Annotated in this window: 101 protein-coding genes, 1 tRNA gene and 2 pseudogenes (2 of these 104 running past the window's edge); 37 read left to right on the top strand and 67 right to left on the bottom strand. The window is 75.0% G+C overall.

Annotated elements, in window-relative coordinates:
* From pglX to C5N14_RS05645, 8 genes are all read right to left on the bottom strand, one after another.
* On the bottom strand, positions 1-622 hold the start of the coding sequence (gene pglX / locus C5N14_RS05680) for a BREX-2 system adenine-specific DNA-methyltransferase PglX (RefSeq protein WP_117666162.1). It extends 2,897 nt beyond the left edge of the window; only the first 622 of its 3,519 coding nucleotides appear in the window; it begins with the start codon at positions 620-622; its stop codon lies off the left edge, out of view.
* Positions 619-4,761: a BREX system serine/threonine kinase PglW gene (pglW, locus tag C5N14_RS05675; protein ID WP_117666160.1), complete on the bottom strand. Its 4,143-nt coding sequence runs from the start codon at positions 4,759-4,761 to the stop codon at positions 619-621. Before pglW ends, pglX begins: the two co-directional genes overlap by 4 nt.
* Positions 4,762-4,961: 200 nt before the next feature.
* Positions 4,962-6,929 carry a DUF2075 domain-containing protein gene (locus C5N14_RS05670; protein WP_117666158.1) on the bottom strand — a complete coding sequence of 656 codons (1,968 nt, stop codon included), beginning with the start codon at positions 6,927-6,929 and terminating at the stop codon, positions 4,962-4,964.
* Positions 6,930-7,039: 110 nt separating this feature from the next.
* Entirely contained in the window at positions 7,040-8,944 is a 1,905-nt protein-coding gene (locus C5N14_RS05665) for a DUF2075 domain-containing protein (protein WP_117666156.1), read from the bottom strand.
* A gap of 113 nt (positions 8,945-9,057) precedes the next feature.
* Positions 9,058-9,435 carry a nucleotide pyrophosphohydrolase gene (locus tag C5N14_RS05660; RefSeq protein ID WP_117666154.1) on the bottom strand — a complete coding sequence of 126 codons (378 nt, stop codon included), beginning with the start codon at positions 9,433-9,435 and terminating at the stop codon, positions 9,058-9,060.
* A gap of 158 nt (positions 9,436-9,593) precedes the next feature.
* Positions 9,594-11,261, bottom strand: coding sequence for a SulP family inorganic anion transporter (locus C5N14_RS05655; RefSeq protein ID WP_117666152.1), 1,668 nt, complete (start codon positions 11,259-11,261; stop codon positions 9,594-9,596).
* The gene (locus C5N14_RS05650; protein ID WP_243639207.1) at positions 11,258-11,653 is read right to left on the bottom strand and encodes a helix-turn-helix transcriptional regulator; all 396 of its coding nucleotides are present in this window, start codon (positions 11,651-11,653) and stop codon (positions 11,258-11,260) included. Before C5N14_RS05650 ends, C5N14_RS05655 begins: the two co-directional genes overlap by 4 nt.
* Before the next feature lie 260 nt (positions 11,654-11,913).
* Positions 11,914-12,120, bottom strand: a complete 207-nt coding sequence (locus tag C5N14_RS05645) for a hypothetical protein (protein ID WP_117666148.1) — start codon at positions 12,118-12,120, stop codon at positions 11,914-11,916.
* 39 nt (positions 12,121-12,159) lie between these two features.
* On the opposite strand from C5N14_RS05645, the gene C5N14_RS05640 reads away from it, so the two are divergent.
* Entirely contained in the window at positions 12,160-13,179 is a 1,020-nt protein-coding gene (locus C5N14_RS05640; protein WP_117666146.1) for a LacI family DNA-binding transcriptional regulator, read from the top strand.
* Between the two features lie 28 nt (positions 13,180-13,207).
* Here the strand turns inward: C5N14_RS05640 and C5N14_RS05635 are convergent, their stop codons facing one another.
* Positions 13,208-15,826, bottom strand: a complete 2,619-nt coding sequence (locus tag C5N14_RS05635) for a putative bifunctional diguanylate cyclase/phosphodiesterase (RefSeq protein WP_371685798.1) — start codon at positions 15,824-15,826, stop codon at positions 13,208-13,210.
* 285 nt (positions 15,827-16,111) lie between these two features.
* Between C5N14_RS05635 and C5N14_RS05630 the strand changes: the two genes are divergently transcribed.
* Entirely contained in the window at positions 16,112-16,489 is a 378-nt protein-coding gene (locus tag C5N14_RS05630; RefSeq protein WP_117666144.1) for a PH domain-containing protein, read from the top strand.
* Positions 16,490-16,583: 94 nt separating this feature from the next.
* Here C5N14_RS05630 and C5N14_RS05625 read toward each other — a convergent pair whose 3' ends face one another.
* Positions 16,584-17,510, bottom strand: coding sequence for a 2-hydroxyacid dehydrogenase (locus C5N14_RS05625; RefSeq protein WP_117666925.1), 927 nt, complete (start codon positions 17,508-17,510; stop codon positions 16,584-16,586).
* A 190-nt stretch (positions 17,511-17,700) separates the two neighbouring features.
* Here C5N14_RS05625 and C5N14_RS05620 point away from each other — a divergent pair, with 190 nt between their 5' ends.
* Positions 17,701-18,876: a sorbosone dehydrogenase family protein gene (locus C5N14_RS05620; protein WP_117666142.1), complete on the top strand. Its 1,176-nt coding sequence runs from the start codon at positions 17,701-17,703 to the stop codon at positions 18,874-18,876.
* A gap of 89 nt (positions 18,877-18,965) precedes the next feature.
* Positions 18,966-20,567: a metallophosphoesterase gene (locus C5N14_RS05615; RefSeq protein ID WP_117666140.1), complete on the top strand. Its 1,602-nt coding sequence runs from the start codon at positions 18,966-18,968 to the stop codon at positions 20,565-20,567.
* A gap of 17 nt (positions 20,568-20,584) precedes the next feature.
* Here C5N14_RS05615 and C5N14_RS05610 read toward each other — a convergent pair whose 3' ends face one another.
* The 6 genes from C5N14_RS05610 to ligA all read right to left on the bottom strand — a co-directional run bounded on the left by C5N14_RS05610 (position 20,585) and on the right by ligA (position 31,550).
* Positions 20,585-22,942: a transketolase C-terminal domain-containing protein gene (locus C5N14_RS05610; RefSeq protein ID WP_117666138.1), complete on the bottom strand. Its 2,358-nt coding sequence runs from the start codon at positions 22,940-22,942 to the stop codon at positions 20,585-20,587.
* Between the two features lie 111 nt (positions 22,943-23,053).
* Complete coding sequence (gatB, locus tag C5N14_RS05605; RefSeq protein WP_117666136.1) at positions 23,054-24,553, bottom strand: Asp-tRNA(Asn)/Glu-tRNA(Gln) amidotransferase subunit GatB; 1,500 nt, start codon at positions 24,551-24,553, stop codon at positions 23,054-23,056.
* Between the two features lie 12 nt (positions 24,554-24,565).
* Positions 24,566-26,041, bottom strand: a complete 1,476-nt coding sequence (gene gatA, locus C5N14_RS05600; protein WP_117666133.1) for an Asp-tRNA(Asn)/Glu-tRNA(Gln) amidotransferase subunit GatA — start codon at positions 26,039-26,041, stop codon at positions 24,566-24,568.
* Positions 26,038-26,343 (bottom strand): Asp-tRNA(Asn)/Glu-tRNA(Gln) amidotransferase subunit GatC, encoded by a 306-nt coding sequence (gene gatC, locus C5N14_RS05595; RefSeq protein ID WP_117666131.1) that lies wholly within the window; start codon positions 26,341-26,343, stop codon positions 26,038-26,040. The genes gatA and gatC overlap by 4 nt, the downstream gene beginning before the upstream one ends.
* Positions 26,344-26,558: 215 nt before the next feature.
* Positions 26,559-29,012: a bifunctional diguanylate cyclase/phosphodiesterase gene (locus C5N14_RS05590; protein ID WP_117666129.1), complete on the bottom strand. Its 2,454-nt coding sequence runs from the start codon at positions 29,010-29,012 to the stop codon at positions 26,559-26,561.
* A 270-nt stretch (positions 29,013-29,282) separates the two neighbouring features.
* Positions 29,283-31,550: an NAD-dependent DNA ligase LigA gene (ligA, locus tag C5N14_RS05585; RefSeq protein ID WP_243639205.1), complete on the bottom strand. Its 2,268-nt coding sequence runs from the start codon at positions 31,548-31,550 to the stop codon at positions 29,283-29,285.
* 198 nt (positions 31,551-31,748) lie between these two features.
* On the opposite strand from ligA, the gene C5N14_RS05580 reads away from it, so the two are divergent.
* Positions 31,749-32,315 (top strand): type II toxin-antitoxin system PemK/MazF family toxin, encoded by a 567-nt coding sequence (locus C5N14_RS05580; protein WP_117666127.1) that lies wholly within the window; start codon positions 31,749-31,751, stop codon positions 32,313-32,315.
* A 30-nt stretch (positions 32,316-32,345) separates the two neighbouring features.
* Here the strand turns inward: C5N14_RS05580 and C5N14_RS05575 are convergent, their stop codons facing one another.
* From C5N14_RS05575 to C5N14_RS05535, 9 genes are all read right to left on the bottom strand, one after another.
* Entirely contained in the window at positions 32,346-33,353 is a 1,008-nt protein-coding gene (locus C5N14_RS05575) for an ADP-ribosylglycohydrolase family protein (protein WP_165878045.1), read from the bottom strand.
* Positions 33,354-33,395: 42 nt separating this feature from the next.
* On the bottom strand, positions 33,396-33,764 hold the full coding sequence (locus C5N14_RS05570; RefSeq protein WP_207892620.1) for a VOC family protein: 369 nt from the start codon (positions 33,762-33,764) through the stop codon (positions 33,396-33,398).
* 36 nt (positions 33,765-33,800) lie between these two features.
* A complete protein-coding gene (locus tag C5N14_RS05565) occupies positions 33,801-34,805 on the bottom strand; it encodes a methionine synthase (RefSeq protein ID WP_117666121.1) in 1,005 nt (334 codons plus the stop codon).
* Positions 34,806-34,823: 18 nt separating this feature from the next.
* Positions 34,824-35,897, bottom strand: coding sequence for a tRNA 2-thiouridine(34) synthase MnmA (gene mnmA / locus C5N14_RS05560; protein WP_207892619.1), 1,074 nt, complete (start codon positions 35,895-35,897; stop codon positions 34,824-34,826).
* A gap of 135 nt (positions 35,898-36,032) precedes the next feature.
* Positions 36,033-37,208 (bottom strand): cysteine desulfurase family protein, encoded by a 1,176-nt coding sequence (locus tag C5N14_RS05555; protein ID WP_117666117.1) that lies wholly within the window; start codon positions 37,206-37,208, stop codon positions 36,033-36,035.
* A 335-nt stretch (positions 37,209-37,543) separates the two neighbouring features.
* A complete protein-coding gene (locus tag C5N14_RS05550; protein WP_117666115.1) occupies positions 37,544-38,503 on the bottom strand; it encodes an electron transfer flavoprotein subunit alpha/FixB family protein in 960 nt (319 codons plus the stop codon).
* Positions 38,504-38,514: 11 nt separating this feature from the next.
* Positions 38,515-39,294 (bottom strand): electron transfer flavoprotein subunit beta/FixA family protein, encoded by a 780-nt coding sequence (locus C5N14_RS05545; RefSeq protein ID WP_117666113.1) that lies wholly within the window; start codon positions 39,292-39,294, stop codon positions 38,515-38,517.
* A 234-nt stretch (positions 39,295-39,528) separates the two neighbouring features.
* On the bottom strand, positions 39,529-39,936 hold the full coding sequence (locus C5N14_RS05540) for a hypothetical protein (RefSeq protein WP_117666923.1): 408 nt from the start codon (positions 39,934-39,936) through the stop codon (positions 39,529-39,531).
* Between the two features lie 2 nt (positions 39,937-39,938).
* On the bottom strand, positions 39,939-40,736 hold the full coding sequence (locus C5N14_RS05535; RefSeq protein ID WP_117666111.1) for a GNAT family N-acetyltransferase: 798 nt from the start codon (positions 40,734-40,736) through the stop codon (positions 39,939-39,941).
* Positions 40,737-40,777: 41 nt separating this feature from the next.
* Between C5N14_RS05535 and C5N14_RS05530 the strand changes: the two genes are divergently transcribed.
* The 3 genes from C5N14_RS05530 to C5N14_RS05520 are packed head-to-tail and all read left to right on the top strand — an operon-like array spanning position 40,778 to position 41,908.
* Positions 40,778-41,170: a YidH family protein gene (locus tag C5N14_RS05530; protein ID WP_117666109.1), complete on the top strand. Its 393-nt coding sequence runs from the start codon at positions 40,778-40,780 to the stop codon at positions 41,168-41,170.
* Positions 41,167-41,466: a DUF202 domain-containing protein gene (locus C5N14_RS05525; protein WP_117666107.1), complete on the top strand. Its 300-nt coding sequence runs from the start codon at positions 41,167-41,169 to the stop codon at positions 41,464-41,466. Before C5N14_RS05530 ends, C5N14_RS05525 begins: the two co-directional genes overlap by 4 nt.
* A gap of 28 nt (positions 41,467-41,494) precedes the next feature.
* Positions 41,495-41,908: a PLD nuclease N-terminal domain-containing protein gene (locus C5N14_RS05520; protein WP_117666105.1), complete on the top strand. Its 414-nt coding sequence runs from the start codon at positions 41,495-41,497 to the stop codon at positions 41,906-41,908.
* A 33-nt stretch (positions 41,909-41,941) separates the two neighbouring features.
* On the opposite strand, the gene C5N14_RS05515 is transcribed toward C5N14_RS05520, so the two are convergent.
* From C5N14_RS05515 to C5N14_RS05500, 4 genes are all read right to left on the bottom strand, one after another.
* Complete coding sequence (locus tag C5N14_RS05515; protein ID WP_117666103.1) at positions 41,942-42,757, bottom strand: ABC transporter permease; 816 nt, start codon at positions 42,755-42,757, stop codon at positions 41,942-41,944.
* Positions 42,754-43,728, bottom strand: a complete 975-nt coding sequence (locus C5N14_RS05510; RefSeq protein WP_117666101.1) for an ATP-binding cassette domain-containing protein — start codon at positions 43,726-43,728, stop codon at positions 42,754-42,756. The genes C5N14_RS05515 and C5N14_RS05510 overlap by 4 nt, the downstream gene beginning before the upstream one ends.
* Positions 43,729-43,877: 149 nt before the next feature.
* Positions 43,878-45,500 (bottom strand): acetolactate synthase, encoded by a 1,623-nt coding sequence (locus tag C5N14_RS05505; RefSeq protein ID WP_117666099.1) that lies wholly within the window; start codon positions 45,498-45,500, stop codon positions 43,878-43,880.
* A gap of 70 nt (positions 45,501-45,570) precedes the next feature.
* The gene (locus C5N14_RS05500; protein ID WP_117666097.1) at positions 45,571-46,344 is read right to left on the bottom strand and encodes an enoyl-CoA hydratase-related protein; all 774 of its coding nucleotides are present in this window, start codon (positions 46,342-46,344) and stop codon (positions 45,571-45,573) included.
* A gap of 97 nt (positions 46,345-46,441) precedes the next feature.
* Here C5N14_RS05500 and C5N14_RS05495 point away from each other — a divergent pair, with 97 nt between their 5' ends.
* Positions 46,442-46,993: a DUF6232 family protein gene (locus C5N14_RS05495; protein ID WP_117666095.1), complete on the top strand. Its 552-nt coding sequence runs from the start codon at positions 46,442-46,444 to the stop codon at positions 46,991-46,993.
* Between the two features lie 326 nt (positions 46,994-47,319).
* Positions 47,320-47,802: a DUF6232 family protein gene (locus C5N14_RS05490; RefSeq protein ID WP_117666093.1), complete on the top strand. Its 483-nt coding sequence runs from the start codon at positions 47,320-47,322 to the stop codon at positions 47,800-47,802.
* Between the two features lie 76 nt (positions 47,803-47,878).
* On the opposite strand, the gene C5N14_RS05485 is transcribed toward C5N14_RS05490, so the two are convergent.
* Together C5N14_RS05485 and C5N14_RS05480 are read right to left on the bottom strand one after the other, a co-directional pair.
* Complete coding sequence (locus tag C5N14_RS05485; protein ID WP_117666090.1) at positions 47,879-48,778, bottom strand: ribokinase; 900 nt, start codon at positions 48,776-48,778, stop codon at positions 47,879-47,881.
* A gap of 19 nt (positions 48,779-48,797) precedes the next feature.
* Complete coding sequence (locus C5N14_RS05480; RefSeq protein ID WP_117666088.1) at positions 48,798-49,640, bottom strand: ABC transporter ATP-binding protein; 843 nt, start codon at positions 49,638-49,640, stop codon at positions 48,798-48,800.
* A gap of 131 nt (positions 49,641-49,771) precedes the next feature.
* On the opposite strand from C5N14_RS05480, the gene C5N14_RS05475 reads away from it, so the two are divergent.
* Both C5N14_RS05475 and C5N14_RS05470 read left to right on the top strand, forming a co-directional pair.
* Complete coding sequence (locus C5N14_RS05475) at positions 49,772-50,797, top strand: ABC transporter ATP-binding protein (RefSeq protein WP_117666086.1); 1,026 nt, start codon at positions 49,772-49,774, stop codon at positions 50,795-50,797.
* Positions 50,794-51,801, top strand: coding sequence for an ABC transporter permease (locus tag C5N14_RS05470; protein WP_117666084.1), 1,008 nt, complete (start codon positions 50,794-50,796; stop codon positions 51,799-51,801). The genes C5N14_RS05475 and C5N14_RS05470 overlap by 4 nt, the downstream gene beginning before the upstream one ends.
* 77 nt (positions 51,802-51,878) lie before the next feature.
* Here the strand turns inward: C5N14_RS05470 and C5N14_RS05465 are convergent, their stop codons facing one another.
* Positions 51,879-53,048: an ROK family transcriptional regulator gene (locus C5N14_RS05465; protein WP_117666082.1), complete on the bottom strand. Its 1,170-nt coding sequence runs from the start codon at positions 53,046-53,048 to the stop codon at positions 51,879-51,881.
* A gap of 177 nt (positions 53,049-53,225) precedes the next feature.
* Here C5N14_RS05465 and C5N14_RS05460 point away from each other — a divergent pair, with 177 nt between their 5' ends.
* The gene (locus C5N14_RS05460; protein ID WP_117666080.1) at positions 53,226-54,677 is read left to right on the top strand and encodes a glycoside hydrolase family 3 N-terminal domain-containing protein; all 1,452 of its coding nucleotides are present in this window, start codon (positions 53,226-53,228) and stop codon (positions 54,675-54,677) included.
* A 365-nt stretch (positions 54,678-55,042) separates the two neighbouring features.
* Here C5N14_RS05460 and C5N14_RS05455 read toward each other — a convergent pair whose 3' ends face one another.
* The 5 genes and pseudogenes from C5N14_RS05455 to C5N14_RS05435 form a co-directional block, all read right to left on the bottom strand.
* The gene (locus C5N14_RS05455; RefSeq protein ID WP_117666078.1) at positions 55,043-55,705 is read right to left on the bottom strand and encodes a GNAT family N-acetyltransferase; all 663 of its coding nucleotides are present in this window, start codon (positions 55,703-55,705) and stop codon (positions 55,043-55,045) included.
* Positions 55,706-56,023: 318 nt separating this feature from the next.
* Positions 56,024-56,560 (bottom strand): DUF4396 domain-containing protein, encoded by a 537-nt coding sequence (locus tag C5N14_RS05450; RefSeq protein WP_117666076.1) that lies wholly within the window; start codon positions 56,558-56,560, stop codon positions 56,024-56,026.
* A 93-nt stretch (positions 56,561-56,653) separates the two neighbouring features.
* On the bottom strand, positions 56,654-57,406 hold the full coding sequence (locus tag C5N14_RS05445) for a methyltransferase domain-containing protein (protein ID WP_165878036.1): 753 nt from the start codon (positions 57,404-57,406) through the stop codon (positions 56,654-56,656).
* Between the two features lie 206 nt (positions 57,407-57,612).
* Positions 57,613-58,260 (bottom strand): annotated as a pseudogene (locus tag C5N14_RS05440) (DUF2064 domain-containing protein); the annotation flags it as partial.
* A 65-nt stretch (positions 58,261-58,325) separates the two neighbouring features.
* Positions 58,326-58,991: pseudogene (locus C5N14_RS05435) on the bottom strand (glycosyltransferase family 2 protein); the annotation flags it as partial.
* A gap of 147 nt (positions 58,992-59,138) precedes the next feature.
* Here C5N14_RS05435 and C5N14_RS05430 point away from each other — a divergent pair.
* On the top strand, positions 59,139-60,560 hold the full coding sequence (locus tag C5N14_RS05430) for a hypothetical protein (RefSeq protein ID WP_117666070.1): 1,422 nt from the start codon (positions 59,139-59,141) through the stop codon (positions 60,558-60,560).
* Here the strand turns inward: C5N14_RS05430 and C5N14_RS05425 are convergent.
* Positions 60,532-61,611 carry an NAD(P)-dependent oxidoreductase gene (locus tag C5N14_RS05425; RefSeq protein WP_117666068.1) on the bottom strand — a complete coding sequence of 360 codons (1,080 nt, stop codon included), beginning with the start codon at positions 61,609-61,611 and terminating at the stop codon, positions 60,532-60,534. The genes C5N14_RS05430 and C5N14_RS05425 overlap by 29 nt on opposite strands.
* A gap of 281 nt (positions 61,612-61,892) precedes the next feature.
* Here C5N14_RS05425 and C5N14_RS05420 point away from each other — a divergent pair, with 281 nt between their 5' ends.
* A complete protein-coding gene (locus C5N14_RS05420) occupies positions 61,893-62,090 on the top strand; it encodes a DNA repair protein (protein WP_117666919.1) in 198 nt (65 codons plus the stop codon).
* 17 nt (positions 62,091-62,107) lie between these two features.
* Here C5N14_RS05420 and orn read toward each other — a convergent pair whose 3' ends face one another.
* Positions 62,108-62,704, bottom strand: coding sequence for an oligoribonuclease (gene orn, locus C5N14_RS05415; RefSeq protein ID WP_117666066.1), 597 nt, complete (start codon positions 62,702-62,704; stop codon positions 62,108-62,110).
* A 67-nt stretch (positions 62,705-62,771) separates the two neighbouring features.
* On the opposite strand from orn, the gene C5N14_RS05410 reads away from it, so the two are divergent.
* Positions 62,772-64,061, top strand: coding sequence for a glycosyltransferase family 87 protein (locus tag C5N14_RS05410; RefSeq protein ID WP_117666064.1), 1,290 nt, complete (start codon positions 62,772-62,774; stop codon positions 64,059-64,061).
* Between the two features lie 112 nt (positions 64,062-64,173).
* Here the strand turns inward: C5N14_RS05410 and C5N14_RS05405 are convergent, their stop codons facing one another.
* The 3 genes from C5N14_RS05405 to C5N14_RS05395 form a co-directional block, all read right to left on the bottom strand.
* Positions 64,174-64,773 (bottom strand): hypothetical protein, encoded by a 600-nt coding sequence (locus C5N14_RS05405; RefSeq protein WP_117666062.1) that lies wholly within the window; start codon positions 64,771-64,773, stop codon positions 64,174-64,176.
* Positions 64,774-64,926: 153 nt separating this feature from the next.
* The gene (locus tag C5N14_RS05400; protein ID WP_117666060.1) at positions 64,927-65,667 is read right to left on the bottom strand and encodes a YcnI family protein; all 741 of its coding nucleotides are present in this window, start codon (positions 65,665-65,667) and stop codon (positions 64,927-64,929) included.
* A gap of 15 nt (positions 65,668-65,682) precedes the next feature.
* Positions 65,683-67,350 (bottom strand): copper resistance CopC/CopD family protein, encoded by a 1,668-nt coding sequence (locus C5N14_RS05395; protein WP_117666058.1) that lies wholly within the window; start codon positions 67,348-67,350, stop codon positions 65,683-65,685.
* 448 nt (positions 67,351-67,798) lie between these two features.
* On the opposite strand from C5N14_RS05395, the gene C5N14_RS05390 reads away from it, so the two are divergent.
* Genes C5N14_RS05390 through C5N14_RS05375 form a run of 4 tightly spaced genes read left to right on the top strand, consistent with a single transcriptional unit; the run spans position 67,799 to position 70,676 of the window.
* Positions 67,799-68,302 (top strand): sigma-70 family RNA polymerase sigma factor, encoded by a 504-nt coding sequence (locus C5N14_RS05390; protein WP_117666917.1) that lies wholly within the window; start codon positions 67,799-67,801, stop codon positions 68,300-68,302.
* Between the two features lie 31 nt (positions 68,303-68,333).
* A complete protein-coding gene (locus tag C5N14_RS05385) occupies positions 68,334-68,855 on the top strand; it encodes a MauE/DoxX family redox-associated membrane protein (protein WP_117666056.1) in 522 nt (173 codons plus the stop codon).
* A complete protein-coding gene (locus tag C5N14_RS05380; RefSeq protein WP_117666054.1) occupies positions 68,848-69,564 on the top strand; it encodes a thioredoxin domain-containing protein in 717 nt (238 codons plus the stop codon). The genes C5N14_RS05385 and C5N14_RS05380 overlap by 8 nt, the downstream gene beginning before the upstream one ends.
* On the top strand, positions 69,561-70,676 hold the full coding sequence (locus C5N14_RS05375; protein ID WP_117666052.1) for a hypothetical protein: 1,116 nt from the start codon (positions 69,561-69,563) through the stop codon (positions 70,674-70,676). The genes C5N14_RS05380 and C5N14_RS05375 overlap by 4 nt, the downstream gene beginning before the upstream one ends.
* Before the next feature lie 56 nt (positions 70,677-70,732).
* Here C5N14_RS05375 and C5N14_RS05370 read toward each other — a convergent pair whose 3' ends face one another.
* From C5N14_RS05370 to C5N14_RS05355, 4 genes are read right to left on the bottom strand one after another with little or no spacing between them, the layout of a single operon-like run.
* Positions 70,733-71,506: an energy-coupling factor ABC transporter ATP-binding protein gene (locus C5N14_RS05370; protein ID WP_117666050.1), complete on the bottom strand. Its 774-nt coding sequence runs from the start codon at positions 71,504-71,506 to the stop codon at positions 70,733-70,735.
* Complete coding sequence (gene cbiQ, locus C5N14_RS05365; protein ID WP_117666048.1) at positions 71,503-72,273, bottom strand: cobalt ECF transporter T component CbiQ; 771 nt, start codon at positions 72,271-72,273, stop codon at positions 71,503-71,505. The genes C5N14_RS05370 and cbiQ overlap by 4 nt, the downstream gene beginning before the upstream one ends.
* A 12-nt stretch (positions 72,274-72,285) precedes the next feature.
* Complete coding sequence (locus tag C5N14_RS05360) at positions 72,286-72,747, bottom strand: PDGLE domain-containing protein (RefSeq protein WP_243639204.1); 462 nt, start codon at positions 72,745-72,747, stop codon at positions 72,286-72,288.
* The gene (locus C5N14_RS05355; protein ID WP_117666047.1) at positions 72,744-73,463 is read right to left on the bottom strand and encodes an energy-coupling factor ABC transporter permease; all 720 of its coding nucleotides are present in this window, start codon (positions 73,461-73,463) and stop codon (positions 72,744-72,746) included. The genes C5N14_RS05360 and C5N14_RS05355 overlap by 4 nt, the downstream gene beginning before the upstream one ends.
* A 163-nt stretch (positions 73,464-73,626) precedes the next feature.
* Here C5N14_RS05355 and bcp point away from each other — a divergent pair, with 163 nt between their 5' ends.
* From bcp to C5N14_RS05335, 4 genes are all read left to right on the top strand, one after another.
* Positions 73,627-74,103, top strand: a complete 477-nt coding sequence (gene bcp, locus C5N14_RS05350; RefSeq protein WP_117666045.1) for a thioredoxin-dependent thiol peroxidase — start codon at positions 73,627-73,629, stop codon at positions 74,101-74,103.
* A gap of 31 nt (positions 74,104-74,134) precedes the next feature.
* The gene (locus C5N14_RS05345) at positions 74,135-74,731 is read left to right on the top strand and encodes an HNH endonuclease (RefSeq protein WP_207892617.1); all 597 of its coding nucleotides are present in this window, start codon (positions 74,135-74,137) and stop codon (positions 74,729-74,731) included.
* A tRNA-Leu gene (locus C5N14_RS05340) sits at positions 74,722-74,796 on the top strand. The genes C5N14_RS05345 and C5N14_RS05340 overlap by 10 nt, the downstream gene beginning before the upstream one ends.
* 89 nt (positions 74,797-74,885) lie before the next feature.
* Positions 74,886-75,461, top strand: a complete 576-nt coding sequence (locus C5N14_RS05335) for a GNAT family N-acetyltransferase (protein ID WP_117666043.1) — start codon at positions 74,886-74,888, stop codon at positions 75,459-75,461.
* A 199-nt stretch (positions 75,462-75,660) separates the two neighbouring features.
* Here the strand turns inward: C5N14_RS05335 and C5N14_RS05330 are convergent, their stop codons facing one another.
* On the bottom strand, positions 75,661-76,467 hold the full coding sequence (locus tag C5N14_RS05330; protein WP_117666041.1) for an MOSC domain-containing protein: 807 nt from the start codon (positions 76,465-76,467) through the stop codon (positions 75,661-75,663).
* Positions 76,464-77,297, bottom strand: coding sequence for a class I SAM-dependent methyltransferase (locus C5N14_RS05325; RefSeq protein ID WP_117666039.1), 834 nt, complete (start codon positions 77,295-77,297; stop codon positions 76,464-76,466). Before C5N14_RS05325 ends, C5N14_RS05330 begins: the two co-directional genes overlap by 4 nt.
* 120 nt (positions 77,298-77,417) lie before the next feature.
* Between C5N14_RS05325 and C5N14_RS05320 the strand changes: the two genes are divergently transcribed.
* From C5N14_RS05320 to C5N14_RS05310, 3 genes are all read left to right on the top strand, one after another.
* Positions 77,418-78,497: an LCP family protein gene (locus C5N14_RS05320; protein WP_117666037.1), complete on the top strand. Its 1,080-nt coding sequence runs from the start codon at positions 77,418-77,420 to the stop codon at positions 78,495-78,497.
* A gap of 360 nt (positions 78,498-78,857) precedes the next feature.
* A complete protein-coding gene (locus C5N14_RS05315; protein WP_371685807.1) occupies positions 78,858-80,162 on the top strand; it encodes a sugar transferase in 1,305 nt (434 codons plus the stop codon).
* A gap of 98 nt (positions 80,163-80,260) precedes the next feature.
* Positions 80,261-81,646 (top strand): glycosyl hydrolase family 28-related protein, encoded by a 1,386-nt coding sequence (locus tag C5N14_RS05310; protein WP_117666033.1) that lies wholly within the window; start codon positions 80,261-80,263, stop codon positions 81,644-81,646.
* A 39-nt stretch (positions 81,647-81,685) separates the two neighbouring features.
* Here C5N14_RS05310 and C5N14_RS05305 read toward each other — a convergent pair whose 3' ends face one another.
* The 6 genes from C5N14_RS05305 to C5N14_RS05280 form a co-directional block, all read right to left on the bottom strand.
* A complete protein-coding gene (locus tag C5N14_RS05305) occupies positions 81,686-82,921 on the bottom strand; it encodes a hypothetical protein (protein WP_117666031.1) in 1,236 nt (411 codons plus the stop codon).
* Between the two features lie 2 nt (positions 82,922-82,923).
* Positions 82,924-84,408: a hypothetical protein gene (locus C5N14_RS05300; RefSeq protein WP_117666029.1), complete on the bottom strand. Its 1,485-nt coding sequence runs from the start codon at positions 84,406-84,408 to the stop codon at positions 82,924-82,926.
* Complete coding sequence (locus C5N14_RS05295) at positions 84,405-85,577, bottom strand: glycosyltransferase family 4 protein (RefSeq protein ID WP_243639203.1); 1,173 nt, start codon at positions 85,575-85,577, stop codon at positions 84,405-84,407. Before C5N14_RS05295 ends, C5N14_RS05300 begins: the two co-directional genes overlap by 4 nt.
* A 5-nt stretch (positions 85,578-85,582) precedes the next feature.
* Positions 85,583-86,698, bottom strand: a complete 1,116-nt coding sequence (locus tag C5N14_RS05290) for a glycosyltransferase (RefSeq protein ID WP_117666026.1) — start codon at positions 86,696-86,698, stop codon at positions 85,583-85,585.
* A complete protein-coding gene (locus tag C5N14_RS05285) occupies positions 86,685-87,827 on the bottom strand; it encodes a glycosyltransferase (protein ID WP_117666024.1) in 1,143 nt (380 codons plus the stop codon). Before C5N14_RS05285 ends, C5N14_RS05290 begins: the two co-directional genes overlap by 14 nt.
* 157 nt (positions 87,828-87,984) lie before the next feature.
* On the bottom strand, positions 87,985-89,256 hold the full coding sequence (locus C5N14_RS05280) for a hypothetical protein (RefSeq protein ID WP_117666022.1): 1,272 nt from the start codon (positions 89,254-89,256) through the stop codon (positions 87,985-87,987).
* Positions 89,257-89,362: 106 nt separating this feature from the next.
* On the opposite strand from C5N14_RS05280, the gene C5N14_RS05275 reads away from it, so the two are divergent.
* The 6 genes from C5N14_RS05275 to hutH all read left to right on the top strand — a co-directional run bounded on the left by C5N14_RS05275 (position 89,363) and on the right by hutH (position 97,476).
* Complete coding sequence (locus C5N14_RS05275) at positions 89,363-90,217, top strand: MurR/RpiR family transcriptional regulator (RefSeq protein ID WP_117666020.1); 855 nt, start codon at positions 89,363-89,365, stop codon at positions 90,215-90,217.
* 13 nt (positions 90,218-90,230) lie between these two features.
* The gene (gene hutU, locus C5N14_RS05270; RefSeq protein WP_117666018.1) at positions 90,231-91,886 is read left to right on the top strand and encodes a urocanate hydratase; all 1,656 of its coding nucleotides are present in this window, start codon (positions 90,231-90,233) and stop codon (positions 91,884-91,886) included.
* Between the two features lie 62 nt (positions 91,887-91,948).
* Positions 91,949-93,139 (top strand): allantoate amidohydrolase, encoded by a 1,191-nt coding sequence (locus C5N14_RS05265; RefSeq protein WP_117666913.1) that lies wholly within the window; start codon positions 91,949-91,951, stop codon positions 93,137-93,139.
* Positions 93,140-93,395: 256 nt separating this feature from the next.
* Positions 93,396-94,751, top strand: coding sequence for a formimidoylglutamate deiminase (locus C5N14_RS05260; RefSeq protein ID WP_117666016.1), 1,356 nt, complete (start codon positions 93,396-93,398; stop codon positions 94,749-94,751).
* A complete protein-coding gene (gene hutI / locus C5N14_RS05255; RefSeq protein ID WP_117666015.1) occupies positions 94,748-95,950 on the top strand; it encodes an imidazolonepropionase in 1,203 nt (400 codons plus the stop codon). The genes C5N14_RS05260 and hutI overlap by 4 nt, the downstream gene beginning before the upstream one ends.
* A complete protein-coding gene (hutH, locus tag C5N14_RS05250; RefSeq protein WP_117666013.1) occupies positions 95,938-97,476 on the top strand; it encodes a histidine ammonia-lyase in 1,539 nt (512 codons plus the stop codon). Before hutI ends, hutH begins: the two co-directional genes overlap by 13 nt.
* A 43-nt stretch (positions 97,477-97,519) precedes the next feature.
* Here hutH and C5N14_RS05245 read toward each other — a convergent pair whose 3' ends face one another.
* The 10 genes from C5N14_RS05245 to C5N14_RS32870 all read right to left on the bottom strand — a co-directional run bounded on the left by C5N14_RS05245 (position 97,520) and on the right by C5N14_RS32870 (position 105,426).
* A complete protein-coding gene (locus tag C5N14_RS05245) occupies positions 97,520-98,440 on the bottom strand; it encodes an AEC family transporter (protein ID WP_117666011.1) in 921 nt (306 codons plus the stop codon).
* Between the two features lie 30 nt (positions 98,441-98,470).
* Entirely contained in the window at positions 98,471-99,088 is a 618-nt protein-coding gene (gene rdgB, locus C5N14_RS05240) for an RdgB/HAM1 family non-canonical purine NTP pyrophosphatase (RefSeq protein WP_117666009.1), read from the bottom strand.
* The gene (rph, locus tag C5N14_RS05235; RefSeq protein ID WP_117666008.1) at positions 99,085-99,810 is read right to left on the bottom strand and encodes a ribonuclease PH; all 726 of its coding nucleotides are present in this window, start codon (positions 99,808-99,810) and stop codon (positions 99,085-99,087) included. Before rph ends, rdgB begins: the two co-directional genes overlap by 4 nt.
* 78 nt (positions 99,811-99,888) lie before the next feature.
* Positions 99,889-100,635, bottom strand: coding sequence for an MBL fold metallo-hydrolase (locus C5N14_RS05230; RefSeq protein WP_117666006.1), 747 nt, complete (start codon positions 100,633-100,635; stop codon positions 99,889-99,891).
* A 233-nt stretch (positions 100,636-100,868) separates the two neighbouring features.
* Positions 100,869-101,834 (bottom strand): PLP-dependent cysteine synthase family protein, encoded by a 966-nt coding sequence (locus C5N14_RS05225; RefSeq protein WP_117666004.1) that lies wholly within the window; start codon positions 101,832-101,834, stop codon positions 100,869-100,871.
* Between the two features lie 12 nt (positions 101,835-101,846).
* Positions 101,847-102,191 carry a MoaD/ThiS family protein gene (locus C5N14_RS05220; protein WP_117666912.1) on the bottom strand — a complete coding sequence of 115 codons (345 nt, stop codon included), beginning with the start codon at positions 102,189-102,191 and terminating at the stop codon, positions 101,847-101,849.
* Between the two features lie 74 nt (positions 102,192-102,265).
* Positions 102,266-102,754: a Mov34/MPN/PAD-1 family protein gene (locus tag C5N14_RS05215; protein WP_117666911.1), complete on the bottom strand. Its 489-nt coding sequence runs from the start codon at positions 102,752-102,754 to the stop codon at positions 102,266-102,268.
* Between the two features lie 53 nt (positions 102,755-102,807).
* On the bottom strand, positions 102,808-103,302 hold the full coding sequence (locus tag C5N14_RS05210; RefSeq protein ID WP_207892632.1) for a DUF2017 domain-containing protein: 495 nt from the start codon (positions 103,300-103,302) through the stop codon (positions 102,808-102,810).
* 2 nt (positions 103,303-103,304) lie between these two features.
* Positions 103,305-103,595 (bottom strand): ATP-dependent Clp protease adapter ClpS, encoded by a 291-nt coding sequence (gene clpS / locus C5N14_RS05205; RefSeq protein ID WP_117666000.1) that lies wholly within the window; start codon positions 103,593-103,595, stop codon positions 103,305-103,307.
* A 148-nt stretch (positions 103,596-103,743) separates the two neighbouring features.
* Positions 103,744-105,426, bottom strand: a complete 1,683-nt coding sequence (locus C5N14_RS32870) for a hypothetical protein (RefSeq protein WP_243639201.1) — start codon at positions 105,424-105,426, stop codon at positions 103,744-103,746.
* Positions 105,427-105,659: 233 nt separating this feature from the next.
* Here C5N14_RS32870 and C5N14_RS05195 point away from each other — a divergent pair, with 233 nt between their 5' ends.
* From C5N14_RS05195 to C5N14_RS05180, 4 genes are all read left to right on the top strand, one after another.
* On the top strand, positions 105,660-108,335 hold the full coding sequence (locus C5N14_RS05195) for a LuxR family transcriptional regulator (protein ID WP_117665998.1): 2,676 nt from the start codon (positions 105,660-105,662) through the stop codon (positions 108,333-108,335).
* A gap of 16 nt (positions 108,336-108,351) precedes the next feature.
* Positions 108,352-109,638: a nicotinate phosphoribosyltransferase gene (locus tag C5N14_RS05190; RefSeq protein WP_117665996.1), complete on the top strand. Its 1,287-nt coding sequence runs from the start codon at positions 108,352-108,354 to the stop codon at positions 109,636-109,638.
* Positions 109,639-109,684: 46 nt separating this feature from the next.
* Positions 109,685-110,266 carry an isochorismatase family protein gene (locus tag C5N14_RS05185; protein WP_117665994.1) on the top strand — a complete coding sequence of 194 codons (582 nt, stop codon included), beginning with the start codon at positions 109,685-109,687 and terminating at the stop codon, positions 110,264-110,266.
* Positions 110,267-110,331: 65 nt separating this feature from the next.
* Positions 110,332-111,633 carry an MFS transporter gene (locus C5N14_RS05180; protein WP_243639199.1) on the top strand — a complete coding sequence of 434 codons (1,302 nt, stop codon included), beginning with the start codon at positions 110,332-110,334 and terminating at the stop codon, positions 111,631-111,633.
* Between the two features lie 90 nt (positions 111,634-111,723).
* On the opposite strand, the gene ctaD is transcribed toward C5N14_RS05180, so the two are convergent.
* From ctaD to C5N14_RS05165, 3 genes are all read right to left on the bottom strand, one after another.
* Complete coding sequence (gene ctaD, locus C5N14_RS05175; protein ID WP_117665992.1) at positions 111,724-113,481, bottom strand: cytochrome c oxidase subunit I; 1,758 nt, start codon at positions 113,479-113,481, stop codon at positions 111,724-111,726.
* 140 nt (positions 113,482-113,621) lie between these two features.
* Entirely contained in the window at positions 113,622-114,728 is a 1,107-nt protein-coding gene (locus C5N14_RS05170) for an FAD-dependent monooxygenase (RefSeq protein ID WP_117665990.1), read from the bottom strand.
* 322 nt (positions 114,729-115,050) lie between these two features.
* Positions 115,051-115,343 carry the 3' portion of an aldo/keto reductase gene (locus tag C5N14_RS05165; protein ID WP_117665988.1) on the bottom strand. The gene runs 493 nt beyond the window's last position, so 293 of the gene's 786 nt are visible here — the last part of the coding sequence; the start codon falls outside the window, past its right edge — the gene reads right to left on this strand; the stop codon is at positions 115,051-115,053.

Here is a 115,343-nt window from a genome sequence, read left to right as displayed (position 1 = left end):
TCCGGTCGAGGATGAACTCCTCCACGAAGTCCGGCGTCTGCAGCAGCGCATACGTCTTCTTCGCGTGTATCGACAGGTCCTGGTACAGGTCGCCGAGGAAGCGGGTGTCGAGGTTCTCCACCCTCAGCGACGCCAGGCCCGGCCCGCGCCGGAAGAACTCCGACAGCCGCTCGGCCGCCTCACCGGAGATGTCGAACCGCCACACCGGGTTGTGCTCGTCGAAAATCTTGCCGGTGGCGCGCAGCCCGCGCAGGTACTCGAACGCCTCGCGCAGCCAGTGCCGGTCGTTGTGTCGGGGGTTGTCGATCAGGTACTGCTGGCGGTGCTGCACCGCCCGCTCGACCGGCGCAGCCGGCTCCGGGCCGCCGATCCAGAGCGGCTCGACCAGCTCGTTGTCCTCGCAGAAGCGCACGAAGACGCAGCCGAGCACCCAGGCCACCGCCGCCTGGTCGAGGACGTCCTCCAGCCAGGTCTCGAACGTCCCCGCCGTGCGCCGCGCGTCTTTCGCCTGGTCGTGCTCCTTGCGCAGCGACGACTCCAGCTCGGAGTCCCGGGCGACCACACCGCGCAGGTCGTCGGTGAGGGCGGTGACCTGGGCCTGCAGGGCCTTCAGGGGGATCATCGGGGGGCGTTCCTCATCTGCGGGGTGGTGGGGGTGTTGCTCCACTCCTCGGGCAGCCACAGGGACTGGTTGGCCGGCGAGGTGAGCGGGAGCTGCCGGCCGTCGAGCAGCACCGGCTCGGTGCGGCGGACCGGAAGCAGCAGGAGCCGGGCGGCGGGGCGGGGCCGGGTGGGGTCGGCCAGCTCCTGGATCAGCCGGAGCTGGTCGTAGCGGGCCAACGGCGCGGCCTCGGTGATCAGCACCGGCCGATCGGTCTCGGCGAGCCTCCGCTCGACGGCGGGCAGGACCTCGTGCTGGAACAGCTCCACCAGGGACCGGAAGTCGGCGTCGGTCGGCAAGCCGGTGTCGGCGGCGACGATCACCTCCCAGGGGAAGCTGAGCGACCGCAGCCGCTCCAGCATGATCGCCGTGACGTCGACCTCGGTGAGGTCGTACCGCCCCAGCAGGGCCCGGCGGGCGTGGACGGTCCGCCGGATCGAGGTGAGCGCCACCAGGAAGCCGCGCCGGTCGATGACGCCGTCCAGTCGCCTGCTGGCGTGCGCGGCGGCGTCCGGCTCCAGGAGCGGGCCGACTGTGGTGAGCGACCGGGTGCCGGTGACCGAGGAGGTGCGGTCCGGCGGGACGTACTTGGCATCCTTCGAGTCCCACACCAGCGGGATCAGCTCCCGCAGCAGCCCGTCGAGCTGCGGCCGGGGCGGCAGCTCCTGGGCGCGGGCGAACCGGGTGCGCACTCTGGCGCGTACCGTCTCGGGGTCGAGGCTCTGGCCGACCAGCGCGCCCGCGGCGAGGCGCAGCGCGCGCTCGGCGGGCATCCCCGCCGGGTAGAGCTGGCCCTGCGCGTTGACGGCCACCTCGCCGCCGCTGCCGGCGGCGGCGAGCTGCAACAGCCGGGCGTCGCTCAGCGGCGGCGTGCCGGCCGGCGGCGCCTCCAGCGCCCGCAGCTCCTCCACGGCCCGGACCCGGGTGGGCAGCGGGTCCGCGCCGGCCAGCGCGGTGGCGCGCCGGCCGAGCCGGGTCACGTACCCGAGCAGGTCGTCGGCCGTGCGCTCGATGCCCGGGTCGTCGGGCTCCCGGCCGATGAGCACGGTGTCGCCGCCGCGCAGCCGATGCATGGCCAGCCGGGCATCGCCGCCCCGGGCCAGCTCGGTCTCCACGGCCGCCCGGACCAGGCCGACGGCCTGGGCGGTACGCCTCGGCTCGGCCGTGTAAGAGCCTCGGGCGACGATCAGCGCCTCGGCGATCTCCTCGGCGGAGCCCACCCCGCCCCGGCCGTCGAGCAGGGCGACGATCTCGTCGCGGACCAGGCCGAGGGCGGCGTTCGGCTGCCAGTCCCGGCCGACGACCCGCTTGATCAGGGTGGAGATCTGCGGTTGCTGCTTGCCGGCCACCCGGGCCGCGTCCGACTGGGACGGCCAGCGCAGGTACCTGCCCTCGGCGTCGGGGGCCTGACCGAGCAGCACCTGCACGGCCGCGCGGTGCCAGGCCGTGCGGCCGACGACCTCCGGCAGCAGGGTGGCGCAGAGCGCCTCGACGCCCTGCGCGTGCGGGTGGGCGGGCGCGGGCGGCTCCCGCTCGGCGTCGAGGAGATCGCGCAGCTCCCGGGTGCGGGCCAGGATCTCCTTGCGGGTGGCGTCGGGGACGCCCCGGGCCCGGGTCAGCGCGGACGGCTCGGCGTCCAGCAGCTCGCCGACCGTGGTGAAGCCCAGCCGCTCCAGCGCCGAGCGGGCCCGCGCGGTCAGCTCGGTGGCCTCCAGGGGCGAGGTGCGGCCCAGCGGGGCGACCGCCCCCGTGTCGTCGGTGGCCTCCGCCGCCGGCTCGGGAATCTCCCGGAACACCGCCCGCCAGGCGTCGGTCATCTCGTCGAGGGTGTCGAACCGGTCGGCAGTGTCCCGGGCGAGGGCCTTGGCGAAGAAGGCGACGAACCGGTCGGCGACCGAGGGATCGAAGGCCGAAGGGTCGAGGGTCACCTCGTCGGCGACGGTGGCCGGGTTCGCGCCGTCGCCCCAGCGGGGCAGCGTGCCCGTGGCCATCTCGTACAGGGTGACGGCGGCGGCGAACCGCTCGGCGGCGGCGTCGAAGCGCAGCCGGCGCGGCGGCCCGAGAAACGGGTCGAGGTAGGCGGTGGTGCCGGCGCTGAGCTGGTCGGCCGGCACTCCCGCGAGGGAGAAGTCGAAGATGCACAGGTGCGGCTGCCGGTCCTTCGGCCGGGGTCGGGCCGCCAGGTTGGCGGGCTTGATGTCCCGGTGCCACACCCCCTGCCCGTCCAGGAACGACACGATTTCCAGCAGGTCCCTGCCGTAGCGCTCCAGCAGGCCCAGCGCCAGCCGGCCGCCGCGCAGGTCCTCGGCGAGGGTCCGCTCCCCGGCGTTCTCCAGCAGCAGGGCGGTGCGGTTGCCGACCTTGATCGGGCCCTGCACCAACGCCGCCACCCGGGAGTCGCGGAGCTTGTCGATGGTGCGGGCCTCGGCGGCGAACCGGTCGGCATACTGCTCGTCGCGGGCGACCTTGAGCACCAGCTCCCGTCGGCCCTCCGGGGTCTCCTGGGCGACGGAGAGCGCGATGGCGGTGGCGCCGCTGCCGAGGTTGCCCAGCACGCTCAGGCCGCCGTCGAGCACGTCGCCCCGGTGGGCCTGCAACGGATCCACCACCGGCACGGGCTCCGGGGCGGTCAGCTCCTCCCAGACCATGTCCATCCAGGTGAGGAACTCCCCCACCCGCTTCATCCGCTGCCCCGGGTCGCCCCGGGTCGCGTCGTAGACCGCCGAGACCAACGCGTCCGGCATGCCGTCGGCGACCGCGTCGAGGTGCAGGCCGCCGTCGGCGACCGCTGCGAGCAACGCCTCGGCGGAGGTCGCCGGCTCGACCCCGGCGAAGATCCGGTACGCCAGCGCGCCGAGGGAGAAGATGTCGAGCTGGTGGCCCGACAACTCCTCCAGGATGGCCGCCTCGGGGGCCTGGTAGCGCCGGACCACGTCGTCGAAGAACAGCTCGATGCTGGCCGGATCGGTCAAAGAGCCGAGCGTGGTGACCCGGGTGCCGGGCAGCCGACCGCCGGTCTGCCAGTCGGTCACCACGAGGGTCGGGCGGGGGCCGTCCGGGTCGCAGACGAAGACGGCCCGCGGGTTCAACGACCGGTGCGACAGCCGCCGCGAGTGCGCATGGTCGACGATCTCGGCGAGGTCCTGCACGAGCTGGAGGCGTTGGGCCAGTTGCAGCCGGCCGTCCCGCTCGGCCAGCCACTGGTCCAGGCGTACCCACTCGGCGCGGTGGTCGAAGACGACCGCCGGCCCCCACGGGTGCTCGACCAGGTCCAGGGCGCGGGCGATGCCGGGGTGGTGGATGCCCTGCAGCAGCCGGAACTCGCGCTCCGCCGCGAGCTTGATCTTCGGTACGTCCTCCTCGGCCGACCGGCTGGTCAGGTAGAACCGCACCCGGCGCAACAACTCGGTGCCGACGGTGTGGTCGGCGAGGAAATCCTGCCAGCCGATGCCCTCGGCGAACGGCCGCTGGTGCAGCACGAGCTGGTTGACCCGGCGGTCGGCGACCGAGGGGCGGATCCGCGCGCCCTTCACCAGCTCGACGATCTGCCGGCCCCGGACCGCGTCGACGCGGTTGCGGGCGTCGACCGGCTGGACGAGCAGCAGCTCCTTCAGGCTCGGCAGGCGGGAGGTGCTGCTGCCGTCCAGGCCGTAGACGTGCTGGCGTCCGATGTCGTCCAGGTCCCCGCGCATGTTCTTGGCGTGCAGAAAGACCGCCGCCTGGACATACGGGACCTTCGCGCCATGCGGCGCGTACTGCTGGATGACGCTGCGCAGCCGCTTCGCCTTGCGGTTGACCAGGATCAGCGGGCTGTCGACCACCTGGGTGCGGCCGTTGGGCTTGTGCCGCCGCCACTGCTGGCCGTCCCCGGACACCGGGCCCTGCCAGTGCTTGAGTTCCAGCACGTAGAGGCCGCTACGGGTGAGCACCAGAGCGTCGACCTCGTTGATCGAGCCATCGGTGCCGACGAACTCCACGTTGGCCCAGACGTGGAAAGGTTCGGCATCCGGCAGGTAGGCGGCCAGCTCGCGCAGGCCCTCCTGCTCGTGCTGGTACGAACTCGGATTGATCTGCTCCCAGCGTGGTGAGTCCTCACGCATGCCGCACCGAGCATTCTTGCACGATCATCAGTGCCACTCCCGGATAACAGACCGTCCTACAGCCCGGTGGACGGTACCGCCCGCTCCCATTCCTGCCCATAGCCCGGAGGTCAGGACAAGCGAACCAGACGATGAAAATCGACATTGACCGCCCCGATTCGGTGCCTCACCTGGGAATTCGGATTCCCTACGCCACCCTGTCAGCTCTTCCGTCGGGAATCTGACAGTCCCTGCTGAGTGGTGTTTCCTTCCACCCGTTCGCCGACCCGCCGCACGCCCGGCGCAACCGCCGGGCCACGACGACGGGGGCGAGGAATCAGCCCCGACAGGAAGTCCTGCGTCTCCGGATCGACCGAGTAGAGAAGGGTGCCGAACAATCCCCGGGTGAGCAGCACCTTGTACGCGTTGCGGATCAACCTGTCCGGATTCTTCGTCTTGACTCTTCCGTCCTGGGAAACCAGCTTGGGATCACGCAGCTCGCCGGGCCGGGTAACGAAACGGCCGCCCCGTACCACCAGGTCGGGTCCCAAAATCACTCCCGACCAGTGGTACTCGAAGCCCTGAGCGGTGTAGATGCAGCCGATCTGGTGGAAGCCGCCGGGATCCGTCGCCCAGTAGGAACTCGACGGGATACCGGGCGGCGGGGACTCCTCGTAGGCGTTCCACGGGCGCGCCCACCCGTGGATGCGGACGTCCGGCGCCAGCCGTCCGCCGCGAGACTTCGTCGTCCACGGCCAGCAGAAGCCCGCCGAGATCCTGGCCGTCTCGCCCTGGTCGTTGCGGTGCCGAAGGACCGTTTCCATCTCCTCGGGCGAGTCGGCCAGCGCCAGCCGGAAGTTCTCGTCCCCGGTCCACCGGTACGGGTCCGCGTTCTCCAGCCCCAGCAGACAGCGCACCCACCGCTCGTACCGAGGGCTGCCGCCACACCGGAACTGCGCGCCCAGGGCGACCTCGTCCACCTCCAGGTCCAGACGCTGTGCCGCCTCCCTGATGGCGGCGATGCTGCCCACCTCGTCCGGCCGCACGACCTGGTGGTCGTCGAGGAGGAAGACCGGCACCTTCGCCGCGTCGATCAGCTCCTGCACCTGCGGTCGGTCGGCCCGCCACGACCCACGTGCGCTGCGCTCCCGGATTCGGTGCGACTCGTCGCAGATCAGCACGTCGAGCCCGTCCTTCCGGCTGGAGGTGAAGTTCATGAAGTACTTGAACAGCCGATCGGATCGTTGCGACGGGTGCAGCGGCTGCTCGCGGGCGTAGAGCTGCAGGGTCCGGGTGAACGCCTTCGAGCCGGTGGCGTGATTGACCTGTCGCCCCTCCCGCAGCAGGTCGACGAAGAGGTCGAGCGCGATGGCACTCTTGCCGGTGCCTGGCCCACCGGACACCACCACGACTCGTTTGCGTCGGCCCGCGTCGGCCCACCGAACCGCCCGCATGACCAGCTCGTATGCCTCACGCTGCTCGTCGAGCAGGACGAAATGCCCCCGGCTGCCCACCTCGTCGGCCGCGATCGCCAGCAGCCGCGCGCTCTGCCGCACCGGACTGGTCAACAACCGGTGCGCGGCACGCCCGTCCCGGACCTTGGAGAACCTTGCCGCCAGGTAACCGGGGAAGCGGTCGGCTCGGTCCGGCGTGTAGAGCATGTTGCGGTAGCTCCGGGGCGACGGCCGATCGGGGACGCTTTCGACAGTCGCGTTGTGCAGGTACGCCATGCCATGCACCGTTTCCGGCCATTCACGCAGCCGCTCAAGGTGGTCCACCAGATAGGAGCAGTACGCCTCGACCTGCACCGACGGGTGCAGCAGCGGCCTCGGCGTCCACGGTGCCCGCAGGAGGCAACCGGCCTCGTCGTACCGCTCCGCCGCACTCCACTGCTTCAGCTCGACGACCAGGTACGCCGGGCGCGAGTGCAGCGGTTCGGCACCGGCCAGGATGACGTCGATCCGTTGGCTGCTGCGGGGAAGCTGGTACTCCACCAGCGCGTCGAGGTCACCGAACCCCAGTTCGCAGAGGTGCCGGGCGAGCGCCGGCAGGCTCCTGCGCCACGACTCCCGCTCGGGCTCCCCAACCGAGTACCCGGTGGCTACCAGGTGCGCGGAGACCTCATCGACCAGTCGCCCCGCCTCGGCCAGCTCCAAGATGCGGGTGGGTGTGGTCTGGTACGCCGACACTGACGGGCCCCCAAAACACGAGAATCTCGTGCGGTGGGGGCATGTCCCTCACAGGAAGCCCGTCGTTCCGCTCAACCGACCGTCACCCTAGCCACACGCTTTGGCTGCCGCTACCCGGCCATCTTCTCGAACCGGACCTCCGGCGGGTGCTCGACCCGCACCAGGCCGTGCAGGTACTCGCGGGTCTCCGCGTCCGTCGCGTACAGCACCGTGCCGCGCATCCCCCGGGTGAGCAGCACCTTGTACGTGTTGCGGATGAGGCGATCCGCCTCCTCGTCGCTGACCGATTTCTTGCTACGGAACGCCGGGTCCTTCGACTCCTCGCGGCGCGTCACCAGCCGCCCGTCCCGGGCCACCAGGTCCGGGCCGATGATCACCCCGGACCAGTCGTACTCGAAGCCCTGCGCGGTGTAGACGCAGCCGACCTGCCCGAATCCGTTCGGATCGGTGGCCCAGTAGGCGCTTCCGGGTGCGTCGCCGACGCTACGGTCGCTCTTGACGTTCCACGGTCGGGCCCAGTCGCCGACCGTCACGTCCGGCACGAGCGTGCCGTCCGGCCTCGGGTCGCTCCACGGCCAGCAGTACCCGGCCGACATCCTGGCCGTCCCGCTGCTTCCCTGCCGTCGGGCCAGGTGGTCCTCCAGTTCCTGGGGCGACTCGGCGATCCGTACGTCGAACCGGCCGTCGCCCGCCCAGACGGACGGCTCGCCGCCGTCGAGGCCGAGCAGGGCCAGGACCCACTGCTCGTACGCCTCGCTGCCGCCGCAGCGGAACTGGTCGTGCAACGAGACGACATCGACCTCCAGGCCCAGCTTCTCGGCGAACGCCGAGATGACCTCGACATTGCCCAGTTCACCGGGCTTGACCACCTGGTGCTCGTCGAGGAGGAAGACCGGCACCCGGGCGGCGGAGAGGAGTTCCTCCAGTTGCGGACGGGCGATGTCTCGGCGGGCCTTGGTCGTGTAACGGTTCACCGAGGTCTCCCGCACCCGGTGCGCCTCGTCGCAGACCAGCACCTCGATGTCGTTGGTGCCGGCGTCCATGAAGCTGTTGAAGTACTTGAACAGGCTCTGCAGGCGGGTGGATCCCCGGCCGGCGTAGCGGCGCAGGGTCTGGGTGAAGGACCGGGAGCCGGTGGCGTGCAGCACGGACCGGTTCTGTCGCGCCAACTCGCCGAGGACCGAAAGGGCGATGACACTCTTGCCACTGCCCGGCCCGCCGGCCACCACCACGGCCCGCTTGTGGTTCGCCGTCCGGGCCCGTTCGACCGCGTGCATGACCAGCTCGTACGCGACGTGCTGCTCGTCGAGCAGGGTGAAGTGCGAGCTTTCCTTCAGCTCGGCCGCCGCGTACGCCAGCAGGTGCCGGCTGGGACGCACAGTGCTGGTCAGGAACCGGTCGGCTGCGTCCGCTCCCGAACTGGCGGCGAACCGGCTGCGAAGATGGTCGAGCCACTGGCCCCGGCGTTGCCCGGTGAAGATCCGGCTCTGCTCGGTGGCCGGCCGGTCGAGCAGGTCGACGACATCCCGGTCCACGGCGTTGTGCAGGTACGCGGCACCGCTCAACCGCTTCTGCTCCCGGCCGAGGATCCCCAGGAAGTCGCTGAGATAACGGCAGTAGTCAGCCACTTGGACACCGGGGTGCAGCCGTGGCCCACGGACCTGTTCGACGGCCACCAGGGTGTCGGATTCCTCGTAGGCCGTGGCGTAGCTCCACTGCTTGAGTTCGACCACGAGGTACGAGTCGTCCCCGGTCCGGGGGTCGAGGCCCGCCAGTACCGCGTCGACGCGGCGGCTCGTCAACGGGAGCTGGTACTCGACCAGCACCTCGACCTGGGACAGGCCGGCGTCGACGAGATCCTGTGCGAGCACCGGCAGGCTGCGCGACCAGGCCCGCTTCTCGGCGGGAGCCACTCCGTGGCCGTTGTGCCGGGCCCGCTCGGCCAGCACCTCGACCAGGGTGCCGTCGGTGGCGAGTCGCAACAGGCCAGCAGCGGACGTACGGTACGCCGACATCAGGGAAGCGCCTCCGGGCAGCACGAAGCGTTCGCGCGGGGGGCATGTCCGTATCAGAAGCCCGTCAGACCGCTTTTCTACCCGAATACCCTATCCAGAAGATCGATCCGCGGCTACGGCCGCGCCGCCTTGGCGGCCGAACCGCGCACCCGGTCCGCCGGATACCGCCGGGCCACCTCCGCCAGCTTGTCTTCCGCCGCCCGGACCAGGTCGATCCCGAGCACGTCGGCCAGCCGGGGCAGGTAGATCATGACGTCGCCGATCTCAGCGCGCACCCGGCCACCCAGCTCCGGATCGGACATCAGCCGGATCGACTCCTCCGGCGTCAGCCACTGCAACTCCGCCAGCAGTTCCCCGACCTCGCCGGCCAACGCCATCGCCAGGTTCTTCGGCGTATGGAACTGCTGCCACTCCCGGTCCTGGGCGAACCTCCGTAGCTGGTCGGCAAGCTCCGCCACGGTCTCCAGGTTGCGGTCGTCACTCCGGCTCATGTACGTCTCGGCTCGTTTCGATGGGTAGGTCGGTGCCACCGCAGATCCTGACACGGCCTGACGCCGCCTTGGCCCATCAGGCGTGAATCCTGGTAGGGATCCGCCCCTGGAGGGGCAGATCCCTACCAGGATCTTGAAGCGCGGGCCGGTCCAGAGGGTCAGTGGGCGTCGGCCAGGGCCAGATCGCGGGCGTGGGCGATGGCCGCCGGCGTGTCCGGGAAGACCAGGCCGTCGCGGCGCAACTCCTCGGCCACGCCCAGCACGCTGAGCACCTGGTCGTGCCCCGGCGTCACGCCGGAGAGCAGCACCACGATCCCCCGCCCCCGCAGCCGCCGGATCGCGTCGCCGAGCACCTGCGCGCCGGTGGCGTCCATGGTGGACACCCGGGACATCCGCAGGATGACCACCCGGACATCGGCGACGTCGGAGAGCTGGAGCAGGAAGTTGTGCGCGGCGGCGAAGAAGAGCGGCCCGTCCAGCCGGTACGCCACGATGTGCGCGTCGAGCAGGGCGTGCTCCTCGGCGCTGTGCTCACCCCGGTCGAGGGGCACCTGCTCCAGCTTGGCGCTGCGGGCCACCGCGCGCAGCGCGATCACGATCGCCACGGCGATGCCGACGGCCACGGCGGTCACCAGGTCCCAGATCACCGTGACGGCGAAGGTGAGCACGAGCACCAGCGCGTCGCCCCGGGTGGCGCGCGCGAGGGCCCAGAGGGAGCCGGCCTCCACCATCCGTACGGTGGTGGCGAGCAGCACCCCGGCGAGCGCGGCGAGCGGGATCCGGCCGACCAGCGGCGCGGCGGCGAGCACGATCGCCGCGAGCGCGGCGGCGTGGGTCAGCGCGGCCAGCATCGACGACGCCCCGGCGCGCACGTTCACGGCCGTACGGGCGATGGCGGCGGTGGCCGGGATGCCGCCGAACAGCGGCGAGGCGAGGTTGGCCAGGCCCTGACCGAACAGCTCCTTGTCCGGGTCGTGCCGCTCGCCCACGGTCATCCCGTCGGCGACGGTGGCCGACAGCAGGCTCTCCAGTGCCGCGAGGGCGGCCACCGCGAGCGCGGACGGCAGCAGCACGCCGACCGCGCCGAGGTCGAGGAAGCCCAGCGACGGCGCGGGCAGCCCCTGCGGCAGCGCGCCGATGCGGACCAGGTCCACCGGGGCGGTCTCGGCGAGGATCGTCGCGGCGGCCACGCCGAGCAGCGAGAACGGCAGGCCGGGCCGCCAGCGGGCGCCGAGCAGCATCAGCGCTGCGACGCCGAGGGCCACCGCGAGGGCGGCCGGCCGGGGGTGTACGACGAACCGGGCGACCGCGTCGGCGGCCACCGCCCACACCCGGTCGCCGTGGGCGTCGGTCACGCCGAGCGCGGCGGGCACCTGTTGCAGTGCGATGACCACGGCGATGCCGGCGGTGAAGCCCTCGATGACGGGGGTGGGCAGGTAGCGGACGTACCGGCCGAGGCGGGCCAGCGCCAAGGCGATCAGCACCAGGCCGGCCATCGCGCCCACCATCAGCACCCCGGTCGGGCCGAACTGCTGCACCACCGGGACCAGCACCACGGTCATCGCCCCGGTGGGGCCGGAGACCTGGAGGTTGGATCCGCCGAAGACGGCCGCCACCGCGCCGGCGACCACGGCGGTGACCAGCCCGGCCTGCGCGCCCAGGCCGGAAGTGACGCCGAAGGCGAGGGCCAGCGGCAGCGCCACGATCGCGACGGTCAGCCCGGCGAGCAGGTCCCGGCGGGGCGAGCGGCGTACCGCCTGCCAGTCGGCGCGGCCGGGCAGCAGGCCGAGGACCCGGTCGCGGACGACGGCGGTCGCGGCGCTCACCGGCTCTGACCGGCCCGCGAGCCATCCAACCCGGTGCTCGTGGCGGCGTCGGGAGCGGGACCGGTGCCGCCAGCGCGCAGTTCGTCGAGCAGGGCGTCCCGGTCGGTGAGCACCGCGCCGAGGATCCGCCGGCCGGCGGCCAGCAGGTCGGCCACGTCGGGGGTGCTGAGCGAGTACATGACCAGGGGGCCGTCCCGGTACGAGGTGACCATGCCGGCGCGGCGCAGCACGGCGAGCTGCTGGGAGAGGTTGGACGCCTCGACGTCGATTGCCGCGAGCAGCTCACGGACCGGCTTCGGCCCGCCCTGGAGCAGTTCGAGCACCCGGATCCGCGCGGGGTGCCCGAGGGTGCGGAACAGCTCGGCCTTGGCCTGGTACAGCGGCACGGACACCCGTGACCCTCCCCAACTCGATGAGAACATGACGAATTTACCACTTGCGGAATTCTTCAAATGCTCATGTGAGCTGATCGACACGATTTGCGGGATGCTGCGGCGTCCCGGCGTCGGGTTACCGCAACATCCCGCACGTGGTGTGGATCAAGCAGCGGGGGCGAAGCGGGCCGCGTCGGCGACGACGTTGTCACGCCGCCGGCATGCACCACGTCGACCGAGGGTGGCGCCGCCGAGGCGTCGGGACGGGGCCGTCGGATTCAGTTGACCGTGCGCAGGATGGTGCGGGCGGTGACCCGTACCCGCCGGCCGCCGTCGACGCCCTCCACGGTCGCGTCGAACTCCGCCGCCGGCCAGTCGGCGTCGCGGTCCTCGGCGAAGAACCAGAACGCGCGGCTACAGCCAGGGCCGCCCGCCGGGTCGGTTGCAGTAGCGTGAGGGCCGCCGTCACCCCGGCGCTGGGACACCCGCCCCGGGCGGGCCGAGCAAGTGGAGGAGACACGCCGGTGAAGCGGCCGACCATCGCCGACGTCGCACGGCGGGCCGGGGTTTCCAAGGGCGCGGTCTCGTACGCGCTGAACGGACAGCCCGGCGTCTCCGAGGCGACCCGGCAGCGCATCCTGGCCATCGCCGCCGAGATCGGGTTCAGCCCGAGCAGCGCCGCGCGGGCGCTCTCCGGCGCCACCGCCGAGGCGGTCGGCCTGGCCCTGTGCCGCCCGGCCCGGACCCTCGGCATCGAGCCGTTCTTCATGGAGCTGATCAGTGGCGTCGAGGCCGAACTGTCGGACCGGTCGTACGCGCTGACCCTCCAGGTGGTCGCCGACCAGGACGCGGAGATCGCGGTCTACCGGCGCTGGTGGGCCGAGCGCCGGGTGGACGGGGTCTTCGTCTGCGACCTGCGCACCGACGACCGCCGGGTACCCGCGCTGGAGGAGCTGCAACTGCCGGCCGTGGTGATCGGCGGTCCCGGGCACACCGGCTCGTTGGCCAGCGTCTGGTCCGACGAGGCCGCGGCGCTGGCCGAGACGGTGGAGTACCTGGTCGCCCTGGGCCACCGCCGGATCGCCCGGGTCGGCGGCCTGCCCGCGCTGCTGCACACCGAGATCCGCAGCGACGCGTTCACCGAGGTGTGCGGGCGGCTCGGGCTCGACGAGTCGGTCACCGTCTGGTCGGACTACACCGGCGAGGAGGGAGCGCGGGCCACCCGACGGCTGCTCAGCTCACCGGGCCGCCCCACCGCCGTCATCTACGACAACGACGTGATGGCGATAGCCGGGCTGTCCGTGGCCCAGGAGATGGGTCTGCAGGTTCCCGGCGACCTGTCGATCGTCGCCTGGGACGACTCCCCGCTGTGCCAGCTCGTGCACCCGCCGCTGACCGCCCTCGGCCGGGACATCCCCGCGTACGGCGCGCACGCCGCCCGGCAGTTGCTCCGGGTGATCGCCGGCGAGCCGACCAGCGGGCTCCAGGACGAGACCGCGCACCTGACGCCCCGGGGCAGCACCGCCCCGCCCCGGGTCAGGTGAACCGGTTCAGCACCCCGCCCCCGGGACCTCACCTGGACGCGGACGGGAACTCCTCGAAGTACGCCTCCACCCGCTCGGCGGTCGCCGGCCGGGCGAGCGCGAAACCCTGCCCGTAGCGGCAGCCGGCCCGACCGGCGGCGGCCACCTGGGCCGGCGTCTCGAGCTGCGCGGCGACGATCTCCAGGCCCAGCCGATCGCCGAGGCTGACCACCACGTCGACCAGCGGGTGGTGCCCGCCGTCGGCCCCGTCGACCCGGTGCGGGGCCAGCTTGAGCAGGTCGATGGGGAGCCGGCGCAACTGGGCCAGCGAGGCGTGCGCGGCCCGGAAGTCGTCCAGCGCGGTGCGCACGCCGAGCGAGCGCAGCCCGGCCAGCCGGGCCACCACCGTCGGCAACTCCGCGCCGATGCGCGGCTCGGCCACCTCGACCACCAGCCGGTCCGGCGGCACCCCGTGGGTGGCCAGCACCGCCGCGGCGCGCTGGAGGAAGTCGGGCGCGGCCAGCTCCCGAGGGGTGACGTTCACCGACATCCAGAGCTGCCGGTCCGCCGACCAGTCGGCCAGTTGGCGGCAGGCCCGGTCCAGCACCCAGCGGCCCACCTCGCCGAGGAGGTCCAGGTCCTCGGCGACCGGGAGCAGCTCGGCCGGGAGCACGGTGCCCAGCACCGGGCTGCGCCAGCGCAGCAGCGCCTCGGTGCCCACCGGCAGCCGGTCGGCCAGCCCGAGCACCGGCTGGTAGACCAGGTCCAGCTCGCCCCGGGCCACCGCGCCGGGCAGCTCCCGCTCCAGGTCGAGCCGGCGGACGAGCTGCTCCTCCAGGTACGCGTCGTACCACTCGATCCGGTCCCGGCCGAGCTGGGCGGCCCGCCGGCGGGCCAGGTCCGCCTGGCGCAGCACGCCGTCGCCAGCCGCGCCGAAGATCTCGGCCAGGCCGATGCTGGCCTGCAACCGGACCTCGTCGCCCGCCACCCGGTACGGCTCGCCGAGCGCCTCCAGCAGCCGGGTGCCCAGCGCGTACGCCAGCACCGGGCCGGCGGTGGTGACCACGCCGAACTCGTCGCCGACCAGCCGGGCCACCAGGTCGTCCGGGCCGACCGCCGCGCGCAGCCGGCGGGCCACCTCCACCACGACCACGTCGCCGACCGCGTGGCCGCGACCGTCGTTGACCACCCCTAGGCCGTGCAGGTCCACCACCAGCAGCGCCCCGTTCCGCCGGGCGGCCAGCTCGCGCAGCAGCTCGCGCCGGTTGGCCAGCCCGGTGAGCTGGTCGGTCGCGGCGAGCTGGTGCACCGCGCGCTCCAGCCGACGGCGCTCGCCGACGTCACGCACGTGCAGCACCAGCGCCTGGACCTCGGGCGCCCCGCGCTGGTCGCTGATCGTGGACTCGGTCTCCTGCCACGCCCCGTGTCCGTCGCGCATCCGGGCGACCAGCAGCGTCGGCCGGGCACCGGCGCGCACCTCGTCGAGCAGCAGCGCGGCGCGCGGGGCGTCGGCGGGGTGCAGCAGGTCGGCGAAGGGCCGGCCGAGCACGTCGGCGTCGGTCAGCCCGAACAGCCGGGTCCCGGCCGGGGACTGCCAGCGCACCCGCAGCGCGTCGTCGAGCAGCAGGATCAGGTCGTTGCCGCCCGCGACCAGGGCCCGGAAGTGCGCCTCCTGGGCGGCGAGGCGGGCGGCGTACCGGCGGTTGTCGGTGGCGGTCATCAGCTCCCGGACCACCAGCGGCGGGATCACCGCCAGCCCGAGCAGGATCGCCCCCGGCGTGAAGTCGCCGTGCGCGTAGAGGTGCCCGCCGGCGGCCAGGGTGGCGATCGCGGCCGGCGCGCTGACCCGGGGCCAGACGGGCGGCGGGCCGCCCGGGCGGCGGGGGTCGCCGGCAGCCACCCGGCGGACCCCGGCGGCGGTGAGCAGCGCCCCGACCACCAGCGGCCCGACGGTGGTCAGCAGGGCCCGGTCCGGGGCCTCGTAGGCGAGCAGCACGATCAGCGCGAGCAGGCCGAACTGGGCCGCCCCGGCGCCGAGCAGGCAGATCGCCGCGCCCGGCCGGCGCTGCCAGTCGGCCAGCGCCGCGACACCGATCGCCGCGAGACCGAACCCGCCGGCCACCACCGCGACCCGGGCGGCCGGCGGGGTCTCCCCCGGCGGCAGCAGCACCCAGGCGGCGAAGATCAGGCTCAGGCCCAGGCTGACGATGTCGACGGCGCGGCGGACCCGGGCCCGGTTCGGCAGCCGGCTGCGGCCGGGCAGCAGGAGCAGCCCGCCGGTGTGCAGCAGGGCGGCGACCCCGAGGCCGGCCGCGCCGACGGCGACCCGCAGTCCGGCGCCGACGAGCGGGAGCACCGCGACGGTCAGCCCGACCGCGGCCACCGCCGCGTCGAGCAGCCCGGCGGCCGAGCGGCAGCGGGTGGCGCGGCGGCCGGCCCGGTCGGGGCCGCCGCCCGGTGGCCCGGCATGCCTGACGGGCACGGCCAGCAGGGACAGCCGGACGCCGGCCAGGACGCTGCCGGCGGCGCCGGCGAGCGCCACCGCGGCCAGCGGCGGGACCGCGCCGGCCAGGCCGGCGAGGACGAGCACCGCCGCCGTCGCCAGCGCCAGCAGGTCGGCGGGACGCGGGAGGCTGCGGGAGGCGCCGGAGGGATACGCGACGGACACGGCGATCGCCTTCGTGAGGGGGCACGGGCGGTGCGGTACGACGGTGCGGTACGACGGTGCGGTACGACGGTGCGGTTGCGGTCGACGGCGTCGCCCGGCGTGGCGTTCCGGGGCGGCGTGGGCGCGACGGGTTCGCCGGCCCAACATGAGGGAACGATCCATCGACACCGCAGGAAACGGCTACCAGGCCGCGAACATGAGTGATTCAAGTCACTATCATGGCGCCGGTCACCCGCGCCCCCGCCCGCCCGGGGCCCGGCCCAGCCCGGGTGGGATCATCGGGGGGTGAGCCGCGCCGAGACCGTCCGCTTCCGCCCCAACCAGGCGATCCTGGTCGCGGCGGTGATCGCCTTCATCGGGGCGCTGCCGCTGGCCAGCGCCGGGTGGTACTTCCTGCCGGTGCTGCTCGTCCCGCTCGCCGTCGCCGTCTGGGCCTGGCGCTCCGGCACCGAGGCGGACGCCCGGGAGCTGCGCCTGCGGGCGCTGGCCGGGCAGCGCCGGATCGGCTGGGAGCGGATCGTCGAGCTGACCGCCGATGCCCGGGGCCGGGCCGTCGCCCGGCTCGACGACGGCGAGTGGGTGGTCCTGCCCGCGGTACGCGGCACCGAACTGCCCCGGCTCGTCGCCGTCACGGGCCAGACCCTGCCCGGCCCGACCATCTGACCCCGACGGCCCGCCCGCCCGAGTCGACCACCTGACCCCGACCGCCCGACCCCACGCCGGCGGGCCGAGCGTCGGCCGGATTGGCCGGGGCGGCTCAGTAGCCGTCCGAGACCGTGTTGACCAGCGGCTGGCCAGCGACGAACCGCCGCACCTGCTCCCCCACCAGCCGGTACCCCCGGGGCAGCAGCCCGCGCACCGAGCCGGCGACGTGCGGGGTGAGCAGCACGTTGGGCAGTTCCCACAGCGGGTGGTCGGCGGGCAGCGGCTCGGGGTCGGTGACGTCCAGCGCGGCCCGCAGCCGGCCGGAGGCCAACTCCGCGACCAGCGCGTCCGTCCGGGCCACCGGGCCGCGCGCGGCGTTGACCAGCAGCGCGCCGTCGGGCATCGCGGCGAGGAACTCCTCGTCGACCAGGCCCCGGGTGGCCTCGGTCAGCGGCACCAGCAGCACCACCACGTCGGCCTCGGGCAGCAGCGCCGGCAGCTCGTCGACCCCGCGCACCCCCTCGGCGGGGCGGGCCGTCCGGGCGACCAGGGTGAAGGTCACCTCGAACGGCGTCAGCCGGGCGCGCACCGCCGCCCCGATCGAGCCCGCGCCGACGATCAGCACCCGCTTGCCGGCCAGCTCGTCGGTCGGGCAGACCCGGTCGTACGCCCACTCGCGGCGGGACTGGGCGACGGCGAAGGCGGGGAAGCCGCGCAGCTGGGAGAGGATCGCGCCGGCCACCCACTCGGCGGTGCCGGAGTCGTGCACTCCGCGCGCGTCGCAGAGCGCCACCCCGGCCGGGACCCGGCCGGCCCAGGCGTCGGCCCCGGCGGAGAGGAGCTGCACCACCCGCAGGTCGGGCAGCTCGCCGAGCAGGGCGGTGGCGTCCCCGCCGGACAGGAACGGGGGCACCCAGAACCGCACGTCGGCCGGGTCGGACGGGAGGCGGGACGGCGACTCGGCCACCTCGACGCTGACCCCGGGCGGCACGTCGCCGAGCAGGTCGCGGCCGACCGGGTGCGGAATCCATACCTTCACGCCCGACGACGATAGCCGCCCGGCGGCGCGGGCGCCCCGCCGGCGGGGGCCGAACCACCCGGTGCGGACCACCCGGCGCCGGCGGGCCGCCGGTCGGGGACGACCGGGCATCGACCCCCGGTGACGGCCCCGCCCGGACCGGCCCCGCGCGCGCCCGCCCGGGCCGGTCCGGGCGGCTAGGCTGGGCCGGGTGAACGCCCGTCCCCCGTACCCCCGGAAGAGTGCCGTGCGCGCGGTGGCCGCGGCGTCGTGCGCGGCGCTGCTGCTGGCCGCCGCCGGATGCAGCTTCGGCGAGCCGGACCCGGACCCTGCCGGCGAGCCGCCGAACCTGCCGACCCCGTCCGCGTCCGCCCCCGACGGCGGCGCCGGCCAGCAGGTGGTCGCCACCGTGCTGGCCAAGGGCCTGCGGGTGCCCTGGGGGATCGCGTTCCTGCCGGACGGCGGCGCGCTGGTCACCGAGCGGGACAGCGGCCGGATCCTCCGGGTCGGGCCCGGATCCGGGCGGGACGGGCTGACCGTCACCGCCGTGCAGACCGTGCCCGAGGTGGCGGCCGGCGGGGAGGGCGGCCTGCTCGGCATCGCCGTGTCGCCCCGCTACGCCACGGACCGGACGGTCTTCGTCTACCACACCGCCGAGCGGGACAACCGGATCGTCAGGCTGGAGCTGGGCGGCCGGCCGACGCCGGTCCTGACCGGCATCCCCCGGTCCGGCACCCACAACGGCGGCGGACTCGCCTTCGGCCCGGACGGCCACCTGTACGCCAGCACCGGCGACGCCGGCAACCGGGAGTCCGCGCAGGACCAGAAGAGCCTCGGCGGCAAGATCCTGCGGATCACCGCCGACGGCAAGCCGGCCCCGGGCAACCCGTACCCGGGGTCCCCGGTCTGGTCGCTGGGGCACCGCAACGTGCAGGGCCTCGCCTGGGACGCCGGCAAGCGGATGTACGCGGTCGAGTTCGGCCAGAACACCTGGGACGAGATCAACCTGATCACCAGGGGCGGCAACTACGGCTGGCCCCGGGTCGAGGGGAAGGCCGGCGACAAGCGGTACACCGACCCGCTGGTGCAGTGGAAGACCTCCGACGCGTCCTGCTCGGGCCTGGCGGCGACCGATCGGCTGCTGGTCACCTCCTGCCTGCGCGGGCAGCGGCTCTGGCTGGTCGAGCTGACCGACGCCGGCACCGTGCTCGGTCAGCCCCGGGAGATGTTCACCCGCAGGTATGGTCGGCTGCGGGCGGCGGTCGCCGCGCCCGACGGGTCGATCTGGGTCACCACCTCCAACCACGACGGGCGGGGCGAGCCGGCCCCCGAGGACGACCGCATCCTGCGGCTGGTCTTCTCCGACGGCGGCGCGGGGCGCAGCTAGCCCCGGCCGTAACACCCCGGTCCGCGCGGCGCGCGCTCCGGAATCCCAGGTTTGCCAAGATCCTTCATTGGGCAGGTCAGAATCTCAGCATGGACGGCCAGGAGAACGAACAGCGGAACACCGGGGACGCCGGGGACGCCGGGGACGCCGGCACCCCGGCGACCGGTCGTGGCCGGCGCTCGGCCCTGCGGCGCCGGCGCGGGGCCGTCCCGGCCGGCCGGGGCCGGGCCGTCGCCCGCCGGGTGGGCGTGGCGCTCGCCGTCGTGGCGATCGCCCTGGCCGGGGTGGTGCTCGGCACCCTCGCCGGCGGGCGGGTGCAGACCGACATCGGCCCGTTCCGGGCCGAGCTGACCCTCGCGCCCGCGCTCACCGGCGGCACCACCGTCGACATCCCGCCGCTGGGCGCCCTGCAACTGGACAGCCACGACGGGCCGACCCACCTGACCGTGGGGCTGGGGGCGCTGGACCAGCGACGCACCGAGGCGTTGATCGACGACCCGGCGAGCATCAGCCGGGCCAGCCAGTCCGCCGTCACCGACGTCCGGACCGGGGTGATGCGCCTCGGCCTGCGTACCATCGGCGCGACGCTGCTGGTCACCCTGCTGCTGGCCGCCCTGGTCTTCCGGGACGCCCGGCGCACCGCCTGGGCCGGGGGACTGGCCCTGACGGTCACCGCCGCCAGCCTCGGCCTGGCCGCGTCCACCCTCCGCCCGCAGGCGATCGAGGAGCCCCGGTACGAGGGGCTGCTGGTCAACGCCCCGGCGATCGTCGGCGACGCCCGGAGGATCGCCAACGACTACACCAAGTACGCCGAGCAGCTCCAGCGCCTCGTCGGCAACGTCAGTCAGCTCTACACCACCGTGTCCGCGCTGCCGGTGTACGAGCCGGCGCCCGGCACCACCCGGGTCCTGCACGTCTCCGACATGCACCTCAACCCGACCGCCTGGCAGCTCATCCGCACGGTGGTCGAGCAGTTCGGCATCGACGTGGTGATCGACACCGGGGACCTCACCGACTGGGGCAGCGAGCCGGAGGCGTCCTTCGTCGGCTCGATCGGGTTGCTCAAGAAGCCGTACGTCTACATCCGGGGCAACCACGACTCGGGCAAGACGTCGGCGGCGGTGGCCCAGCAGCCGAACGCCATCGTGCTGAACAACTCGACCACCACCGTCGCCGGGCTGACCATCGCCGGCATCGGCGACCCCCGGTTCACCCCGGACAAGGAGACCTCGCCCGCCGGCAGCGGCCTGACCAAGCAGGTCGCCGACCAGGTGATCGGGGCCGGCGACCAGCTCGCCGCCACCGTCCGCGACTCGCCGAAACCGGTCGACATCGCCCTGGTGCACGACCCGGCGTCCGCCGGCCCGCTGTCGGGCACCTGCCCGCTGGTCCTCGCCGGCCACACCCACGCCCGGCAGGTCTCCAAGCTGCCGCAGGTGCCGGGCCAGACGGCCACCCAGCTCATGGTGGAGGGGTCCACCGGCGGGGCCGGGCTGCGTGGCCTGGAGGGAGAGAAGCCCACCCCGCTGTCGATGACGGTGCTCTACCTCGACAAGGACAAGCTGCTCCAGGCGTACGACGACATCACCGTCGGCGGGACCGGCCAGGCGCAGGTCAACCTGGAGCGGCACGTGGTGCAGAACCCGAAGGCCGGCGCCGAGGTCCCGGTCACCCCCACCCCGACCCGCTGAGGCGGGCCGGGCGGGGGTCAGCGCAGGGACAGGGCGGCCAGGGCGGCGTTGACGATGCTGCCGGGCAGCAGGTCGTGCAGCTCGTACAGCTCGTGGACGCTGCCGGACTGGCCGAACTCGTCGACCCCCAGCGGCACGGCGGGCGCACCGAGGGCCGAGCCGAGCCAGGCCATGGCGTGCGAGGCGGCGTCGTGCACGGTCACCACCGGCACCCGGTCGGCGAACGCCGACCGCAGCGCCCCGGGGACGCTCGGCACGGTGGCCGTCCGGACGCCCTGGCGCAGGGTGCGCTGCCAGGCCCGGTAGAGCCGGTCCAGGCTGGTCACGTCGACGACGTGCGCGGCGATGCCCTCCTCGGCCAGCTCGGCGGCGGCGGCCAGCACCTCGGGCAGCACCGCGCCGGACGCGGCGAGCTGCACCACCGGGGCGTCGGCCAGGTGCGGGTCCGCCTCGTGCGCGTCCACCAGCCGGTAACCCCCGGCGACCGCCTGCCGGCGCAGCACCGCGTCGCCGAGCCGGGCCCGGGCCGCCTCGAAGGGGGCCTGGTCGATCGGGCGGGTGCTGAGCCGGAAGTAGTACGCCCCGTCCTCGGCCGGCGCGGCGGTGCTGGCCGGCGCGCCACCGGCGGCGATCTGGCCGAGCGCGTCGCAGAGCAGCCAGTCGAGCGTGGCCGCGTACGCCGGCTCGACGAAGGTGACCCCCGGCAGCTCCAGCCCGACCGAGGCGGTGATCGTCGACTGGTGGGCGCCGCCCTCGGGAGCGAGGGTGATGCCCGACGGGGTGCCGGCGACCACGAACCGGGAGCCGGAGTACGTGCCGTACAGGAACGCGTCCAGCCCGCGCAGCACGAACGGGTCGTAGACCGTGCCGACCGGCAGCAGCGGCTGCCCGGACAGGTCCCAGGACAGGCCGAGCTGGCCGAGCAGCAGGAACAGGTTCATCTCCGAGATGCCCAGCTCGATGTGCTGGCCCGACGGGCTCTCCGTCCAGCGCAGCATCCGGTCCTCCGTCCAGGAGCGCTGCGCGGTCGGGGCGAACACCCCGGTCTTGTTGATGAACCCGGCCAGGTTGGTCGAGGTGGCCACGTCCGGCGCGGTGGTGACCAGGTACGGCGCCAGCTTCTCGTCCCGGGCCAGGTCCACCAGCACCCGGCCGAAGACCTCCTGGGTGGAGACGGGCTTGTTGGCGCGTACCCGGGTGGCCTCCGGGACGGTGACCGGCAGCGCCCGCTCGCGGGGCGCCCGGGACAGCGCCTCCCGGCGCTCACCGGCCCGGATGCCGGCCGGGGTCGCCGGGTCGAGCCGGTCCCACTCGGTCTCGGCGGTCAGCCCGTGCGCGGTGCGCAGGGCGTCGACCTGCTCGGTGGACAGCAGCGCCGAGTGGTTGCGCGGGTTTCCGGCGATCGGCAGCCCCCACCCCTTCACCGTGTACGCGAAGACCACGCTGGGCCGGTCGGTGACCGCGTCGCACTGGGCGTACGCGTCGAGCATCGCCGCGAGGTCGTGCCCGCCCAGGTCGGTGACCAGCGGGCCCAGCTCGTCGTCGGGGACGTCGGCGATGAACTCGGCGATCCCGGCCGGCGCCCCGTCGAGGAACTGCGCGCGCAGCGCCGGGCCGGCCAGCCCGAACAGCGACTGGTACTGCTCGTTGGGCATCGCGTCGATCCAGTCGCGCAGCGCCTCCCCGCCCGGCCGGGCGTACGCCTGGGCGAGCCGGCGGCCGTACTTGACCTCGACGACGTGCCAGCCGGCGGCCTCGAACTGGCCGCGCCACTGGTTGATCCGCACCCCGGGGACGACCCGGTCCAGCGACTGGCGGTTGAAGTCGACCAGCCACATCACGTTGCCCAGCCCGGTGGTGGCCGGGTCGGCGACGGCCTCCCAGATGTTGCCCTCGTCCAGCTCGGCGTCGCCGATCAGCGCCACGAACCGGGAGTGCGGGCGCTCGCCGAAGTGGGCGTCGACGTACCGGCGGGTGACGGCGGCGAACAGCGGCGCGGCGGCGCCGAGGCCGACCGAGCCGGTGGAGAAGTCGACGCCGTCCGGGTCCTTGGTGCGCGACGGGTACGACTGGAGGCCGCCCCGGGCGCGCAGCCTCGGCAGGTACGACCGGTCCAGGTTGCCCAGCAGGTACTGGACGGCGTGGAAGACCGGGGAGGCGTGCGGCTTGACCGCGACCCGGTCCTCGGCGTCGAGGTGGGCGAACCACAGCGCGGTCATCGCGGTGACCAGGGAGGCGCTGGAGGCCTGGTGGCCGCCGACCTTCACCCCGTCGCCGGTGGCCCGGTCGTGGTTGGCCGCGTCGACGATCCGGGTGGCGAGCCAGAGCACCCGCCGCTGGATCTCGTCGAGGACATCGAGGTCGTGCTGGTTCACGGTGGCTCCATCCGGGCGTCGCCGTTGACGCCCTCGCGAGGGGGTGCGGGGGCCGCGTACTCGAAGAAGGCGGGAGGGCCGCCGCCCGCTCGGCGGCGGCCCTCCCGGGGGTCAGCCCTGGACGCCGAGGCGCTCCAGGATCAGCTCGCGGACGGTCTTGGCGTCGGCCTGGCCGCGGGTGGTCTTCATGACCGCGCCGACCAGCGCGCCGGCCGCCGCGACCTTGCCGCTGTGGATCTTCTCGGCGATCTGCGGGTTCGCGGCGATCGCCTCGTCCACGGCGGCGGTGAGCGCGCCGGTGTCGGAGACGACCTCCAGGCCCCGGTTGGTCATGATCTGGGTGGGTGAGCCCTCACCGGCCACCACGCCCTCCAGGACGGTCCGGGCCAGCTTGTCGTTGAGCTTACCGGCGTCGACCAGGCCCTGGAGCTCGGCGACCTGGGTCGGGGTGGCCCCGACGTCGGCCAGCTCGATGCCGGCCTCGTTGGCCCGCCGGGACAGCTCGCCCAGCCACCACTTGCGGGCGCCGGCGGGGGTGGCCCCGGCGGCCACGGTGGCCTCGATCAGCTCGACCGCGCCGGCGTTGAGCACCGACTGCATGTCGGCGTCGGACAGGCCCCAGTCCTGCTGGAGCCGGCGGCGGTGCAGGCGGGGCAGCTCCGGCAGGGCGGCCTTCAGCTCGGCCACCCACGCGGTGTCCGGGGCGAGCGGCACCAGGTCCGGCTCCGGGAAGTACCGGTAGTCGGTGGCGGTCTCCTTGGACCGGCCCGGCCGGGTGTCCCCGGTGTCCTCCTGGAAGTGCCGGGTCTCCTGGGTGATCCGGCCGCCCGCGTCGAGCACCGACGCCTGGCGCAGCATCTCCGAGCGGACCGCCCGCTCCACCGAGCGCAGCGAGTTGACGTTCTTCGTCTCGGTGCGGGTGCCCCACTCCTCGCCGGGAAGGTTGAGGGAGGTGTTCACGTCGCAGCGCAGCGAACCCTCCTCCATCCGCACGTCGGAGACGCCCAGGGAGCGGATCACGTCGCGCAGCTCGGCGACGTACGCCCGGGCCACCTCGGGGGCGAGCGCACCGATGCCGGGGACCGGCTTGGTGACGATCTCCACCAGCGGGATGCCGGCCCGGTTGTAGTCGACCAGCGACTCGGTCGCCCCGTGGATCCGGCCGGTGGCGCCGCCGACGTGCAGCGTCTTGCCGGTGTCCTCCTCCAGGTGCACCCGCTCGATGCCGATCCGGACCAGCTCGCCGTTCACCTCCACGTCGAGGTACCCGTCGACGCAGAGCGGCTCGTCGTACTGGCTGATCTGGAAGTTCTTCGGCATGTCCGGGTAGAAGTAGTTCTTCCGGGCGAACCGGCACCACTGCGCGATGGAGCAGTTCAGCGCCAGGCCGATCCGGATCGTCGCCTCGATGGCCGCCTTGTTCGCCACCGGCAGCGAGCCGGGCAGGCCGAGGCAGACCGGGCAGACCCGGGTGTTCGGCTCGCCGCCGAAGTCGGTCGGGCAGCCGCAGAACATCTTCGTGTTCGTGCCCAGCTCGACGTGGGTCTCCAGGCCGATCACCGGTTCGTAGCGCGCGACGACGTCGTCGTACGCGGGCAGGGTGGTCGTCATCGGTGCTCCTACCTACAGTGCCGGTGGGGTGAACGTACCGACCGCGGACTCCAGCGCGGCGGCGACCCGGTACATCCGGTCGTCGGCCATCGTCGGGGCCATCACCTGGAGCCCGACGGGCAGCCCGTCGGCGAGCCCGCACGGCACCGAGATGCCCGGCCCGCCGTACAGGTTGGCCGGGATGGTGTACAGGTCGGCCAGGTACATCTGGTACGGGTCGGCGGTGCGCGCGCCGATCGGGAACGCCACGAACGGCGTGGTCGGCGAGATCAGCGCGTCGACCCGCTCGAACGCGGCGGTGAAGTCCCGGGTGATCAGGGTCCGGACCTTCTGCGCCTGCCCGTAGTAGGCGTCGTAGTAGCCCGAGGAGAGGGCGTACGTGCCGAGCATGATCCGGCGCTTGACCTCGGAGCCGAAGCCGACGTCCCGGGTCAGCGACATGACCTCCTCCAGCGACCGGTTGCCGTCGTCGCCCTCCCGCAGCCCGAACCGGACGCCGTCGAACCGGGCCAGGTTCGAGGAGCACTCGCTCGGCGCGATCAGGTAGTACGCCGGGAGGGCGTACTTGAAGTGCGGGCAGGAGATCTCGACGATCTCCGCGCCGAGCTTGGCCAGGGCGTCGACGGACTCGCGGAACGCGGCCGTCACGCCCGGCTCGCCGCCCTCGCCGGAGAACTCGGTGACCACGCCCAGCCGCACGCCGGTCAGGTCGCCGGTCGCGCCGAGCCGCGCGGCGGCCACCACGTCGGGCACCGGCTGCGGGATGGAGGTGGAGTCGCGCGGGTCGTGGCCGCCGATCGCCGCGTGCAGCAGCGCCGCGTCCAGCACCGTACGCGCGCACGGGCCCGGGGTGTCCAGCGAGGAGGAGAACGCCACCAGGCCGTACCGGGAGGTGCCGCCGTAGGTGGGCTTCGCCCCGACGGTGCCGGTGACCGCACCCGGCTGGCGGATCGAGCCGCCGGTGTCCGAGCCGATCGCCAGCGGCGCCTCGTACGCGGCCAGCGCGGCGGCGCTGCCGCCACCGGAGCCGCCCGGGATGCGGTCGGTGTCCCACGGGTTGCGGGACGGCCCGTACGCCGAGTACTCCGTGGAGGAGCCCATGGCGAACTCGTCCATGTTGGTCTTGCCGAGCATCACCGTGCCGGCGGCCCGCAGCCGCTGCACGATCGTCGCGTCGTACGGCGGGCGCCAGCCCTCAAGGATCTTCGACCCGACGGTGGTCGGCACGCCCTTGGTGGTCAGCACGTCCTTGACGGCCACCGGGACGCCGGCCAGCGGGCCCAGTTCCTCGCCGGCCGCCCGGCGCTCGTCGACCGCGCGCGCGGCGGCGAGCGCGCCGTCGGCGTCGACGTGCAGGAAGGCGTGCACCCGGTCCTCGACGGCGGCGATCCGGTCCAGGTGGGCCCGGGTCACCTCGACGGCCGAGGTCTCCCCGCCGGCCACGAGACCGGCGATCTCGACGGCGGTCAGCTTGGTCAGGTCAGTCACGACGCCACATCCTCGTCCAGGATCCGCGGGACGCGGAACCGCTGTTCCTCCGCGTCGGGCGCGCCCGACAGGGCCTCCGCCGGGGTCAGGCCCGGCACCACCACGTCCTCGCGCAGCACGTTCGTCAGCGGTACGGAGTGGGAGGTCGGCGGAATGTCCGCCGCGGTGACCTCGCCGACCTGGGCGACCGCCTGGAGGATCGTGTCGAGCTGGCCGGCGAAGGTGTCCAGCTCCTCCTCCGTGACGGCGAGCCGCGACAGTCGCGCCAGGTGCGCGACCTCCTCGCGGGAGATGGCGGCCATCAGTGCCCCCTTCGTGGCTGTCGTGCTGTTCTGGCGGTGGCCCGCCGCGCGTCGGATTGACGATGACGTGCGGTGACCGGAGCGAGTCTATTGTCCAGCACCGGCCCGGCGTCCCCGACTCCCCCTCCGGCCCTCCGACGCCCGGGTGCCGGCGGGCCGCAGGGCCGGCGGACGTGCGGGGGCCGCAGGGCCGGCGGACGTGCGGGGTCGGCGGGTCAGCGGATGTGCGGGGGCCGGCTCTCCGCCTCCCGCGCGGCCGGCCGCAGCGGCCGGTACCGGGCGAGCCACGCGGCCAACTCCTCGGCCGGCATCGGCCGGGCGTAGAACCAGCCCTGCGCCACGTCGCAGCCGGCGGCGTGCAGCAGCCGCCAGGTCCGCTCGTCCTCCACCCCCTCCGCGACGACCCGAAGCCCGAGCGCCCCGGCCAGCTCGATCATCGACCGGACGATCGCGGCGTCGTCCGCGTCCTCGACCATCCCGAGCACGAACGACCGGTCCACCTTCACCTCGGACAGCGGAAGCCGGCGCAGGTGCTGCATCGACGAGTACCCGGTGCCGAAGTCGTCCAGCGCGATGGCCACCCCGATGCCGTGCAGCCGGGAGATGGTGGCCAGCACCCGGCGCGGATCGGCCATCAGCGCGCCCTCGGTGATCTCCAGTTGCAGCCGCTCCGGCCGGACGCCGAACCGGGCCAGCCGGTCGGCGATCTGGTCGGCGATCTCGCCGGTGTGCAGGTCCCGGACGCTGACGTTGAGCGCCGCCCGCAGGGTGATCCCGGCCGCCGACCACTTCGCCAACTGCTCCACCACGTCGTCGACCACCCGGCGGGTGAGCAGCCGCATCACCGCGCTCTGCTCGGCGACCCGGATCAGCTCCTCCGGGTCGACCATCCCCCGGCGCGGATGCCGCCAGCGCAGCAGCGCCTCCACGCCCACCACCTCCCCGGTGGCGATGGCGACCTGCGGCTGGTAGTACATGGTGATCTCGCCGGGGTCGCCCGGCTCGTCCGGCCCCGCCGGCCGGCCGGCCGGCTCCGCGTACCCTGCCCCGGGCTCCGGCCCGGTCCCGGAATCCGCCTCCGTTGCCCCGCCGCCCGGTTCGACCGGCTGCTCCGGCCCGGCGCCGGTCGCGGCGGCCCGCCGACGGATCGGGTCGGCGGCGGTGACGATCCGGTGGATCAGCTCGTCGGGGTGGGCCTGCCCCGGGCGCTCCCGGCGCCGGCGGGCGCCCCACCGGGTCGACCCGTCGGTCGAGCCGCCCGCGCCGCCACGGCCGGCGACCGCCGGGGCGAGGGCGGACGGCAACGCGGCGCCGTCCCCGCCGCGCACCCCGCCCGCCACCCGACCGTCGTCCCGCCCCGCCGGCCCCGATTCGAGTACGCGCCGCAGGTCGGCCAGCAGACCCAGCCGCTCGGCGGAGTTGTGGTCGGACTCGGCGGCGTACACGGCGACGGTGTCGCTGCGCTGCTTGGCGTCGTACATCGCCACGTCGGCGTGGCGCATCAGGGTGGCGAAGTCCTCCCCGTGCTCGGGGTAGATCGCGATGCCGATGGAGCCGCCGACGTCCAGCGGCAGCCCGTCCAGCGCCACCGGCTCGGCGAGCGCGGCCACCAGCCGCTCGGCGGTCTCCCGGGCGGCGTCGACCCCGGTCAGCCCGGTGCTGACGATGGCGAACTCGTCCCCGCCGAGGCGGGCGAGCAGGTCCCGGTCCGCCACCGCGCCGGCCAGCCGGGCGCTCACCTCGACCAGCAGCCGGTCGCCCACGGCGTGACCGAGCGCGTCGTTGACGTTCTTGAACCGGTCCAGGTCGATCAGCAGCAGCGCCAGGTGGGCGTCCTGATCGCCCCGGGCGGCCCGCTCGGCGTGCAGGTGGACCTGCTCGGCGACCTCCGCGAGCAGCGCCTTGCGGTTGGGCAGGCCGGTGAGCGGGTCGAGCGCGCCGAGCTGCTCCTGCTCGGCGGCGAGGTGGGCCATCCGGTACACCGCGAACAGCGGCACCAGCACCAGCGGGATCAGCGCGGCGCTGGCCCGGGCGGCGGCCACCAGCACCGGGGCGAGCAGCAGCAGCGACCCGGTGGAGATCAGCTCGTATCCCAGGCCCGACCGGACCCCGGGCCACCAGCGGCCCCCGAAGCGCAGCCGGATGGCGGTGCTGACCAGGCCGTAGTTGGCCACGAACCAGGCCGTCGCCGCCCCGCCGACGGCCAGCACGTCCCGCCAGCCCAGGTGTCCGCCCCCGAAGATCCCGCCCGGTCCCAGGCCGGTGACCGCGGCGGCGGCGGCCAGCGCGCAGGCGTACTGGGCGGCGTTGAAGCCGGACCGCCAGCCGGCGTGCCCCATCCGCCAGCCCGAGACGACCACCGCCACCGTCTGCACCGCCACGGCCGGACCGAGCCCCCAGCCGAGCAGGATGGCGAAGGTGAAGCAGGTGGACGGGAAGACCGCCGAGGGCTGCCGGCGCCCCGGCGGCACGAACGGCCGCGCGTCGCAGATCACGGCGAGGGCCGCCATCGTCCAGAACGCCACCGGCAGCGCGGCGACCCGGTCCGGCAGCGCGGCCAGCGGCCCGGCCGCGACCAGCAGCGCCAGCGCCGCGACGGCGGCGACGAAGCCGTAGAAGGACGTCACCCGTGCCGGCGGGACGGAGTTTCGCGGATCGGCGGCCGCCATCGCACCTCCCGGGCAGTGGCCACGGCGGGCCCTGCGCCCGTCGTGCCCCCATGAAACGCCCTGGGTGCCGCTTTTTCCGAGACGACAGCCACGAATCGGTCGTAGTCGTAATTAAGTTGGTATACGCGGCCAGGTGCGGTCAAGCCCCGCGACCCGCGACCCGGCCCCTGCGGCCCGGGTCGGTGGCGCACTGCGGCCGAGGTCGGTGGCGCCCTACGGCCCGGGTCGGTGGCGCACTGCGGCCCGGGTCGCCCGGGGCGGCGGACCGGGTCACTCGCCGATGCGGGCCACCTCACGGGCCGCGTCCGGGCCCTGGTCGAGCAGGACCCGGAAGCCCTCCTCGTCCAGCACCGGCACCTTCAGGCTGACCGCCTTGTCGGCCTTGGAGCCGGGGTTGTCCCCCACCACCACGAAGCCGGTCTTCTTGGAGACCGAGCCGGTCACCTTGCCGCCCCGGGTCTGGATCGCCTCGGCGGCCTGGTCCCGGGAGAACCCGGCCAGGGTGCCGGTCACCACGACGGTGAGCCCCTCCAGCGGGCGCGGCCCCTCGTCGCCGGCCTCCTCGGTCATCCGTACGCCCGCCTCGGCCCACTTGCGGACCACCTCGCGGTGCCAGTCGACGGTGAACCACTCCTTGATGCTGGCCGCGATCGTCGGGCCGACGCCGTCGACCGAGGACAGTTCCTCCTCGTCGGCCGCCTCGATCGCCGCCATCGAGCGGAAGTGCCGGGCGATGGCCTGGGCGGCAGTCGGGCCGACGTGCCGGATGGAGAGCGCCACCAGCACCCGCCACAGGTCGCGCTCCCGGGCCACGGCGAGGTTGTCGAGCAGCTTCACGGCGTTGCTGCCGAGGCTGCCGTCCTTGTTCACGAAGAACGGCGACCGGGCCAACTGCTCGGCGTCGAGGCCGAACAGGTCGCCCTCGTCGGTGATGACCTGAGCGTCCAGCAGCGCCGCCGCGCCCTTGTAGCCGAGCACCTCGATGTCGAACGCGCCCCGGCCGGCCAGGTGGAACACCCGCTCACGTAGCTGCGCCGGGCAGCTACGGCTGTTCGGGCAGCGGATGTCGACGTCCGCTTCCTTCTCCGGCCGCAGCGGGGTGCCGCAGGCCGGGCAGTTGGTCGGCATGACGAACGGCCGGGCGTCGGCGGGCCGCAGGTCGACCACCGGGCCGAGCACCTCGGGGATCACGTCGCCGGCCTTGCGGATCACCACCGTGTCGCCGATCAGCACCCCCTTGCGTTCCACCTCGCGGGCGTTGTGCAGGGTGGCGTAGGCGACGGTGGAGCCGGCCACCTTGACCGGCTGGAGCAGGGCCCGTGGGGTCACCCGGCCGGTGCGCCCGACCTCCACCTCGATGTCGAGCAGCTTGGTGTTGACCTCCTCCGGGGGGTACTTGAAGGCGATCGCCCAGCGCGGGGCCCGACTGGTGGAGCCGAGCCGGCCCTGGATGGAGACCGGGTCCACCTTGACCACCACGCCGTCGATCTCGTGCTCGACGTCGTGCCGGTGCTCGGCGTAGTACGCGATGAACTCCGCGACGCCGGCCAGGTCGGGCACCACCCGCCAGCGGTCGCTGGTCGGCAGCCCCCACGCCTTCAGCGCCGCGTACGACTCGGACTGGGCGGTCGGGGTGAAGCCGCCCCGGGCGCCGATGCCGTGCACCACCAGCCGCAGCGGCCGGGACGCGGTGATCCGCGGGTCCTTCTGGCGCAGGCTGCCGGCGGCGGCGTTGCGCGGGTTGGCGAACGGGTCCTTGCCCTGCTCCACCAGGCTGGCGTTGAGGTCGGCGAAGCCGGCGACCGGGAAGAAGATCTCGCCGCGCACCTCGATGAACTCGGGCATGTCGGGGAACTCGGCCGACGGGGTCAGCCGGGCCGGCACGTCCCGGATGCTGCGGACGTTGGCCGTGACGTCCTCGCCGGTGCGCCCGTCGCCCCGGGTGGCCGCGCGGACCAGCCGGCCCTTCTCGTAGGTCAGGTTGATCGCCAGCCCGTCGACCTTGAGCTCGCACAGGTAGGGCACCGGGCCGCCGGCGTCCCGCTCGACCCGCTCGGCCCAGGCCGCCAGTTCCTCGTCGGCGAAGGCGTTGTCGAGGGAGAGCATCCGCTCGGCGTGGGCGACCGGGGTGAAGTCGGTCGAGAAGGTGCCGCCGACCCGCTGGGTCGGGGAGTCCGGGGTGCGCAGCGCCGGGAACTCGGCCTCCAGCGCCTCCAGCTCGCGCAACTGCCGGTCGAACTCGGCGTCGGTGACGATCGGGGCGTCCATGACGTAGTAGCGGTACTGGTGCTCGGTCAACTCCTGGCTCAGGGTGGCGTGCCGCTCCCGCGTCTCGGGGGTCGGGTCGGCGCCCGCCGCCGCCTCCTGGGCCGGGGTGACCCGCTGCGGTACGGCCTCCTCCGCGCCACCCCCGGCCGCCCCGACCGACGCGCCCGGCCCCGCCGGATCGTCCCCGGTCGCGCTGCCGCTCGCCGGTGCCGCCGCCGGATCGTCCCCCGACGTCCTGCCGCCCTTCGACGCCCTGCCGCTCTCGGACACCTTGCCGCTCCCCGACACCTTGCCGCCACCGGACACGTCGTGCGACCTCCTGTGATCACGCTACCCCCGCACCGTATCGGCCGGGTAGGACAATCCACCGGCCGCCCGCCGCGCCCGGCGGGCCGTCACCCCGCCGACGTGCGAGGATCGCCGCACGTCGGCGGTGCCGGGGCCGCCGCCGGACATGGGGAGGCGCAGATGCCGGACTGGCTGCTCTGGGCGCTGGCGATCGTGCTGGCCGTCGTCGCGGGCTGGGCGTGGAGCGAGTGGCGCCGGCGGAACTCCGGGCCCGAGCGCGCCCGGCGGGACCGGCCCCGGCCGCAGCGGGACCGACCGCGCCCCGGGTCCGCCGCCCCCCGCCCCGGCCGGGGCGCCGGCACGCGGGCCCCGGGCCGACCGGCCGCCCCGCCCCGGCCGCGCGCCGCCGAGCGGGCCCCCGCCGGCACGCCCCGACCCGGCGAGGTCTGGTGGGCCGAGGTCCCGTACGCCGACGGCACCGGCTCGAAGGTCCGCCCCTGTGTGGTGCTGCGCGCCGACGGTCGGGGCGTCGACGTGCTCAAGGTCACCAGTCAGGACAAGTCCAACCGGGACGACCACGTCCGCATCCCCACCCGCGACTGGGACCCCGGCGCCGACCACGACAGCTACCTCGACATCAGCGAACCCATCCGGATCACCACCTCGGCCCTGCGGGACCACGCGGGCAGGTGCGACCCCGCCCTCTGGCGCCAACTCCGCGCCCTCCCCCACCTCCCCACCTCTTGATCAACGGGGCTGGTCGGGTGGGGTGGGGGGTTAGTCGTGGGGGGTGGCTAGGGTGGTTAGTTGGTCGGCGTACTCGATGCGGGTGGACCAGGCTCTCGGCCAGGCGGACAGGCCGTGGGCGGCGCCGACGAAGGCGCCGGCCAGGGCGGCGATCGAATCGGAGTCGCCGGCGGTGGTGGCGCCCCGGGCCAGCGCGCCGACCGGGTCGTCGGCGTGCCACAGCGCGCAGAGCAGCGCGGTCGCCAGCGCCTCCTCGGCCACCCAGCCCTCACCGGTCCGCCGGCACGGGTCGCCGCCGTCGTCGGGGCGGGTGAGCGTCGTGTTCAGCCGGCCCAGGACGGCCAGGCACTCGTCCCAACCACGGGCGATGAAGTCCTCCGGGGAGTCCACGCCCGGGCGCTGCCACAGGTCGCCGAGCCAGTCCGCCCGGTAGACCCGGCGCTGCCCGCGGGCCCGCTCGGCGAGCAGCGCCGGCAGCTCGGCCAAGACGGCACCGTCGCGCAGCAGCCGAACCGCGTACGCGGTCAGCTCGCTGGCGGCCAGCCCGGTGGGGTGGCCGTGGGTCAGCCCGGCCTGGAGCTGGGCGAGGCCGGCCAGGGTGTCCAGGTCGACGGGGAGCAGCCCGATCGGGGTGACCCGCATGTTGGCGCCGCAGCCCTTCGAGCCGGCCACGGTCGCCTCCTGCCAGCGCACCCCCCGGGACAGCTCGGCGCAGGCCCGCAGGCAGGTCATCCCCGGGGCGCGGTTGTTGTCCGGGCTGACCGACCAGGCCAGGAAGCGCTCCCGCAGCAGCGGCTCGACCGCCTCCGGGGTGAACGCCGGCGCGTCGTGCAGCGCCCAGCCCACCGCGAGCGCCATCTGGGTGTCGTCGGTGACCAGCGCCGGGTCGCCCTCCAGCTCGCGCGGGCCGGACGGGCCGTACCGGCGGTGGATCTCGGCGACGGTCAGGAACTCGGTCGGCCGGCCCAGCGCGTCACCGTAGGCGAGGCCGAAGAGCGAGCCGGAGGCCCGCCGGAGCGAGGAGTCGATCACCCCCATGATCATGCCCGGCGGCAGCAAGCCCCGCTACGGGAGCGCGGGTCACTCCCAGACGAGGCAGAACGGGTGACCGGCTGGGTCGGCGTAGACCCGGAAGTCCTCGCCCTCGCCGGGCAGCCGCCGCGCGCCCAGGGCCAGCGCCGCCTTCTCGGCGGCCTCGATGTCGGAGACGGTGACGTCGAGGTGGAACTGCTGGGGCCGCTCCGGGTCGGGCCAGGTCGGCGGGGGCAGCTCGGGTGCCCGCTGGAAGGCGAGCCGGGGATGGCGGCCCGCCGGGCCGCCGAGCACCACCCACTCGTCGCCTTCGGAGTCCTCCTCCGCCACCGGCAGGCCCAGCAGCTCGGCGTAGAACGCCGCGAGGGCCCGGGGGTCGGGGCAGTCGATCACCGTAGAACGCAGTTGTCCAACCATGGGCGTCATTCTGCCCGCCGGGTACGACAGGAAACCTCAGTCCTCGGCGAGTCGCCGCCCCGCGTCCCGGCATGCGGCGAGCACCGCCCGGACGTACTGCGGGGTGGCTCCGGCGAGGCCGCAGGCGGGGGTGACCACCACCTGCTCGGTGAGCCGGCGGCGGGGAAAGCCGAGGCGGTCCCAGAGCTGACGTACCCGGTCGGCGACCTGGGCGGAGGTCGGCGCGCGACCGTCCGGCGGCGGGGTGGCCGGGGCGGCACCGGCCAGCAGCCCGAGCCCGGCGTCGATCGCCTCGCCGAGCGGGTCCAGGTCCTTCACCAGGCTCAGGTCCAGCGCGACCGCGGCGGCGCCGGCCGAGCGGACCAGCTCCAGCGGGAGGTCCGGCGCGCAGCAGTGCACCACGACCGGGACCCCGACCGCCTCGACCACGGTGCGCAGCAGGTCCGCCGCGTCGGACTGCGGCACCGGACGGTACGTGCCGAAGCCGCTCTCCGTGGGCACCCGCCCGGCCAGCACGGCCGGCAGGGACGGCTCGTCGAGCTGGAGCAGCACCGTGGCCCGGGGCAGCCGGCGGGCGACAGCGGCGACGTGCCCGCGCAGCCCCTCGGCGAGGGAGCCGGTGAGGTCCCGCACCGCGCCCGGGTCGCGCAGCATCCGGCCGCCGATCGGCAGGTCGAGCGAGGCGGCCAGGGTGTACGGGCCGGCCGCCTGCACCTTGACCGTCCCTGCGTACTCCTCGGCCTGCTCGGCGAGTTGGTCGAGATCGCGTTCCATCAGGTCCCGCGCCCGGCGCAGGTCCCGGCCCGGCCGGGAGGCGACCCGCCAGCGGGCCGCGTACAGCTCGACGGGCAGCTCGGCCAGCAGGCCCCCGGTGCGCCCGATCAGGTCCGCCCCCGGCCCGCGTGCGGGCAGCTCGGGCAGGTGGGGCAGGGCGGGCAGCTCGCCGAGGACGACCCGCTGCGCCTCGGCCACGTCGGTGCCGGGCAGCGAACCGATGCCGGTCGCCGCGCCGGCCGGCCAGGACCATGCGAGATCTGTCACGGGCGAAGGGTATACGGATCAGCCGGTGATGGTGGCGGAGCCGAGCACCACGTCGCCGGCCGGGTCCGGTCGGTACGCCACCACGGCCTGGCCGGCGGCGACGCCGCGCACCGGGCGGCGCAGCTCGGCGCGCAGCGTGTCCCCGGTCAGCTCGACGGTGGCCGGCACCACGTCGCCGTGGGCGCGTAGCTGCACCTCGCACCCGAACGGCCCGGCCGGCCGGGCGCCTGCGGTCCACACCGGACGCTCGGCGCGCACCGAGGAGACCTCCAGCGCCTCGGCCGGCCCCACGGTGACGGTGTTGGTCTTCGGCGTGATCGAGAGCACGTAGCGCGGCCGGCCGTCCGGGGCGGGCCGGTCCAGGTGCAGGCCGCGCCGCTGCCCCACCGTGTACGCGTACGCGCCGGTGTGGCTGCCGACCACCGCGCCGGTGAGCGCGTCGACCACGTCGCCCGGGGCCTCGCCGAGCCGGCCGGCCAGGAAGCCCCGGGTGTCGCCGTCGGCGATGAAGCAGATGTCGTGCGAGTCCGGCTTGTCGGCCACGGCGAGCCCACGACGGGCCGCCTCCTCGCGGACCTGCGCCTTGGTCGAGTCGCCGAGCGGGAAGATCGACCGGTCGAGCTGGGCGCGGGTCAGCACCGCCAGCACGTACGACTGGTCCTTGGCGAGGTCGACGCTGCGGCGGAGCAGGCCGTCCGGGCCGAGCCGGGCGTGGTGGCCGGTGACCACCGCGTCGAAGCCCAGGGCCACGGCCCGGTCCAGCACCGCGGCGAACTTGATCTTCTCGTTGCAGCGCAGGCAGGGGTTCGGGGTACGGCCGGCCGCGTACTCGGCGACGAAGTCGTCGACCACGTCGGCGTGGAACCGGTCGGCCATGTCCCACACGTAGAACGGGATGCCGATCACGTCGGCGGCCCGCCGGGCGTCCCGGGAGTCCTCCAGCGTGCAGCACCCGCGCGCCCCGGTCCGGTACGTCTGCGGATTGCGGGCCAGCGCTAGGTGCACGCCCGTCACGTCGTGCCCGGCCGCCACGGCCCGCGCCGCCGCCACGGCGGAGTCCACCCCACCGGACATGGCCGCAAGAACCCTCACCCCGTCACGCTCCTTTCCCCCCGAGCCTACCGGCCCCCGCCCTCCGCCCCGTCGATCATGGAGCCGTGCGGGGGGACGGATGACGCGCATGATGTCGAACCGGGCACCACGCGTCCATGATCGACGGGGTGGAGGTTAACGGGGGGTGCGGAGGGCGGCGGCGCGGCGGGCGCGGTCGACTGCGGCCGGGAGGGCCGTCACCAGGGCGTCGATGTCGGCCTGGGTGCTGGTGTGGCCGAGGGTGAAGCGGAGTGAGGAACGGGCGCGGTCGTCGTCGGCGCCCATCGCGATCAGCACGTGCGAGGGCTGGGCCACGCCGGCCGAGCAGGCCGAGCCCGTGGAGCAGGCGATGCCCTGGGCGTCGAGCAGCAGGAGCAGGGCGTCGCCCTCGCAGCCGGGGAAGGAGAAGTGCGCGTTGCCCGGGAGCCGGTCGGCCGGGTCGCCGTTGAAGACCACCTCGGGGACGGCGTACCGGACCCGCTCCACCAGGTCGTCGCGGAGGGCGGCCACCCGGGCCGCGTACTCCTGCTGGCCCTTCACGGCCGCCTCCACCGCGACCGCGAAGGCCACGATGCCGGCGGTGTCCAGCGTGCCGGAGCGGACGTCGCGCTCCTGCCCGCCGCCGTGCAGCAGCGGGGTGGCCGCGACGTCCCGGGCGAGCAGCAGCGCGCCGACGCCCGCGGGGCCGCCCAGCTTGTGCCCGGTGACGGTGAGCGCGGAGACGCCGCTGGCCGCGAAGTCCACCGGCACCTGGCCGACGGCCTGGATCGCGTCGGTGTGGAACGGCACGCCGTACTCGGCGGCGACGGCGGCCAGCGCGGCGACCGGCTGGAGGGTGCCCACCTCGTTGTTGGCCCACATCGCGGTGACCACGGCGACCCCGTCGCCGTGCGCGGCCAACTCGGCGCGCAGCGCCTCCGGGGCGAGCCGACCGGCGGCGTCCACCGGCAGCCAGCCCACCTCGGCTCCCTCGTGGTCGACCAGCCAGTCGACCGCGTCGAGCACGGCGTGGTGCTCGACGGCGCTGGAGACCACCCGCCGCCGGCCCGGGGACGCCGACCGACGGGCCCAGAAGATGCCCTTGACCGCCAGGTTGTCGCTCTCCGTGCCGCCGCCGGTGAAGATCACCTCGGACGGGCGGGCACCCAGCGCGGCAGCCACCCGCTCGCGGGACTCCTCCACCCGACGCCGGGCACGCCGGCCGGCCGCGTGCAGTGCCGACGCGTTGCCGACCTCGCGGGCTGCGGCCAGGTACGCCGCCAGTGCCTCGTCGAGCATTGGCGTCGTCGCGGCGTGATCCAGGTATGCCATCACCGGTCAGCCTACTGACCGGGGCATCGGCGGCCCGACCCCGGAGGGCACCCCCGCCCAGGCACGGTCAGAGACCGGGGCGGGCGGGCCTGCACCGACGGGCAACTGCACCTACATGTGGCGAATCTCCCGGAGATTCCCGGGTACTACGAGGTCGGGCACATCGATCCGGAGCGCCCACTGCGGCGACAGCCTGCTGAGGGGCACCCTGACGGGCTGATCGGCGGGCCGGCTCAGCTCCCCGGCCCGCCGATCAGCTCCCTTGCGGCGGCACGCGAAAGGGGCCACCCGATCCGGGTGGCCCCTGTCCGCACCCGGGTCCCCCGGGGCGTCGTTCACTTGCGCTTGCGGATCTCCTCGGCGGCCTGCGGGACGACCTTGAACAGGTCGCCGACGACGCCGAAGTCGGCCAGCTCGAAGATCGGGGCCTCGCCGTCCTTGTTCACGGCGACGATCGTCTTCGAGGTCTGCATGCCGGCCCGGTGCTGGATCGCCCCGGAGATGCCCAGCGCGACGTAGAGCTGCGGGGAGACCGTCTTACCGGTCTGGCCCACCTGGAACTGGTGCGGGTAGAAGCCCGAGTCGACGGCCGCGCGGGACGCGCCGACGGCACCACCGAGCAGGTCGGCCAGCTCCTCGACCAGCTTGAAGTTGTCGGCGTTGCCGACGCCGCGACCACCGGAGACGACCACGCCGGCCTCGGTCAGCTCCGGACGCGAGCCCTTCTGCTCGGCGACCCGGTCGACGACCCTGGCCAGTTTGTCGGTGTCGGTGACCGACACGCTGAGCTGCTCGACGGCCGGGGTGGCGGCGGCCGGCACCGGGGTGACCGAGTTCGGCCGGACGGTGACCAGCGGCAGGCCCTTGGTGACCTTCGACTTCACGATGGCCGAGCCGGCGAACGCGACCTGGGTGGCGGTACCGTCGGCGGCCAGGCCGACCACGTCGGTCAGGATGCCGTTGTCCAGCCTGACCGCCAGCCGGGCGGCGATCTCCTTACCCTCCTGGGCGGAGGCGAGCAGCACGGCGGCGGGCTGCACCCGCTTGACCAGCTCGGCCAGCACGCTGGCCTTGGGGGCCACCAGGTAGCCGTCGATCTCCTCGCTCTCGGCGGCGTAGATCTTCTCCGCGCCGTACTCGCCCAGCTTCGCGCTCAGCGCCTCGGCGGCACCGGGCCCGCCGAGCACGACCGCGCTCGGCGTGCCCAGCTCGCGGGCGAGGGTGAGCATCTCCAGGGTGACCTTCTTGACGCCGAACTCCCGGGTGGCTTCGACGACGACGAGAACCTCAGACATGTCCAGACCCCTCACACGAACTTCTCGGTGGCGAGGAACTCGACCAGCTTGACGCCGCCGTCGCCCTCGTCGGTGACCTTCGCGCCGCCCGAGCGCGGCGGACGCTTGCTGTGCTCCAGCACGACGCTGGTGGCACCGTCGAAGCCCACCTCGGCGGGGGCCACACCGAGATCGGCCAGGGCGAGCGTCTGCACCGGCTTCTTCTTGGCGGCCATGATGCCCTTGAACGACGGGTAGCGCGGCTCGTTGATGGTGTCCCACACGGAGACCACGGCCGGGGTCGAGGCGGCGACCACCTCGTAGCCCTCCTCGGTCTGCCGCTCGACGGTCAGGGTCGAGCCGTCGACGGTGAGCTTGCGCGCGCCGGTCAGCGCGGCGACGCCGAGGCGCTCCGCGATCATGTGCGGCATCACCTGCACCCGGCCGTCGGTCGACTCGGCCCCACAGATCACCAGGTCGGCGCCCAGCCGACCGAGCGCCGCGGCGAGCACCTTCGAGGTGGCCACGGCACAGGAACCGTGCAGGGCGTCGTCGACGACGTGCACCGCCTTGTCCGGCCCCATGGACAGCGCCTTGCGGATCGACTCGGTCGCCCGGTCCGGACCCATGGTCAGGATGGTGACCTCACCGCCGTGCGCCTCCTTGATCTTCAACGCCTCCTCGATGGCGTACTCGTCCATCTCGTTGATGACGTTGTTCGCCGAACCGCGGTCGACGGTGTTGTCGTCAGAACGCAGGTTGCGGTCCGCGCCCGAATCGGGCACCTGCTTGACGAGTACGACGATGTTCATCGCGCTTCGACGACCCCTCCTGTTGGTGTTGCCATGCTCACCCGGTCTCGGGCGCAGCCTCGCGCGTCCGTTGACGCCCGGTCAACCGCAGGCTGCTGTGCAATTGCCCACGAGCAATGTTACCCACAAGTAGCATCGACTCTCGGGAACCTCGGAGTGACACAGCTCACCGCACGCCACGGATCCGGGTCGGCGCACCGGCCCGCGGCCCGGCGGGGCCGGGCACGGCGCAGGTCAGGCCGGCTCGGCCAGTGCTGCCCTGATCTTGTCGATCGCCGCCGTCTCGGCCGGCACCACGCCCCGGTGCGCCCGGGCCACCCGGTCGGCGGCGGCGAGCACCAGCGCCTGGTAGCCGGCCACGTCCCCCGGGGACTTCTCCCGCAGGATCTGCACCGCCCGACCGAGCGCCGGCAGCACCACCGACTCGACCTCCAGGGCCGAGTCCCGGGGCAACGTCGGCAGCGGGCCGGTGGTGAGCGCCTCCTTCACCGGGCCGCTCGCCTGCGCCATCGCCCCGGACGCGGCGAAGCTCTCCCGCAGCAACGCGAGCATGCCCGGATCGGCGTTCGAGACCAGGAAGACCGCGCCGAACGCGCCGGTCTTCAGGGTGAGTCGCTCGTCGTCCGTCAGTCGCTGCTCCATGGTCACGGAGTGTAGATGTAGGGCGTGGTGGTGGTGACCGGGACGAGGCCGAGCCGCTCCAGGATCGGCCGGCTGTCGTCGGAGGCGTCCACCTGGAGCAGGGTGCGGCCCCGCTGGGCGGCCAGCCGCGCCCGGTGACTGACCAGCGCCCGGTAGACGCCCCGGCGGCGCCAACCCTGAAGCGTCGAGCCGCCCCAGAGCGTGGCGAAGCCGGTGCCGGGGACGTAGCGCACCCAGCCGGCGCTGACCACGGTCTCCCCCGCCTCGGCGACCACCACCGTGATCGACTGCGGGTCGGTGGCGATCTCCCGCTCCAGCCCGTCGGCGAGGTGGCCCCGGCTGCCGCCCCAGACCTCCTCCTCCATGACCACGATCCGGTCCAGGTCGGCGCGGGCGGTCACCTCGCGCAGGCGTATCCCCTCGGGGACCACCGGGAGGGCGGCGGCCAGCGGCGCGACCGGGCCGATCACGACGGCTTCCCGCTCCTCCGGGACGAACCCGGCGGCCCGCAGCCGGTCGGGCAGGTCGGCCGGCTCGTCGTGGCCGTGCAGCTTCCACTCCACCGGCTCGCCCCGGGTCCGGAAGACCTCCACCTGCCGGGCGATCAGCTCGTCCAGCGCCGCCCCGGTCAGGCCGCCCAGGTCCCGGTAGCTGAGGAAACCCCCGTGGTCCAGGCCGAGGATGCGGACCAGCGGCCCGTCCCGCTCCACGGTCACCCCGGCCGGCAGCGGGTCCGGCACCGAGGCCCTCAGCTGGTTGTCGTACGCCTCGCGCAGCGTCATCACGTCAAGATCCGTCACCGGTCCAGGCTAAGCCCGGGGCAAAGCGGATAATCGGCTTCGTGTGGGAGACGGTGCGGCGGTGGTTCGACCCGCGGGAGTTGAGGTCGGTGGGCAGCACGCCCGACTACCGGTTCTCCCTGGCCAACGAGCGGACGTTCCTGGCCTGGCTGCGCACCGGGCTGGCGCTGGTCGCCGGCGGGCTGGCCGCCGCCCAGTTCCTGCCGCCGCTGCCGCTGGCGCACCTGCGCGAGGCGATCGCCGTCGCGCTGTTGCTGCTCGGCGGGACGGTGGCGGTGCGGGCCGTGGACCACTGGGCCCGCACCGAGCGGGCCATCCGGCTCGGCGAGGAACTGCCGGCGTCCCGCTTCCCCGCCGTCCTCGCCCTCGCCGTGGGGCTGGGCGCGCTGCTGCTGGTGGTGGCCGTGCTCGCCCGGGCGGTCGGCGGCCGGTGACCGGGGACCCGGGGCTGCAACCCGAACGGACCCGGCTGGCCTGGCGGCGCACCCTGCTCGCGCTCACCGTGGTCACCGTGCTGACCGTCCGGTTGGCCCTCACCGGGGACGCGGCCGGGGCGGTGCTGGCCGGCGTGGCGATCGCCGGCTGGGCGGCGACGCTGGCCCTCTGCTGGAGGCGGGCCGTCGGCTCGGGACCGGTGCGCGGCACGTCGCGGACCATGCCCGTGGTCGCCCTCGCCGCCGTCGGGCAGGCCACGCTGGGGGTGCTGCTGGCGGTACGCGGGCTGTGGTGATCGGGCGCGGGTGCGCCATGATGGGTGGATGGCCCGGCTGTACGTCCTACTCTTCCTGGTCCAGATCGTCCTCGCGGTCTGCGCGCTGATCAGCTGTCTCTCCGCCGAGGAGGGCCAGGTCCGCGGCCTGCCCCGGATCGCCTGGGTGCTGGTCATCCTGATCTTCCCGCTGGTCGGCTCGATCGCCTGGTTCGTCGCGGGCCGGGAGCCCGCCGCTGGGCGCCCCCGGGCGGCCGGGCCGCTCGGCCGCCCTCCCGCCGAGCGCCGCCGGCCCGTCGCCCCGGACGACGACCCGGAGTTCCTCAGCTCCCTCGCCGAGCGCTCCCGCGAGCAGGACCGGGAGCTGTTCCGCCGCTGGGAGGAGGACCTGCGCCGGCGCGAGGACGACCTGCGCCGCAAGGAGGGCGACCCGCCCCGGGAGGACGACCGGCCGGGGGCCTGACGCGGCGGCCTCCGCCGGGGCGGGTGCCCCGGCCTACACTCGGCGCCTGAGCGCCCGGACCGCCAGCGGCGCGAAGACGGCGGCGAGGGCGACGGCCCAGAGCATCGACAGGGCGGCCGGGCCGGCCACCGGGCCGCCGACCAGCATGCCGCGCAGGGCGTCGGCCAGGATGGTCACCGGGTTGACCTCGACCCAGTGCTGGAGCCAGCCCGGCATCCGGTCCGTCGGGACGAAGACGTTGCTGGTGAAGGTGAGCGGGAAGATCACCATGAAGCCGAAGATCTGCACCTTGTCCGGCTCGCTGACCAGCACCCCGACCAGGACGGAGATCCACGCGGCGGCCAGCGAGAAGCCGAGCAGCAGGACGAACGCCCCGAGCAGCCCGAGCAGCCCGTTGCCCAGCCGGAAGCCGAGGACCGCGCCGACCCCGATCAGCAGGGAGACCGACCAGGCCTGCTTGACCGTGTCGGCGAGGATCCGCCCGGCCAGCGGGGACCAGCGGGCGATCGGCAGGGCGCGCAGCCGGTCGAACACGCCCTTGGTGAGGTCGGTGTTCAGCCCGAACCCGGTGGTCATGGTGGCGAACAGGGCGTTCTGCACGATGATGCCGGGCAGCGCGAACGTCAGGTACTCCCCCGGCGAGCCGGAGATCGCGGTGCCGAAGACGTACGTGAACAGCAGCACGAACATCACCGGCTGGATGCTCAGGTCGAGCAGCTCCATCGGGTTGTGCTTGATCTGCACCAGGCTGCGCCAGGCCAGGGTGAGGGTGTGCCGCAGCCCGGCGGCGACGCCGAGCCGGCGGGCCGGGGCCAGCGGGGTGTCGGCGGTGACGGTGGCGGCGCTCATGCCGGCGTCCTTTCCAGGTCGGCCCCGGTGGGGGCGTCGGACTCGGCGCGGTGGCCGGTGAGGGAGAGGAAGACCTCGTCGAGGCTGGAGCCGCGCAGGGCCAGCTCGGCCACTGCGACCTCGGCGGCGTCGAGGCGGCGGACCACGGCGGGCAGCACCCCGGTGTCGTTCACGGGGACGGTGACGGTGGTGTGGGCGACCTCGGGGGTGGCGGCGGCGACCTCGCCGGCGATGGCCACCACGGTCGCCAGGTCGGCCGGGTCCGCCGGGCGGACCGTGAGCACCTGGCCGCCGGTCTTGGCCTTCAGCTCCTCCGGGGTGCCCTGGGCGATCACCCGGCCGTGGTCGACCACGGCGATCTCGCTGGCCAACTGGTCGGCCTCCTCCAGGTACTGCGTGGTCAGCAGCACGGTCACCCCGTCGGTGACCAGGTCGCGGACCGTGTCCCACAGCTCGTTGCGGCTGCGCGGGTCCAGCCCCGTGGTCGGCTCGTCGAGGAAGAGCACCTGCGGCCGGCCGACCAGGCTGGCGGCCAGGTCCAGGCGGCGGCGCATCCCGCCGGAGTAGGTCTTCGCTGCCCGGTCGGCGGCGTCGGTGAGCTGGAACCGGGCCAGCAGCTCGCGGGCCCGGGCCCGGGCGTCGGCCCGGCTCTGCCCGAGCAGCCGCCCGATCAGCAGCAGGTTCTCGGTGCCGGTGAGGGCCTCGTCGACCGAGGCGTACTGGCCGGTGAGGCCGATGAGCTGACGGACCCGGTGGGCGTCACGGCGGACGTCGTACCCGCCGACGGAGGCGTGGCCCTCGTCGGCGGCGAGCAGGGTGGCCAGCACCCGCACGGTGGTGGTCTTCCCGGCGCCGTTCGGCCCCAGCAGCCCGAACACGGTCCCGGTGGGGACCGCGAGGTCGACTCCGGCAAGGGCCGTGGTGGCGCCGAAGCGCCGCACCAGACCCTCCGCCCGGATCGCGTACGTCATGGAAAAGCTCCCGTCGTCTTTCGCTGGTCACGCCACCATGGCCGACGGCACTGACAAACGGCCGAGCCGCGGCTGACGTTACGACGACGGGCGCTGAGATTCCGCTGAATTATCCCCCCGGCAGATCTGCCGGGGCTGAACAGCGCCGGTCAGGCCAGGTTCGAGGAGCGGGGGTAGGCGTCGGCCGGGTCGGTGAGCACGTTGACCAGGTACGGCACGCCGGAGGCGAAGGCCCGCTCCAGGGCGGGGGCGAGGTCGCCGGCCTTCTCGACCGTCTCCCCCGCGCCGCCGAGGGCCTCGACCACCCTGTCGTAGCGCAGCCCGGGCTGGAGGTCGGCGGCGACGTCGTAGCCGTACATGGCGCGCATCGGGTGCTTCTCCAGGCCCCAGATGCCGTTGTTGCCGACCACGATCACCACCGGAAGCTGCTGGCGGACCAGCGACTCCACGTCCATCAGCGAGAACCCGGCCGCGCCGTCGCCCATCAGCACGCAGACCTGCCGGTCCGGGTGGCTGACCCGGGCCCCCATGGCGTAGCCCATGCCGGTGCCGAGGCAGCCGTACGGACCGGGGTCGAGCCAGGTGCCTGGCTGGGCCGGCTCCAGGTACTTCCCCGCGTACGAGACGAAGTCGCCGCCGTCGCCGATGGTGATGGCGTCCGGGGCGAGGACCCGGCGCAGCTCGCCGTAGACCCGGGCCGGGCGGATCGGGTCGGTCTCGGCGGCCATCTCCTCGGCGTCGCGGGCCTTCGCGGCGTCCTCGGCGACCCGCAGCTCGGCGACCCAGTCGGCGTGGTCGGCCCGGTCGCCGGAGTGGTCGGCGAACGCGGTGAGGACCAGCCGCAGGTCGCCGGCGGGCGAGGCGGCCGGCTGGACGTGGGTGGCGCGCTGGCTGGGCGCGTCCACCACGTGCACCACCTGCGCGTCGCCGAAGTCGCCGAAGGCCAGCCGGAAGTCCAGCGGGGTGCCGACCACGACCACCACGTCGGCGTTGCGCAGGGCGACCCGGCGGGCCTTGGCGAAGGCGAGCGGGTGGCTCGGCGGCAGGGCGCCCCGGCCCATGCCGTTGGTGAAGACGGGCACCTGCAACGCCTCGGCGGCGGCCCGCAGGGCGTCGACGGCGTCCCCGGCGTACACGTCGGAGCCGGCGATGATCACCGGACGGCGGGCGGCGGCGATCAGCCCGGCGGCCCGCGCCACCTCCGCCGGGTCGGCCTCGACCGGCGCGGGCGGGGCGACCTCGGGCAGCTCGGCGTCGCCGACGGAGAACACCGCTTCGAGGGGGAAGTCCAGGAAGACCGGGCCCCGGTGCGGGGTGAGCGCGGTGGTCAGCGCCGCGCTGACCGCACCCGGGATGTCGTCGGCGCTGAACACCGTCGCGGCGTGCTTGGTGACCGGGGCGACCAGGGGCAGGTGGTCCATCTCCTGGAGGCTGCCGGAGCCCCAGCGGAACTGCGGGGCCCGGCCCCCGAGCACCAGCACCGGCGAGGCGTTGAAGAACGCGCTGGTCAACCCCGAGACGCCGTTGGTGACGCCGGGGCCGGCGGTGAGCACGGCGAGGCCGGGGCGGCGGTTGAGCTTGGCCACCGCCTCCGCCGCGAAGACCGCCGACTGCTCGTGCCGGACGTCGTAGAGCGGGAATCCGGACTTGTGGGCCGCGTCGTAGAGCGGGAAGACGTGCCCGCCGGAGAGGGTGAACATCTCCCGTACGCCGTGCGCGCGCAGCGCCGCGAGCGCCAACTCCCCGCCGTGACCTTCGACCCGCTCCGTCATCGCCGCTCCCTCGTCCATGGCCGGAGTCACACGCTACTGGCCGGTAGACGGAATGTGAACCGCCCTCGGGTCAGCGGCCGGTGAAGTCCGGCTTGCGCTTCGCCACGAACGCGGCCATCCCCTCGCTACGGTCGTCGGTGGCGAACAGCGCCGCGAAGAGCTGACTCTCCCAGGCCAGGCCGGAGGTGAGGTCCATGTCCAGGCCGCCGTCGACCGCGAGCTTCGCCGCGCGCAGCGCCTGCACCGGCCCGGTCAGGTACGGCTTCACCAGCTCGACGGCGGCGGTGTACACCTCGGCGGCCGGGACCACCCGGTCGGCCAGGCCGATCCGCAGCGCCTCCTGGGCGTCCACCATCCGGCCCGACATGATCAGGTCCTTGGCCCGCGCCGGCCCGACGAGCCGGGCGAGCCGCTGGGTGCCGCCCGCGCCGGGGATGATGCCGAGCTTGATCTCCGGCTGGCCGAGCTTGGCGTCCTCGGCCACCACCCGCCAGTCGCAGGCCAGGGCCAGCTCGCAGCCACCGCCGAGGGCGTACCCGGTGATCGCGGCGACCACCGGCTTGGGGATCCGGGCGAACTCGCCGAGCGCGCTGGACAGGCCCGCGGCCCGCTCCGCCATGTCCACGTAGGACATGTCGGCCATCTCCTTGATGTCCGCGCCGGCGGCGAAGACCTTCTCCCCGCCGTACACGATGACGGCGCGGACCCCGGGGTCGCCGGCGGCCTCGGCCGCGGCGGCGCGCAACTCCTCCTGGACCTGCTTGTTCAGCGCGTTCATCGGCGGCCGGTCCAGCCGGATGGTGCCGATGCCGTCCCTGGTCTCCAGCCGCACGAACTCGCTCACGCTGCCCTCACTTCCTCGTCGAAGTCGCGTGCCAACCTTACGGCCCGGATCGTTGGGCCACGTAGTCTGGTGTCCGCCCCACCACCGGGAGTCCGCCATGGTCACGTACTTCGACGACAGGTCGGTGCAGGTCACCTCCGCCGCGGTCCGGGTGGACGGCCGGTCGTACCCGCTGGCCGAGATCAGCATGGTCTGGCACCTGCGGGGCAGCCGGTCCTGGCGGGTGCTCGCCGGCCGGGGCGCGATCGGCGCCGCGCTCGCTGGGCCGCTCGTCGCCGCCGCACTGGGGGTGGCGCTGGCGCTGTGGCTGCACCGCTCGCTGACCGTGACGATCGCCATCGTGGGGGCATCGGTGCTGGTCGGGCTCGCCGTCGGGCCGGTCGCCGACTTTCTCTTCGAGCACCTGGACCGCTCGTACGCCCGGGGCAGCCGGCAGCTCGAGCTGTGGGTCCGGTGGGGGGACCACCCGGTGCTGCTGCTGAGCACCCGCGACGCGCTGCGCTTCGGGCAGATCTACCGGGCCGTACAGCGGGCGGTGGAGGCCGGGCCGGCCCCGGCCCACCCGGCCCAGAAGCCGACCGGCCCGCCGGGCAACTCTCCGTCGGGCAACTCTTCGTCGGGCACCCCCACGAGACGCCGGCCCGGCTGACCGCCTCCTGCGCGAGCACCGGCCCCGCCCGGGCCGACCTGGCCGACGGCCCCGCCCGGGCCGACCTGGCCGCAGGTCTCCGGGTCCTCCGCAGCCCCACCGGGGCCCGGCGGCCGGCCCCATTCCCGTCGCTGTGGAGCTGATGTCGCCGATGGATCGGAGCTAGCTGGACGCCCCACACCGAGCGGACGACCCCGAGCCGGCGAATCCAGGCCCGTGATGTCGCAGACGATTCAACTCCAAAGGGGATGCCGACCAACCGTCCACCTTCGGAGACATCGAGGCCGCAGCGGGCGGAGAAGCCCGGCGGCCGGTTAGCCTTAGTGATGACCCTCTATTACCGGGACGACGCGGTGCAGGTGACCTCCGAGTCGATCCGGGCGGGCGGCCACTCCATCCCGATCGCCGACGTCACGTACGTCTGGCACGCGCGCGGGCGGACCACGCTCGCCGTGCGGGGCCGGGTCGTCGGCCGGGGCGTGCTGGTGCTGCTGCTGTCGCTGCCGCCGCTGGTGGCACTGGTCTGCGTGGTCTCGCTCGCCTGGTCGGCGCAGGACCGGGGCAACTGGACACTGGCCCTGATCATCCTCGCCGGCTGCGCGGTAGGGGCGCTGGCGCTGACCCCGTTCCTGGAGGTGCCGCTCGGCTGGCTGGACCGGTCCTACGAGCGGGGCAACCGGGTGCACGAGCTGTGGGTGCAGCACCACGGCCAGGAGGTGATGCTGCTGCGCACGCCCGACGCGCTGCGGTTCGGGCAGATCTACCGCGCCGTGCAGCGCGCCGTCGAGCAGCAGGGGGAGCACCGGTGACCGGAGGTCGAGGCGCCGGAATCCCCGGCCTGGGCATGCTCCGCCGCCGGGGCGAGAAGCTGACCGACGACGCCGCTCAGGACGGTGGGGCGTAGAGCTGGTCGATCTCGGTTCGCCGGGGCAGCGCCACGGACGCGCCCAGCCGCCGCGCGCAGGCCGCGCCGGCCGCCGCCGCCCAGCGCACCGCGGCCAGCAGGTCCCGCCCCTCGCCCCAGGCCACCGCGAGCGCGGCGGTGAACGCGTCCCCGGCGGCGGTCGAGTCGACCACGTCGACCCGCACCGCCGGCACGTACACGGCCTCTGCGTCCCGCTCGACGTACCAGGCGCCGTCCCCGCCGAGGGTCAGCACCGCCCGGGGCACGAGCGCCAGCAGCGCGCCCGGGTCGTCCCGGCCGTGCCCGGTCAGCGCCAGCGCCTCGTTCTCGTTGACCACGAGCAGGTCGACGGCGGCGAGCAGTTCGTCCGGCACCCGCCGGGCCGGCGCCGCGTTGAGGATCACCCGGGTGCCGGCGGCGCGGGCGGCCAGCGCCGCCTCGGTCACCGTCGCGACCGGGATCTCCAGTTGGGCGACCAGCACGTCCGCCGCGCGCACGGCGGCCAGCTCGCCCTCGGTGAGACCGGTGAACGCGGTGTTCGCCCCCGGGGTGACCAGGATCGCGTTCTCGCCGTCGGCGCTGACCATGACCAGGGCTACGCCGGACGCCCCGTACACGACCCGGAGCTGACCGGTGTCGACGCCGGCCGCGGTGATCCGGGCCTTGAGGGTGACCCCGAACGCGTCGGAGCCGATCGCGCCGAGGAACGCGCAGGACGCGCCGGCCCGCACGGCGGCGACGGCCTGGTTGGCGCCCTTGCCGCCCGGGACCATCACGAAGTCGCTGCCGAGCAGCGTCTCACCGGGACGCGGCAGGGCCGGCGCGGTGGCGACCAGGTCCATGTTGGCGCTGCCCACCACGACCACCCGGGTCTGCTGCACGCTCGACACTCCTCGCGGCTCAGGCGGCGCGGGCCGTCCAGCGGTCGCCGACCCGGTCGACCGTCAGGGGCAGGCCGAAGGTCTTGGAGAGGTTGTCGGCGGTCAGGGTGTCGGTGAGTAGCCCCTGGGCCACCACGCCGCCCTCGCGCAGCAACAGGGCGTGGGTGAAGCCCGGCGGGATCTCCTCCACGTGGTGGGTGACCAGGACCAGGGCCGGAGCGTCCGGGTCGTACGCCAGCTCGGCCAGCCGGGCCACCAGGTCCTCACGCCCGCCCAGGTCGAGCCCGGCGGCGGGCTCGTCCAGCAGCAGCAGCTCGGGATCGGTCATCAGCGCCCGGGCGATCTGCACCCGCTTGCGCTCCCCCTCCGACAGGGTGCCGTACGCCCGGTCGGCGAGGTGGCCGATGCCGAACTGGCCGAGCAGGGCGTGGGCCCGGGACTCGTCGGTGCGGTCGTAGCTCTCCCGCCAGCGCCCGACCACCGACCAGGCGGCGGTGACCACCACGTCGGCGACCCGCTCCTCGGCGGGCACCCGCTCGGCGAGGGCCGCGGTGGACAGGCCGATCCGCGTCCGCAGCTCGTTGACGTCGGTCCGGCCGATCCGCTCGCCGAGCACGTGCGCCGTGCCGGTGGTCGGGTGCAGCCGACCGGCGGCCAGGCTCAGCAGCGTCGTCTTGCCGGCCCCGTTGGGGCCCAGCACGACCCAGCGCTCGTCCAGCTCGACCCGCCAGTCCACGTCGCGCAGCAGCGCGGTGCCGGACCGGCGTACGCCCACACCGTCCAGGCTGACCACCAGATCCGCGTCCACAGGGGCGGTGGCGGGGGCGACGCCGACGGCGCCGGGGATCAGGTCACCAGTCACCTGCCCATCCAACCACGCACCGCCACGCCGCCCCCCACGGGCAGCGGCCACGCCATAGGGTGGGGCGCCGTGGCGTTGGTCACCGCACGGGGGAGGACGCAGATGCCGTACCGCTGTCGGGAGCGCCTCGGGTGAGCGCCGTCATCGAGATCGAGGGGCTGCGCAAGACGTTCCGCGGCCCGTACCGCAGCCGCCAGGTCGCCGTCGACGGCTTCGACCTGCTGGTGGGGCGGGGTGAGATCCACGGCTTCCTGGGGCCGAACGGTTCGGGCAAGACCACCACGCTGCGCGCCCTGCTCGGGCTGGTCCGGGCCGACGCGGGCCGGATGCGGCTGTTCGGCGAGGACGTGCCGCGCCGGTCGGCGGCGGTGGCCGGGCGGGTCGGCGCGATCGTGGAGACGCCGCAGTTCTTCGGCAACTTCACCGGGCACCGCACGCTGCGGCTGCTCGCCCTGGCCGGCGGGGTGCCGACCCGACGGGTGGACGAGGTGCTGGAGCAGGTGGGGCTGCGCGGTCGGGGCCAGGACGAGGTCAAGGGCTACTCGCTGGGCATGCGGCAGCGGCTGGCGGTGGCCTCGGCCCTGCTCAAGGAGCCGGAGCTGCTGATCCTGGACGAGCCGGCGAACGGGCTGGACCCGGGGGGCATCCGGGAGATGCGGGACCTGATGCGGGACCTGGCCGACGCCGGGGTGACCGTGCTGCTGTCCAGCCACATCCTCGGCGAGATCCAGCTGATCTGCGACCACGTGACGATCATCTCCCGGGGGCGGCAGGTGGCCGCGGGCCCGGTGGAGGGCGTGCTGGCCGGCCACGACCAGCACGAGTGGCGGGTCGGGGTGCCCGAGCAGGGGCGGGCGGCGGAGCTGCTGCGCCGGGCCGGGCTGCCGGTGGACGAGCACCCCGGACACCTCGTCGTCGGTGGGGTGCCGGACGCCGGCGAGATCAGTCGGCTGCTCGGCGAGCAGGGGCTGTGGGTCCGCGAGCTGATGCCGCTGCGGCCCGACCTGGAGAGCGTCTTCCTGGAGCTGACCGGCGACGGGATGGAGCGTCCCGAGCTGCCCGGACCGGCCTACGAGCCGGCGCCCGCCGGTCCCGGCGAGGGCCGGCTCATCGACCTCGACGTGACCGTCGACGACGCCAGGGGGGCGAGGGCGTGAACCTGGTACGGGCCGAGCTGGAGCGACTGGCCGTGCGCCGCTTCGTCCAGCTCATGCTGGCGCTGCTGGTGCTGGCGTTCGCGGTGACCGCGGTGACCACCCTGGTCGGCTCGCACCGGCCGTCGCCGACCGAGGTCGCCGAGGCCCAGCAGGCGGCGGCCCAGGAGCGGCAGGCCCTGGAGGCCACGTACCAGCGGTGCCTGGCGGCCGTGCGGGGCACCCTGCCGCCGGAGGAGGCGGACAGCTTCCCGGACGACTGCACGGCGTTCGACTCTGCCCAGCGGGACCGGCTGCCGGTGGCCGCCGACCACCTCCAGGGGGTGTTCAACTTCGCCAACCAGGCCCGCCCGCTGCTGTACTTCCTGATCCTCTTCCTGGTGCTGTTCGGATTCCTGGTCGGCGCCTCGTACATCGGGGCGGACCTGTCCACCGGCGGGGTGGTCAACCTGCTGATCTGGCGGCCCCGGCGGATCGCCGTGTTCGGCGCGAAGCTGGGCACGCTGCTCGGCGCGCTGACGGTGGTGTCGGTGCTGGCGTCGGCGGCGTACCTGGGCGCGTTCTGGCTGGTGGGGCAGACCGCCGGGATGCCCGGCGTGACCGACGGGGACTTCTGGCCGTCGCTGGGGCTGCTCTGGGCGCGCGGGGTGGTGCTGGTGCTGTTCGCCGCGACGGCCGGCTTCGCCATCGCCACCCTCGGCCGGCGGACGGCGGCGGCGCTCGGCGCGGTGACCGCGTACGCGGTGGTGTGGGAACTCGGCCTGCGGGTGGTCATGGAGGTGGTGAACATCCCGCGGGGCGAGGACTGGATGCTCTCCACCTACCTCGACGCCTGGCTGACCGGCGAGGCCCGGCTCGCCGACGCCACCACGTGCCAGGGCGTGTCCGGCTACTGCGACGGCAGCTACCAGCTCGGCTGGGGGCTCGGGCTGGCGGTCCTGCTGGCGCTGACCGGCGGGCTGACGGTGGCCGCGTTCGCCGCGTTCCGCCGCCGCGACCTGATCTGACCCGCGCCCGGGGTGCGGCAACTTGTTGCAGCGCCCCGGGCAATGGTGAAGAATTCCTCCGCGTGACGGACGCGCGGTCAGCCCACGGTGCTGCCGAACACCTCGTCCCGCACGGCGTCGAGGGCGGTGCGCAGCGCGCCGTTCAGGATCGGCTCCTCGGTCAGCCCGGTCGGCACCACCCGGGGACGGACCAGGGTTATCGCGGCCACCTCGCGCTGCACCCGCTCGGCCAGCGCCGTGCCCCCGGCCTGCCCGACCTCCCCCGCCAGCACCACCAGCGGCGGGTCGAGCACCACGCAGGTGCTCGCCACGCCCAGCGCCAGCCGACGGGCCAGCTCGTCGAGCACCGGGGCGGCGTCGGCCTCGACCGCCGCGCGTACCGCGCCGGCGGCGTCGTCGGCGACGAAGCCGTGCTCCCCGGCCACCGCCAGCACCGCGTCGGCACCGGCGAGCTGCTGGAAGGCCGGCTTGGCCCGCCGGGACACGTCGCGCGGGATCGGCGCCCCGGGCACCGGCAGGTAGCCGATCTCGCCGGCCGCGCCGCTGCTGCCGTGGTGCAGCCGGCCGCCCAGCATGATCGCCAGGCCGACGCCCGCGCCCACCCAGACCAGCACGAAGTCGCTCAGCTCTCGGGCCGCGCCGGACTGCGCCTCGGCCACGGCGGCCAGGTTGACGTCGTTCTCGAAGACCACCGGGGTGTCCAGGTCCTCGCGCAGCGCGGCGAGCAGGCCCCGGTGCCAGCGCGGCAGGTTGAACGCGAAGGTGATGTCACCGGTGCCCGGATCGACCAGACCGGGGGTGCCCAGCACCACCCGGCGCACGCTGGACAGTTCGGCCCCGGCGCTGCTCGCGGCCTGGACGACGGCCTTGTGCACCACGCCAACCGGGTCGTCGGTGTCCCCGGTGGACTGCTCCACCCGACCGCTCACCGCGCCGGTGATGTCCGCGCAGGCCGCGACCACCCGCTCCGCGCCCACCTCCACCCCCACCACGTACGCGCTGCCGGGCCGGACGGCGTAGAGCTGGGCGTTCGGGCCCCGCCCGCCGGCCTGCTCGCCGACCCGGGTGACCAGCCCGCGTCCCTCCAGCCGCTCGACCAGCTGGGACGCGGTGACCTTGGACAGCCCGGTCAGCTCGCCGATCCGGGCCCGGGTCAGCGGCCCGCGTTCGAGGAGCAGCTCCAGCGCCGCACGATCGTTGAGCGCCCGTAACAGGCGGGGGGTGCCGGGCAGCCGAGTCGCACTCATGCCACGTCCTCTAGTTTTCCGTAAACTTTGCTAACCACTAACCGACCTGCAGACGGGTGCCCGTAGCGTAACGGCCGCCCGGAAACGGGGTGGTCGGACGACCCGGCAGCCGCCAGGGTCCCGCCGGCGGCCCCGCGCGACGTTCGTGCCCTCGGGGCACCGGAAGGGGACAATCTCGTGGGGACCGATCCAGGACTGCGCCGACTCGCGCTGGGCACCCTGCTCGCCGCGTACCCGGGGCCGGTACCGCCGGGCTGGGCAGTCGACCTGGTCGGCGAGGGGCTGGCCGGGCACACCCTGTTCGGCACGAACGTGCACGACACCGCCCAGGTCGCGGCGAGCACGGCAGCGCTGCGCGCGGCCCGGCCCGACGTGCTGGTCGCCATCGACGAGGAGGGTGGCGACGTCACCCGGCTGGCCCACGCCACCGGCAGCCCGTACCCGGGCAACGCCGCGCTCGGCGCGGTCGACGACCCGGCGCTGACCGAGCTGGTGTACGCGGCCATCGGGGCCGAGCTGGCCGCGCTCGGGATCACCGTCGACCTGGCGCCGACCGTGGACGTGAACACCGCCGACGAGAACCCGGTGATCGGCACCCGCTCGTTCGGCGCCGACCCGGCCCGGGTGGCCGTGCACTCGGCCGCCGCCGTCGCCGGCCTCCAGTCGACCGGCGTCGCCGCCTGCGCCAAGCACTTCCCCGGCCACGGCGCGACGATCGCCGACTCCCATCACGAGCTGCCGACCGTGGACGTGCCGTCGGCCGTCCTCCGCGAGCGGGACCTGCCGCCGTTCGCCGCGGTCGTCGAGGCCGGGGTGCGGTCGATCATGACGGCGCACATCCGGGTACCCGCGCTGACCGGGGACGACCCGGCCACCTTCAGCCGGGCGGTCCTGGTCGACCTGCTGCGCCGTGAGTACGGCTTCACCGGGACCGTGATCACCGACGCGCTGGAGATGAAGGGCGCGGCGCTCGCCGCCGGGGGCATCGGCCCGGCCGCGGTCCGTGCGCTCGCCGCCGGGGCGGACCTGCTCTGCATCGGTTTCAGAGTCGACGCCGAACTGGTCGAACGGGTGGTCGCCGAGATCGTCGACGCGCTCGGTGACGGCCGGCTGGACCGGGCCCGGGTCGAGGATGCCGCCGGTCGGGCCGCGGCGCTCGCCGCCTGGACCCGGGCCGCCAGCGCGCCGACCCCCACCCCTGCCGACCTGGGGTACGCCGCCGCGCGGCGCGCCGTCCGCGTCGAGGGCGATGTCACCGGGCTGGACCGGCCGCTGGTGGTGCAGTTGCACGCGGCGTCCACGATCGCCGAGGGGCGGGTGCCGTGGGGGCTCGGCCCGCACCTGGCCGGGCTGGAGGAGCTGCGGGTGGTGGCCGCCGAGACCGACCCGGCGTCCCTGCGCGGGCTCGCCGGGGCCCGGCCCATCGTGCTGGTGGGCCGGCACCTGCACCGGCTCCCCGGGGGCGCCGGCCTGGTCGACGCGCTGGCCGCCACGCACCCGGTGACCGTGGTCGAGATGGGCTGGCCGGGCCGGTGGCGGCCGGCCGGCGCCCGGGCGTTCGTCACCACGTACGGGGCCAGCCACGCCAACGGGCGGGCTGCGGCCGAGGCGCTCGGCCTGGCCGGCTGACCGGCCGGGGCACCGACGACCCGCACGCAGTGTCACCAACACCGGAGAACCGCCCGGATCGCTGCGCCGCAGGTCAAGTCCGCTAGACGACACCGTCGACCCGCCGTTCACCTATTGCCCGACCCATGCTCGATACGTAGCGTCATGGGCGGGACGGCGGCCGTCGAAGCCACCGGTCGTCCCACGGAAGGACCTGGGGGAAGGCTGCGGACCGTGGATCCGGCCCGGGATCCACGGTCCGCGCCCTGCCGGTGCGCCCCGCGCGCCGTCAGCGCCGGTCCGGAGCGCCGAGCCCGGCCGATCCAGGGCCGGGGCCGGGCCGAACCCACGGCCAGGGCGGGCCAATGCCCGGCCCGGTCAACGGTTCACGGCGGGTAGACCCCGAACGACCGCCAGCCCCGGTCCGGGAAACCGGCGGCCTGCGCGACCCGCGCCGACGCGACGTTCGCCGGGTCGTGCCGGTACGTCGGCACCGCGCCCTCGTCGAGCACCCGCCGGGCGGCCCGGGCGACCAGCCTGCGGGCCAGTCCCCGCCCCCGGGCGGCAGGCACGGTGCCGACCGCCAACTCGTGGCCGTGCGCGTCGTGCCGCTTGATCGCCGCGCCGGCCAGATACCGCCCGTCGGCGTCCCGCACCACGAGCACGTCACGATCGAACAGCCGCAACCAGCGGGGCAGGCCCGGCTCGGTCGGTGCGATCCACTCCCCCACGTCGGGCAGCGGTGCGGGGGCCAGGGTCCACCGGAACACGTCCTCGTGGCACACCCACCCTGGGTGGTCCACGGTGGCCGGCAGGCCGGCGAACAGCCGCCGCTGCGACCCTGCGGACAGCGCCCGGACCGCCGGGACGTGCCGGGGCGCCACCGAGAGCACCGTGCCGTGGCCGTCGCCGACCGCGATCGCCGGGCGAAGCCGGCCGTCCCAGGCGGGCAGCGCACGCCGGTACGAGCGGACCACGTGCAGCCCGGGACCGGCCGGCCACTGCCCGAGCCAGGCCACCAGGTGCAGGTACAGCCGCCGGTCGAGCACCGGTCACCCCCTCCGCGCCGCCGGCCCGCACCCCGCGCCGGCCCAACAAGATCACCGTACGCCGCCCCGGCCCCACCCGTCCCCGCCCGACCTGTTGATCAAGAGGTTTACGTCAACGGGGAACGTCTCCGTGACGCAAACTCCTTGATCACCGGAGCCGGGAGGGGCCGGAGGGTGCGGGGCGCGGCTGCCTGGCGCCGATCCACCCACGACATCAGCTCCAAAGGAGCCGGGTGGCGGGCGGCGGGTGGCGGGCGGCGGGGCGGCGGGGCGGCGGGCGATGGTCGGAGTGGTCGGCCGGCGTTCGGTCGGCGGGGGTCAGTGGCCGGAGGGGTCGACGCCTGCGTGGTCGACAGGTGTCCGGGAATCGCGGCCGTGGTGGTCGGGGCCGTGGTGGTCGTGGTCGGGGCCGTGGTGGTAGTGGTGCACGGCCGCGTGGCCGCGTCCCCGGGCGATCAGCGCCCGGTTGACCGGGACGGTGACCAGGAAGGCCACGGCCAGCGCCCCGACCAGGCTGGCCCAGAACAGCCAACTGGTCAGGCCGGCCTCCATGGCGCCGGGGACGGCCAGCACCACGCCGTTGTCGACCACCTCCATGACCAGGATGCTCACCGTGTCGGCGGCCAGCGCCACCCCGGCCGCCTGGCGCAGCGGCACACCCGAGCGCAGCACCGGCCGGATGGTCAGCGAGTACCCGAAGAGGAAGGCCAGGACCACGGCGAGCAGGACGGTCGGCAGGGTCGACCAGCCCAGGGCGGTGCCGATGACCATGCCGAGCACCTCGCCGATGGCGCAGCCGGTGAGGCAGTGCAGGGTGGCCGCGACGGCAAGCCGGGTGAGATTCGCGTTCTCCATGCCGGCGACCGCATACCCCCTAGGGGTATATGCCAAGCGATGTCCGTCACTATTCAGCATCAGCGGAGCGCCGGTCGGTCAGCCCACGGCCGGTCACGGCCGGACCAGTTCGACGAACCAGCGGCCGTCGGCCGGCAGCACGGCCGCGACCGTCAGCCCGGCGGCCACTGCCAGCGGCCGGGCCAGCTCCACCCCGGCCCGCGCCCAGCGGAAGGGTGGCCCAACCGCCCTGGCATCATCGGACAGGCCGGAACCGGCCGGCGGGCCAGTGCCACCGGATGGCCTGGACCCACCGGACGGGCTGGAACCACCGGACGGGCTGGAACCACCGGACGGGCCGAAGGTGAGCCGGGCCCCGCCGCGCCACAGCCCGGAACCCGGCGGGCCGAACTCGACCAGGGCGCTGCCCCCCGGACGGACCAGCCCGGCGCAGCGGCGCAGCAGGCGGACCGGGTCGCCGCCGATGCCCAGGTTGCCGTCGACCAGCAGCGCGTGCGCCCAGCGGCCCTCGCCGGGCAGCGGACCGAAGAGGTCACGGCGCAGCGCGACCGCGCCCCGGGCCCGGGCGAGCCGGACCGCCGCCGCCGAGACGTCCACACCGAGGGCGACCAGGCCGCGTGCGGTCAGCGCCGCCGCGAGCCGGCCCGGTCCGCAGCCGAGGTCGATGGTGGGGCCGACGCAGTGCTCCACCACCGCCGCCAGCGCCGGCTCCGGCCGCCCGTGCCAGCGGCGCACCGGAAGCGGCACCCGGGCGCCGTCGTCCGTCACCAGACACCACCCGTCGGTCTCCGGCGGCTCGGCCAGCGCCTCCTCGAACCCGCCGAACAGCACGGCCGGCCCGGTCACCGGGCACCTCCCGCCCGGAGTCGCCGCCGGGAGGAAGGCGCGGCGGGACCAGGTTCGCCGGCGGACCCCACCCCACCGGGCTCGGCGGCGTCGGGCACCCCTCGCGCGTCGCCGCCCCCGAGAGCCGGCGACGGACCGGGAACTGGTGACAGGTCGGCGACCGGGGGCAGACCGGCGACCCGGGGCAGGCCGGCGGCGATCCGCCGGACGGCGCGGGCGAACCGGCTCTCGGCGGCCTCCCGGGCGACGGCCAGCGCGGTCGCCCAGTCGTCCACGTCGGAGCGGGTGGGCAACAGGGCGACCCGCAGTCCCCGCCCGACCAGGGCCGCCCGGGTCAGCCGTCCGGTGTCCGGCGTCGACATCGGCACGCCGCGTAGGGCCGCCGCCGCCTCGGGGTCGCGCAGGCCCAGCGCCCACCAGCCGCCGTCGGCGGCGGGCCCGAGCAGGGCGTCCGGGGCGTCCGCCCCGACCAGCCGGGACGCTGCCGCGGCCAACAGGTCCGGGCCGAGCTGCGGGGTGTCCATGCCGATCTGGAGGACCGGGCGGCCGGGGAACGCCGCCCCGGCGTCGGCGTGCGCGTGGGCGAGGCGCTCGTCGAGTCCGACGCCGCGCTGCGGCAGCAGGTGCCAGCCAGCCAGCGCGGCCCGGATCTGCGGCGCGCGTACCGCCCCGGCCAGCCGGCCGGCGTGGGCCAGCACGGGGACGGCGTCGGGCACGGCGCGGACCGCGTCCAGGGTGTCCAGCAGCGCCGCCGCGGCCACCTCGGCCGCGCCGGCGGGATCGGCCGGCGGGCAGAGCCGGGTCTTCACCCGGCCGGGCACCGGGGCCTTTGCGAGCACCAGCAGCACGGTCACCGGGCCTCACCCCCGGGGGCCACGGCCACGGCCGGGTCGGGCTCCGGCGGGCCGCCGGTGGCCGGCCGCACCCCGGCGCGCAGCACGGCGGCCATGTCCCGCACGGCGCGGGCGGTGCCGCGTACCGAGCCGGAGACCTTGGAGCGGGTGCCGGCGGCGCGCGGGGCGTACGGCACGTCCAGCTCGACGATCCGCCAGCCGGCGGTGGCCGCGCGCAGCAGCAGCTCCAGCGGGTACCCGAAGGCCCGGTCCGCGACGCCCAGTTCCAGCAGCGCCGCCCTGCGGGTCACCCTGATCGGGCTCAGGTCGTGCACCGGTACGCCCCGGCGGCGCAGCCCGGCGGCGATCAGCGCGTTGCCGGCCCGGGCGTGCCACGGCCAGGCAGTCACCGACACCGGGCGGCGCCGGCCGGCCACCAGGTCGGCCCGGCCCCGCGTCACCGGGGCGGCGAGCCGGGGCAGCTCGGCCGGGTCGAACGAGCCGTCCGCGTCGAGGACGCAGACCAGCTCGCTCTCGGCGGCCAGCAGCCCGGTGTGCACCGCCGCCCCGTAGCCGCGCCGGGGCTCGTGCACCACCCGGGCGCCGTGCCGGGCGGCCACCTCGGGGGAGCCGTCGGTGGAGCCGTTGTCCACCACCAGGGCGCGGTAGCCGGGCGGCAGCCCGGCGAGCACGCCCGGCAGGGCCGCGGCCTCGTCCAGGCACGGCAGCACCACGTCGATCCAGGTATCCATGAATCGGACGGTAGGCCGCCGCACCCCAGCTCAGAGCCACTTTCGGGGTTACGGAACCCTTATGCTCCGGCGGATTGTTACGAGTCCCCGACGGTCCGACGGATCGGCCCGCCGACGCACCGAACGGGCCGTAGCCTCGCGCTCACCATGACCACCCACCCGCCCCGGACGACCGCCCACCGGCCGGCCGGCCCCGCCCGCCCGGCCGCCGGCCGGCGCCGCGACCTGACCGTGCTGGCGGTCGAGGCGGCGCTGCTCGGCGCGGCGGTCGTCGTCGGCGCGGTGCTCAACGCGCGCGGCGCCGGCCTGCACGCCGACGCCGCCCCGCTGTACGCCACCTGGCGACCGCACGTCGGCTGGGGCACCGGGCCGGCCCTGCTGGTCGCCGCCGTCGTCGTCCGGTACGGCCCGGGGCTGGCCCGCCGTGCCCCGTGGGCCCGGCTGCTGGCCGCCGGCTACCTCGCCACCCTGGCCTGGACGCTGAGCCTGGCGCTGGTGGACGGCTGGTCGGCCGGGCTCACCCGGCGGCTCACCGTGCAGGCGGAGTACCTGCACGAGGTGCCCGGGGTGCGGGACGTGCCGGCGATGCTGGCCGGATTCACCGGCCGGATCCTCGACTTCGGCCCCGACTCGTGGTCCACCCACACCGCCGCCCACCCGCCGGGCGCGCTGCTGATCTTCGTCGGGCTGGACCGGATCGGGCTGGGCGGGGGCGCCTGGGCGGCGCTGGCCTGCGTGCTGGCCGGGGCAACGGTCAGCGTGTCGGTGCCGGTCGCCCTGCGGGCGCTCGGCGCCGAGGCCGCCGCGCGGGCGGCGCTGCCGTTGCTGGTGCTGCTGCCCGGCGCGGTGTGGGTGGGCGCGTCGGCGGACGGGATCTTCGCCGCCGTGGTGGCGGCCGGGCTGGCGCTGCTGGCCCGCCCCGGGCGATGGGCGGCGCTGCCGGCCGGCCTGCTGCTCGGATACGCGCTGCACCTGTCGTACGGGCTGGTGCTGGCCGGGGTGCTGGCGCTGGCCGTGGTGACGCTGCGGCCGGCCGACCGGTGGCGGACGCTGGCGCTGGCCGGGGCGGGGGTCGCCGCCGTGACCGGGGCCTTCGTGGCCGCCGGCTTCTGGTGGCTGGACGGGTACCACCTGGTCGTCGAGCGCTACTACCAGGGCTGGGCCGCGGACCGCCCGTACGGCTACTGGGTGTGGGCGAACCTGGCCGCCCTGCTGCTGGCCGCCGGCCCGGTGGCCGGCCCGGCGCTGGCCCGGGCGGTGGGACCGGCCGTGGCGGACGCGCGCCGCGCCCTGGCCGCCGCCCGCGTCCGGCGCGCGGACGGACCGGCCACCGGGTCACCGGTCCGGCGCGACCCGGCGGTGTGGCTGCCGGTGGCCGCCGCCGTGGCGGTGCTCGCCGCCGACGCCTCCGGGCTGTCCAAGGCCGAGGTGGAGCGGATCTGGCTGCCGTTCGCGGTCTGGCTGCCGGTCGCCGCCGCCCGGCTGCCGGCCGTCGACCGGCGGTGGTGGCTGGCCGGGCAGGCGGCCGTCGCGCTGGCGGTCAACCACCTGCTCTGGACGGTGTCCTGACGGTCGCCGGCTCGCGCAGCTCGGCGGTGGCGAACCCGGCCACCCCCTCGGCGAAGCCGACCCGGGCCCGGTAGCCGAGCAGGTCGGCGGCCCGGGACGGGTCGGCCACCACGTGCCGCACGTCGGCGGTCCGCGCGCCGCCGACCACCTCCGGATCCGGGCCGGCCATCGCGGCAGCCAGCTCCCGGGCCAGCTCGCCGATGGTGTGCGGCTCACCGGAGCAGACGTTGACCGGGGTCAGCGGCTGCGGGGCCTCGGTGCTCAGCGCCAGCAGGTTGGCCCGGGCCACGTCGGCGACGTGCACGAAGTCGCGGCGCTGCCGGCCGTCCTCCAGCACCCGGGGGGCACGCCCGCCGGCCAGCGCCGACCGGAAGATCGAGGCCACCCCGGCGTACGGGGTGTCGCGGGGCATCCGGGGGCCGTACACGTTGTGGTAGCGCAGCGCCCACACCCTGCCGCCGGTCTGCGCCGCCCACGCCCCGGCCAGGTGTTCCTGGGCCAACTTGGTGGCCGCGTACGTGCTGCGCGGCTCCAGCGGCGCGTCCTCGGGCACCAGCCCGGGGGTGAGGGCGACGCCGCACCCGGGGCAGGTCGGGTCGTACCGGCCGGCGGCGACGTCGGCGTCGCGGCGACGGCCGGGGCGGACCACACCGTGCTGCGGGCAGTGGTAGCGCCCCTCGCCGTAGACCACCATCGAGCTGGCCAGCACCAGCCGCCGCACGCCGGCCCGGTGCAGCGCGGCGAGCAGCACGGCGGTGCCGAGGTCGTTGTGCCCGGCGTACGCGGGGGCGTCGGACGGGTCGAGGCCGTGGCCGACCATCGCGGCCTGGTGGCAGACGGCGTCCACCCCGGGCAGCAGCCGGTCCAACAGCTCCGGGTCGCGCACGTCGCCGCGCACCAGGTCGTGCCGGGCCGACCAGGGCGGCGCCGCCGCGCCGTGCGCCTCGGGCAGCAGGGCGTCCAGCGCGACCACCTGGTGCCCGTGGGCGACCAGCAGGTCGGCGACGTGTGAGCCGATGAAACCGGCCGCGCCGGTGAGCAGGATCCGCACCCCGACCAGGCTAGGCCGGCCGGGCCCCGGGCGGGCCGGGTCGGAAGAACCTCGTGACGGACCGACTCCCCGGGGCGACGACCAGGTGGCTGTGCGGGGCACCGGTTCGCCCCCGTCGGGCCCTTGGCGGATTGAGTCGCCCGGCGGGCGGGTAGACGTGCAGAGCATCCACCGACGGCTGTCGGTTCGTCGTCCGGTTGCCGATGGCGGGAACCGGACTCATCGATCGAACGTCATACCTATTTTCATACATGTACAACTTTCTCTGGGACGGTATGGTCATGCCGAATCTGCCTGATGACCGGTATCAGCAGGACACCGAGCGCCACTGGCGGGGGGCCGGAGGTGGGCGGTTCCCCACGCAGCCGGCGTACCGCGAGGTGCGCGACGCGCGCCACACGGAGCCCGCGCTGTCCTGGGCGGAGCTGAACCGGCTGCCGGCCGGCGTCTCCACCCGGCGCGGCCTCACCGCCCGCTGAGCCGACGCGGACGGGGCTCAGAGCTCGGCGGCGATGGCCTTGGCGCTGTCCACGTCGGGGCCGGGCAGCGGGACGAAGATGGTCCGCCGGTAGTACTCCAGCTCGCGGATGCTCTCCCGGATGTCGGCCAGCGCCCGGTGGGCCAGCCCCTTCTGCGGCTGCCCGAAGTACACCCGCGGGTACCAGCGCCGGCACAGCTCCTTGATGGAGGAGACGTCGATCATCCGGTAGTGCAGGTGCGCGTCCAGGCGCGGCATGTCCCGGGTGATGAAGCCCCGGTCGGTGGCGATCGAGTTGCCGCACAGCGGCGCGGTGCGCGGATCCCGGACGTGGCTGGTGACGTAGTCGAGCACCAGGTCCTCGGCCTCGGCCAGGGTCACGGCCGAGCGCCGGACCTCCTCGGTGAGACCGGACTTGCCGTGCATGGTCCGGACGATCTCCGGCATCCCCGCCAGCGCCGCCTCGTCGGCGTGGATCACCACGTCGACGCCGTCACCGAGCACGTTGAGGTCGGGGTCGGTGACGAGCGCGGCGACCTCGATCAGGGCGTCCCTGCCGAGGTCCAACCCGGTCATCTCACAGTCGATCCAGACGAGGAGATCAGCCACGGGCACAGCCTACGCGCAGCCCACGCCCACGCGCCTCGGCACTGTCGGCGGATCGGACCGTTAGGGTTTCCCCGTGCCAGCTGAACCGATCGCGCCACCCTCCGTCACCGCCGACGAGCCGGGCGGCCGCAGGGTCCGCCGGCTGGTCACGGCGCTGGCCCTGGCGGCCGTTCTCCCGGCGTTGTACCTGCCCGGGCTGGTGCACGACTTCTTCGACCTGAAGATCTACATGCGGGCGATGCACTGGTGGGCCGACGGCCACCCGCTCTACGACTACGCGCAGCCGGACCGGGTCCAGGGCGAGCTGTACTTCACCTACCCGCCGCTGAGCGCGTTGCTGCTGCGCCCGTTCGCGCTGCTGCCGTTGGGCCTCACGATCGCGGTCTTCACGATCCTGACCGCGCTCGCCGTGGTGGTGACCACCCGGTGGCTGCTCGCCCCCGTCATCGCCCGGCACGGCCTGCCCCGGACGTTCACGCTCACCGTCGCGGTGCTGCTGGTCTTCGCGGTGGAGAGCACCCGGGAGACGATCACCTTCGGACAGATCAACATGCTGCTGGTCGTGCTGATCCTGGCGGACCTGCTCTTCGCGGTGCCGCAGGGGCGGCGCTGGGCGGGGGTGGGCGTCGGGCTGGCCACCGCACTGAAGCTCTACCCCGGCATCTTCATCGTCTACCTGCTGGCGACCCGCCGCTGGCGGGACGCGGCGGTGGCGTCGGTGACCGCCGCCGGGGCGACGCTGCTCGCGGCGGCCGTGGCCCCGTCCGACTCGTGGCGGTTCTGGACCCACGAGCTGTGGGCGACCAACCGGGTCGGGCGCACCGACTACACCGGCAACCAGTCACTGTTCGGGCTGCTCAGCCGGCTCACCGCGCCGGCCGAGCCGAACCGGGCGCTGTGGCTCGCGCTGGCCCTGCTCGTCGCCGGGTACGGGCTGTGGCGGGCCGCCCGCGCCGCCTCGGCCGGGGACGCGCTCACCGGCCTGACCCTGAGCGGGCTGGTCGGCGCGCTGGTCAGCCCGATCACCTGGACCCACCACATCTACTGGTTCGTCCCGGCGGTGGTGGCGCTGGCCGACGCGGCGCTGGCCGTGGACCCGGCCACGCCCGGCGGGGCGCGACGGCGCCGGTGGCTGACCGGGCTGGCCGTGTTCACCGGCGCGGTGATCATCTACGGCGTGGTCTCGTTCCACGACTGGGGGGTGGCCCCGGTGCGTACGGACTCGCCCGGGGAGTTCCTGGTCCGCAACACGTACGTGCTGCTGAGCCTGCTGCTGCTGGCGGCCCTGCCGGTCGCCCGACGGGGCAGGCCGACCGCCACCCAGGACAAGAAATCGCACCAAATGGACAGAACTCCCAAGTAGCGCCGATACCGGCTAACCTTTCCCATACCTCGGGCATGCCCCGTGGCACCGATCCCCCGGTGCAGGCGGCCCTCCGCGTCGGCAGCGCGGAGGGCCGTTCGCCGGGCACCGGTCAGGAGGGCTGGCGGGTGCGGACCGGACCGGGCGCGGCCGGGCGGATGCGGCGGGGCTCGATGCGCACCGGCCGGGCCGTGGCCTCCGGGGTCAGCGGCGGCCAGGCCAGTGGCGCCGGCCGGGACGGCTGGCCGAGGTCGGCCAGGGTGGCCGGGCGGCGGGCCGGGGCCGGCCCCAGCGCCGGGCGGGGCCGGCCGGCGGGCGGACCCACCGCCACCAGTTGCCGTTCGGCGGGGACCGCCGGGGCCGGGGCGGGGCCGGCACCGAGCGCGTCGAGCGAGGTCACCCCGAGCCGGCCGGCGAGCACCGGCACCTGGTCGGGCTCGACCACGAAGACCACCTCGCGGGGGCGCACCGGTCGAAGCAGGAGCACGGCGGACACCACCAGCAGGCCACCCAGGACGATCAGCACCCACACGGCCACGGGGAGCCACCCGGCGGCGGGTTCCGCCCGGAGGTCCACCGCGCCGATCCGGGCGGCGAGGCCGCCGACGGGGTCGACCCGCCGGGCGGCGAGGCCGAGCGCGGCGCCGGCCAGCAGCGCCGGGATCCCGATGGTGAGCAGCAGCATGCCGACGAGCGCGCGAGCGAACCGCATCCGTGTCGTTTCCTTCCGTGGCCGGGTACCCGGACGACCATACCGAGGCAAATCGCACAATCACCCGATATCACCAGCAACGGCGTGCGGCGGCGCGGAAAACGGGACTGGCCCGCCGGTACGGACCGGCGGGCCAGCGGACGGAGGGACGGCTCAGGACCTCGCGGCCGGCCCCCGCCGGGTACGGGCGAACGCGAGGCCGCCCAGGACCAGGCCGGCCAGCCCGGCGACCAGCCCCGCCACCCCGAACGCGGTGCCCGCGCCGCCGTCGGAGTCGTCATCGTCGGCGTCCGCGCCGGCGGCTGCCACGGCCGGCGTCGACGCCCCCGCCGAGGGAGCCGCCGAGGGGGCCGCCGCGGTCAGGGTGAGCACCGGCGCGGGCTTCGCCGGCTCCTCGGCCCCGGGGGTCGGCTCCTCGATCCAGCGCACCACGTTGCCGTCCGAGTACGTCTGGAGCGCCTTGAACACCATCGTGTCGACCTGCGGCAGCGGCCCCATCGAGACCGGGAACTCCTGGAACTGGCCCGGCTTGACCGCCGCGTCGCCGGTCGCCGTCCAGGTGATCTTCGACACCGCCTCGGTGACCTCGCTGCCGTGCACCTGCACCGGCGGGTCCACCTTGCGCTTCTCCATCGTCACCGTCCAGCCCGGCACCGGCATGGTGGACACCGAACCGACCGGCGCGTTCTCCGGCAGCACCACCTCGACCTTGGTCGTCGACGCCTCGTCGCTCTCGTTCGGCACCCGGAACGCGAACCGGCCGTAGCCGCCCTGGGTCGCCTCCTTCGGGTTGACCGAGACGTGCGCGGAGGCGGGCGCGGCCACGCCGAGCACCACGGCGGCGACGCCGAGGGCGAGGACGGCCGCGGTTGCGGAACGCCGGTGACGGAGCATGGGAACTGCCTCTCTCTAGCGGATGTTCACGGTGGCACTCACCGTGGCCTGGTCGACGTCCGAGGTCCGGACGGTGAAGCGGAGCTGCCACTCCCCCGCGGCGGGCAGGTTGATCTCCCCGGTCACGTGGTTGTCGGTCAGCGGCAGCAACGGAATCTCGATCGGCTCGATCCCGGCCGACGGCAGCGCGGCGGTGGCCGTCCACTCCTCCACCGGCTGCGGGCGGTTGTCCTTCGTGTACGCGTACAGGTGCAGCGAGTTGTTGCCCCGCTCGGCCGGGTCCATCTCGACCTGGAGGGAGTAGAGCGGGCTGGACAGCGTGGTGGTGAACAGGCCGGCCTGCGTGCCGGTCACGTCGGCGCCGGCGGTGCGGGCCGGCGGCGTCTGCACCAGGGTCGCCGTCACCGCGAGCACCACCGCGGTGATCGCCAGCTCCGCCCAGACCGCCCGCCGCACCGGGGCCGGCCGCCCCGGGGCGGTGCGCCGGCGCACCAGCGCCCGGGAGTACGCGGCCACGCCGATCACCAGGGCGAACAGCACGATCTTGGCCAGCACCAGCCGCCCGTACGTGGTGTCGACCAGGGCGGCCGGGGTGGCCACCTCGATCAACGCCTGCACCGTGCCGGCGAGCAGCAGCGCCGCGACGGCCAGCGCGGCCCAGCGCGACCAGATCGGCAGGATCGCGTCCAGCTCCCGCTCGTCGGCCCGGCGCAGCAGGAACCCGCCGAGCATCACCAGCCCGCCCAGCCAGACCGCCATGCTGCCCAGGTGCACCGCGTCGACGACCACCGACACGGCCGGGGCGGGTGAGGCGGCCGGGTGCCCGGCCAGCGGCCAGGTGAGCAGCGCCGCGCCGCCGAGGACCGCCAGGATCACCGCGTCGGTGCGGCCCACCGGCCCGGCGAAGAGCGGACGGAGCAGGAACGCCGCCGCCGCGAGCAGGCCCAGCCGGACCAGGTGCGTCATCCCGTACGTGCTGCCCAGCACGTCGCCGAGGCCCGCCCCGGTCACGTCGAACAGCCCGCCCCCGGCGGTGTACGGCACCTGCAACCACAGCTCGGCGAGCGTGGCGAACGTCAGCAGGCCCGACCCCGTCCAGGCCAGCCGGGCCGGCCCCCGGCGGGAGAGCCGGCGCGGCCACAGCGCGCCGAGCACCAGCGCCGGGCCGACCAGCAGCAGCAGCCCCGCGTACCCGAGGTACTTGGCGACCTTGACCCCGCTCTCCACCACCGGGTCGGCCCGGTTGTCGGAGCCGGTGTCCGTTGGCGGCGTCGACGGCGCGCCCACCGAGTAGGTGAACGCGCCGGACACCGGGTGGCTGTCCGCCGAGATCACCCGGTAGCTGATCAGGTACGTACCCCGCCCGGCGGACGGGTCCACCGGCACGGTCACCACCCCGCCCTCGAAGGACGGCTCCCCCCGGTCGGCCCGCGCGCCGTCCGGGGCGATGATCCTGATCTTCCCGGCCACCTTGCGCACCGGCTCGCTGAACGTCAGCACCACCTCGGCCGGCCCGCTGGGCACCACGGCGGACGCGGCGGGACTGCTGCTCACCAGCACCGCGTGGGCGCTCGCGGGGGTGGCCGGGGCCAGCAGCAGGGCAACGACGGTGACCAGCAGGCCGGCGAGCGCGGCCACCCGCGCGAGCCGGCGGCGGGGAGGCCGGATATTGGCAGCAGTCATGCGGGCCATGCTCGCCGACGCGGGGGCCGATCGGCGACCCGGGCCGGCACCCACGTCGACCCTGGCCCGGCGCCCGGGGGCACCCAGCGGGAGCATCGGCCTCACCCGCGCCCCGCCGCGACGGCGACGCCCAGCGCCGCCGACGGCGCCTGCGGGTCCTCGCCGTCCAGCCGCGCCGACAGCGCCGCGCGCACGTCGTCGCAGTTCATGAGCGGGTAGTCGGGCCGGGCACCGGAAAAGTTCCCCGAGTGGGCCACGCCATGGAAGGGCCGAAGGACCCTGCCCGGCCACGCTGTGCCGCGTACCCTGGTGTGACGTGATCCCCGCACCCCGCCACCCTGCCGCCGTCGGTCCGCCCGACGCCACGGGCGCTGGTGCCCGGGGCCCGGCGACGCCCGCCCCCCGGGACGCGACGACGGCCCCTCAGGATGCGGCGACCGACTGGGCGCTGGCCGCGCGCGGCGGCGACCCGGTCGCCCAGGCGGCGTTCGTCCGGGCCACCCAGGCCGAGGTGTGGCGGTTCGCCGCCGCGCTGGTCGACCGGGACAGCGCCGACGACCTCACCCAGGAGACCTACCTGCGCGCGTTCCGGGCGCTGCCCCGCTTCGAGGGGCGCTCCAGCGCCCGGACCTGGCTGCTCGGCATCGCCCGCCGGGCCTGCGCCGACCACCTGCGCACCGTGGTCCGCCGGCGGCGGCTCGCCGAGCGGCTGGTCACCCACGCGCACACCGACCGCCCGTACCCGGACCCCGCCGGGCAGCTCGGCGCCGCCGACCTGGTCCGCCGGCTGCCCGCCGAACGGCGCGGGGCGTTCGTGCTCACCCAGCTCCTCGGCCTGTCGTACGCGGAGGCCGCCACCGTGGAGGGGGTGCCCGTCGGCACCATCCGCTCCCGGGTGGCCCGGGCCCGCGCCGACCTGGTCGAGGCGGCCGGCGACGCGCTCGCCGGATGACCGGGAACTTCCGTCGGAGCCGGGGCGACCAATGACCATGACCGTACGACGCACCGGGGCCGTCCGCTGGCCCGCCGTCCGCCCGTGGCTGGGCGTCGCCGTCCGGCTCGGGCTCGCCACCGTCTGGCTGGTCGCCGGCGGGGCCAAGGTCGGCGACCTGGCCGCCTCCGGGCGCGCCGTCAACGCGTACCAGGTGCTGCCGTACGACGCCGCGACGGTGGTCGGCGCGGCGCTGCCCTTCGTCGAGCTGGCCCTGGGACTGCTGCTGCTGGTGGGGCTGGCCACCCGGCTGGCCGCCGGGGTGTCGGCCGCGCTGCTGGTGGTCTTCGTCGCCGGCATCGTCTCGGCCTGGTCCCGCGGCCTGGCCATCGACTGCGGCTGCTTCGGCAGCGGCGGGCAGCTCGCCGCCGGGCAGACCCCGAGCTACCTCCCGGAGATCCTCCGGGACCTGGGATTCCTGGCGCTGGCCGGATTCCTGTTGATTTGGCCCCGCACCCCCGTCTCCGTGGACGGCTGGCTCGCGGGCGCATCCGTGGAGGACGAGGATGAGTAGTCGCAAGGGACAGCGGGACGCCGCCCGGGTGGTCCGGCAGCAACTGGCCCGGGAGCGCCGCCGACGGCGGACCCTCTGGACCTCGGTGGCGGCGGTCGCCGTGCTGGTGATCGCCGGCGGGATCGGCTGGGCCGTCTGGTCCAGCCAGCGCTCCAGCACCTTCACCGCCCCGCCCGGCGCGACCGAGAACGGCACCGGCGTCGCGTACGGGACCGGGCCGGCCACCATCGACCTGTACGAGGACTTCCTCTGCCCGGCCTGCAAGCAGTTCCAGCAGACCAGCGGCGCGACGATCGAACAGTTGGTCAACGAGGGCAAGGCCCGGGTCGTCTTCCACCCGGTGGCCTACCTCAACCGGTTCTCGACCACCGAGTACTCCACCCGGTCCTCGGCCGCCTCCGGCTGCGCGGCCAAGGGCGGCAAGTTCCGGGAGTTCGCCGCCGCGCTGTTCGACCGGCAGCCACCGGAGGGCGGCGCCGGGCTGAGCAACGACGAACTGGTCGACATCGGCGCCGGCGTCGGGCTGGACAGGGACGACTTCTCCTCCTGCGTCTCCGACGGCACGTACCGGGCGTGGACCGAGCACGTCACCGAGGACGCGAGCAAGGCCGGGATCACCGGCACGCCGACGATCAAGGTCAACGGCAAGGAGCTCTCCGACCGCAGCCCCGAGGGCATCACGGCGGCGGTGGCGGCGGCCGGCAAGTGACCCCCGTACCGCCGCGCCGGTTCGGGCTGGTCGTGGCCGCCGCGCTGGTCGCCGTCCTCGGCACCACCACGCCGGCCGCCGCGCACGGCGGGGAGGCCCCGGACGGCACCGACTACCGGGCCGGGGTGACCGGGGTCACCCCGGCCCGCCCAGGGCTGACCGTCCGGGTGGTCGAGGCGGGGGCCCGGCTGGAACTGGTCAACCGCACCGGGCGGCCGGTCGAGGTGGTCGGCTACTCCGGGGAGCCGTACCTGCGGGTCGGGCCGGACGGGGTGTTCGAGAACACCCGCTCCCCGGCGACGTACCTGAACCGGACCCTGTCGGGGGACGCCACCCTGCCCGCCAAGGCCGACCCGGCCGCCGCCCCGGACTGGCGGCGGATCGACGACGGGACGGCCGCCCGCTGGCACGACCGGCGCATCCGGTGGCAGGAGCCCGACCCGCCCGCGCAGGTGCGCGCCGCCCCGGCCCGGGAGCAGCGGGTCCTGGACTGGGCGGTGCCGTTGCGCGACGGCACCGAGCCCGTGGAGATCCGGGGCACCCTCGACTGGGTGCCGCCGCCGGACCCGTACCCCTGGTGGGTGGCGGCCACGCTCGGCTTCCTGGCGCTGGGCGCCGCCGGGCTGCTGGCCGCCGGCACCGCGGCGGGGGTGCGGGCGCTGGCCGGGGTCGGCGCGGCGCTGGCCGTCGGCGGGGTGGCCGCGATCGGGCTCACCGTCGGCCGGGAGCTGGACGCCGGGGCGTCCGGGGTCGGTGCGGTGCTGGCCGGCCTGCTCACCGGGCAGGTCTGGGCGCTGCTCACCGGCCTGGGGGCGCTCGCGGCGGGCGGGTACGCGCTGGCCCGTCGCCCCGCCGCCGACTTCGCGCTGGCGCTGGCCGGGGCCTGCCTGGCCCTGTTCGTCGGCGTCACCAACCTCGGCGTCCTCGACCGCTCGGTACCCCCTGCCCCCTGGTCCGGTGGCCTGGCCCGCCTCCTGGTCACCCTGGTCCTGGCCGCCGGTGCCGGTGCCACCGCCGCGGGCGTCCTCCGCCTCCGCGCCGCCGCGACCCGCCCCACCCCGACCGCCTCCGACGTCGATCATGGAGTCGCGCTGGGGAACAAATCGTCCTAGAACCCCAGCTACCGGGCACCACGGCTCCTTGATCGGCGCCGGGAGGGCAGCCCCGGTCAGGGGTGGGGGGTGTGGGGGGTGAAGCCGTAGGGGAGTTCCAGGCGGTGGGTCGACAGCAGCTCCTGGTTCGCCAGGAGGGTGCGGGTGGGGGCGTCGGCGACGATGCGGCCCTCGTCGAGGATGACCGAGCGGTCGCACAGCTCCAGCGCGTACGGCAGGTCGTGGGTGACCATCAGCAGCGTCACCGACAGGCTGCGCAGGATCTCCGCCAGCTCCCGCCGTGCCGCCGGGTCGAGGTTCGACGACGGCTCGTCGAGCACCAGGATCTCCGGGCGCATGGCCAGCACGGTCGCCACCGCCACCCGGCGGCGCTGGCCGAACGACAGGTGGTGCGGGGCACGGTCCCGGTGCTCGCCCATCCCCACCGCCGCCAGCGCCTCGTCCACCCGGGCCGCCAGCTCCGCACCGCGCAGCCCCAGGTTGGCCGGGCCGAACGCCACGTCCTCGGCGACGGTGGGCAGGAAGAGCTGGTCGTCCGGGTCCTGGAAGACGATGCCCACCCGGCGGCGGATCTCCGCGAGGGTGCCCCGGTCCCGGCTGACGGTCAGCCCGCCGACGCGCACCGTGCCCTCGGTGGCGGTGAGGATGCCGTTGAGGTGCAGCACCAGGGTGGTCTTGCCGGCGCCGTTCGGGCCGAGCAGCGCCACCCGTTCGCCGCGCGGCACGGCCAGGTCCACCCCGTGCAGGGCGACGTGCCCGTCCGGGTAGGCGTACCGCACGCCGCGCACGTCGAGGGAGACCGGAGCCTGGTTCTGCACGTACCCGATCATGTCAGGGCGACGGCGGTCGCGGCGATGGTGGCCGCGACCAGCGGCACCGCCGCCCCGACCAGCCACTGCCCGGCGGTCGCCGCGCCGGCGCCCTGCCAGACCGCCGGCATCCGGCCGGAGTAGCCGCGCGAAACCATCGCCAGGTAGACCCGCTCGCCGCGCTCGAACGCGCGCAGGAACAGCGCCCCGACGCCGGCGGCGAAGCCGCGTAGCTGCCACAGGAAGCGCGGGTCGTCGCCCCGGGAGACCCGGGCCACCCGCATCCGGCGGGCCTCGCCGACCAGCACGTCCAGGTAGCGCAGCATGAAGGTGGCGATCTGGGTGAGGATCTGTGGGCAGCGCAGCCGGTCCAGGCCGACGATCAGGTCCCGGGTCGTCGTGGTCGCCGCGAGCAGCAGCGACGCCAGTACGCCGAGGGTGCCCTTGGCGATGATGTTCCAGCCGCCGAGCAGCCCGTCGACGGAGAGGCTCAGCCCCGCCACGTCGACCCGCTCGCCCGCCCCGAGGAACGGCAGCGCGAACGCGAACAGCACGAACGGCAGCTCGATCGCCGCCCGGCTGAGCAGCCAGCCCGGCCCCACCCGGGCCAGCCCGGCCACCACCGCGACCAGCAGGGCGTACCCGCCGAAGGCCCAGAACGCCGCGCGCGGGGTGGCCACCACCGCGAGGGTGAACAACACCATCGCGGCGATCTTCACCTCGGGCGGCAGGCGGTGCACCGGCGAGGTCGACTCCCGGTAGAGCACGTGGGCATGGCCGGCCCCCATCGCCGTCCCCGCCTACCGGCTGTTCGCCACGCGCGAGGCGTCGTCGCCGTGCCCGCCGCCGGCCGGGTCGCCGCCGGCCCGGTCGCCCACCGCCCCGTCGCCGCCGGCCGGTCCGGCGACGTGGCCGGCGCCCGGCCGCGGGCCCCGGCGGCGCAGCAGCCAGAACACGCCACCGCCGACGGCAAAGGTGAGCAGCACCCCGAGGACGCCGGAGAGGCCGGTGGAGAGGAAGTCGTTGTCCAGGCCCCGGACGCCGTAGTCGGCCAGCGGGCTGTCGGCCAGCTCGTGGTCCCGCGTCTGCTGGGCCGGGCAGGTGCCGCCGGTGATCTCGCCCTCGGCGTCGACCGTGCAGCCCTTGAGCAGCGACGAGTCCAGCCCGTCCGGGTGCGACGAGGCGTAGTTGCTGACGACGCCGGCCAGCAGCAGGGCGACCAGCAGGCCGCCGACGACGAAGCCCCAGGGACGCTTGCTCATCGGGCACCTCCGGCGACCGGGACGACGGGAGCCGGCGCGGCCGGCTTCAGGGCACGCAGCGCGTACACGAGATCGGGGCGGACCTTCGCGACGGTGACCACGGTGGTCGCGGTGATCAGGCCCTCGCCGATTCCGATCAGCAGGTGGGCGCCGGCCATGGTGCCGGCCAGGCCGGCCAGGTTGCCGCCCAGGTCGGTGGTGCCGCCCAGCCAGTACTGGAGCACGAAGCCCTGGGACGCGACCACCACGCTGACCAGCGCGGAGACGAAGGCGGTCACGGCGAGCCCGACCGGCGTGCGGGGCAGCACCCGCAGCAGCAGGGCGATCAGCAGGTACCCGACGGCGGTGCCGAGGACGGCCATGTTGGTGATGTTCAGCCCGAGCATGGCCACCCCGCCGTCCCCGAAGACCAGCGCCTGCACGACCAGCACGACCGCCACGCAGAGCGCGCCGACCCACGGGCCGACCAGCAGCGCGGCGAGCGCGCCGCCGAGCAGGTGACCGCTCACCCCGGCGGTGAAGATCGGGAAGTTGAGCATCTGGACGGCGAAGATGAACGCGGCGACCAGGCCGGCCATCGGGGCGAGCCGGTCGTCCAGGTCACGCCGGCCGCGCAGCACGCACAGGGTCAGCACCGCCAGGGCGAAGGCGGCGAAGACCGCGGCGACGGGACCGTTGACGATCCCGTTCGAGATGTGCATCGCCAGGGTTTCCACTCGACCTCCCGGGGCGCGGCGGGGCGGGTCCAACGCCGACGGGCTCAGCCTATTTCCGCTGCACTACTGTTGCCAAGACCTTGCAACAAGGGATGAGGTTGAACACGATGCCTGGCGCGTCGTCCCCGCCGGCTCGCGCCCCGGCGGCGGTAGGGTTTCCGCCATGACCGCGCCCGCCCGCCTCAACCCCGGTGACCCCGCGCCCGAGTTCACCCTGCCGACCGACACCGGCGACACCCTCTCGCTGGCCGACCTGCGCGGCCGGAAGGTGATCCTGTACGCCTACCCCGCCGCGATGACGCCCGGCTGCACCAAGCAGGCGTGTGACTTCCGCGACTCGCTCGCCTCGCTCCAGGCGGCCGGCTACGAGGTGGTCGGCATCTCCCCCGACAAGCCGGAGAAGCTGGCCAAGTTCCGCGAGCGGGACGCCATCACCTTCCCGCTGGTCGCCGACGCCGACAAGGCGGTGCTCACCGCGTACGGCGCGTACGGCGAGAAGCAGTCCTACGGCCGGACCGTGACCGGGGTGATCCGCTCCACCTTCGTCATCGACCCGGACGGGAAGATCGAGCGGGCGCTCTACAACGTCAAGGCCACCGGCCACGTCGCCAAGCTGCGCCGCGACCTCGGGCTGGACTGAACGCGTCGTACCGGGCCGCTACCGTTCGCACGTGGCCCGTTACAAGTACCCGCCAGAGGCGTTGGCCGCCGCGGCAGTGCAGGCGCGCAGCGTCACCGAGGTGCTGCGACTGCTGGGCGTCCGCCTCAGCGGGGGTTCGCACGCCCACATCAGCCGCCAGCTCAAGCGCTTCGGCATCGACACCTCGCACTTCACCGGGCAAGCGCACAACCGGGGCGAGCGCAGGGTACGGATTCCTGCGTCGGCGCTGCTGACCCAGCGACCCGAGGGGGCGCGACGGGTCGCCGGCACCCGGCTGAAACGCGCACTCGCGCTGATCGGGCTGCCCGAGGAGTGCGAGGGGTGTGGCACCGGCCCGATCTGGCAGGGAGCGGCACTCACCCTGCACGTCGATCACATCAACGGCGACTTCCTGGACAACCGGCCGCACAACCTCCGGCTGCTCTGCCCCAACTGCCACAGCCAGACCGCCACGTACGCCGGTGCCCGCCGGGCGGGTGTGGTCGCGCCCGATGTGGTCTACGATCCGAAGGCCGTGACACCAACCGGTTTCCCGATCGGTAGGCGACTTCGTCAACCGCGTGAGTGGTCGTGGAGAATGACGGTGTACATGGTCAAGGGGCCGTAGCCCAACTGGCAGGAGGCATGCGGTTTAGGTCCGCACCAGTGCGGGTTCGAATCCCGTCGGCCCTACTTCTACCCACCTCACCGCCCGTCCAGGGCGGTGTCGGACGCGTCACTCGATGGGGACGGTCCCCGTGGCCGCTGGGCAGGATGGCGGCGTGAGTCTGCACTTCGTCCTCGACCCCGAGCTGACCCCCGAACTGCGCGAGGAGATCGTCCGCCTCTGGGTCGACGTCACCAACGCCGGCGGCGCGGTCGGCTTCGTCGCGCCGGTCACCGTTGCCGACGTCCGCCCCGTCGCCGAGACGACCTTCGCCGACGTCGTCGACGGCCCGGACCGGCTGCTCGTCGGGTACGACGACGCACACCCGGTGGCCGTGCTGGTCTTCGCCGACAACCGGTTCCACCTCAAGGCGCACTGGTGCGTGCTGAAGCGGGTGATGGTGCACCCCGACACCCAGGGCCGGGGGCACGGGCTGGCACTGATGCGTGAGGCGGAGCGGCTCGGACGGAAGCTGGGCCGGGAGGCGCTGCACGTGACCGTACGCGGCGGGCTGGGGCTGGAGCGGTTCTACACGCGGCTCGGCTACCGAGAGGTGGGCCGGTTGCCGGGCGCGCTGCGGGTCGCCCCGGGCGACGACCGGGACGAGATCCTCATGTGGCTCGACCTGACTGCCGGCAGGCAACCCGGCGACGTGACCTCCGACGGCCGGCCCGTCAACCCGGCGACGTGACCCCCGACGGACAGCCCGCCAACCCGGCGACGTGACCCCCGACGGGCCGCCCCCAACCCGGCGACGTGACATGCCGGTCGATGCTGCCGGACCAGCGGCGCCGGGGACAACTCGGCCGAGGCCGAAACCGGGACGCGAGCGGCGGCGGGGCCGGCCCGGGACGGTCAGTCCGTCGACCTGGTCGGTCCACCGGTCGCGGTCAGTCCGTCGGCTCCACCGGGTCGCCGACGCGCACCACGCCCGGCCCGTCGGGGACGAGGTGCAGGCCGAACAGCAGCTTTCCGCCGATGCTGCGGTGCCGCCCAAGGGTTCGCAGCGGCTCCTTTCCGCGCGCCCCGGTCTCCTGATCGGTGGTGGTGACCACGCAGCGACCGCAGGACCCGGCGGCGCGGAACCGGGCGGAGCCGATCCGCAGCCGCCGGCCGGCCCAGTCGTCCTCGGCCCAGGCGGGGATGCCGGTGACGACCAGGTTGGGCCGGAACCGGCTCATCGGCACGGGCTCCTCGCCGGCCCCGGCGAGCCAGGCGTTGAGCGCGTCGAGGGACGCCGTGGCGGCCAGCAACAGGGGGTACTCGTCGGCGAAGCTGACCCGATCGCCGGTGTCGTGGGCGCGGTCGCCGGGTGCCAGGTGCCGGGTGGGCCGGGCCAGGCGGACCGGGCGGCCGAGCAGGGCGCCGAGCCAGTCGTCGGCGGCCCGCCCGGCGGGGAGCGCGGGGACCGGCAGCCGGTTGCGGAACACCCGCACGGGCAGCGGCGGCGCGCCGGTCGGCTCGGCGACGTCCAGGTCGGGGCGGCCGGCGGCGCGCAGCACCAGGCCGTCGTCACGGGGCACGGCCCGCAGCCCGACCAGCGCGGTGGTCTCCCGCTGGGTGATGCCGACGCCGTCGGCGTCGACCACCAGCCAGCGCCGGTCGCCGGCCAGGCCCCACGGTTCCACCCGGGCGCCGTCGTGGTCCAGCCGGTGGCAGCCCTTGACCGGGTACGTGTGCACGGCCGCGAGCCTCACCAGGCGACCCCGATCCCGTCGCCCGGGTACCAGTGCCGGGCCGGGGTCTCCCGGTACGCGAGGAAGCGCCGGTCGGTGCGTTCGGCGTGTTCGGCGAGGACGTTGGTGGTGGTGACGTTGTCGGTGAGCAGCAGTGCGCCGGGGGCGAGCTTCGGCTCGACCGCGTCGAACTCGCGCTTCTCGTGTGCCCGGCTGTGGTCGCTGTCGTGCAGGAAGAGGTCGACGGGCCGGTCGAGGGCCTCGATCGAGGCGATGGAGTCGCCGACGACCATGTCGACCACCGCCGACCAGGGCGCGGTGCGGGCCAGGTAGCCGGCCTCGGGGTTGATGTCCAGCGAGGTGAGCCGGCCGGGGTGCCCCTCGGCGGCGTTGCGCAGCAGGGCGGCGGCCAGCACGCAGCTACCCAGTCCCTTGTCGACGCCGGTCTCCACCACGTGCGCGGGGCGGGTGGCGCGGACCATGGCGTACCAGCCGATCCGGCGGGCGTAGCGGACCTGCCGGTCGGCCAGGCCCCGGCGGGACGCCTCGGCGGTGGCCCGCTCGATATGCCGGCGCAGTTCCTCGTCGCCCTCGATCTCGGCGAACCAGCCCCGGACCCGGGCCACCGGCACGTCGCACGCGACGCTGACGAACCAGGCCAGGTGCTGCCGGCTCAGCCTGGTCAGCTCGTACGTGTAGTTGTGGTGCTCCCGCGAGGTGACCAGCCATCGGGCGGAGGCGCGCAGCACCTTGGCGTCGTGCCGGGCCACCCGGGCGAACCGCTTGGGGAAGGCGGCGACCGGGGCGAGTCGGGTACGGGCGATGGCCCGGCGCAGCTTCGTCGCGTCCACGGGAGGGTTCTACCAGGTCCAGGAGAACGCGAGGTGATGAAAGTTTCGATTCACCCCGCGGCCGTCGCCGGGGCCGGTCCGGGCACGTGGGCGGCGCGCCGAATCAGTAGCATCGCCGCCATGTCTCGTCCCCAGCAGGTCGCGGAGCCGGCCGAGGAAATCCCGGTCGGGTCGACGCGGGCGGGTGCCGGCGCACAGCCGGCAGCGCGGCCGGCGAAGCGCCGCCGGTGGCGGCGGATCGCGCTCGTGACCGTGCTGGTGGTGGCGCTGCTCGGCGCGGGCGGCACGGTCGCCGGCGTGCTGTGGCTGCGGTCGGTCGAGCAGGGCATCGACCGGGTGGACGCGTTCACCGACGTGCCGGAGGAGGCCCGGCCCGAGCCCGTGGTCCGGGGTGCGCTGAACATCATGGTCCTGGGCAGCGACTCCCGGGACCCGGAGAACAGCTCCGGCTCGCGGACCGACACGATCATCCTGGCCCACCTGCCGAAGGACCGGTCGAGCGCTCAGTTGATCTCGATTCCCCGGGACACCTGGGTGCCGGTCCCCCGTTCGAAGGACGGCCGGCACGGCGGCCGGGAGGCGAAGATCAACGCCGCGTTCGCCTGGGGCGGGGTGCCGCTGATGGTGCAGACGGTGGAGAAGTTCACCGGGGTGCGGATCGACCACGTGGCGATGGTCGACTTCGCCGGCTTCAAGGAGATCGTCGACGCGCTGGACGGCATCGAGGTCGACATCGAGCGCGGCTTCACCTCGACCCACTCGCTCAACCCGGACAGCCGGCGCACGTTCGCGCAGGGCCGGCAGACCCTCGACGGCGCCGCCGCGCTGGACTACGCGCGGGAGCGCTACGCGTTCCCCGACGGCGACTTCGCCCGCATCCGCCACCAGCAACAGGTCATCAGGGCCATCCTGGACAAGGCCGCGTCGGGCGGGCTGCTGACGAACCCGGCCCGGCTCAACGCGTTCGTGCGGGCCACCACCGACGCGGTCGCCGTCGACAGGTCACTGTCCCTGGTGGACCTGGCCACGGAGACCCGGCACCTGCGCAGCGGCAACCTCGGGTTCTTCACCTGCCCGACCCGGGGCACCGGCCGGGTCGGCAGCGAGAGCGTGGTGTTCGCCGACAGCGCCAGGGCCCGGTCCTTCTTCGACGCGGTCCGCCGGGACTCGGTGCCGGACATCCTCAAGGCCGGGTCGTAGCGATCGGATGGCCCGTCCGGGTATGGCGACCGGCGGGGACCGGCCGTATCCTGCCTTCGGCCTGGTGGATCCCGTCGCCGCCGTGGCCGTGACGGGGGAGGTCACGCAACCATGTCCAGCCAACCCACGGTGAGCCGGGACGTCGCGGTCGCCGCCCACGCCGGCGGGGGGCCGCGGCCGGCCGGGGTGCCGCCCGCCGACGACGAGAGCACCGACGCCGAGCCCCCGCCGCCGGGCGACCGGGCGGGCGCGTCCCCACCGGCGGAGGCCGCCCCGGCCCGGCCGGGCCTCGACACCACTGCGGTGCTGCCGTACGCGGGATCGCGGGCGTCGCGGCGCACCCGGGGGCTGCGGGCGTGGATGATCACCGCCCCGGCCGACCTGGCCGCGCTCCTGGCTCCGCTGCTGCTGACCACGCGGTTCTGGCGCGGCACCCTGGTCATGGCCGCCCTGACGGTGACCGTCTTCGCGGTGGGCGGGCTCTACCGGGCCCGCCGGCACACCAGCCTCCTGGACGAGCTGCCCAGCCTCACCGGGCGGCTGCTGGCCTGCGGGGCGATCGTCGCCATCATCGCGGCGGTGCGGCACGACCCGGCGGACGACGCCGCCGGCTTCATGCGCGGGGTGGGGGTCTGCGCCGCCCTGGTCATCGTCAGCCGGGCGGTCACCCGGACCCTCGCCGACATGGCCCGCAGGCGCCGCTGGGTCGAGCACAACGCGCTCGTCATCGGCAGCGGGCCGGTCGCCGCCGAGCTGGCCCGGATGCTGCGCCGCTACCCGCGGTACGGCCTGCGCTTCGTCGGCTGCGTCGACGCCACGGGGGCACACTCGCCGGGCCGGCTGCCGGTGATCGGCACGCTGGACGACCTGGAGCGGCTGGTCGAGCTGGTCGAGTGCGAGGTGCTGATCATCGCCGACCCGTCCTGCCCGGAGCCGGCCCTGATGGAGCTGCTCCGCCGCCCGGCCAGCGCCGGGTGCGACCTGTGGGCGGTGCCCCGGCTGTGGGGGTCCCGCACCCACGACGGGAACCCGGACCACATCGGGGCCATCCCGATCGTCAAGGTCGGCGACACCACGTTCTCGGGTCCGAAGTGGGCGGTCAAGCGGGCCTCCGACGTGGTGATCGCCGCGGTCGCGCTGGTGGTGCTGAGCCCCGTCCTGCTGCTCTGCGCCCTCGCCACGTACCTGGAGGACCGGCGCGGGATCTTCTTCCTCCAGGAGCGGGTGGGCCGGCACGGGCGGCTCTTCCGGGTCGTCAAGTTCCGCTCCATGCGCCCGGCCGACGAGCACGAGTCGCGCACCACCTGGTCGATCGCGCACGACCGGCGGGTCGGCCCGGTCGGCCGGTTCCTCCGCCGGACGTCCCTGGACGAGCTGCCCCAGCTGTGGAACATCCTCCGGGGCGACATGAGCGTGGTCGGGCCGCGCCCCGAACGGCCACACTTCGTCGAGCAGTTCTCGGCGCAGTACCCGCAGTACGCGATGCGCCACCGGGTCCCGGTCGGGTTGACCGGGCTGGCGCAGGTGAGCGGCCTGCGCGGGGACACTCCGATCTCCGACCGGGCGCGCTTCGACAACTACTACATCGAGAACTGGTCACTGTGGCTGGACATCAAGGTGATCCTCCGGACGGTGGCGGAGTTGTTCCGCGGCGGCCGGCACTGACGGCCGGTGCCGCCCGTCCTCTGCCCGGCCGGGTCGTGGGATCATCGGTCCGGGCCGGTCCAGATCGTTGACCAGGCCGGTTCACGGGAGGGGACCAGATGGCCCACGGAGACCCCGACGGCCCGTCGGGGACATCGGGCGTCAGCCGGCGCAGCGCGCTGCTGCGCGGCGGGGCCGTCGCCGCCGGCCTGGGCACCGCGGCGGTGGGCGTCGCCGCGATGGGCCCCTGGTCGTCGGACGGCTCCGGCGGCCAGGGCGTGGTCGACGTCCGTGAGCACGGCGCGCGGGGCGACGGGCGCAGCGACGACACGGCGCCCCTGCAACGGGCCATCGACGCCGCGGGCCGGGCCGGGGGCATCGTCTTCTTCCCGCCGGGGACGTACCTCACCGGGCGGCTGACCCTCCGCTCCCGGGTGCACCTGCGCGGCTCGGGCGGCGACGCGACCGTCCTGCGGCTGCGCGCCGGGGCGAACTCGGCCATCGTCGAGTCCGACGGGTTCTCCCGACTTGCCGGCACCCGGTCCGACCAGGGGATCACGCTGTTCAGCGTGCGTGATCTCACCCTGGACGGCAACAAGGAGCAGAACCCCTCCGCCGGGTACGGGCTGCGCGTCTACGGCTACGGTTACGAGCTCTCCGAGGTCATCGTCTTCAACTGCCGCAACGACGGCATCGTCAGCGAGTGGGGGCCGGCCGGGGCGCTGCCGGCGCCCTCGCACCAGATGGAGGCCCGGCTGTCGGCGGTGCGCACGCACGGCAACGACGGGCACGGGATCAACTTCCACGGCCCGCACGACTCGATGTTCATCAACTGCCTGACGTTCGAGAACGGGGCGAGCGGGTTCCGGCTGGCCGGCGACTCGATGGGCACGTCGATGGTCAACTGCCATGCCTGGGGAATCAAGCAGAACGTCTCGTTCGACCTGGCCGCCACCGGGATCAGCTGCTCCAGCTGCTACGCCGACCTCAACGGCGGGGTCGGCGTCCGGATCTCCCGCAACGACATCCGCTGGATCGGCGGGCTGGTGCTGGGTTACAACCACACCGACCCGCACCCGGAGATCGGGATCCAGTTCGTGCCCGGCGTCCAGCCCGAGGAGCCCTCCGGCTGCCTGGTGGACAGCAAGGTGGTGAACTGCGGCACGGCGGCCGTGGACTTCGGCGCGGAGCGGGGGCTGTCCAGCGTCCGGGTGAGCCTGTCCCAGCCGGGTGCCGTGGACGCCGACGGCCGGCGCATCCCCGGCACCGGCCGCGGCTGGATCGGCACGCCGGCGCCGACCACGCTGGTCGAGATCACCCAGGGCCTCGGGCACCCGGACAAGAACCTCGTGGTGCGGCCCGCGTTCGACCTGCGGGCCGAGGCCGAGCCCGGCCGCCCGGGCGACGGCTCGGTGCGCGTCTTCGCGCGGGACGTCGGCGGTCGCACGCAGTTGTGCGCGCTGTTCCCCAGCGGCGCGGTGCAGGTGCTCGCGACCGAGCCATGACCCCCGGGTCAGGAGCCGGCGGCCGGGCCGGGTGGCGGGTCAGGGCCCGGCACCGCCCCCGGTCGGCACCGCAGCCCGGTCCCGGGCCGGTTCCGCGACGGGCTCGTCGGCGGTCCACGGCCGCATCCGGGCGAGGAACCAGCAGACCACCACCGCCTCGGCGACCAGCAACTGACCGACCAGGCCGGCGACCCCGGTGACCCAGAGGGCCGACGCCGCGAGCCCGCCGAACGCGAGGACCCGCGACCCGACGGCTGAGACGAGGTAGCGGCGCGGCGCCGCCCAGACCATGTGCCGGGTGGACAGCCAGGTCGCCGCCGTGAGCAGCGCCTTGTAGCCGCAGTACAGGGCGATCACCCCGACGCCGACGGTGGCCAGGTCGGGGGCGACGAGGGCCCGCAGCGGCCCGCTGGCGAGCACCACCGCCGACACCGCCACCAACGCCGCCACGGTCAACGCCCGGGTGCCGGTCCGCCAACGGCCGCGCCGGCCGGCGACGACGTCCTCCCGGACACTGGCCGACAGCACGACGTGGAACGGGCCGAAGACCAGGTCCATCGCCCGCAGGACGACGACGGCTGCCGGTCCCGCCACGGCGCCGGCCACCGAGGGCAGCGTGACGGTGTACGACAGGTCGACGGCCGCGGCGACGCAGTACACCGAGCCCACCCCCAACCCGCGCCGCAGGCCGGGGCGGACCGCCGTGGGCGCGGCGGCGGGGCGGCGCAGCAGCACCCAGGCCAGGACGGCGACCTGGGCGGGCACCGCGACGACGTCGACCCGCAGGTCGAGGGCGACGAACACGGCGCCGCCGAGCAGGGTCCCGACCGCGGTCAACTGCGGGACGAGGTTCGCCCGGCGGGGCGTGCGGGTGCCCGCGGTGGCCCAGAAGAACGCCTCCAGCGGCAGTTGCAGGAGCACCGGGGCGAGCAGGAACAACCGGTCGGCGGCGCCGGTGTCCGGCAGCGCCACCGTGGCGCACAGGTAGCCCAGCACGGCGACCGGCGCGAGCGTCGCGGCGGCGACTCGGCCCGCCCAGCTCTCCACGTGCCAGTCCGCCGGGACCAGGCCGGCGGAGAGGGGCCGGCCGACCAGGGCCTCCAGCAGCGTGTACGGGACGGCGAGCAGCGCGCCCTGCAACGCCACCGCCGGCAGCCGGTCGGTGTCCGCCCAGGACGCCAGCAGGAAGACGTAGACGCTGCACAGCCGGGTGAGCGCCTGCACCGACAACTGCGAGCCCTGTAGCCGCGCCCCGACGGCGAGCAGCGGTCGCACGCTCAGGCCCGCCGCGCGTCGGTGCCGGGGGTGCCGGAGATGTCGGGGGCGGAGTCGGGGGCGGGGGCGAGCCAGGCGACGGGCCACGAGGCGGGCCAGGGGGCGGGCGAGGGCGGGTCGTCCAGGCGCAGGCCGTACGCCACGAACGCGGCCAGGCACATCATCGCGCCCGGGTACTCCCACGCCTCGATCACCAGGAACGCGGCGGCCAGGCCGGCCAGCACCGCGACGTGCAGCACGGACGCCGGGTGGTCGGCGGTGCGCCGCCACAGCCGCACCAGTCCGTACCCGATGCCGGCGACCAGGACGACCATCGCCCACAGGCCGTACTGGAGGCCGACGCTGACGAAGTAGTTGTCGACGAAGACCTGCGGGCCGGTCGTCACCCGGGACGTGGTGGCCGCGCCGACCCCGCCGATCCCGAGCCCCCAGGGCGGCAGGTCGCCGCCGAGCAGCCCGGCCCAGACGTCGAACCGTTCGAAGAGGCTGCGGGCGCCGGTGGCGCCGACGGCCGCGAAGCCCACGGCCACGCAGACGACCACGCCCAGGCCCACCAGCCGCGCGCGGCGGCGACCGGCGGCCCCGCCGGAGCGGTCGAGCAGCACGGCCGCGAGCACCCCCGCCACCACCAGCAGCGCCCCCGACCGGCTGGTGCTCAGGGCCAGGCAGGCAACGGCGGCGAGCCCTCCGGCGTGCCAGGGCCACGGGGCACGCCGGGCGCGCCGGACCAGCCACAGGGTCACGTAGCCGAGCAGGTACGCGCCGGCCAGGATGCCCAGCTCGCCGTTGAACTCGGTGAGGCCGGGCACCCGGAAGGTGTCGCCGATGTAGCGGACCGCCCGGTCCTCCTCGAAGCCCCACCGCACCAGCCGGGCCGGGCCGACCGCCAACTCCCCGACCGCCGCCACGGCGTTGGCCACCAGCAGCCAGGACAGGGCGGTCAGCACCGTGCGCACCTGGGGCCGGGCCAGCGCGGCGAGCACCACGAGCAGCAGCAGCGGGACCAGGGTCAGCCGGACGCCGACGAGGGTCTGGGCCACCCCGTGGTGGGCGACGCCGATCAGGCTCCACACCGCCACGACCAGCAGCACCGCCGCGCCGGCGAGGAGCCGGGTCCGGGTCCACCGGCCGCGCAGCGCGGTGCGAGCGAAGAGGACGCCGACCACCGCGGTGGCGGAGACGCTGAGCACGTACTCGCGGCCCCCGAACGCGTCGCCGACGAGCCCCTGGACGCCGGTCATCCAGAGCCCCAGCGGGGCGTTGAGCACGATCAGCACGTACACCAGGCCGGGCACCGGGCGGACCGCGACGACGCCGAGGCCGGCCAGGAAGAGGGGCGCCACCGGGGAGACGCCGGCCAGCGCGCAGCCGGCGACGGCCAGCAGGAGCAGCCCGCCGCCGATCAGCCAGGGGGTGGGCCGCCGGCGGCGGAGCGGCGCCGTTCCGGATGCCGTCGCGGCGGGCCGGCGTCCGGTGTCGGGGCTCATTGGCGGCTCACCTCGGGTCGCTGGTCGGCACCGGCACGGACGCCGACCGTCCGGTAGGTCTCGACGACGGCGTCGACGTGCCGGTCCCAGTCGAGGCGCGCCCCGTCCGCGCCGGCCGACGCGGACATCGCCGCGTACTCGTCGTCGGGTGTCCGGGCGGCGCGGCGCAGCAGTTCTGCCAGCTCGTCCCGGGTGCGGAAGACCAGGACCGAGGCGTCCTCGGCCATCGGCGGCCGGGCCGTGTCACTGGCGATGATGGGTCGCGCCGCCGTCAGCGCCTCCGCGCAGACCAGGCCGAACGTCTCGGCGCACTGGCTGGGGAAGACGAGCCAGCCAGCCCGCAGGAACGCCGCTCGTTTGCCCTCGGCGTCGAGGTAGCCGAGGTACCGCACGGAGCGGGACCGCTCGGCCGCCCGCTCGACCTCGGCGCGCAGCGGGCCGTCGCCGCCGACGAGCAGCGTGCCGCCGACCGCGTCAACGGCGTCCGCCCAGGCGTCGAGCAACAGGTCCACGCCCTTGTGCCGGTCCAGGGCACCGAGGTAGAGGAAGACGCGGCGGTCGCCGGGTGGCCAGTCGCGCGGCCCGGGCGGCAGCGGCACGGCCAGCGGCAGGAGCCGGGTGGCCGGCCGCGCCCCCGGGGCGCCGGCCAGGACCCGCTGGCGGGTGCGTTCGGAGGGGAACAGCAGGGTGCAACGCCCGAGTTGCCGCAGCACCCACCGGGACCGCAGCCGCAGCAGCGCGTCCAGAGCGGCCGAACGGCCCAGGTTGCCCAGGGCGTTGTTGGGGTCGCGGACGGCGTGGTCGTGCACGGAGTGGCAGGTGGGCCACCGCCGCGACAGCCGCGCCACCGGCCGGACGCCGAGCCCCTGCCAGTTGTGCAGGTGCACCACGTCGGGGTCGAAGTCGCGCAGGTCGTCCGGGCCCAGTCCGGTAGGGTCGACCAGGTCGCCCAGGTGGGTGAAGAGCTTGGCCAGCCGGGGGGCGAGCCGGGTCAGGCGGGCTGAGAGCCGCTCGCCGACCGGCCGGTCCTCCGGGTGCTCCCCGTCGGGCGTCCGGCTGTAGGCGCGGACCTCGTGGCCGCGGTCGGCGAGCGCCCGGGACAGGTCCCGGACGTACCGCTCCGCGCCGCCGCGGACGGCGAAGCCGGAGTGCACCATGGCGATCCGCACGGCTGTCACCGCCCGGCCGGGCGGGCGTCCGCCGGTACCCCGGCGAGCAGGTCGGCGAGGTGGGCTGTCGCGGTACGCCAGGACCGGCCGCACTCCCCCACCGGCGGCCTGGGCGCGGTCGTCGCCTCGGTCACGGCGTCGACGAGGGCGCGCGGCGTCCAGCTCGTCATCCGGGCCGCCCGCCCGCCGGTGGCCTCGTGCAGGGCCGGATCGGGGGAGACGACCACCGGCGTGCCGAGCCGCAGTGCCTCGGCCGCCGGCAGCCCGTAGCCCTCGAAGTGGCTGGGCATCAGGAACGCGGCGGCGCCGGCGATCGTGGCGGCATACCCGTCCTCGGGGAGCCGGTCCAGGAACAGCACCCGCTCCGTCGCGGCGCAGCGGGCGACGGCGGCCTCGAACTCCGGCACCCGCTGCCCGCCGGTGAGCACCGCGAGCACGTACCCGGGCAGGTCGGGCAGGGCGTCGACGGCGATCTCGACGCCCTTGTGCGCGGCGTGCCCGGTCACCGCCAGGTAGCGCCCGCCGCCAGCGACCCGCGCGGCCAGCGGGGCGGGCAACGGGCCGGGGGCGGTGTCGAGGCTGCTGCCCGGGTGCCAGACCGCAGTGCGGTCGTCGCGGACGCCGTACAGGCCGAGGAGGTCGTGCCGGGTGCGGGCGCTGACGCAGAGCAGCCGCGCGGACCGGCCGATCGCGGTGCCGTAGCTGATCCGCCGGTACTGCCGGACGGCGCCCGACAGCCCGTGCGGCCAGAGCCGGAACGCGAGGTCGTGCACGACCGTGGTGACGGGCAGCCGGCTGCCCCGCACGGCGAGCGACGGGCTCAGCGACAGCACCCTGGTGGCGGGGGCGGCACCCCGGTCGACGCGGCCGGTGACGCCGCGCAGGGCGGTGGCCGCGGACGCGATCGCCCGGGCCCGGTCGGCCGGCTGCCGGCTGACCACCTCGACCTGGACGGCCGGGTCGGTCGGGGGGACGACCCAGTCGGGTGGCGCGGCGACGACCCGGAGCCGCTGCGGGCCGGGCCAGTGCCGGACGACCTCGGTGAGCACCCGGGTGATCCCGCCGTCCCCGACGCCGCTGCACTCGACGACGGTCGTGCCGACCCGCTCAGCCGGACTCATGCGCGACCCACTCGGCCATCCGGGCCGCGAAGCTGTCCCGCCCGAACCCGACCGCGTGTCGGCGGGCCCGGTCGGGGTCGAGCCCGTCGAGCCGTCGCAGCGCTGCGGCGTGGCGGGTCGGGTCCCGCGACGCGACGAGGAACCCCGTCTCGCCCTCCACGACGGTCTCCAGCAGCCCACCTGCGCGCAGGCCGACGACCGGGGTGCCGCACGCCTGGGCCTCGACCGGGATGATGCCGAAGTCCTCGTGCGCGGGGAACAGCAGGGCTCGGGCACCCCAGTACAACTCCCGGAGCCGCTCCCGGCCGGGCCGCGACTCGAACGTCACCGGGACGCGCGCCCGCGCGGCCAGCCGGCGCAGGCGGGCCTCCTCCGGGCCACCCCCGGCGAGGACGAGCGGCAGGCCCGCCTCGGCTGCCGTCGCGATCATCAGGTCGAAGTTCTTGTACGGGATCCACCGCCCGACCCCGAGCAGGTACTCGCGGTTCTGGTTCCGCTCGGCGGCCGGCGGGGCGGCGAAGAAGTCGACGTCGACGGGTGGGTGGATGACCACCGCGTCGCGCCCCCAGTACCGGCGGATGCGGGCCTGGACCTCACGGGAGTTCGCGGCGTAGGCGTGCACGTGTCGACTGAGCCGGACGTCCACCGCCTGCAGGGCCCGTCGTGGCCCGCTCAGCAGCCGCCCCGCGCCGCGCCCGTCGAAGTCGGGGCTCCAGACGTACCGGGCGGGCGAGTGGACGTAGCTCAGGTGCCGCGTCCGCTCGGGCGGACCGAACCGGGCCGTGTGGCCGAAGGCGTGGCTGGAGGAGATCACCACGTCGTACCCGGCGGGACGGGCGGCACGCCAGGCCAGCGGCAGGAACGGCAGGGCGAGGGCCTTGCTGCGGCGCAGCGGCGTCCGGGCCAGCCAGGACTCCCGCAGGCGCAGCCGGTCCCGGGGGACGTCGGACTCGGCCCAGAGCACGAACCGGTCGGCGTGCGGGACCAGGTCGGCGATGGCCAGGAAGACGTTCTCGGAGCCGCCGGCCGCGCTGAACCACTCGTGGACGAGCGCGACGGAGCGCCCGGCCAACAGCGGCGGGCCGACGCTCGGGGCCGGCACGGGGCCGACGTTCTCGACCGCCGTCATGACTTGTCGCCCAACCCGATGCTCCCCAGGGACACGGGGCGCCACCTCGGACCGGGCGCCCACGGATCCGCCTGGACGGGCGGTGTCACACCGGTCCCCCGACGGCCGTGTCCATTAATGACGCCGCCGCAACCGTTGTCAACTCCCGCGACGGCCGTCAGCTGGTGCGCCGCCACAGGTCCCGCAGCGCGTCCCAGTTCCCGCCGACGCCGGCCTCGCAGAGGGTCTCCAGGTAGAGCGCCCCGAGCCCGTCGTCGCGGTCCCACCACACCCCGCAGATCGTCCGGCCGTCGTCACCCTTGAAGGCGTACTCGACGTAGCTGCCGGCGGCCCCGCTGACGCCGCCGGTGGTCCGGGTGGCCTCGCGCAGGCCGGGGGCGAGGGAGCCGCCGGCCAGGTTGAGCTGCTGCCGGTAGGCCCGCGCGGCGTCCTTGGTGGACCTGACGTCGTAGAGGCCGAAGTGCAGGGACAGCCCGCCGTAGCGGCAGAACACGTGCCGCTTCTCGTCCGCCGGCCGCTTCGGCCCACCGACCTCGGTGTCGGCCGCGCAGCCACCCATCCGGGACAGCCAGGGCTCGGCCAGCGGCGCGAGGTCGCCCTCGAACTTGGCCTTGTTGAGGGAGAACTGGTTCGCCTCGAACGGCGCCAGGGTGGGGCTGGTCGAGGGGGCCGGGCCGGGAGCGGCCCCGTCGTCGCCGAGGGTGGTGCCGGCGAACACCCCGGCGCCGCCCGCGACGACCGCCGCCAGCACCACCATCGCGACCCAGAGACCGGTACGGTTGCGCCGGGGCGGCTCCACCGGCGTGATCCGCCGGCCGGGCGCGGAGAACGTGTCGTACGGCGGGGAGCTGCCGGGCGTCGGCTCGGCGGCCGGTGAGAGCGGCGCGCCGGAGACCGGCTGCGGCGTCACCGCCCACGGCTGGGGCACCCAGGGCAGCTGGGGCGGGCCCGACGTCGGCTGCGGGGGCACCGACACCGGCTGGGGCGGCGCCGACGTGGGCAGCGGCGAGGCCGAGACCGGCTGCGGCGCCGCCGAGACCGGCTGCGGCGAGGCCGAGACCGGCTGCGGCGAGGCCGAGACCGGCTGGACCGGGGCCGGCGGGGGTGGCGTGCCGCCCGCCACCGGCCGGTAGTCCATGCCGAGGGTCTGGAACAGCCGGTGCGGCACGCCGGACTCCTCCGGCGGGTAGGCCGCCCAGGGGTGGGCGGCGTAGAAGTCGGCGGCGAGGTAGCGGTGGCCGTCGGCCGCCTGGGCGAGCGCGTTCACCGCGTTCGCGAAGGCCTCCCGCCAGCGCTGGTCCGCCGCCGCTGCGCCGTCCAGCACCACCACGAGCGCGGGCCGCCCCTGACCATCCAGCGCGGACCAGGCCCGGCCGACCTGGCAAGCCCCCATCACCTCGGTGAACCTGTACGGACCGTCCGGCTGCATGTGCCCCACTCCTCTGCTCACCCGCCGTGCGGATAGTACAGAGACAGCGCGACAACGACGGTGCTCACGGGTTGCCTCTGAAAGTTTTGATGCATAGAGTCGCCGCATGAATGAGCCAGGCACCAGCGCGGCATCCGCCGACCGGGTGGCCGACCTGTTCCGGGGCGTCCGGCTCACCCCGACGCAGCGCCGGATCGCGCACAGCCTGGTGCAGCACGCCGCCGCCGCGGCGTACCTCTCCGCGGCCGAGGTGGCCGAGCTGGCCGGGGTCAGCCAGCCGTCGGTGACCCGGTTCGCCGTGGCGCTCGGCCACGACGGGTACCCGGCGCTGCGCCGCCGGCTGCGCGAGCTGGTCGGCGCGGCCCCGGGCGGGGCCTCCGGTGGCGGCAACGAGCTGCAACGCGCCGTCCGGGCCGAGCTGGGCAGCCTGGAGCGGCTGGCCGGGCAGCTCGCAGACCGGGACCGGATCGCCGAGACTGGCAGGCTGCTGGCCGCGAGCCGCCCGCTGCCGGTGCTCGGGCTGCGGGCCGCCGCGCCGCTGGCCGCGTACTTCGCGTACTTCGCGGCCAAGGTGCACCCGGACGTGCGGGTGCTCGACGACGGCGGCAGCCTGCTCACCGACCGCCTGGAGCAGGCCGCCGAGGCCGGGGCGAGCGCCCTGCTGGCGTTCGTGCTGCCCCGCTATCCCCGGGAGACCCTGGACGCGCTGCGCGAGGCGCAGGCCGCCGGGCTGACCGTGGTGGCCATCACCGACTCGCCGGTCAGCCCGGCAGGCGAGCACGCCGAGGTGGTGCTCGCCGCCGCCGTCGGCACCGACCTCGTGTTCGACCTGCACACCGCCCCGATGACCCTGGCGATGGTGGTGCTCCAGGCCATCTGCGACGCCGCGCCCGCCGAGACGCAGCGCCGGCTGGAGGCGTTCGAGTCCTCCGCCGCCCGTCGCCAGTTGTTCCTCGGCTGAGAGGAGACCCGAGATGCCCGAGCCCGTCCGCGCCGCCCGAGGCGCCACGCTGACCGCCCGGGGGTGGCCGCAGGAGGCCGCCCTGCGGATGCTGATGAACAACCTCGACCCCGAGGTGGCCGAGCGGCCGGACGACCTGGTCGTCTACGGCGGCACCGGGAAGGCCGCGCGGGACTGGCCGTCGTACCACGCGCTGGTGCGCACGCTGACCGACCTGCGGGACGACGAGACGATGCTGGTGCAGTCCGGCCGGCCGGTCGGCGTGCTGCGCACCCACGAGTGGGCGCCCCGGGTGCTGCTGGCCAACTCCAACCTGGTCGGCGACTGGGCCACCTGGCCGGAGTTCCGCCGCCTGGAGCAGCTCGGCCTGACCATGTACGGGCAGATGACCGCCGGGTCGTGGATCTACATCGGCACCCAGGGCATCCTCCAGGGCACGTACGAGACGTTCGCCGCCGTCGCCGCGAAACGATTCGGTGGAAGCCTGGCCGGGACGCTGACGCTGACCGCCGGCTGCGGCGGGATGGGCGGGGCACAGCCCCTCGCGGTGACCATGAACGGCGGCGCCTGCCTCATCGTCGACGTGGACCGCACCCGGTTGGACCGCCGGGTGCACGACCGTTACCTCGACGAGGTGGCCGACTCCCTCGACGACGCGGTGGAGCGGGCGCTCGCCGCGAAGCGGGACCGTCGGGCGCTCAGCGTCGGCGTGGTGGGCAACGCCGCCACCGTCTTCCCCGAGCTGCTGCGCCGGGGCGTGCCGATCGACATCGTCACCGACCAGACCAGCGCCCACGACCCGCTTTCGTACCTGCCGGAGGGGGTGGAGCTGGCCGACGCCCGGGACTACGCGAAGGCGAAGCCGGCCGAGTTCACCGACCGGGCCCGGGCGTCGATGGCCAGGCACGTCGAGGCGATGGTCGGCTTCCTCGACGCCGGGGCCGAGGTGTTCGACTACGGCAACTCGATCCGGGGCGAGGCGCGCCTCGGCGGGTACGAGCGGGCGTTCGACTTCCCCGGTTTCGTGCCGGCGTACATCCGGCCGCTGTTCTGCGAGGGGAAGGGCCCGTTCCGCTGGGCGGCGCTCTCCGGCGACCCGGCCGACATCGCCGCGACCGACCGGGCGATCCTCGACCTGTTCCCGGAGAACGAGTCCCTCGCCCGGTGGATCCGGCTGGCCGGCGAGCGGGTCGCCTTCCAGGGCCTGCCGGCCCGGATCTGCTGGCTCGGCTACGGCGAGCGGGACAGGGCGGGGGTACGGTTCAACGAGATGGTCGCCTCCGGCGAGCTGAGCGCGCCGGTCGTCATCGGCCGGGACCACCTGGACTGCGGCAGCGTGGCCAGCCCCTACCGGGAGACCGAGGCGATGGCCGACGGCTCCGACGCGATCGCCGACTGGCCGCTGCTCAACGCGCTGGTCAACACCGCCAGCGGGGCGTCCTGGGTGTCCATGCACCACGGCGGCGGGGTCGGCATCGGCCGGTCCATCCACGCCGGCCAGGTCTGCGTCGCCGACGGCACCACGCTCGCCGGGCAGAAGATCGAACGGGTGCTGACCAACGACCCGGCGATGGGCGTGATCCGGCACGTCGACGCCGGCTACGACGCCGCCCGCGAGGTCGCCGACCACACCGGCGTGCGGGTGCCGATGGCGGAGGGCCCGGCGTGACGGCGGGCCACGCAGGCCGCGCAGGCCACGCGGAGCACGCAGACCTCGCAGAGCTCGCAGACCTGGCCGGCCGGTTCCGGGCGCTCTGGGACTCCATCGCCCCGGTCGGCCGGGACCCGGGCAGCGGCGGCTACCTGCGGTACGCGTTCACGGAGCCGGAGCTGGCGCTGCGCGACTGGTTCCGGGCGCAGGCCGCCCGCCGGGGCATGCCGGTCACCGCCGACGGCAACGGCAACCTCTTCGCCCGCTGGGGCGACCCGGACGCCGGGGACGCCGTGCTGACCGGCAGCCACTTCGACTCGGTGCCGCACGGCGGCGCGTACGACGGGCCGCTCGGCATCGTCAGCGCGTTCCTCGCCGTCGACGAGCTGCGCGCCGCCGGGGCCACCCCGGCCCGCCCCCTCGTCGTGGCCGCCTTCGCCGAGGAGGAGGGGGCCCGGTTCGGCGTACCGTGTCTGGGGTCCCGGCTGCTCACCGGCGCGCTCGACCCCGGCCGCGCGGCCCGGCTGCGCGACGCCGACGGGGTGAGCCTGGCCGAGGCGCTGGGCGACCGGCCCGCGGGCGCCCGCCCCGACCTGCTGGGCGGGTTCTCGTGCTTCGTGGAGCTGCACGTCGAGCAGGGCCGCGCGCTGGTCGAGCGGGACGCGCCGGTCGCGGTCGCCAGCGCCATCTGGCCACACGGTCGCTGGCGCTTCGACTTCCACGGCGAGGGCAACCACGCCGGTACGACCCGGATGGCCGATCGCCGCGACCCCATGCTCACGTACGCGTTCACCGTGCTCGCGGCGAACAAGGAGGCCCGGCTGCGCGGCGCGCACGCCACGGTCGGCCGGGTCCGGGTCGAGCCGAACGCCACCAACGCGATCCCGTCGAGGGTGACCGGCTGGCTGGACGCCCGCGCGGCCGAGCCGGACACGCTGACCGGCCTGGTCGACGCGGTGCGCGCCAGGGCCGCCGAGCGGGCCGGTCGGGACGGCACCGAGGTCACCCTCACCGAGGAGTCGGCGACCCCGCTGGTCGCCTTCGACGGCGGCCTCGGCGGGCGGCTGGCGGCGCTGCTGGGCGCGCCGGTGCTGCCCACCGGGGCGGGTCACGACGCCGGGGTGCTGGCCGGGCACCTGCCCACCGCGATGCTGTTCGTGCGCAACCCGACCGGGGTGTCGCACTCCCCCGCCGAGGCGGCCACCGACGCCGACTGCGCCGCCGGGGTGACCGCCCTGGCCCGGGTCCTCGAAGAGCTGACGTGCGGATGAGCATGCGGATGAGCAGGCGGGTGAGCGGGTGGGTCGGGGGTGGCCGGCGCCGGGGCTCTACGCCGCCTTCGCCCGGCTCGACCTGTTCGGCCCGGGGCCGGCATGCCCCGGCGGGCCCTTTGGAGCTGATGTCACGAACGAATCGGCGGCACCGCGACCGGCCGACGTCGCCTGCGTTCCCCCGCCGTCCCGACCGGCCGATATCGCGGACGGCACCGATGTCACGAACGACTCAGCTCCAAAGGGGGTGGAAGAGATGACCGGGACCCGCTGGCTCGCCGAGTACGCGTGGCTGCCCGACCGGGCCGAGCCCACCGCCGACGTGCTGATCGAGGCCGAGGACGGCCGGATCACGGCCGTCACCCCGCTCGGCGGCACGGGCACGCCCACCGCCGGGGTGGAGGTGCTCGGCGATGCCACCCGGCTGCCCGGGCTGACCCTGCCCGGGCTGGCCAACGCCCACTCGCACGCGTTCCACCGGGCGCTACGCGGGCGCACCCACGCCCGGGGCGACTTCTGGAGCTGGCGGACCGCCATGTACGACGTGGCCGCCCGGCTCGACCCGGACAGCTACCTGGCCCTGGCCCGGGCCTCGTACGCCGAGATGGCGCTGTCCGGCGTCACCTGCGTCGGTGAGTTCCACTACCTGCACCACGGCCCCGACGGCACGCCGTACGCCGACCCGAACGCGATGGGAGCGGCGCTGGTCGAGGCCGCCGCGCAGGCCGGGATCCGGCTCACCCTGCTCGACACCTGCTACCTGACCGCCACGGTGGACGGCGAGCCGCTGGCCGGGCCGCAGCGGCGGTTCGGCGACGGCGACGCGCAGCGCTGGGCCGACCGGGCCTCGGCGTTCACCCCGGGCAGGGCCCACGCGCTGCTCGGGGCGGCGGTGCACTCGGTCCGCGCAGTGCCGGCACAGCAGCTCGCCACCGTGGCCGGCTGGGCCGACCGGCGCGGGGCGCCGCTGCACGTGCACCTGTCCGAGCAGCCCGCCGAGAACGACGCCTGCCGGGCCGCGCACGGCCGCACGCCGGCCCGGCTGCTGGCCGACCACGGGGTGCTCGGCCCGGGCACCGTCGCCGTGCACGCCACCCACCCCACCAGCGCCGACGTGACGCTGCTCGGCGACACCGGCACCGGGGTCTGCCTCTGCCCCACCACCGAACGGGACCTCGCCGACGGGATCGGGCCGGCCCGCCGGCTGGCCGAGGCGGGCGTCGCGCTGAGCCTGGGCAGCGACAGCCACGCCGTGGTCGACCTGTTCGAGGAGGCCCGCGCGGTGGAGCTGGACGAGCGGCTGCGCACCCGCCGCCGCGGCCACTTCACCCCGGCGGAGCTGCTGGTCGCGGCGACCGCCGCCGGGCACGCCGCGCTCGGCTGGCGCGACGCCGGCCGGATCGCCGTCGGCGACCGCGCCGACCTGGTCACCGTGCGGCTGGACAGCGCCCGCACGGCCGGGGTGCCGCCGGTGGGGGCGTTCTTCGCGGCGACCGCCGCCGACGTCGCCTCGGTCGTCGTGGACGGCCGGCAGGTGGTCGCCGACGGGCGGCACCTGAGCGTGGACGTGCCGCGCGAGCTGCGTACGGCGATCGAGGCGGTGACCCGGTGAGCAGCCTGCTGGTCGACAACATCGGTGAGCTGGTGACCAACGTCGCCGGCACCGGCGACGGCAGCCCGCTCGGACTGCGCCGCGACGCGGCTCTGCTGGTCGAGGAGGGGCGGATCGCCTGGATCGGCCCCGCCCGGTACGCCCCCGCCGCCGACCGGCGGATCGACGCCGAGGGGGCGGCGGCGCTGCCGGGGTTCGTGGACAGCCACGCCCACCTGGTGTTCGCCGGGGACCGGGCCGCCGAGTTCGCCGCCCGGATGGCCGGCCAGCCGTACACCGGCGGGGGCATCCGGACCACGGTCGGCGCGACCCGGGCGGCCTCCGACGACACGCTGCGGGCCACCGTGCGCCGGCTGGTCGGCGAGACGATGCGGCAGGGCACCACCACGATCGAGATCAAGAGCGGGTACGGGCTGACCGTCGCCGACGAGGCCCGGTCGCTGCGGATCGCCGCCGAGGTGAGCGACGAGACGACGTTCCTCGGCGCGCACGTCGTCCCCGCCGAGTACGCCGACCGCCCCGACGACTACGTGGGGCTGGTGTGCGGGCCGATGCTCGCCGCCGCCGCCCCGTACGCCCGCTGGGTGGACGTGTTCTGCGAGCGGGGCGCGTTCGACGCCGACCACGCCCGGGCCATCCTCACCGTCGGGCAGGCGGCCGGGCTCGGGGTGCGGCTGCACGCCAACCAGCTCGGCCCCGGGCCGGGCGTACGGCTCGGGGTGGAGCTGGGGGCGGCCAGCGTCGACCACTGCACCCACCTCGACGACGCGGACGTGGCCGCCCTCGCGGGCTCGACCGCAGCCGACGGGTCGGGGACGACCACCGTCGCGACGCTGCTGCCCGGGGCGGAGTTCTCCACCCGCTCGCCGTACCCGGACGCGCGCCGGCTGCTCGACGCCGGCGTCACCGTGGCGCTGGCCACGGACTGCAACCCCGGGTCGTCGTACACCTCGTCGATGCCGTTCTGCGTGGCGCTCGCCGTCCGCGAGATGCGGATGACCCCGGCGGAGGCGGTCTGGGCCGCGACCGCCGGGGGCGCGCGGGCGCTGCGCCGCACCGATGTCGGGGTGCTGCGGCCCGGCGCCCGGGCCGACCTGACCATCCTCGACGCGCCGTCGCACCTGCACCTGGCCTACCGGCCCGGTGTCCCACTGATCCGCCAGGTTCTGCACAACGGAGTGCCGCAATGTCGATCGTGACCGTCCAGCCCACCGGGATCTCCCCCGCCGACGTGCTCGCCGTGGCCCGCGGCAGCGCCCGGGTCGCCCTCGACCCGGCCACCGTGGACGCGATGGCGACCAGCCGGTCCATCGTGGACCGGATCGAGGCCGCCGGCCGGCCCGTGTACGGCGTCTCCACCGGCTTCGGGGCCCTCGCGAACACCTTCGTCGCGCCGGAGCGGCGCGCGGAGCTCCAGCACGCGCTGATCCGCTCGCACGCCGCCGGGGTGGGCGCGCCGATGCCGCGCGAGGTGGTCCGGGCGATGATGCTGCTGCGGGTCCGCTCGCTGGCGCTGGGCCGCTCCGGGGTCCGCCCGCTGGTCGCCGAGGCCCTGGTCGACCTGCTCAACCACGACGTCACCCCGTGGGTGCCGGAGCACGGTTCGCTCGGCGCGTCCGGCGACCTGGCCCCGCTGGCGCACTGCGCGCTGGTGCTGCTCGGCGAGGGCTGGGTGCTCGGCCCGGCCGGCGAGCGGATCGACGCCGCCGACGCGCTGCGCGGGGCCGGGCTGACCCCGGTGGAGCTGGCCGCCAAGGAGGGGCTGGCGCTGATCAACGGCACCGACGGCATGCTCGGCATGCTGCTGCTGGCCATCAACGACGCGGCGCACCTACTCGCCATGGCCGACGTGACGGCCGCCCTGGCCATCGAGGCGATGCTCGGCTCGGAGCGGCCGTTCCTGCCGGAGCTGCACGCCATCCGCCCGCACCCCGGCCAGTCGGTGTCGGCGGCGAACATCCACCGGCTGCTCCAGCGCTCGGCGGTGATGGACTCGCACCGCGACGACCTGGCGCACGCCGTGCAGGACGCGTACTCGATGCGCTGCGCGCCGCAGGTCGCCGGCGCGGCCCGGGACACCCTGGACTTCGTCCGGACCGTGGCCGACCGGGAGCTGGTGTCCGTGGTGGACAACCCGGTGGTGCTGCCGGACGGCCGGGTCGAGTCGACCGGGAACTTCCACGGTGCCCCGCTCGGCTTCGCCGCCGACTTCCTGGCCATCGCCGCCGCCGAGGTGGGGGCGATCGCCGAGCGGCGGGTGGACCGGCTGCTCGACGTGACCCGGTCCCGGGAGCTGCCGGCGTTCCTCTCCCCCGACGCCGGGGTCAACTCCGGGCTGATGATCGCCCAGTACACCGCCGCCGGGATCGTCGCGGAGAACCGCCGGCTGGCCGCCCCCGCCTCGGTGGACTCGCTGCCCACCAGCGGGATGCAGGAGGACCACGTCTCGATGGGCTGGGCGGCGACGAAGAAGCTGCGCATCGTGCTGGACAACCTGACCAGCCTGCTCGCGGTGGAGCTGCTGGCCGCCGTGCGCGGGCTCCAGCTACGGGCCCCGCTGACGCCGTCGCCGGCCGGCCGGGCGGCGCTGGCCGCGCTCGGCGAGGCGGCCGGGGAGCCGGGGCCGGACGTCTTCCTCGCCCCGCTGATGGAGGCGGCCCGGGCCGTGCTGGCCGGGCCGGAGCTGCGGGCGGCGATCGAGCGGGAGGTCGGCCCGCTCGGTTGACCGCGCGGGGGTGGCGGGGCCGGGCAGCCGGCCGGCCCGGGGCTCAGCTCCCGAGCACCGCCACCCCGATCAGCACCGGCACCGCCGCCACGGTCGACAGCAGCACCGCGTCCCGGGCCAGGACGACGCCCCGGTCGTAGCGGACCGCGTGGACGAAGACGTTCTGCGCGGTCGGCAGCGCGGCGGTGACCGTGCAGGCCAGCACCACCGGGTCCGGCAGGCCCAGGGCGAACCGCGCGACGAGGTACGCGACCGCCGGCTGGACCACCGCCTTCAGCGCGACGGCGAGCCACACGTCCCGCCGGGTGTCCCCCGAGCCGGGCCGGGGCGCGCCGTGCAGCGACAGCCCGTACGCGAGCAGGGCGGCGGGCACGGCCATCGCCGCCACCAGCTCGACCGGGCGCAGGACCGGCTCCGGCGGGAACCAGCCGGTCAGGTTGACGGCCAGGCCCAGGACGCAGGCCACGGTGATCGGGTTGGCCAGCGGCTGGGCCACCGCCCCGGCCAGGGAACGCCGCCCCCGGGTCGCCGTGTCGAGCACCGCGAAGGCGATCGGCGCCATCACCACCAGCTGGAACATCAGGACGGGCGCGATGAACGAGGCGTCGCCGAGGACGTAGACGGCGACCGGGATGCCGATGTTCGCCGCGTTCACGTAGGAGGACGCCAGGGCGCCGATGGTGGTCTCCGCCGCCGGTCGCCGCCACACCAGCCGCGCGACGAGCACGAACACCGCCGCCACGACGGTGGTGGCCACCACCGTGACCACGAGGGCCGACGAGACGACCGTCCGGAGGTCGGCCCGGGCGACGGTCCCGAACAGCAGCGCCGGGGTCGCCACGAAGAACGCCACCCGGGAGAGCACCACCGTCGCCTCCCGCCCCAGCACGCCGAGACGGCCCAGCAGGTAGCCGACGCCGATAACGGCGGCGATGACGGTGAACCCCGTCAGGACACCCGGCACGACCCTCCCCGGCCGGTCCGCCGCCCGCCGTCAGGCTGCGGGCGGCAGCACCTTGGCGATCAGCTTGGCCAGCTCGCGCAGCGCCTTGCCCCGGTGGCTGATCGCGTCCTTCTCGGGCGGGGTCAGCTCCGCGTTGGTGCGGTCCTGGCCGTCGCCGAGGAAGATCGGGTCGTACCCGAAGCCGCCCGCGCCGCGCGGCGCGCGCAGCAGCCGGCCGGCCTGTCGGCCGTCGACCAGGTGCTCCTTGCCGCCGGGCAGCACCAGCGCCACGGTGCAGACGAACGACGCGCCACGGTGCTCGTCGGGCAGGTCGGCGATCTGGTCCAGCACGAGCTGGAGGTTGGCCCGGTCGTCGCCGTGCCGGCCGGCCCAGCGGGCGCTGAACACCCCCGGCATGCCGTTGAGGGCGTCGACGGCGAGGCCGGAGTCGTCGGCGATGGTGGGCAGGCCGGTGCGCCGGCAGCCCTCCCGCGCCTTGATCAGCGCGTTCTCGCCGAAGGTCAGGCCGGTCTCCGGCAGCTCCGGGTACTCCTCGACGTCGTCGAGGCCGAGCAGGGCGACCCGGTGCGCGCCGAGCGCGCCGTCGAGGATCCGCTGGAGCTCGATCAGCTTCTTGCGGTTACGGGTGGCGAGCAGCACCTTGTTCATGAGAGAGCCTTCCGCTGGGCCTCGGCCAGTTCCGCGCAGCCGGCGACGGCCAGGTCGAGCAGGGCGTCGAGCTGGTCGCGGGCGAACACCCCGGACTCCCCCGTCCCCTGCACCTCGACGAACTCGCCGGTGCCGGTGCAGACCACGTTCATGTCGACCTCGGCCGCCACGTCCTCGGTGTAGCAGAGGTCCAGCCGGGCCTCGCCGGCGATGACGCCGACGCTGACCGCCGCGACGGAGCGGTGCATCACCTTCTCCGGCTTCCCGGCCAGCGCCTTGCGGTCGGCCAGCCAGCTCACCGCGTCGTGCAGCGCCACGTACGCGCCGGTGATCGCCGCAGTGCGGGTGCCGCCGTCGGCCTGGAGGACGTCGCAGTCCAGCACCACCGAGTTCTCGCCGAGCGCCTTGAGGTCGATGCCGGCCCGCAGGCTGCGGCCGATCAGCCGGGAGATCTCGTGGGTCCGCCCGCCGACGCGGCCCTTGACGCTCTCCCGGTCCGAGCGGGTGTTCGTGGCCCGGGGCAGCATCGCGTACTCGGCGGTCACCCAGCCGAGGCCGGAGCCCTTGCGCCAGCGGGGCACCCCCTCGGTGACGCTGGCCGTGCAGAGCACCCGGGTCGCGCCGAACTCGACGAGCACGGAGCCCTCCGGGTGGGTGCTCCAGCCCCGGGTCAGGGTCACCGGTCGGAGTTGGTCGGGCCGCCGCCCGTCAGGTCGCGCCATGCCTGCACCCTATGCGGTGCGGTGATCGAACCGCCCCGGGGTCCACCGCTGTCCGCGCCCGCCGCCGGCCGCGGTCGGTCAGACGTCGTAGCAGGCGCCGGAGCGGACCACTTCCAGTGGCCCGTCGTACGCGGCGCCGGCCGCCTCGACGGTGAGCGCCTCGCTGCCCCACGCGGCGACCAGGTGGGTCAGCAGCAGCCGGCCCACCCCCGCCTTGGTGGCCGCCTCGCCGGCCTCCCGGCCGGTCAGGTGCAGGTCCGGCGGGTTGTCCACCCCGTCGACGTAGCTGGCCTCGCAGAGAAAGACGTCGGCGTCCTGGGCCAGCCGCAGCAGCGCCTCGCACGGCGCGGTGTCGGAGGAGTAGCAGAGCACCCGACCGTCGTGCTCCAGCCGCACCCCGTACGTCTCGACGGGGTGGTTCATCCGGTCGACGGTGACGCTGAACGGGCCGATCGGGAACGTGCCGGGCTGGAGGCCGTAGAACTGGTAGACGTCCTCGACGGTGCTGTCCTCCTGCCCGTAGGCCAGCGCCAGCCGGTCCGGCGCGCCGGACGGGGCGTACACCGGCAGGGCCGGGCAGGGGCCGTCCGGGGCGTACCGGCGCACCACCACGTACGAGACGGCGTCGAGCATGTGGTCGCAGTGCAGGTGGGTGAGGAGGATGGCGTCCGGGGCGTGCAGCCCGGCGTAACGCTGGAGGGTGGACAGCGCGCCGGAGCCGAAGTCGACCAGGAGCCGGAAACCGTCGGCCTCGACCAGATAGGCCGAGCACGGGGAGTCGGGACCGGGGAAGCTCCCCGCACAGCCGAGGACGGTCAGTCGCATGAGGTCGTCTCGCTGTCACGAACCGTAGTCGTCACGTCGGCCGCCATCCCGCCCATGATCTTCACCGCCGCGTACGACACGCTGCGCAGCCTACGCTGGCGCACACCGGGGCAAGAATCATCTACTGGAAGTTGTCACCAACGTGACACCCGCGGCCCTCCGGCGCCCCGGCGACGACGGACGGGCCGGACCGGTCAACCGGTCTCGGCCCGTCCACGCCGTCAGGCTCGCCCTCAGGCCCAGAGCTGCCCCTCCAGGGCCTCCTCGGCGTCGGCGAGGGTGCCGCCGTACGCGCCGGTGCTGAGGTACTTCCAGCCGCCGTCGCAGACCACGAACGCGACGTCGGCCCGGCGGCCGTCCCGGACCGCCTCGTGCGCCACCGCGAGGGCGGCGTGCAGGATCGCCCCGGTGGAGAAGCCGGCGAAGATCCCCTCCACCTCCACGAGCTGCCGGGTGCGCAGCACGGCGTCCCGGGTGCCGACGGAGAACCGCCGGGACAGCACGGTGGCGTCGTAGAGCTCCGGGACGTACCCCTCGTCGATGTTGCGCAGCCCGTAGACCAGTTCCCCGTAGCGGGGCTCGGCGGCCACGACCTGGATGCCCTCGACCTTCTCGCGCAGGTAGCGCCCGGTGCCCATGAGGGTGCCGGTGGTGCCGAGCCCGGCCACGAAGTGGGTGATCGTGGGCAGGTCCTGAAGCAGCTCCGGGCCCGTGGTCTCGTAGTGCGCCCGGGCGTTCGCCTCGTTGCCGTACTGGTAGAGCATCACCCAGTCGGGGTGCTCGGCGGCGATCTGCTTGGCGGTGGCGACGGCCTGGTTGGAGCCGCCGGCGGCCGGCGAGAAGATGATCTCCGCGCCGTACATCCGGAGTAGCTGGACCCGCTCGGTCGAGACGTTCTCCGGCATCACGCAGACCAGCCGGTACCCCTGCAGCTTGGCCACCATGGCCAGCGAGATGCCGGTGTTGCCGCTGGTCGGCTCCAGGATGGTGTCGCCCGGGCGGAGCCGGCCGTCGGACTCGGCCCGGCGGACCATGAACAGGGCCGCCCGGTCCTTGATGCTGCCGGTCGGGTTCCGGTCCTCCAGCTTGGCCCAGAGCCGCACCGGCGGCGCCCCCTCGGGCACCGCCGGCGAGAGCCGGGGCAGCCCGACCAGGGGCGTGCCGCCGCAGGCGTCCAGCAGGCTGTCGTACCGCGCCATCGCCGCCCCGCCTCAGCGGGCGGCGGCGGCGCGCGTGGCTACCGTGTGCGAGGCGATCGCCGCCGCGGCGGCGAAGCCGAACGCGCCGCCGGCCACGGCCGGCAGGATCGTGATGCTGTCGCCGTCGTTGAGCTTGGCGTCGAGCGCGCCGAGGAAGCGGACGTCCTCGTCGTTGACGTAGACGTTGACGAACCGGTGCAGCACGCCGGCGTCGGTGACCAGCCGGCCGCGCAGGCCGGCGTGCCGGGAGTCCAGGTCGGCGAGCAGGTCGGCGAGCGTGTCGCCGGCGCCCTCGACGACCTTCGCGCCGCCGGTGTAGCTGCGCAGGATGGTGGGGATGCGAACCTCGATGGCCATGGTGTCGTGCTCCTTGTCCGGGTGTGCGGTTTGCTCGGTGACGGGAAGGGCGGAGTGTCGCGGTGCCGCTGGGGTCAGCGGTCGGAACACTCGTAGTCGACCGTCGCCGGGCTCTGCCCGAACATGTAGGACTGGACGGCGTTCGGGTCCACGGCGGCGTCCACGATCCGGACCGGCTCCTCGGTCACCGCGCCGTCGACGATCCGGTAGGAGCGGATCTCCTCGGCGTCGGGCTCCCGGGTGGAGACGAGCAGGTAGTGCGCCCCCGGCTCGCCGGCGAAGGAGATGTCCGTACGCGACGGGTACGCCTCGGTCGCGGTGTGCGAGTGGTAGATGACGATCGGCTCCTCGTCGCGGTCGTCCAGCTCCCGCCACACCCGCAGGTGCTCCATCGAGTCGAACTCGTAGAACGTCATGGAGCGGGCCGCGTTCTCCATCGGGATGTGCCGGGTCGGGGTGTCGCTGCCGACGGGGCCGGCGACCACGCCGCACGCCTCGTCCGGGTGGTCCCGACGCACGTGGGCGACGATCGCGTCGATGATCGACCGGTCGATGCTCAGCACGTCGTCCAGCCTAGCGCCTCCGCCTGCCCACCCGAAGGTGGCGACGGTCACCATCAGTCGATCATGGCGTTGAGCAGCGACTCCTGGAGGTAGCCGAGGTAGGCGTAGACCGACAGTTGGAACACCCGGCTCGACGACGGATCGGCGGCGACCGCCTCGTCCAGCTCCGCGCCGAGGTCCGTGCCGTCCTTGACCTCCAGCCGGACGCCCATCGCCAGGCGGGCGTCGTTGAGCGCCCGCAGCCACGCCTCGGCCGCCTCGGCGTCGAGCCGGACCTCGCCGCCGGCGGAGTCCGGCAGCGCGGCGAGGATCGCCCCGGCCTGGTCGATCTTGCCCGTCTTGAGGTCGCCCTCGGTGTACCGGCGGAACTCCGCCGTCCCGGCCGAGTCGTCCGGGTAGACCTCGGGGAAGAGCCGGCCCACCACCGGGTCGGAGTGGTCGAAGCCGTCGGTGAGCAGCCCCACCACCTCGGAGGCCACCTTGCGCAGCACCCGGACCTCGTCGACGGCGAGGGTGGCGACGTACCGGTCGCCCCGGCGGCGGAACATGCTCACGACCGCTCCACCGTGGCCCACAGCCCGTACGCGTGCAGCTGTGCCGCGTCGTGCTCCATCCGTTCCCGGGCGCCGCTGGAGACCACCGCCCGACCCTTGTGGTGCACGTCCAGCATGAGCTTCTCGGCCTTCTCCCGGCTGTACCCGAACAACTTCTGTAGGACCCAGGTCACGTACGACATCAGGTTCACCGGGTCGTCCCACACGATCGTCACCCACGGCCGGTCCGAAGCCGGCACCTCTTCGGTGTCCGGCGTCTCGACCGGTGCAACCTGCGGAGCCGCCATGCCCCCCATCGTGCCACCGGTTGCGGCGAACCGATGAACCGGAACGCCGGACGGGCCCGGATCACCGGCCGGAGCCGCCCCGGCGACCGGCGCGCGGGCCGGCCCGGCAGGACCCCGTCGGGGCCCCACCAGCCGGTCGGGACCGGCGTCAGGCGAGCAGGATGCCGTGGTCGATCGCATCGGAGAGCACCGCGCCGAGCGAGCGGCGGACGGCCTCGAAGCGTCGGGAGACGTCCCGGGTCAGCTCCAGCTCGACCTCGCGCAGCGCCCGCTGCGCCCAGGACCGGGCACCGCCCGGGTCCTCATTGCCGGGGCTGCGCCAGTGCTGCCAGCAGCCGCCGGCAAGCGCCACGGCGACCGGCGGGAGCACCTCGACGCGCTGCCCGGCCGGATACCCGGAGACCGCGTCCACGGCGCCGGCGCCGGCCAGCTCGGCCACCCCGGCGGTGCTGGTGACCAACAGCACCCGGTCGAGGCCCCGGCCGGCCGGATGGTCGGCGAGCCCCCAGCGGACGGCGTTGCCGATCCGTCGCCGGACCCCCTCGGGCACCGGGTCGCCCAGGACCCGACCGGCGGCATCGTCGAGCAGGGCCCGCACGGCCGCGTCGCACTGGACGGTGGCGAGCAGGGAGAGCGCCTCCAGCTCGCGGTCGAGCAGCTGCGGCAGGCCGGCACAGCCGACCCCGAAGACGATCTCCTGCACCACCCGCAGGTGGGTGTTGGCCAGCTCCAGGGCGAGGTGCTGGCGGATCCGCTGGGCGCAGGAGCGGGCCTGCCGGTCCAACCGCTCGGCCCACCCGGTCGCGTCCGCGTCGGGCGACACCGGGACCCGGCCGTGCGCCCCGGGCAGCACCGGCGGCTGGGCGCTGGCCCGGCGCAGCCCCTCGTCGGCGGCCCAGCCCACCAGCGCCCGCCGCAGCCCGCCGACGTCGTCCGGTCGGGCCGGGTACCAGGGGGCCGCGGCCAGGGCCGGCACGGCGGCGAGCAGCACGGCGCGGTGCGCGGCCAGCACCACCTCGACCGGGTTCGCCGCGTCGACCAGGCCCGGCTCGGCCGGCGACCGGGCGGGCCACGGATCGACCGGCCCGCCCGGCTGCGCGGACCGCGTCGGCGGCCGGCCCGCCCGGCCGCTGGGACCCGTCGGGACGGAAGCCCCCGTGCCGTCCGTCCGCGCCGGGTCCCGGCGGCTGCGCGGCGCCCGTCCCCGCGCCCGGGGCCCGTCCGGTCGGCCCGAGCCGGCGCCCGGCGGCTCGACCGGGGGCGGGGCCCAGCCCGACACCCCGGGCGTCACCACGAAGAAGACCTCGACCGCGGCGTGGGCGGCCTCGGCCAGCAGGTGCAGCTCGGCGGCGGTGAACGCCTGGTCGGCCGCGATCACGAACAGCAGCGCCCCGGCCCGGCCGACGGCGTCGAGCAGCACCCGCCCGCCGGCGACGCCCAGCGTGTCGGTGTCCGGCGTGTCGAACACGGTGAAGTGCCGCAGCAGCGGCTCGGCGACGGTCAGCTCGACCCGGCGCGGCGGGCGGGCCAGCGCCGGGCCCGCCGCCGACTGGTCCGGCGCGTACGCGTGGGGCTGGCGGTAGCCGGGCACGTAGGCGGCGCGGGTCGGCACCCGGGCGTGGCCGACTCGCAGCCAGCTCCCGGGCGGCACGGCGAGCGTCCCCGGGGCCACCCCCAGCAGGGCGGCGAGCACGTCGCGCCGGGCCGCGCCGGCCGGACCGGCGGCGACCACGGCGAGCGGGTCGTCCGGCCGGGGTTCGGTCACCCCGAGCCGGGTGGGCGTCGGGCCGCACCGCGGCGGGCCGGCCGGACCGCCGCGCTCGTCGGACACGTCGGCTGAGGGGAGCGGACCCGGCTGCATCAGGCGGCCTCCCGGTCAGGGCGGCCGAGCTCGGATCCGGCCGCGTGAATCGTCCGGGCGGGGACACCTCCGGATGCGGGAAGAGTACGGCCGACGGAAACGTGAATCAGACGATGCGGATACTCAGCGTTGATTGACGGATTACTCAACTTCGGAGCGTCACGGCGTGCACGCGTACCGGCTTCGGTCGATATGCTGCCCCGATGAGTCGATGGGAGTTCGTCGGCCGCAGGGATGAACTCGACCGGCTGCTGGCCGCGGCGACCGGCGCCGACGGGCGCGGGCTCTTCTACAGCGGGTCCGCCGGGGTCGGCAAGAGCCGGCTGCTGCGCGAGGCGCTGGCCGGCGTCCCCACCGACGGGTACGCCGTCTGGTCGGTCTCGGCCAGCGCCACCACGGCGGCGCTGCCGTTCGGTGGGCTGATCCAGGTGCTCCCGGCCGAACAGCCGCCGGGGCTCTCCCCGGCGGGCGTGCTGCGCTGGGCGGTGGCGCAGTTGCAGCAGCAGGCCGCCGGGCGGCACATCGTGCTGGCGGTCGACGACGCCCACCTGCTCGACCCGCCGTCGGCCGCGCTGGTGCACCTGATCGGCCGGGCGGAGAACGCCACCGTGATCGGGACGCTGCGCGACGGTGAGCAGCTCCCGCTGCCCATCCGGGCACTGTGGACCGACGGTCTGGTCGACCACGTGGAGCTGGCCCCGCTCGGGCTGGCGGACACCACCGACCTGCTCGCCGCCATCCTCGGGGGTCCGGTCGACCCATGCTCCGCCGACCGGCTGTGGCGGCTCTCCGGCGGCAACGCGCTGCTCCTGCGCGAGCTGGTCATTGCCGCCCCGCCCGGCGAGCTGACCCGCACGTACGGGATGTGGCGGTGGACCGGCGGGCTGACGCTGGCGCCCAGCCTCACCGAGCTGATCGACACCCGGATCGGGCAGCTCACCCCCGGGGTCCGGGCGGTGCTGGAGCTGGTCGCCTTCGGCGAGCCGCTCGGCCTGCACCTGCTCGGACAGGCGGTGGAGCCGGCCGACGTGGAGACCGCCGAGGAGCGTGGCCTGATCACGGTGGAGCGCAACGACCGCCGCACGGACGTCCGGCTGGCGCACCCGCTCTACGGCGAGGTGATGCGGCGGCGCTGCCCGGTCAGCCGGACCCGACGGTTGCAGGCCCGGCTGGCCGAGCTGGTGGAGGCAATGGGCACCCGGCGACGCGACGACCTGCTGCGGGTGGCGGTGTGGCGGCTGGACTCCGGCACCGCGCAGGACCCGGCGCTGCTGCTGGGCGCCGCCGCCCAGGCGTTCACCCGGTACGACGTGCCGCTGGCGACCCGGCTGGCCCGGGCGGCGCTGGAGGCCGACGGGGGCTTCGACGCCGCGGAGCTGCTGGCCACCCTCCTGATGTTCGCCGACCGGCCGGAGGAGGCGATCGTGACGCTCGACGCGGTCGCCGGCGACGCGGCGGGGCCGGGGCGGCGCAGCCGCTGGCTCACCGTGCGGGGGATGGTCAGCTACTGGGGGCTCAGCCGGGAGTCCACCGTGGACGAGATCGCGGCGCGGGGCGCGGAGCTGCCCGACGCCGCCGACCAGGCCCGGGTGAACGCCTTCGAGGCGATCATGCGGCTGCACCGGCTGGACACCGGCCCGGCGGTGCGGCTGGCCCGGGCGGTGCTGGACCGCCCGGCCGCCGGGGTGGCCGCCCGCGAGCTCGCCCGGTGCACCCTGGCCCACCTCCAGGCCGCCCAGGGGCAGCTGACCCGCAGCGGCGCGGCGATCAACCAGGTGCAGGCCGAGGTGGCCCGCTGGCGCGGCGACATGCCGTACCTGCAACTCGCGCTGGAACTGGCCCGGGGCACCCGGCTCGCGCTCGCCGGCGACCTGGCCGGCATCGACGCGATCGTCGCCGACGAGTTCGCCGACCTCGCCGGGGCGGGCGACTTCCGGCTCGGCACCGGCTACCTGGCCATCCTCCAGGCGTACGCGGCGCGGCTGCGCGGCCACAGTGGCACGGCGCTGACGACGAGCCTCGGCGCGTGCGCGGTGCTGGCCACCAGCCGGGTGTACGCGGGCCTGGCGCACGCCGAACGGGCCCAGGCGGCGGCGCTGCGGGGCGACGCCGCGCACGCCGCCGAGGCGATGGCCGAGGCGGACCGCACCCACGCCCCCGGGATGACGGTGCTCTACCCGTGGCTGGAGCAGGCCCGCGGCGCGGTGCTCGCTGCCGGCGGCGACCCGGCCGGCGCCGCCAAGCACCTCGCCGCCCTGGCCGACCGGCTCCGCGACGACGGGTTCGCCGGGCACGAGGTGCTCGTCCTGCACGACCTGGTCCGGCTGGACCAGGCCACCGCCCCGGTCGGGCCGACCTGTGGCGACGGCAGCCGCCGGACGGTGGCCCAGCGGCTGGCCGAACTGTCCGAGCGGGTCGACGGCCCGCTGCCGCCGCTGCTGGCCCGGTACGCCCGGGCCGCCGCCCACGGCACGGCCGAGGAACTGCTCGCGGTGGCCGCCGGCTTCGCCGAGCTGGACCTGCGGGTGTACGCCGCCGAGGCCACCGCGGCGGCGGCGCGCCTGCTGCGGCTGCGCCGGTCCAGCTCGGCCGCCGCCGCCCACGAGCGACTCGGCGAGCTGCTCGGCCGGTGTGACCAGATCGACACCCCGGCGCTGCGGGTCGGGCAGCCCGCCCTCAGCGACCGGGAGTGGGAGGTCGCCCGGCTCGCCGCGCAGGGCGCGACCAGCCGCGCCATCGCCGAGCGGCTCTTCCTGTCCAGCCGGACCGTGGACAACCACCTGCAACACGTCTACAGCAAGCTCGGGGTGACCGGGCGGGCCGAGCTGCGCGTCGCGCTGCGGTCGTTCCCGGGCCAGGAGGGCGACCCGGCGCGGTGAACTCTAGGCTGGGCAGGTGAGCACCTTTCGCCCCGCGCTGCTGACCGACCACTACGAGCTGACGATGGTCAGCGCCGCCCTGCGCGACGGCACCGCCGACCGCCCGTGCGTCTTCGAGGTCTTCAGCCGCCGGCTGCCCACCGGGCGCCGGTACGGTGTGGTCGCCGGCACCGCCCGGCTGATCGACCTGATCCGCGACTTCCGCTTCTCGGCCGACGAGGTCGACTTCCTGCGCCGCGCCGGGGTGGTCGACGCCGCCGCCGCCGAGTGGCTGGCCGGTTACCACTTCACCGGCGACATCGACGGGTACGCCGAGGGCGAGCTGTTCTTTCCCGGCTCCCCCATCCTCACCGTCTCCGGTGGCTTCGCCGAGTGCGTGGTGCTGGAGACGCTGGTGCTGTCGGTGCTCAACCACGACTGCGCGGTGGCCGCGGCGGCCGCCCGGATGGTCACCGCGGCCCGGGGCCGGGCGGTGATCGAGATGGGCGCCCGGCGGGCCCACGAGGAGGCGGCGGTCGCCGCGGCGCGGGCCGCGTACCTGGCCGGGTTCCGGTTCACCTCGAACCTGGCCGCCGGCGAGCGGTACGGCATCCCCACCGCCGGCACCGCCGCGCACGCGTTCACCCTGCTGCACGGCGACGAGCGGGCGGCGTTCGCCTCGCAGGTCGCCACGCTGGGCAAGGACACCACGCTGCTGGTCGACACGTACGACATCAGCCAGGGCATCCGCAACGCGATCGAGGTCGCGGGGCCGGAGCTGCGCGCGGTCCGGATCGACTCCGGCGACCTGACGGTGATCGCCCAGCAGTCCCGCGAACTGCTCGACTCCCTCGGCGCCACCGAGACGAAGATCATCGTCTCCGGCGACCTCGACGAGTACGCCATCGCCACGCTCGCCGCCGAGCCGGTCGACATGTACGGCGCGGGCACGGCCGTGGTCACCGGCTCCGGTGCGCCCACCGCCTGCCTGGTCTACAAGCTGGTCGAGGTGGCGGGGCGGCCGGTGGTGAAGCGCTCGGAGCACAAGGCCACCATCGGCGGCCGGAAGGTGGCCGTCCGCCGGCACAAGCCGACCGGCACCGCGACCGAGGAGGTCGTCGTCCCGCAGGGCGTGCCCGACCGGCAGCCGCACGACCGGCTGCTCCAGCAGTCGTACGTGGCCGGCGGCGAGCCGGTCGACCTGCCGACGCTGGACGAGTCCCGGGAGCACCTGCGACAGTGCCTGATCTCGATCCCGTGGGAGGGCCTGAAGCTCTCCGCCGGCGACCCGGCGATCCCGGTGACCGTCGTCCCCGCCGGCTGACCCGCCGCCCGCCGGCTCACCCGCACCGCGAAGGAGCACCCCTGACATGGCCAACGCGCTGATCATCGTCGACGTGCAGAACGACTTCTGCGAGGGCGGGTCCCTCGCGGTGGCCGGCGGGGCGGGCGTCGCCGCCGGGATCTCCCGGCTGCTCGCCGCCGAGCCCGACCGCTGGGACCACGTGGTGGCGACGAAGGACTACCACGTGGACCCGGGCGCGCACTTCGGCGACCCGCCGGACTACGTCGACTCCTGGCCGGTGCACTGCGTCGTCGGCACCGCCGGCTCGGAGTTCCACCCGGAGCTGACCACCGACCGGGTCGAGGCGATCTTCCACAAGGGCGAGCACGCGGCGGCGTACTCCGGCTTCGAGGGGCACGCCGACGACGGCGAGTGCCTGGCCGACTGGCTGCGCGCCCGGGGGGTGGACCGGGTCGACCTGGTCGGCATCGCCACCGACCACTGCGTCCGGGCCACCGCGCTGGACGCCGCCCGGGAGGGGTTCGCCACCACCGTGCTGCTCGACCTGACCGCCGCCGTGGCGCCGGAGACGCTGGACGTCGCGCTGCGCGCGTTCGACGGCGCCGGGGTGGCCATGCACGGACAGCCGGTGATCCGGGCCGCCTGAGGCGGTAAACCGCTGGCGGGTGTCGCACCCGGGGTCGAGGATGACGCCCGGAGGTACGGACCGTCATGAACATGAAGCCTTACCGGCAGGTGCTCGCCCTGCCGGGTCTCCGGTCGTTGCTGCTGGTGTCGGTGCTCGCCCGCGTCCCGCTCACCGCGACCGGGGTGACCGTCACCTTCTACGTGGTGTTCGACCTCGGCCGGGGGTACGGCGCGGCCGGCCTGGTCGGGGCGGCCACCACCGTGGGCGCGGCGCTGGGCGGCCCGCTGCTCGGCCGGCTGGTGGACCGGCACGGCCTGCGCCCGGTGCTCGCCCTGACCACCGTCGCCGAGGGCATCTTCTGGTCCACCGCGCCGGCGCTGCCCTATCCGGTGCTGCTGCCGGCCGCGTTCGTCGCCGGGCTGCTCGCCCTGCCCATCTTCTCGGTGATCCGGCAGTCGATCGCGGCGCTGGTGCCGCCGCAGCGGCGTCGCCCGGCGTACGCGCTGGACTCGATGTCGGTGGAGCTGTCGTTCATGGTCGGCCCGGCCCTCGCCGTGGCGCTGTCCACCGCCGTGTCCGCCCGGTTCACCCTGTACGCGGTCGGCGCCGGCATCGTCGCCGCCGGCACCGCCCTCTGGCTGCTGAACCCGCCCACCCGCGCCGCCGACGAGCCGCCCCGCGAGCATCGCCGGGTGCCCCGCCGGGAGTGGCTGACGGCCCGGCTGGTCGCCGTGCTGGTGGCCAGCCTCGCCGCCACGCTGGTGCTGGGCGGCACCGACGTCGCGGTGGTCGCCGTGCTGCGGGCCGGCGGCGAGGTCGGCTGGACGGGCGCGGTGCTCGCCGCGTGGGCGGTCGCCTCGCTGGTCGGCGGCTTCGCGTACGGCGCGGTCAGCCGGCAGGTGTCCCCGCTGGCGCTGGTGGCCGCGCTCAGCCTCTGCACCCTCCCGGTCGGGCTGGGCGGCGGGCACTGGTGGCTGCTCAGCCTGGCGCTGGTCCCGGCCGGCATGCTCTGCGCACCGGCCCTCGCCGCCACCGCCGACGCGGTCAGCCGGCTGGTCCCGGCCGGCGTGCGCGGTGAGGCGATGGGCCTGCACGGCTCCGCGGTGACCGTGGGCATCGCGCTGGGCGCCCCGCTGGCCGGTGCGGTGATCGACGCCTCCGCGCCCTGGTGGGGGTTCGTGGTGACCGGCGCGATCGGCCTGCTGGTCGCCGCCGCCGTGCTCCCCGCCGAGCTGCGGCACCGGCGCACCCCCGCCCCGGCCCCGGCCGCCCCGGGCCTGGGCGCCCCGGGCCTGGGCGCCGAGCTGGCCCGGCCTGATCAACTTCATGTCCCGCACGTCGCGCCCACTCCCGCCCCGGAAGCCACGACATCCGGCAAGCCGTGACGCCCCACCCGGCCGGGACGGCGGGTCGCGCCAAGCGACGGGCGCCGTACCCCGATGGGGTGCGGCGCCCGTCGTACGGTGCGGTGTGGGTCAGCGCTGGTCGAGGTTCCCGGCGGTGTCCTCCTGGTAGCTGGCGCCCCCGTTGGCCTCGCTGGTCAGCAGCTTGGCGCCGCCCTCGGGCGGTCCGGCCAGGCTCTGGCCGGCGGCCAGCTCCGGGAACTTCGCGTCGAACGCCGGGCGCTCGGAGCGGATCCGCGGCATCCGGTCGAAGTTGCGCAGCGGGGGCGGCGAGCTGGTCGCCCACTCCAGCGAGTTGCCGTGACCCCACGGGTCGTCGACCTCGACCACCGGGCCGGTCTTGTACGACTTCCAGCAGTTCCAGATGAACGGCAGGGTCGAGATACCGGTGATGAACGCGCCGATCGTGGAGATCATATTCAGCGTGGTGAAGCCGTCGGTGGGCAGGTAGTCGGCGTACCGACGTGGCATGCCCTCGTTGCCCACCCAGTGCTGCACCAGGAACGTGGTGTGGAAGCCGATCATCGTCAGCCAGAAGTGGATCTTGCCCAGCCGCTCGTCGAGCATCCGGCCGAACATCTTCGGGAACCAGAAGTAGATCCCGGCGAACACGGCGAACACGATCGTGCCGAAGAGCACGTAGTGGAAGTGCGCCACCACGAAGTACGAGTCGTGCAGGTGGAAGTCCAGCGGCGGGCTGGCCAGCAGCACGCCGGTGAGGCCACCGAAGAGGAAGGTCACCAGGAAGCCGATGGAGAACAGCATCGGCGTCTCGAAGGTGATCTGGCCCCGCCACATGGTGCCGATCCAGTTGAAGAACTTCATCCCGGTCGGAACGGCGATCAGGTAGCTCAGGAAGCTGAAGAACGGCAGCAGCACCTGGCCGGTGGCGAACATGTGGTGCGCCCACACGCTCATCGACAGGGCGGCGATGGCGATGGTCGCGGCGACCAAGCCCTTGTAGCCGAAGATCGGCTTGCGGGAGAAGACCGGAATGATCTCGGAGATGATGCCGAAGAACGGCAACGCGATGATGTACACCTCAGGGTGGCCGAAGAACCAGAAGAGGTGCTGCCACAGCATCGGCCCGCCGGTGGCGGGGTCGTACACGTGCGCGCCGAGCAGCCGGTCCGCGGCGAGCGCGAACAGCGCGGCGGCCAGCAGCGGGAAGATCAGGATCGCCAGCAGGCTGGTGACCAGCATGTTCCAGGTGAAGATCGGCATCCGGAACATGGTCATGCCGGGGGCGCGCAGGGTCAGGATCGTGGTGATCAGGTTCACCGCGCCGAGGATCGTGCCCAGACCGGAGACGGCCAGGCCGACGACCCACATGTTGGCGCCGACGCCCGGCGAGTGCTCGGCCGTGCTCAGCGGGGTGTACGCCGTCCAGCCGAAGTCGGCGGCGCCGCCCGGGGTGACGAAACCGGCGGTCGCCATCGTGCCGCCGAACAGGTAGAGCCAGTAGGCGAAGGCGTTCAGCCGGGGGAACGACACGTCCGGGGCGCCGATCTGCAGCGGCACCACGTAGTTCGCGAAGGCGAACACGATCGGCGTCGCGAAGAACAGCAGCATGATCGTGCCGTGCATGGTGAACAGCTGGTTGTACTGCTCGGGCGACAGGAACTGCAGCCCGGGGCGGGCCAGCTCGGCCCGCATGATCAGCGCCATCAGGCCGCCGATCATGAAGAACGCGAACGCGGTGACCATGTACATGATCCCGATCTGCTTCGCGTCCGTGGTGCGCAGCAGCCGCGCGAATGCCGACCCCTTGACCGGCTCTCGGACCGGCCAGGGCCGGGTCACGACCGGCTTGGGTGCGACGGTGGTCACGAGTGGCCTCCGGTTCTGGGTTGTCCCGCTCGGCACGCGTGGTGATCTGCGAGCCGTCATCCGCAAGGAGGATAGTCCCCGGCAGGTGGGGGTGCCGCGTGGGGTGGCCGGCTACGATTGCCGCCGCCGCGGCCGAACCCTCACAGCGGGCCGACCAACAACCGGTAGTGCTCGCCGAAGATCCGCCCGCCGCGCCCGCGCAGCAGCGGGTCGCGCAGCGCCGGCGGCACGTCGCGCGTCCGGTTGCGGTCCCGGGTCCGGTCCCGCACCCACCGGGTACGCGGACGGCGGCGACTCTCGTACGCCACCAGGGCCGCCTCGACGGTGTCGGCCGACGTCAGCGAGTCGGCGAGCACCACGGCGTCCTCCAGCGCCATGGCCGCCCCCTGGGACAGGGTCGGGGCGGTGGCGTGGGCTGCGTCGCCGACGAGCAGCACCCGCCCCCGGGACCAGCGCCCCAGCTCGACCTCCTCGGTGGTGCCGACGTGCACCCGTTCCAGCACCTCCAGCACCTCCGGCACCGGCCCGCCGTACCCGCCGAACAGCTCGCGGAGCCGGGCCGACGGATCGGCCGGCGGCACCGTGCCCGCCTCGTCGGCAGAGCAGTAGAGCCGCCCGGCGCCCAGCGGCACGACGAGGAAGCCGGCCCGCTGGCCGAGCAGCGCGGTCCACTCGTCGATCCGGGGGCCGCCCCGGACGACGGCCCGGTAGACCACCTGGCCGGCCGGCCGGGACGGCCCGCCCAGCGCGGCCAGGGAACGCACCGCCGAGCGGGGGCCGTCCGCGCCGACCACCAGGTCGTACTCGGCGGCGGTGCCGTCGGCGAAGGTGACGCCGACGGCCGCGGGCAGCAGCTCGATCCCGCGCACCTCGGCCCCGTGCCGGACCGCGCCGCCGGCCCCGGTGAGCAGCACCCGGTACAGCTCGGACCAGGGCAGCGCGCGGCACTCGCCGACGTCGGCCCAGAGGTTGTCCAGGTCGACCTCGCACAGCGGGGCGCCGGAGGCGTCGAGGAAGCGCTGCCGGTGGACGACCTGCCCGAGCGGGCGTACCGGGCCGTCGAGGTCCAGCCGGCGCAGCGCCCGCGCCGCGTTGCCGGTCAGGTAGAGGCCGGTGTCGACGAGTTCCGACGGGGGCAGCTTCTCGGTGACGTCGGGCCGGAAACCGGCCATCCGCAGCGCCCGGGCCACGGCCAGTCCGGCGATGCCCGCACCGACGACGAGAATGCGCAGGGGGGAGCCACCCATCGTGGTGTACGCCTCCGGAGGGGGTGCGGCACGCGTTGGAGGCAAGACACTACTCGGTGCGATCGACGCACGCCAGGGCCGTTCGTCCGGGGCGGGCCACCCCTCGGCAGGGCGGCGCCGATCACCGGAGGAGGGCCGGATGCCCGGCCGGCCAGGCGACCCCCGGGGGCGTGATTCACGTCGATGAATGCGGACCGGGGCAAAAACGAGCCGGTCCCGGTTGCGCGAAGGTTTCAGGCATGTGAATGTGTCCGCAGCACGTGGGAGCGCTCCCGTCGGCTAGCCGGCCACTCCGATGTCCCGCTGCCACTCTCCCGGCCGCTCAGCCACCCAGGGCGTCGATGTCGCGCATCTCCTCGGCGGTCAGCGAGAAGCCCCAGATGTCGGCGTTGGCGCGGATCCGCTCCGGAGTGACCGACTTCGGGATCACCACGATCTCGTGGTCGACGTGCCAGCGCAGCACCACCTGGGCCGGCGACACGCCGTGCGCGGCGGCGATCCGGGTCAGCACCGGGTCCGACAGGTCGCTGGCCTTGAACGGGCTGTACCCCTCCAGCACCACGCCCCGGTCCCGGTGCTCCAGGTGCCGCTGCCGGTCGTACAGCGACGGGCTCC

Source organism: Micromonospora sp. MW-13 (genome assembly GCF_003434305.1).
Classification (GTDB): Bacteria; Actinomycetota; Actinomycetes; order Mycobacteriales; family Micromonosporaceae; genus Micromonospora.
Note: the sequence above shows the minus strand (reverse complement) of the source record. Positions and strands in the feature narration are given on the sequence as shown.

Coding starts and splice junctions, on each gene's coding strand:
- C5N14_RS05385 (WP_117666056.1), top strand. CDS start 68,334: ATGACCATGACCGTACGACGCACCGGGGCCGTCCGCTGGCCCGCCGTC.
- rdgB (WP_117666009.1), bottom strand. CDS start 99,088: ATGAACAAGGTGCTGCTCGCCACCCGTAACCGCAAGAAGCTGATCGAG.
- C5N14_RS05570 (WP_207892620.1), bottom strand. CDS start 33,764: ATGGTTGGACAACTGCGTTCTACGGTGATCGACTGCCCCGACCCCCGG.
- C5N14_RS05290 (WP_117666026.1), bottom strand. CDS start 86,698: ATGAGTCCGGCTGAGCGGGTCGGCACGACCGTCGTCGAGTGCAGCGGC.
- C5N14_RS05665 (WP_117666156.1), bottom strand. CDS start 8,944: ATGTCGGCGTACCGTACGTCCGCTGCTGGCCTGTTGCGACTCGCCACC.
- C5N14_RS05545 (WP_117666113.1), bottom strand. CDS start 39,294: ATGAACATCGTCGTACTCGTCAAGCAGGTGCCCGATTCGGGCGCGGAC.
- C5N14_RS05400 (WP_117666060.1), bottom strand. CDS start 65,667: ATGCTCCGTCACCGGCGTTCCGCAACCGCGGCCGTCCTCGCCCTCGGC.
- C5N14_RS05300 (WP_117666029.1), bottom strand. CDS start 84,408: ATGAGCCCCGACACCGGACGCCGGCCCGCCGCGACGGCATCCGGAACG.
- C5N14_RS05590 (WP_117666129.1), bottom strand. CDS start 29,012: ATGGCGGCCGCCGATCCGCGAAACTCCGTCCCGCCGGCACGGGTGACG.
- C5N14_RS05550 (WP_117666115.1), bottom strand. CDS start 38,503: ATGTCTGAGGTTCTCGTCGTCGTCGAAGCCACCCGGGAGTTCGGCGTC.
- C5N14_RS05660 (WP_117666154.1), bottom strand. CDS start 9,435: ATGAGCCGGAGTGACGACCGCAACCTGGAGACCGTGGCGGAGCTTGCC.
- C5N14_RS05520 (WP_117666105.1), top strand. CDS start 41,495: ATGGCCCGGCTGTACGTCCTACTCTTCCTGGTCCAGATCGTCCTCGCG.
- C5N14_RS05395 (WP_117666058.1), bottom strand. CDS start 67,350: ATGACTGCTGCCAATATCCGGCCTCCCCGCCGCCGGCTCGCGCGGGTG.
- gatB (WP_117666136.1), bottom strand. CDS start 24,553: ATGACGACCACCCTGCCCGCGTACGACGACGTCGTCGCGCGCTACGAA.
- C5N14_RS05185 (WP_117665994.1), top strand. CDS start 109,685: ATGGCCAACGCGCTGATCATCGTCGACGTGCAGAACGACTTCTGCGAG.
- clpS (WP_117666000.1), bottom strand. CDS start 103,595: ATGGCGGCTCCGCAGGTTGCACCGGTCGAGACGCCGGACACCGAAGAG.
- C5N14_RS05220 (WP_117666912.1), bottom strand. CDS start 102,191: ATGGCCATCGAGGTTCGCATCCCCACCATCCTGCGCAGCTACACCGGC.
- C5N14_RS05405 (WP_117666062.1), bottom strand. CDS start 64,773: ATGCGGTTCGCTCGCGCGCTCGTCGGCATGCTGCTGCTCACCATCGGG.
- C5N14_RS05555 (WP_117666117.1), bottom strand. CDS start 37,208: ATGGCATACCTGGATCACGCCGCGACGACGCCAATGCTCGACGAGGCA.
- C5N14_RS05510 (WP_117666101.1), bottom strand. CDS start 43,728: ATGACGTACGCGATCCGGGCGGAGGGTCTGGTGCGGCGCTTCGGCGCC.
- C5N14_RS05615 (WP_117666140.1), top strand. CDS start 18,966: ATGGACGGCCAGGAGAACGAACAGCGGAACACCGGGGACGCCGGGGAC.
- C5N14_RS05310 (WP_117666033.1), top strand. CDS start 80,261: ATGGCCCACGGAGACCCCGACGGCCCGTCGGGGACATCGGGCGTCAGC.
- C5N14_RS05430 (WP_117666070.1), top strand. CDS start 59,139: ATGACCACCCACCCGCCCCGGACGACCGCCCACCGGCCGGCCGGCCCC.
- C5N14_RS05420 (WP_117666919.1), top strand. CDS start 61,893: ATGCCGAATCTGCCTGATGACCGGTATCAGCAGGACACCGAGCGCCAC.
- C5N14_RS05495 (WP_117666095.1), top strand. CDS start 46,442: ATGGTCACGTACTTCGACGACAGGTCGGTGCAGGTCACCTCCGCCGCG.
- C5N14_RS05580 (WP_117666127.1), top strand. CDS start 31,749: ATGCCGGACTGGCTGCTCTGGGCGCTGGCGATCGTGCTGGCCGTCGTC.
- C5N14_RS05260 (WP_117666016.1), top strand. CDS start 93,396: ATGACCGGGACCCGCTGGCTCGCCGAGTACGCGTGGCTGCCCGACCGG.
- pglW (WP_117666160.1), bottom strand. CDS start 4,761: ATGCGTGAGGACTCACCACGCTGGGAGCAGATCAATCCGAGTTCGTAC.
- C5N14_RS05505 (WP_117666099.1), bottom strand. CDS start 45,500: ATGACGGAGCGGGTCGAAGGTCACGGCGGGGAGTTGGCGCTCGCGGCG.
- C5N14_RS05450 (WP_117666076.1), bottom strand. CDS start 56,560: ATGGAGAACGCGAATCTCACCCGGCTTGCCGTCGCGGCCACCCTGCAC.
- C5N14_RS05320 (WP_117666037.1), top strand. CDS start 77,418: ATGTCTCGTCCCCAGCAGGTCGCGGAGCCGGCCGAGGAAATCCCGGTC.
- C5N14_RS05170 (WP_117665990.1), bottom strand. CDS start 114,728: ATGGGTGGCTCCCCCCTGCGCATTCTCGTCGTCGGTGCGGGCATCGCC.
- bcp (WP_117666045.1), top strand. CDS start 73,627: ATGACCGCGCCCGCCCGCCTCAACCCCGGTGACCCCGCGCCCGAGTTC.
- hutU (WP_117666018.1), top strand. CDS start 90,231: ATGCCCGAGCCCGTCCGCGCCGCCCGAGGCGCCACGCTGACCGCCCGG.
- C5N14_RS05515 (WP_117666103.1), bottom strand. CDS start 42,757: ATGAGCGCCGCCACCGTCACCGCCGACACCCCGCTGGCCCCGGCCCGC.
- C5N14_RS05490 (WP_117666093.1), top strand. CDS start 47,320: ATGACCCTCTATTACCGGGACGACGCGGTGCAGGTGACCTCCGAGTCG.
- C5N14_RS05280 (WP_117666022.1), bottom strand. CDS start 89,256: ATGCAGCCGGACGGTCCGTACAGGTTCACCGAGGTGATGGGGGCTTGC.
- C5N14_RS05275 (WP_117666020.1), top strand. CDS start 89,363: ATGAATGAGCCAGGCACCAGCGCGGCATCCGCCGACCGGGTGGCCGAC.
- C5N14_RS05370 (WP_117666050.1), bottom strand. CDS start 71,506: ATGATCGGGTACGTGCAGAACCAGGCTCCGGTCTCCCTCGACGTGCGC.
- C5N14_RS05315 (WP_371685807.1), top strand. CDS start 78,858: ATGATCACCGCCCCGGCCGACCTGGCCGCGCTCCTGGCTCCGCTGCTG.
- C5N14_RS05380 (WP_117666054.1), top strand. CDS start 68,848: ATGAGTAGTCGCAAGGGACAGCGGGACGCCGCCCGGGTGGTCCGGCAG.
- C5N14_RS05360 (WP_243639204.1), bottom strand. CDS start 72,747: ATGAGCAAGCGTCCCTGGGGCTTCGTCGTCGGCGGCCTGCTGGTCGCC.
- C5N14_RS05575 (WP_165878045.1), bottom strand. CDS start 33,353: ATGGGGGTGATCGACTCCTCGCTCCGGCGGGCCTCCGGCTCGCTCTTC.
- C5N14_RS05465 (WP_117666082.1), bottom strand. CDS start 53,048: ATGAGTGCGACTCGGCTGCCCGGCACCCCCCGCCTGTTACGGGCGCTC.
- hutH (WP_117666013.1), top strand. CDS start 95,938: ATGTCGATCGTGACCGTCCAGCCCACCGGGATCTCCCCCGCCGACGTG.
- cbiQ (WP_117666048.1), bottom strand. CDS start 72,273: ATGGGGGCCGGCCATGCCCACGTGCTCTACCGGGAGTCGACCTCGCCG.
- C5N14_RS05225 (WP_117666004.1), bottom strand. CDS start 101,834: ATGGCGCGGTACGACAGCCTGCTGGACGCCTGCGGCGGCACGCCCCTG.
- C5N14_RS05195 (WP_117665998.1), top strand. CDS start 105,660: ATGAGTCGATGGGAGTTCGTCGGCCGCAGGGATGAACTCGACCGGCTG.
- gatC (WP_117666131.1), bottom strand. CDS start 26,343: ATGGCCGCCATCTCCCGCGAGGAGGTCGCGCACCTGGCGCGACTGTCG.
- rph (WP_117666008.1), bottom strand. CDS start 99,810: ATGGCGCGACCTGACGGGCGGCGGCCCGACCAACTCCGACCGGTGACC.
- C5N14_RS05285 (WP_117666024.1), bottom strand. CDS start 87,827: ATGACGGCGGTCGAGAACGTCGGCCCCGTGCCGGCCCCGAGCGTCGGC.
- C5N14_RS05540 (WP_117666923.1), bottom strand. CDS start 39,936: ATGGAGCAGCGACTGACGGACGACGAGCGACTCACCCTGAAGACCGGC.
- C5N14_RS05210 (WP_207892632.1), bottom strand. CDS start 103,302: ATGTTCCGCCGCCGGGGCGACCGGTACGTCGCCACCCTCGCCGTCGAC.
- C5N14_RS05180 (WP_243639199.1), top strand. CDS start 110,332: ATGAACATGAAGCCTTACCGGCAGGTGCTCGCCCTGCCGGGTCTCCGG.
- C5N14_RS05230 (WP_117666006.1), bottom strand. CDS start 100,635: ATGCGACTGACCGTCCTCGGCTGTGCGGGGAGCTTCCCCGGTCCCGAC.